This window comes from Oceaniovalibus sp. ACAM 378 (genome assembly GCF_008085915.1).
In the GTDB taxonomy this organism is placed as follows: Bacteria; Pseudomonadota; Alphaproteobacteria; order Rhodobacterales; family Rhodobacteraceae; genus Oceaniglobus.
The window spans coordinates 169,951-285,293 of the sequence record NZ_VSJK01000001.1 but is presented as its reverse complement, the minus strand read 5'-3'; the positions used below and the strand labels follow the sequence as shown (position 1 = coordinate 285,293).

Below are 115,343 nucleotides of genomic sequence, written 5' to 3'. Positions count from 1 at the left end.
CAGGAGCGGTTGCGCAATCTTGACTTTGAACAGATGTCGAATGCCGAAATGGCCGAGGCAAAACGCATGCTGGCGCGTCTGCGACTGCCGGTGAAACCGATCGTCAGCCGCCGCACTCTTGCCGATAATTCAGGGCGCCTGCCGGACGGGCGCGCGACCCTGCGCGCGGCAATGCGCCGTGGTGGTGAAATCAGCCAGATCGCCAAACGGTCGCGCCGCGAACGATTCCCCAACCTTGTCGCGCTCTGCGATATCTCGGGGTCGATGAGCCATTATTCCCGCGCTGTGCTGCATTTTCTGCATGCGGTCAGCAATCAGCAGGGCGCGGGCTGGGCAAAGGTGCATGCCTTTACCTTTGGCACCCGGCTGACCAACATCACCCGCCATATGGCGCGGCGCGATGTGGATGCGGCCCTTGCGGCGGCGGGGGCGGAGGCGCAGGATTGGGAGGGCGGCACGCGGATTGGTGCCTGTCTGCGAGAGTTCAACCGCGACTGGTCGCGCCGGGTGCTGGGGCAGGGCGCTGTTGTGCTGCTGATCACCGACGGGCTTGAGCGGGATGATCCCGAGACCCTGCGCCGTGAAACGGAGCGGTTGCATCTTTCGGCGCGACAGTTGATCTGGCTGAACCCGTTGTTGCGCTGGGATGGGTTTGCGGCCCGCGCGCAGGGGGTGCAGGCGATTCTGCCCCATGTGGACACGCTGCGCGCAGGACACTCGATTGCAACGCTGGAAGGCTTGGCGCAGGCCCTGTCGCATCCCGGTGACAATGGCGAAAAGGCGCGACTTCTTGCCGGTATCGCGAATAGGTGATTCAAAGAAGTGAACTTTCCGGCGCGCCGCGTGTTGTCGGCGCAAGCCACAGTTTTCAAAGTGACATCAAAGGAATCGATAATGCGCAATTCGCTGAAGACAACAACCGCGCTGCTTGCCTCTCTGGCGTTGGTCGTCCCGTCTGTTCTTCCCGCTCAACAGAACGGAGCGGTCTCTTCGACCGAACAGGCTGCGACAGACCTAACTGAAGCAGTTGATTGCCCCGAAGGCGTCGAACCGCCGTGCGGCGAAGCCGAAGCCGCGACAGATGATGCGGCCAAGATGACCAAGGAAGAGCGTAAAGCCGCTAAAAAGGACGAGCGCGCGAACGAAAAAGACGCCGAAAAAGAGGCTGCAAAAGCGGCAAAGCAGGCCGAAAAGGCAGCTGATAAAGCGACCAAAACGCAGGCCCCTGCCGAAGCGGACGCACCTGTCGAACCCAGATCTTCCGCCGACGCTCCTGCTGCTAATGTCGTAGAGCCGACCGCGGATAAGGCCGCGCCTGCTGCCGAAGCGATGACCGACGATGCGATCAAGAAAAAGCTTGGGGCGAATGACGCCCCCGAAGCGAAAGCGGCGGACCAGGCACAATCCAGTTCGGACGCAAAGGCCGAAAAGGCTGAGGCCAAGGCGGACAAGAAGGCCGAAGAGAAAGCTGCAGCACAGGCCGAGAAAGACAAAGACGCCGAAAAGGCCGCCCGTCAGGCCGAGAAAAAAGCCGACAAGAAGGCCGAACGCGCCGAGGCCAATGACGAAGCCGTAGATACTTCGGCAAAGCCAAAGCGCCGCCCGAAAGACGACGTAGTTGAGGTTGTGCCCGCACCTGCCGCTGCTGCATCTGCCGAAGAGGGTTCTACCGATGCCGAGGTCACAAACGAAACGCTGACCGAAGAAAACTCGCGTTCCTCGGACGAGGATTTTGAAGGCAAGATCGAAGCGACAGCCGGTGCCGCGCCCGCAAAGGACAATGGTCTGTCGAATCTTGAAAAGGCGTTGTTGCTCGGCGCAGGCGCTCTAGTCGTCGGCGCGGTGATTAAGGGCAACCGCGAAGTGGTCAGCACATCGCAGGACCGTCTGGTCGTCACCAACAAGGACGGCGGCATGGAGGTGATCAAGGACGATAACGCCTTGCTGCGCCGCCCGGGCAGCAATGTCGAGACGCAGACATTCTCTGACGGATCGACCCGGACGGTCACCACCCGTGAAGATGGAACCAGTGTGGTTACCATCCGTGACGCTGACCTGCGGGTTCTGCGCCGTGCGCTGGTGCGGGCCGATGGCACTCAGGTCTTGTTGATCGACGATACCGTCACCTTTGAACCGGTCGATGTCACGACACTTCCGGCGGCTGCGGCACCGGTTGCACAGACCAACAATGCAGAGGAGCTGCGCGCCGCTCTGGAACGCGATGGCGTATACGACCGCCGCTTCTCGCTGGGTCAGATCCGGCAGATCTCTGAGGTTCGCAAATTGGCGCCGTCGATCGAGGTGGATACCATCACGTTTGAAACCGGCTCTGCTGCGATCCGCCCGACCGAGGCGGAAAAACTGGGTGATCTCGGCCGGCAGATTGCCGCAATGATCGACCGCAACCCGAATGAGATATTTCTGGTTGAGGGTCATACCGATGCCGTGGGCGCAGCGGGCACCAACCTGATCCTGTCGGATCGCCGGGCGGAATCGCTTGCTCTGGCCTTGACCGAGTATTTCGGCGTGCCGCCGGAAAATCTGGTCGTGCAGGGCTATGGCGAATCCGACCTGAAGGTTGAAGTGGACAGCGCTGAACGTGCCAACCGTCGGGCCGGACTGCGCCGGATCACCGGATTGATGCAGGTCGCATCGCTGAACTGATCACTTGCCCCTGAGAGTGTTTATCTCGGGTAAAGATCGCAATATGAACCGCCCCCTGACCGGGGCGGTTTTTTATTGCAAAGGGCTCACCTTCTACCGCGTTCCACCTGCCGGACCCGGTGAACACTCTGCGTGCGTCACGCGTCGGCGGTGACTGGACTATGCCCCGCGCCTGACCGATGATCGTGCAGAGGAGGGCCGATCATGACACCCGCATTTGACGATATCCCCGAAATCGCGCTGGCTTGGCACCGGGACGGCAAGGGGGCTGCTCTGGCAACCGTGGTCGAAACCTGGGGCTCGGCGCCGCGCCCCACGGGCAGCCAGCTGGCGATATCCGGCGCAGGGGAAATCGCGGGCTCTGTTTCGGGCGGCTGTGTCGAAGGCGCTGTGGTGGTCGAAGCACAGGAAGCGGTTGAGACCGGTGGCGCGCGCCTGCTTGAATTCGGCGTCAGCGACGACACGGCTTTTGCTGTCGGTCTGGCCTGTGGCGGGCGGATCCGTGTGTTGGTCGAACCGGTGGGCCGTGACCTCCCCGAGGCAATGCTGGCGGAATTGGTGGCGACGCGGGCGGAACGGCGGCAGGTCGGATATGTGGTGAACACCGCCGACTGGACTCGCCGCCTGACCGGGGCCGAGGAATTTCCCGAACGGTTCCGGCTTGACCGGTCGGGGTTCGAGCCGGACGGCGAAACCTTTGTCGCCATCCACAATCCACCATTGCGTATGGTGGTGGTCGGCGGCGTGCATATTGCGCAACCGCTGATGCAGATAGCGCGGATGACGGGGTATGACGCGGTTCTGGTCGACCCGCGTGAGGCTTTCGCAAGTGCGGCGCGGTTCCCGGAGGAAACCCTGATCCACGACTGGCCGGATGCGGCGCTGACCGCCCATGGGCTGGATCCGCGCACGGCAGTTGTGACCCTGACCCATGACCCGAAGATCGACGATCCGGCCATCGTGACGGCGTTGAAATCCGATGTTTTCTATCTCGGGTGCCTTGGGTCCAGTCGGACCCATGCAAAACGGGTGGAACGGTTGCGCGAACAAGGGTTCGGCGACGCCGATATCGCGCGAATTCATGCGCCGGTCGGGCTGGATATCGGATCGCGCAGCCCGGCGGAAATCGCCCTCTCGGTGATGGCCCAGATCACCCAATCCCTGAGGCGCGGCTGATGTGGTTCGGCGAGGTTCCTGTGGCCCGGGCAGAGGGCACGATTCTGGCCCATTCGGTGCAGGTCGGCGAGCGGCGTTTGCGCAAGGGTGTCGTGCTTGACGCCGACCATATCAAGGCGCTTGCAGGGGCCGGCGTGAACAGCGTGACTGTCGCCCGCGCCGAACCCGGCGACGTGACCGAAAATGACGCGGCGACCCGGCTGGCGGCAGCTCTGGTTGCGGGGGAAACCGGGTTGCGGGCTTCGGTTGCGGCAACCGGGCGGGTGAACCTTTATGCGACAGAGCGCGGTGTGGCGCGGATCGACCGCGAGCGGATCGACGCGGTGAACCGGATCGACCCCGGAATCACGGTCGCCACGGTCCGTGAATGGGCGCCTCTGGCCGCGAACGATATGGCCGCGACGATAAAGATCATCACCTATGCCGTGCCGGGTGCGGCACTGGAAAGCGCCGAAACCGCGGCAGCGGGCGGGTTTTCGGTCGCGCCCGTGTCGATATCCACGGCCACGCTGATCGAAACCGTGATTGCCGGAACGGGTGACGGCAAGGGCCCAAGGGCGATGGCTGCCCGTCTTGAAACCCTGGGAATTGACCTGAAACCTGTGGTTTGCGTGCGCCATGACGCGGGTCTGCTGGCCCAGGCATTGCGCGCGGCAACAGCCGACGCCGCCACAGGTGCGGGTGCCGATCTGTTGCTGATCCTGACAGGCTCGGCGACATCCGACCTGCATGATGTCGCGCCGCAGGCGGTGCGCATGGCCGGGGGCACGGTGCATCACTTTGGGATGCCGGTCGATCCGGGAAACCTGTTGTTTCTGGGCGAACTGGCCGGACGGCCGGTGATCGGCCTGCCAAGCTGTGCCCGGTCGCCGGCTCTGAATGGTGCCGACTGGGTACTGGAGCGGATCGTCTGCGGCGTTCCCGTCAGTGCGCAAGACATCATGGGCATGGGCGTCGGCGGGTTGTTGAAGGAAATCCCGACCCGGCCGCGCCCGCGGGAAAGCCGCTGATGAGCGGCGCGCCAGCCGTGGGGATTTACACAACCTTATTCACAACTTGCCTGCTGCGCTGCGGCATGGCGGAATGTGGCAGCGGGAACAAATCGGTGGTTCTCAAACCCTGCCCGGCATGATTAACTTGCCCCAAAGACGATCAACGGAGGATGCGATGTCTAAGGTTTCCATGCGCGTGAATGGGCGCGCGACAAGTGGCGAGATCGAGGGGCGCACCCTGCTGGTCGAATATCTGCGCGATACGCTGTCGCTGACCGGCACCCATGTGGGATGCGACACCAGTCAGTGTGGCGCTTGTGTGGTGCATGTGGACGGACAGGCGATCAAGGCCTGCACGATGTTTGCCGCCGAAGCCGAGGGCGCCGAGGTGACGACGATTGAAGGCATGGCCAATGCCGACGGATCGCTGAACACGATTCAACAGGCGTTTCAGGATCATCACGGGCTTCAGTGCGGGTTCTGCACGCCGGGCATGGTGATGTCGGCCGCCGCGCTGCTGAAGGACAACCCGCGGCCCAGCGAACATGAGGTGCGCCAGTATCTTGAGGGCAACATCTGCCGCTGCACGGGATACCACAACATCGTCAAGGCAATCCTGGCGGCCAGCGGTCAGGACGTGAGTGCCATCGCCGCCGAATAGACACCCGGCAGGCGTTTTTTTGAGTATTTATACAAAGAAGAAGCCCGGGCCGCATTTCCGGCCCCGGCGGGTGTGAAGGGGGATAACCCCTCGCTTTCTGGGAGGAAAAGCTATGCCGAAGGATCATGGTATCGGGGCCAGCCCCAAACGGCGCGAGGATATCCGGTTTCTGACCGGTGACGGTCGATATACGGATGATATCAACCTTGCCGGGCAGGCCTATGTGCATTTCCTGCGCTCGGATGTGGCCCATGGACGGATCAGATCGATTGATATGGCGGCGGCGGCGGGAATGCCGGGGGTCGTGCGTATTTTCACCGGCGAGGATTTCGCCGACATCGGCGGGCTGCCTTGCGGATGGTGCGTGACCGACCGGCACGGCAATCCGATGCAAGAGCCGAAACACCCGGTTCTGGCCCATGGAAAGGTCCGCCATGTGGGCGATCCGATCTGCGCTGTGGTGGCTGAAACCCTGTCACAGGCGCGCGATGCCGCCGAGGCCATCGTGGTGGACATCGAAGAACTGCCCGCCGTGATCGACATGAAGAAGGCGGTCCAGGACGGCGCGATCAAGGTGCACGACGATCTGGCGTCGAACCTTTGTTATGACTGGGGCTTTATCGAAGACAACAAGGCGGCGGTGGATGAGGCGTTCAAGGCAGCGCACCACGTCACCACTCTGGAGCTGGTCAACAACCGGCTGATCGCCAACCCGATGGAGCCTCGCGTTGCCGTAGGCCAGTGGGAAAAGGGCACGGGCGATTACACACTGTATACCACGTCGCAGAACCCGCATGTGATCCGGCTTTTGATGGGCGCCTTTGTGCTCGGTATTCCCGAGCACAAGCTGCGCGTCGTCTCGCCCGATGTGGGTGGCGGGTTCGGCACCAAGATTTTCCACTATGCCGAAGAGGCATTCTGTACCTTTGCCGCCAAGGCTTGCCGGCGTCCGGTCAAATGGACGTCGTCGCGATCCGAAGCGTTCATGTCCGACGCCCATGGGCGCGACCATGTCAGCAAGATCGAACTGGCCATGGACGCCGAGGGGATGTTTACCGCCCTGCGCACCGATACCTATGCGAACATGGGCGCATACCTGTCGACCTTTGCGCCGTCGGTGCCCACTTGGCTGCATGGCATCCTGATGGCAGGAAACTATAAAACGCCGCTGATCTATGTGAACGTGAAAGCGGTGTTCACCAATACCGTTCCAGTCGACGCCTATCGCGGCGCTGGCCGACCTGAGGCGACCTATCAACTTGAGCGGGTGATCGACAAGGCGGCGCGCGAAACCGGGCGTGACCCGATCGCACTGCGCCGACAGAATTTCATCACCGAATTCCCCTATGCCACCCCGGTGGCGGTGGAATATGACACCGGCGATTATCATGCCACGATGGACAAGCTGATCGAGATTGCCGATCTGGCCGGGTTCGACGCACGGCTTGCCGAAAGCAAGACACGTGGCAAGCTGCGCGGGCTGGGCGTCAACTGCTATATCGAGGCTTGCGGGATCGCCCCGTCGAACCTTGTGGGTCAGTTGGGCGCACGCGCGGGGTTGTATGAATCGGCGACGGTGCGGGTGAATGCCACCGGCGGGCTGGTGGTGATGACCGGCAGCCACAGCCACGGGCAGGGGCACGAAACCGCGTTCCCGCAGGTGGTGGCCGACATGATCGGCATCCCCGAGGATATGATCGAGATCGTCCACGGCGACACGGCGAATGCGCCAATGGGCATGGGCACCTATGGCTCACGCTCGCTTGCCGTTGGCGGATCGGCAATGGTGCGGGCGACGGAAAAGATCATCGCCAAGGCGAAGAAGATCGCCGCGCACATCATGGAAGCCTCGGATCAGGATATCGAACTGAAAGACGGCAAATTCACGGTCGCCGGAACCGACAAATCACTGGCTTGGGGGGATGTGACGCTGGCGGCCTATGTACCGCACAACTATCCGCTGAAGGATCTGGAGCCGGGGCTGGAGGAAACCGCATTTTATGATCCCAACAACTTTACCTATCCGTCCGGCGCCTATTGCTGCGAGGTCGAGGTGGATCCGGATACCGGCAAGGTCACCATTGAGCGTTTCGCCGCCGCCGATGATTTTGGCAACATCATCAACCCGATGATTGTTGACGGACAGGTGCATGGCGGAATCGCGCAGGGGATCGGGCAAGCACTGTTGGAAGCCTGTGCCTATGACGAGAACGGGCAGCTGATTTCGGCGTCCTATATGGATTATGCCATGCCGCGCGCCGATGACATGCCGATGTTTACGGTGGATCATTCGTGCCAGACGCCCTGCACCCACAATCCCTTGGGCGTCAAAGGCTGTGGCGAGGCGGGGGCAATCGGATCGCCCCCCGCCGTGGTCAATGCGGTCTGCGATGCGTTGCAAAGGGCAGGCAAAAACGTCACACACATCGACATGCCGCTCAGCCCTGCGCGGGTCTGGGCCGCGATGAACGATGCGACGGCAAACGAAGGTGCGGCACAGCCCGCGGCCCGCTCCAGTGGTTCGGCCGAGGGCCGGTCGCTGGGCGGTCAAGCATAAGGAACGACAGAATGTATGCATTCGAAATGGAACGGCCCGAAACCCTTGCGGATGCCGTTGCCGCGCTGAAAGACGAAGAAGCACAGGCGCTGGGCGGTGGTCAGACCCTGATCCCGACGATGAAACAGCGGCTGGCACAGCCCGGGCGGCTGATCAGCCTCGCCGGAATTGCCGAGATGAAGGGCATCGACAGCGATGACGACGGGCGGCTGTGCATCGGCGGCGGCACCACCCACGGCGCCATTGCAGCACAGAGCGATTATCCGGCGCTGGCGGCACTTGCGTCACGGATCGGCGATCCGGCGGTCAGGAACCGCGGGACCATCGGCGGATCGGTGGCCAACAACGACCCTTCGGCCTGTTATCCTGCGGCCTGTCTTGCCAGCAACGCGACCATCGTGACCAACGCCCGCGAAATTGCCGCCGACGATTTCTTTCTTGGCATGTTCACCACGGCGCTTGAGGAAGGCGAGATCGTGACCGAGGTTCGGTTTCCGGTGCCCGAGGCGGCGAATTATCAGAAGTTCGCACAGCCGGCGTCGCGCTTTCCGCTGGTCGGGGTGTTCGTTGCCAAATTCTCGGACGGGGTGCGTGTCGCGGTGACCGGCGCATCCGAGGGCGGTGTGTTCCGCTGGTCCGAGGCGGAAACTGCGCTGTCGGACAATTTCAGCGCGGCGGCTTTGGACGATCTGAACGTATCGGCGGACGGGATGATTTCCGACCTGCACGGCAGCGGCGCTTACCGCGCACATCTGATCAAGGTGATGACCGGACGTGCGGTAACGGCGGCGGGCTGAACACCTTTACCGATCCAATGAAAGGGCCGCCCGATCCGGGCGGCCCTTTCCGTTTGTCAAACCTGTACCGCATTGCGCTTCGAACAGCGCGCAGCCGGTGCGGCGCGGCTTACTTCGGCAAAAGCACACCGTTGACCACATGGATCACGCCATTCGATTGCATCACGTCGGCGGTCGTCACCTCGAAGGCATTGCCGCTTTCGTCAAACACATAGACTTTGCCGCTGGCGGTTTTCTGCACCGACAGGGCATCGCCCGAAACGGTTTCCAGATTGTTGAACTGCTTGCCCGTCAATCCGTTGGTCAGATCGGCGGCAGTCATCCGGCCCGGCACGACATGGGCGGTCAGGATCTTCGTCAGCATGTCCTTGTTTTCGGGCTTCAGCAGAGTTTCGACGGTGCCTGCGGGCAGGGCTTCAAAGGCGGCATTGGTCGGTGCGAACACCGTGAACGGGCCGTCGCCTTTCAGGGTTTCGACCAGACCGGCAGCCTTGACCGCGGCGACCAGCGTGGTGTGATCGGCGCTGTTCACGGCGTTGTCGATGATGTCCTTGTCGGCGAACATTGCCGCGCCGCCGACCATCGGGTTGTCACCCATGGGCGTTTCGGCCTTCGTCTCCATCGCGTCTTTGTTCATCGTGTCTTTATTCATCGTGTCTTTATTCATCGTGTCGGGCTTTTTCATTGCATCGGCCTTTTCGGCGCCGGGCAACAGAACTGTGTCGATCACGTGGATAACGCCGTTTGACTGCTTCACATCGGCGATGGTCACGGTGGCGGTGCCGCCGGTCTCATCAGTCAGGGTGATCATCTCGCCGTCCATCTTGGCCATCAGGGTGCATCCGCCAACAGTGGGCACGGGATGGGCGCCGTTGTCGTCGGCGATCATGCCGATGATGGCGTCCGACATGGCATCGGCAGCAACCACATGGCAGGTCAGGATCTTGGTCAGCATCGCCTTGTTTTCAGGCTTCAAAAGCGTCTCGACGGTGCCTGCGGGCAGGGCTTCAAAGGCGGCATTGGTGGGGGCAAAGACGGTGAACGGGCCGGGGCCACTCAGGGTTTCGACCAGACCAGCAGCCTTGACCGCGGCAACCAGCGTGGTGTGATCGGCCGAATTCAGGGCGTTTTCGATGATGTTCATATCGGCCATCATCGCGGCGCCGCCGACCATTGGGTTGCCGGTCTCGGCATGGCTTGCGGCGAACCCCGGGCCAGCGGCCAAGGCGATGAAGAGGGTCGTGGTTTTCAGGATCGAGCGCATGGTAGTCCTCCGGTGACTGACAGTGTTTCTGCCTTCTGGTCGAACCCACGGCGGCGCGGCGTTCAGAGTTTCAGGACTGGCGAAATAAATTTTGCGGCACGGGCGCGGCGTGCCCTATGCTGAGGGGATGGACCCTGCCTTTTTTGACCCGCGGGTTGCCGCTGTTTTCGCTGCTTTTCCGAAAGCGGTGCGTGCCGATCTTATGGCGTTGCGCAGGCTGATCTTTGCAACGGCGGCGCGGACCCCGGGGGTGGGGCCGTTGGACGAGACGTTGAAATGGGGGCAGCCGGCCTATCTGACATCATCCACAAAGGCCGGATCGACAATTCGGCTGGGGGTGGCAAAGACAGGTGAATGCGCGCTGTACGTCCATTGCCAGACAACGATCCTGTCAGAGTTTCGGGCCATATTACCCGATCTCTTTCGTTATGACGGCAACCGGGCCGTCCTGTTCGACGCGCCGCCGGATCACGACGCGCTGGCGATCCTGATCACCGGCGCGCTGACCTGGCACCTGCGCAAGCGCGGCCCCTGAGCGTTAGCTGCGCCGACGGCGGCGGCGTCCGTCGGGGCCATCGCCACTGGTGTTGAACAGCATATCGGGCAGGGTCACGACCTTGCGCAGTTCGGGGAAAAGGTCGGTGGCATGGGGCAGGGCGTTGGCGTTCACGAAATGCTCCTGAAACCGGGGGGCGATGGCGGTTTCCACCTTGGTGATCCTGCCAACCGTTTCTTCGATCTCGCTGCGCGAGGCGCGGTTCAACAGGGCGATACGCGCGCCGGTGCCAGCAGCGTTGCCCGCGCTGCGCACATGATCAAGCGGCGCGTCGGGGATCATCCCCAGCACCATCGCGTGTTTCGGGCTGATATGCGCGCCAAAGGCTCCGGCCAGCACGACGCGGTCCACCCGTTCGGCTCCGAATTCATCCATCAACAGCCGCGCCCCGGCGTAGAGCGCCGATTTGGCCAGTTGGATCGCGCGGATATCACCCTGGGTCACGGCAATCATTTGCCCGCCGGTCGCAGTGGCGTCATGCAGGACGTAGGAGTGCGTGCGCCCCTCGGGGATCATGCGGGCGGTGCCGGTCTGTTCCGCCGATCCGTTCAGACCCTTGGAATCCACCAGCCCTGCCATGCGCATTTCGGCAATCGCTTCGATAATTCCCGATCCGCAAATCCCGGTGATACCGGTCGCGACGGTTGCCTCGGCGAAAGCCGGATCGTCGGACCACAGATCACAGCCGATGACGCGAAAGCGGGGTTCCCGGGTGACCGGATCGATCTCGACCCGCTCGATGGCGCCGGGTGCGGCGCGCTGGCCATTGGAAATCTGCGCGCCCTCAAAGGCCGGACCGGTGGGCGACGAACAGGCCAGAACCCGGGTGCGGTTGCCCAGCAACAGTTCGGCATTGGTGCCCACATCGACGATCAATGTCAGATCGTCCTGCTTTCCCGGTTCCTCGCTGAGAGCGACGGCGGCGCAATCGGCGCCGACATGGCCCGCGATACAGGGCAGAATATAGATGCGGCCCGAGGTGTTCATCGCCCTCAAATCCAACTCGTGCGAGTCCAGCGACAGCGCGCCCGAAATGGCCAGCGCAAAGGGCGCCTGACCCAGTTCGACAGGGTCGATCCCCAGCAGCAGGTGGTGCATCACCGGATTGCAGACAATGACCGCCTCGACGATGGCGGCCGAGTCGATCTCGGCGTCACGCGCCAGTTCCACGACAAGTCGATTCAGCGCCTCACGAACAACGCGGGTCATTTCTTCTTCGCCGCCCGGGTTCATCATCACATAACTGACCCGGCTCATCAGATCTTCACCGAACCGGATTTGCGGGTTCATCACGCCAGCCGAGCCCAGAACGCGCCCGTCCGTCAGATCGCACAAATGTGCGGCAATCGTGGTGGAGCCAAGATCAATGGCGAGCCCGAACAACCCGGCTTCGTACAACCCGGGCCAGATATCCATGACCCGCGCCACCTGATCGTGGTGGCCCTGATGCAGCGCGACGGTGACTTGCCAATTGCCCTTGCGCAGGGTGGGTTGCAGTTTCTTCAGCACCGCCAACGGTGCGGTGATCGGGCCAGTCTCCCATTGCGCCTCAAGCGCTGCGGCCAGACGCTCGAAATCGCCTGAGGGTTCGTGCATGTCGGGTTCGTCCACCTCAACGAACAGCAGGCGCGTTGCCGGGTCCATGATGATGTCGCGGGCGGTGACTTCCTTGCGCACCACCTGCTTGTGCACCTGGGATTCGGGCGGCACATCGATCACCACATCGCCCTGAACCGTCGCCTGACAGCCAAGCCGCCGCCCGTCGAGCATTCCGCGGATCGACTTGTAGCGTTCCTCGACCGTGTTCCAGTCGGACAGGGCGGTCTGGGCCGAGGTTACGCCATGTTTGGGAAACTCTCCGAACTGGGGCGCGATCTGACATTTCGAACAGATGCCCCGCCCGCCGCAGACAGAATCGAGATCGACGCCAAGTTTGCGTGCTGCCGACAGGATCGGCGTGCCGACAGCGAACCGGCCACGTTTGCCCGAGGGAGTGAAGATGACAAGCGGGTCGGTCATGGTTTTTCGGATCCGTGAAAAGGAATGCAGGGGGTCACAGGACGGCAATGGCGCGTGTGCCAAACAGCCAGACGGCGAGCGGAACAGGCGCGGTCGCGATCAGCAGCGTCACCAGCATCGCGCGCCATCCGAACAGACCGGTCATGCCCGCGATCAGCGCAATGCCGCCGCCGCCGCCGATGATCGTGCTGCCGGGAATGTTGAACAGCACCGCCAGCGAGACATAGCGGAACCGGACAGCCCAGCCCCCCAGCCGCCCGGGCAATTTTCGGCGTATCAGCGCCAGACGTCGGGTGCGCGACAGTGGCGCGACCTCGTCCAGCAGCCGACAGGCACCGCGCAACCGCAGATCGGCAAAAAATTGACGCAGCGTGGCGTGTGGCAGGAACCGCCCGGCTAGATAAGCCAGCATCAGCCCGGTCACTGTGCAGAGATAGACCGCAGGTGCAATTACGGCGCCGCTCAGCATCATCAAGCCGATGCCGATTTCCACACCCGGAACGAAAGGCAGCGCAATCAGCAGGGCGTAAAGCGCAAGCATCGCAAGGATCACACCGGTCCGGGCCGAGCCCTGGGCCTCCTGGGGCAGCATCGCCACGGCATCCATTGCAAGGCTCATCAGCCAGTGCGCGCCCCAGATCAGCACCCCCAGCAGCAGAATCCGCAACGCCATACGCCACAGCGATTGGCGCAGCGGCGGCGTGTCCATCGGTGTGGGCAAAGGTGGGGCTCCCCGGGGCCGCTGTGGCCCGTTCATGATAGCTCAACCACAAACCCGGAGCGGCGCAAAGGGCCAGACCACCGCCCTCCATCATCGACGACGGCGGCGACCGCCGCGTCCAGCGCCCGAGTCCGCAGATGCCTGCGATGCCTCGGCGAAGGACGTGCCGGATTCGACCGCGTCCATGATGCGGGAAAAGGCGATCCACTGGGCGCCGTTCGGGTCATGGTTCATCAGGAAGTTGGCGGCGCGGATCGCCTCCATTTCCGCCACACGCAGGGGATTCATGATCGCGCTGGTCATGCCTGCCGTGATCGCCATGGGCAGGAAGGCGGCGTTGATGCCGTGGCGGTGGGGCAGGCCAAAGCTGATGTTGGACGCGCCGCAGGTGGTGTTCACCCCCAGTTCGTCGCGCAACCGGCGCACCAGTGCCCAGACCTGTTGCCCGGCAGACCCCATGGCGCCAATCGGCATGACCAGCGGATCGACGACAATGTCATGGGCGGGGATGCCGAAATCGGCGGCGCGTTCGACAATCTTTTTCGCCACGGCAAAGCGCACATCGGGGTCTTCCGAGATGCCTGTGTCGTCGTTGGAAATTGCCACGACCGGCACATTGTATTTCTTGACCAGCGGTAGGACCAGTTCCAGACGCTCTTCCTCGCCGGTGACCGAGTTCAGCAGGGGGCGGCCCTCGGCGGCCTCAAGCCCGTTCTTCAACGCACCGGGGACCGAGCTGTCGATACACAGCGGCACGTCGACCAGAGCCTGAATTCGGGTGATCATCTCGCGCATCAGCGGCGGTTCGACAAAGTTGTTGTCTGCGTATCGCGGATCTTCGGCCATCTTGTTGGTGAACACCGCGCCCGAATTCACGTCGAGCACCATTGCGCCACAGGCAACCTGCATCAGCGCGTCTTTTTCGATGGTGCTGAACTCCCCGGCCTCAAGTTCGGCGGCCAGTTTCTTGCGCCCTGTCGGATTGATCCGTTCGCCGATGACACAGAACGGTTCGTCAAAGCCGATCACCACAGTCTTGGATTTACTCTCGATCACGGTGCGGGTCATTGGTCGGCTCCTGTCAGGCGGTCCAGTTGTATCTGAACAGCGGTATCGTTGAAATCACTGATCGTTTCATCCGCGCCCGCGCCGATCAGCGCATCGGACGTCAGGCTGGACATGATGCCCAGCGTGTAAATTCCTGCGGCCCGTGCCGCGACAATGCCCGAGGGGCTGTCCTCGACCGCAAAGGCCTGGTCGGGTGCCACTCCGAGGTTGGCCAGACCGGTGGTATAGGGCAGCGGATCGGGCTTGCCCCGGGCACATTCGTCGCCGATCACCAGCGTGGCGAACCTGTCGGAGAGTCCCAGCGCCGAAAGCACGGCGTCGGCATTCAGGCGGGGGGCGTTGGTGACAAGGCCCACAGGGATACCGGCGGCTGCGGCGCGATCCAGCAACCCCGGCAGGCCGGCGATGGGGCGGGCGTCAATCGCGGCAAGACGGGCGCGATACATCGCCTCTTTCATCTCGGACATGGCCTGTGGGTCTTCGCCGGGCAGGAGTTCGGTGAAGATGTCGACATTCTGGCGACCGTGAACATCGGTAAAGTAAAATGCCTCGTCCACCTGCCGCCCGTATTTGGCCAGCAGTTCGACGAAGACAGCCGCATGAAGCGGATCGGAATCGATGATCGTTCCGTCAAGATCCAGAAGTATCGCGCGTGTCATGAAAATCCTCAGCCCGCCATTGTCTGTGCGGGTATACCGTGAATGCCGCCATGGGTTCGGGCCCAATTGGCGCTGGCCATTATTCCGCCCAACGGGAAGAAATGCACCTGTTCGATGTTGAATCCGGGGGTCGCCGCCTTGTGTGCCGCCAGATCGGCGATGAAATCAGTCGGCTCATATGGCAGCAACAGTTTGGTAACGTCCATCGCGCGTTTCTGAAGCACCCGCAGCGATGGGCCGACGCCGCAGGTGATGGCGAACCGGATCAATGTCTGAAGTTTCGCCGGACCGGCAACGCCGATGTGAATCGGCAGGTCGATGCCCGCATCCTTGATCGCAGTGGCCCATGAAATCACCGGGGCGGACTCAAAGCAGAACTGCGTTGTCAGCGCCATCTTTGCATCGGTGCGTTGCGAGAATTTCTGTTTCCAGACAAGGGCCTGTTCGACGTTCTTCATGCTGCCGTCGGGGTCGATATCGCGGTTGCCTTCGGGGTGGCCCGCGACATGCAAACGGGTAAAGCCGTCGAAAGCGCCGCTTTCAATCAGTTGCATGGAGGAATGATAGTCGCCAACCGGTTGTGCCACGCCGCCGCCCAGCAACAGCGCCTGATCCACACCCGCCTCGCCTTTATACCGTGCGATCCAGTCGGTCAGGGTCGCCTTGTCAGCGATGATACGGGCCGGAAAATGCGGCATGACGACAAATCCGTCGCGCGCCAGACGGCGGGCGGTCGCCACCATTTCGCCAATTGGTGTGCCGTCGATATGGGCGATATAGACCCGGGTGCCCAAGGGGAGCAGGGCGCGGAAATCCGCGATCTTTTCAGCCGTGCGCGGCATCACCTCGATCGAGTATCCCTCAAGGAAAGCCTCGGTCCCTGCCGTCGGTTTCGGAGCGTTCTTGCGGCGGAAATTCAACAACGACATCGCGGCCTCCCATATTCCGGCCAAAGTCACGCCCGGAGCCATAATCCGGCCGGGGTCATGCCCGGCCGTGGTTTTCGATCAGTTCCCTGATCCTCACCGCGTCGTATTCTGCTTCCAGCCGCGACGCTTCGGCGTTTGCGACCTCTGTATCGTCACCTTCGACATGCACCGGCGCGCTCTTGCGCCATTCGGCCAGATAATCGTCGGTTCCCCGGGCGCCCGACTTCATCGCGGCGCGGTCGATGGCCTGTTCAAACCGTTCAGGCAGTTGCACCTTGGCGGCGCGGCGGCCTCGGCCAACGATGACCTGTGCTGGAATATCGCGCCAATAGACGATGGTAACTTCGGCCATATTGCCTCCGGGTGGTCGTTTTCAGCCTGAAAAGGCGGGATGCGCGGTGCGGTCTGGCTGTGGCAGATGGGCACCGAATTGATGCGCTTTCTATCCTGTCACCGGGCGCGTGACCACAGGGGAGAATCCCCAAAGTTCTCAGTATCATCATGAGGCCGCCGCGACGCGCATCTTGCGCGGAACTGTCCCGACAGTTAGGTATGAAGTAACCTAATGGAGGGCGACATGATGGCGCCCCTGCGTCCCAATGGTGCGGGCAGGTTCCCCATGCCGGTCGAGCCGCCGCGCACCGCAAGACCCGATCCCGCTGCGCTTTATGCAGCTCTGGATCTGGGAACAAACAGCTGTCGCATGCTGATTGCCCAACCCAGGGGCACACAGTTTCATGTGGTCGACAGCTTTTCGAAATCCGTGCAACTGGGCGCGGGGCTTGAATCGTCTGGCCGGCTGTCGCGCGCGTCGATGGCCCGTACGGTTCAGGCGCTGCGTATCTGCGGCAAAAAGCTGAACAAACATCGCGTGACCAACATGCGCCTTATCGCCACCGAGGCGTGTCGGCGCGCCACCAATGCCGCGGATTTCATTTCCTATGTGAAACGCGAAACCGGTCTGCCGCTGGAAATCATCCAGCCCGAGGAAGAGGCGCGGCTTGCGGTGATTTCCTGTGCGCCGCTGGTCAGCACGATGACCGAGCAACTGCTGGTGGTCGACATCGGTGGCGGTTCCACCGAACTGGTCTGGATCGATCTGTCCCGTGTTCCGAAGATCGAAAGGCCCAAGTCGATCATGCGGCTGCATTCCGGGTTTGCGCCTGATCGGGCCTCGCCCTTTGCCGCTGCACGGGTTGTCGACTGGATCTCGGTGCCTTTGGGTGTCGCCACCCTGCGTGATCAGTTCGACGATGTTAAATCCGACGCGGCACGCTTTGCCTTGATGAGCTGGTTCTTCGAAGAGAACCTTTTGGATTTCTCGCCCTATGCATTGAAGCAGAAAATCGACGGCTTTCAGATCATCGGCACCTCGGGGACGGTGACGACGGTTGCCGCGTCTCACCTTGGGCTGAAACGCTATGATCGCAACCGGGTGGACGGATTGCGCATGACCTCGGGGCAGATTGACAAGGTCATCCGCGAATATCTGGTCCTGGGCCCGGAGGGGCGGCGCACTGACCCGCGGATCGGACGCGACCGTCATGCGCTGATCATGTCGGGCGCTGCGATCCTTCAGGCCTTGCTGCGAATCTGGCCGACGAATCGTCTGTCCGTCGCCGACCGGGGTCTGCGCGAAGGGTTGCTGTACGCCCAGATGTCCGCCGATGGCGTTCTGGAGGACGGGCCTTATTGACGGACCGCTGATTCCACCGTGCTTTAAAAACTGGTCGGGCCCTGAAAAACCCTTTGATGACGTTGCGTTACAGTTTCCAAACGCGCGGACGGGCCAAACACCGCCGAATTTCCCCACTTTTGTGGGCGGAAAGTCGCAGGGATCTGAAACACTCGAAACCGTGATTGGTGAAGGGGGAACAATTCCGCTCTTGGGGGCTTATCTAACCGAGACGCCGGAGAACGCCCGGTGCCTATAATTATGGAGCAGACAAAATGAAGACCCTTGCATTTGCAACCGCCGCCGCCAGCCTGATTGCCCTTCCGGTTCTTGCCGGTAACCTGGCACCCGTCGTCACTGAGCCCTACATCCAGCCCGCACCCCAGATCGCCCCTGCCTTCACCGGCACCGACTGGACCGGCGGATACGTTGGTGCCAACATCGGTTATGGTAACCTGGGCGGAGACGAAGATGGAAGCGGCGCCGTAGGCGGCCTGCAAGCCGGATACCTGTATGATTTCGGCACCTTTGTTCTTGGTGGCGAACTTGGGCTGAACGCAGCCAACCTGGATTTCGACAGCGGCAATGGCCAAATCGACAGCCTGACCACGCTCAAGATGAAGGCGGGCTATGACGCCGGCCGTACGCTGGTCTATGGTACGCTGGGTGCGGCCTATGCAGACGGCGAAGTCGCTGGTGTCAGCGCGAACGACACCGGATATCTGGTTGGCGCCGGGTTTGATTACCTGCTGACAGACAGCGTCACCGTCGGTGGCGAAGTCAACTATAACAAGTTCGACAACTTCGACGGCACCGGTCTTGATCTGGATGCGACGACTGTTGGCGTTAACGTCAACTACCGTTTCTGATCGAATGAATACTGGCGCCTCGGGTCACCATCGGCCCGAGGCGCCACCCCCCGACGAACTGCCACCCCCGAACGACGAGTCATCTGAAGATTTCTGGGTGATCGTATAAGACGAATGGTCGCTGTATTCGCAGTAGGCGCAATTAACAGTGCGCAGACCTTGTCCGATTTCTTCTTCTGTAGCCTCACGTGTAACTTCGCGGCTGGCCCTTAGACCGCGCCTGCCGCAGCTCGGGCAGGCCCGAAATCCGGTGAACCAGTCACTCAGCCGACGTCGCGCAATCAGCAGCGCGATAAGCCCGATGACCGCAGCAAAAATTACCAGTGAATTGTCCTCATCGTCGGCGGTTTCAGCCTGATCACCGTCAATAAAGCGGCGGGCGATGCTTGCGATGGTCTGATCCATCCCGGTCAGGATACCACGGGCATAGTTGTCAGCGCGAAATGACGGTAGAAAATAATCCTCGATCACCAACAGGGCGGCGCGATTCCATGTGCCATCGTACCCCGTTCCCAGTTCGATCCGCATTTCCCGGTCTTCTCGTGCCACCAGCACTAGAATGCCGTCGTTGCGCGAGGCATCTCCGATCCCCCAGTTGTTGACCAGTCCGGTGGCAAAGCTCTCGATGCTGTCGGACTTGCCGTAATCGGCACGGCGCAGGATCGTCACCAGCGTCATTTCCACACCGGCGTCGTCGCGCAGGAGTTTCAGCCGTGAAGTCAGCGCCGCCTCGTCTTCGTCCGACAGAAGATCGGCGAAATCGTTGACAAACGGGCTGATCGGTGGCGGAAAGTCCTGCGCGAGGGTTGCCGTGGCAAAAATTAGGCTCAGGCAGGCCAGAGCGACGCGCAGATGTCGGATCATGCCGATAGTTCCCGGACCACTTCCGCGACCATCATCACATCGTCGCGGGTGCAGTCGAACTGCCCGACCTGCACGCGGATCACATACCGCCCAAGGTGGCGCGTCTGGGTCAGATATATCCGTCCGTCCGCGTTGATCCGTTCCAGCAGGGATTGCGTGGCTGCATCGTCGCGGGCGGCAAAGGTAAACAGGGACAGGGCAGGCGGCGTTGTGATCTCCAGCCCCGGCAATTCCGCGATCACATCGGCCAGCTCTCCGGCCCATTCCACATGATTGCGGATCCGGTTGCGCAACCCGTCCAACCCATAGGCGCGCAGGGTGAACCACAGCTTCAACGCGCGAAACCGGCGGCCAAGCGGCACGGTCCAGTCGCTGTAATCGGTGACCGGACCGCCTGTGGTCAAAAGATAGTCCGGCTTGATCGTCAGCGTTCGCAGCTGCGCCGTGGGATCGGCCAGAAACTGCACCGCACAGTCGAACTGTGCCCCAAGCCATTTGTGCGGGTTGAACACGATGCTGTCGGCGCCTTCGATCCCTTGCCACAGGGGGCGGAATTCGGGGCAGATCATCGCTGATCCGGCCCATGCGGCATCCACATGAACCGGGAGTTCGTGCGATTTGGCAACGGCGATACAGGCGGCGATCGGATCACTTGCGCCGATCGACGTGCCGCCGACGCACAGCACCACGCCACAAGGCAGATGCCCGGCGTCAAGATCGGCGCGGATCGCGGCGTCAAGTGCGGCGGGGTCCATGGCAAAGCGGCTATCAAGCGCCACCTTGACCAGATTGTCCTGCCCGATGCCGGCGATCCGCACCGCCTTGTCCACTGATGAATGGGTCTGCTCGCTGGCATAAAGCCGCAGGCGGGGCTGCACCGACAGTCCAGTGACGTTGCTTCGGAACGCCAGCGCGGTTTCCCGCATGGTCAGCACCGCCGACAGGGTCGCCGTGGTGGCGCTGTCGTGGATCGTGCCGGTCATCGCCGAAGGCAGGCCCATGGCATCGCGCAGCCAGACGACCATCACGCCCTCGATCTCGGTCGCGGCGGGGGCGGTCTGCCACAACATGCCTTGCCCGGCCATCGCATTGGCCAGTTGTTCGGCCAGCATTGAGGCCGGGCTGGCGTTGGCGGGGAAATAGGCGAAAAACCGGGGATGTTGCCAATGAGTCGTGGCACCCGGCACGATCGCTTCGAAATCGGCGAATATGGTTTCCATCGGCTCGGCGTGCTCGGGGGCGGCGGCGGGCAGTTGCGCCGCCACCGCGCCTGGGGTCACGTCCGGGCGCACGGGTCGATCACGCAGCCCGGCGTGATAGGCCGTCGCCCAATCCGCCGCGCGTTTCGACCAGTGGTTCAGATCGTCATGGTTCATTCGTCTTGTCCTTCAGATAACCGTCAACCTCGGCCGCGCTCAGCCCGTTCGCCATGGGCGAAAAATCCCCCGCGCCGAACATCGCCTTGCCCGCATCGCGGATGACACGATGGGTGGCGCGGGCAAGGGAGGAGCCCAGCGATATGCGTGCCACCCCGATGGCGGCGAAATCGGCGCGATTGTGCGACAGGAACGGCCCCGCCGCCAGCGCGTTCACCGGCTTGTCCGTGGCTGCCACCACGGCCGCAAGATCGGCCAGCGTGCCGGGGGCGGGCACATAGACGCCATCGGCTCCGGCCTTGTCATATCCGCGCACCCGCGCCAGCGCTTCGGACAGGTCATATCCGTCGGTCAGACAGCCATCGGCGCGGGCCACCAGAAAGAAATCGCGGGGCAAGGCGCGGGCGGCTGCGGCGGCGGCGCAGATCCGCTCGACGGCGAGTGCGCGGTCATAAGGGGCCTGTCCGGGCAGCACCGTATCTTCGATACAGATACCGGCCAGCCCGATTTCAGCAGCCAGCCGCACGGTTTCGGCCACGGTATCGGGGTCATCGCCCCAGCCATTTTCGAAATCGCCCTGCACCGGAACATTCACGGCGGCGACCAAAGTTTCGGCGTGGCTCAGCGCGAGGTCGCGCGTCACCGTGCCGTCGGGCAGGCCCAGCGTGAATCCATGGGCGGCAGAGGACGTGGCGATGGCCTTTGCCCCCAGCGCCACCAGCATCTTTGCCGATCCGATGTCCCAGGCATTGGCCAGAATAAACGGATCGCCCTTTTTGTGCATGTCGCGGAATGTCATGTCAGCCCTTTCGCTAGATAGAGGTGTTGCAGCGCGATGATGAGCTGGGGTCGTCCAGGGTCACGCGGCTTTTCGGGTATATTTCACCGTTGCTCACCGAACCGAGGTTGGTCCCTCGTGAAAACTGCATCTGCGCCTCGTGTCACTGCCGCTCAAGACAACCTTGGGGCACGGGGCAAGGCGGATTGTCAAACCACTTGGGGCGGATATGTCCGGCGTTTGCGGTGATCGGCCGCGTCAGGCTTTGCGATCCGGCCAGTCTTCGGGAAATGCAGCCAGCGCCGCCTGTGCCTTTTTCGTCAGCCCTGCGCGGATCAAACGATACGAATTCTCGATCCTGTGGCGCAACACCGTCTCATCCGCCCCCCAGGGCACATGGATCCATGAGCGGTGAAAATACGGCGCGCGTTCACCTTCTCCGGCATCGATCAGCATGGCGGCAGTTTCGATATCGGGGCATTTCACCGACATGCCAGTGTCCATCGTACCGATAGAGACGAACATTTTTCCGCCCACCTTCCACACGTCATGGCCACCGCCCCAAGGGTCACAGCATTCTGCACCGGGCAAGGTGGCGCACAGACGGTTGACGTAAGCGTGGCTCATGGCGGCGAGAGTGTCGCGCGGAGGTCCGCTGGGCAAGATTAAATCGCCAAGATCCGCCCGATAACCCTGCAATGACACGCGCGCGAAGACCTGCCGCGCCGCCTTCGCACCCCGATTGCGCCCGCCGCCCGACGCTGTTAGATGGGGCGGATGAACGCACCGGCACATATCACGCGCTGTATTATCCGCTGACATCGTCACGCGGGCCGGTCTTCGACGTTTCCAAACTTTGCCGAAGTTGTTAAGCCCGCCGCGGGGTCGCGCGTGTCCGGAATGTCCGGGCCACCGGGGGTTCGAGAACAGGGCAAGGTACATGACCGAGATCAGACTGCACAACACCAAGACCCGCACGCGCGAGGTTTTCACCCCGCTCGATCCTGAAAACGTGCGGATGTATGTCTGCGGGCCCACGGTTTATGACCGCGCCCATATGGGCAATGCGCGCCCGGCCATCGTGTTCGATGTGCTGTACCGCCTGCTGCGCCACACTTACGGCGCGGATCACGTCACCTATGTGCGCAACATCACTGACGTGGATGACAAGATCAACGCGCGGGCCGCCGAGACGGGCCGCTCGATCCGCGAGATCACGGATGAGACGGCGGCGTGGTACATCGAAGACATGGCCGCGCTGGGCAACCTGACACCCGACCATTCGCCGCGCGCCACTGAATATATCGCACAAATGGTGACGATGATCGAAGGTCTGATCGCATCGGGCAACGCCTATGCCGCCGATGGGCATGTGTTATTCTCGGTTGCGAGTTATCCCGAGTATGGCGCGCTGTCGGGACGGACTGTCGATGATATGATCGCCGGTGCGCGGGTCGAAGTGGCACCATACAAGCGTGATCCGATGGATTTCGTATTGTGGAAGCCGTCGGATGACGGGCAGCCCGGGTGGGACTCGCCCTGGGGCACCGGGCGTCCCGGCTGGCATATCGAATGTTCCGCCATGGCGGGCGCGCTGCTGGGAGAGTCGTTTGACATCCATGGCGGTGGCAACGATCTGATGTTCCCGCACCACGAGAACGAGATCGCCCAAAGCGCCTGTGCCCATCCCGAGCATGAGATGGCGCAGATCTGGCTGCACAATGAAATGCTGCTGGTCGAGGGACGGAAGATGTCCAAGAGTCTTGGCAACTTCTTCACCGTGCGCGATCTGCTGGATCAGGGCGTCCCGGGTGAGGTGATCCGCTTTGTCTTTCTGTCGACGCATTATCGCAAGCCGATGGATTGGACCGAGGACAAGCGGCGCGAGGCCGAGGCGACGCTGACAGGCTGGCTCTCGGTACTGCGCAAACATGGCTATTCCCCCGGGATGGTGGCCAAGCTGAAAGCCAGCGGCGACTGGACTGCCGATCACGAGGTCATCGGCAATCTGTCCAGTGATATGAACACGCCGGGGGTGATGGCGCGCCTGCATCTGCTGTCCAAGGCCAAGACGGCCTATGGGCTGGTCGGGCTGGCGTATGCGTTGGAAATGCTGGGTTTGGTCAGGGATTGGGACGTTCTCGAACTGTCGACATCGCAGGGTGATGCACTGCCTGACTGGGTGGGGCCGGTGGTCGACGACATTCTTGTCCAGCGGCAAAAAGCGCGCGAGGCCAAGGATTGGGCCGAGGCGGACCGGTTGCGCGAAGTGCTGAACGCTTCAGGCGTGCAGGTCGCGGACGTGAAGGGGGCGGTGACATGGGTGCCGGGACCAAACTTCGACATCGCGCAGCTTGAGTCGTTCAAGTGATCACAACACTGGCAGCTCTCGCCCGGCTTCTGTTTCACCCGTGGCGGCGGGCTGCCTTTTGTTGTTCTGAATCGTATCTGGAGTCGCCCCATGACTGAACGCCTCTATCTCTACGACACCACCCTGCGCGATGGTCAGCAGACGCAGGGGGTGCAGTTCTCCACCGGCGAGAAACACACCATCGCGCAGATGCTGGATGGGTTGGGTGTCGACTATGTCGAAGGCGGCTGGCCCGGCGCAAACCCCACGGATTCAGCGTTTTTCGAGGCTCCGCCACAGTTGCGCGCCACATTTTGCGCCTTTGGCATGACCAAACGGGTCGGGCGCAGCGCGGACAACGACGAAGTGCTGGCGGCGGTCCTGAACGCAAACACGCCCGCCGTCTGTCTGGTGGGCAAAACCCATGTGTTCCATGTGGAAACCGCGCTGGGCATCACCCAAGACGAGAACCTTGAGAATATCCGCGCCTCCGTCGCACATCTGGTCGCTCAGGGACGCGAGGCGCTGTTCGATGCCGAGCATTTCTTTGACGGATATGGCGCCGATCCTGACTATGCGCTGGCCTGTCTGCAGGCGGCGAAGGATGCAGGCGCGCGCTGGATCGTGCTTTGTGACACCAACGGCGGCACTTTGCCCGGCGACATCGGGCGGATCGTGGCGGCGGTGATCGCGGCAGGGATTCCCGGCGACCGGCTGGGCATTCACACCCATGACGATACCGGCAACGCCGTGGCCGGAACGCTGGCGGCGATCGATGCGGGCGCGCGGCAGGTGCAGGGGACGCTGAACGGGTTGGGCGAGCGGTGCGGCAATGCCGACCTGACGACGCTGATCCCGACGCTGATGTTGAAGGAACCCTATCGCAGCCGGTTTACCATCGGCGTGGATGAAACCGCGCTGGCCGGGCTGACGCGGGTGTCACGGCGGCTTGATGATATCCTGAACCGGGTGCCGGTGCGTGGCGCGCCCTATGTTGGGGCCAGCGCCTTTGCGCACAAGGCCGGGCTGCATGCCAGCGCGATCCTCAAAGACCCCACGACCTATGAACATATCGATCCCGCCGTGGTGGGCAATGCGCGCATTGTCCCGATGAGCAATCAGGCCGGGCAAAGCAATCTGCGCGCCCGGCTGGCCGACATGGGGCTGACTGTGCCCGCAGGCGATCCGGCGCTGGGGCGGATTCTGGACGCGGTGAAGGAGCGCGAGGATGCGGGATATTCCTTTGACACCGCGCAGGCCAGTTTCGAGCTGATCGCGCGCCACGAGCTGGGCCTGTTGCCGGCATTTTTCGAAGTAAAACGGTACCGCGTCACGATCGAGCGGCGAAAGAACAAATATAACAAGATGATCAGCCTGTCCGAGGCGGTCGTCGTGGTCAAGATCGGCGACACCAAAATGCTGTCGGTCAGTGAATCCATGGACGACAGCGGCAGCGACCGCGGCCCGGTCAACGCGCTCTCCAAGGCGCTGTCCAAGGATCTGGGGCCCTATCAGGCGATGATCGACGACATGCGGCTGGTGGATTTCAAGGTGCGCATCACTCAGGGCGGCACCGAGGCCGTGACCCGCGTGATCATCGACAGCGAGGATTCACAGGGCCGCCGCTGGTCGACGGTGGGCGTGTCGCCCAATATCGTCGACGCCAGTTTCGAGGCGCTGCTTGATGCGATCAACTGGAAACTCGTGCGCGATACGGGCGAGGGTGCAACATGAGGCCGTTCATGCAGCCAGACGCAGATTTGCTGGGCGTGAGATCGGGTTTGCGCCGCGACATTCAACTGACGGGGCAGCCCGAATGACCCTGCAAGCCTGCGCCGAGATGGTCAAAAAGGGCGATCCTGACCGGTTTCTGGCGGTCATGGCGGCGCCCCCGGCGGCGCGTGCTGTGCTGTTTCCGATCTATGCGTTCAACGTCGAGGTGGCGCGGGCGCCATGGGTGACGAAAGAATCGATGATCGCCGAAATGCGCCTGCAATGGTGGCGCGATGCGCTGGAAGAAATCGCGGCAGGAGGCGTGTTGCGGCGCCACGAGGTTGTTGTGCCTTTGGCGCATTCACTGGCAGGGCTGGCGGCGGACGAGGGCACCGGGCGGCTTGATCGTTTGATTGTCGCGCGCCGGTCGGACATCGACAGTGACCCGTTTGAAAACGCGGCGGCAATCGACTCGTACCTGTCGGATACGGGTGGGGGGCTGATGCGGGTGGCGGCCAGTGCGCTGGGCGCTGGCGCTGAGGAACACGAACAAGCGCAGGCGCTTGGATCGGTCGGCGCTTTCGCCAACTATCTTCTGGCGGTGCCTGCGCTGATCGCGGCGGGCAAGCAGCCTTTGCCGCAGGACGCAGAGCCATGGATCGCCGAACAATCCGACATCTATTTGAAACGGTTCGAGAGTAACCGCAAGGCTCAGTCAGGCGCGCTGCGCCATGCGGCGCTGTCGGTCTGGCGGGCGCGGGGTATTCTGCGCCACTCTCTGCGTGATCCGGCAGCGGTGATTGAAGGGCGGTTGCAAGGGGCGGAATTTGCCCGCCGTGCCGGTCTGTTGCGCGCGCAACTCTTCGGAGTTTAGGGCCGGGGGACCATGGAATGAACCGAAAGCCGCCCCAAGATCAGGCGCGTTTCGGCTCGGCCGTTTTCAGGTCACGATCCGGCTTCAGATCGCAACGTTGCGCCGCTTGTGCAGCGCCAGCCAGATCAACGCACCACCGGCCAGAACCAAAAACGGCACCATGGCATAGTTCACGGAGCTCCACCCGGCCTCGGGGGTGCCGCCGGAACAGTTCATCAACCCGCCCGAAGCCAGCGATGCGATGGTGACACAACCGAACACGATCATGTCGTTCATCCCCTGCACCCGACCACGCTCGGCCGGGGAATGCGCACCGGCCAGCATTGTGGTGGCGCCGATAAAGCCGAAATTCCAGCCGATCCCGAGCAGCATCAGAGCCGCAAAGAAGTTCGGCAATTCGACCCCCGAAAGCCCCACGACTCCGGCGGCGGCCAGAATGGCAAGTCCAAGGCCAACCACCCGTTCGACCCCAAAGCGGGCGATCACATGGCCGGTAAAGAAGGACGGCAGGAACATGGCGATCACATGGGCCGACACGATATCTGCGGCGTCGTTCTTGGTATATCCGCAGCCAACCACCGCCAGCGGCGTCGACGTCATCACCAGATTCATCAACGCATAGCTGACCATGGCGCAGATGATCGCGACCGCGATACGCGGCGTGGTCAGCAGTTGCCAACGGGTCCGCCCCAGCGATTCGCCCGCAACAGGCGAGGGCGGTTTGGGGATCTTCAGACCAAGGAACAGGGCCGATCCGACTACGTTCAGCGCAATCACCGCAAGATAGCTGCCAAGAAACGGCACGACCATCGCATCCGCTGTCAGTTTGACCAGTTGCGGGCCGATGAACGCGGAAAACAGCCCCCCCGCCATGACATAGGAAATCGCCTTGGGCCGGAATTCGTCATCGGCGCTGTCGGCGGCGGCAAAGCGGTAAAAACCCTGCGCCGACATATAGATACCGGTAAGCAGTGATCCAATGAGGAACACCGTAAAGCTGGAGATATACAGCCCATAAGCGCCAGTTGCCGCGCCTAGAGATCCGCCCGCCGTGCCCAACCAGAACCCGGCACGCCGCCCGTATTTCTGCATGAAGGCGGAAATCGGCGTGGCACAAATCATATTGCCCAGCACGATCATCGAAATCGGCAGGGTGGCGAAACAGATATTGCTGGCCAGTGATTGTCCGGCAAGCCCGCCAATGGTGAAAATTATCGGCATCTGCGCCCCGAGAATCGCCTGTGCGGCGACCAGGATCCAGACGTTGCGGCGGGCGTTCTGTTTCGTGCTCATAACTTGGCCATACTCGCGACGCAGAAGGAAGAAAAGAGGCCAGGCAGCCACACAGGACGTCCTGACACCGCCTGTGACGGCCTCCGACGATCGGTGTCTGTCACTGTCCCGCAATAGAGACCCGTGGGCAGCAAGAGTTCAAGACGTCACGTTCCTTTGCCCTGAGGGGCAGGGGCGGCAAACCCTGTCTGCCACATTGCAGGCGGCAGGTGCGGCGGCGTAGGATGGCTGTCATGACGCCGCCGATCAGAAAGCTGCGCCGGGGCTTGACCTTGGGCGCCAATGCCAGTGCTTCTGCCGCAAGGCGGGCGGCGCGGCTGTGGGTCTTCGCATCTGACGATTGGGTGCCCATGGTGCAGCCCCGGAACAAAGCACCGACCCCGGATAGGACGCGCGACGGTATCGACCTCAGAGGCGTCTGCGACCATTGCGCAAAGTCTCGGGCGGTGTCCGGATGATGCGCCTGCTGCTGCTTGCCGGTACGACCGAGGCGCGCGAAATCGCTGCGGCGCTGGCGGGAAATCCGCGCATTGAGGTGATCGTCTCGCTCGCCTCGGGCACGCGTATGGCGCGCCCCTTGGGGGTCACAACGCGGATCGGCGGGTTCGGCGGCAGTGACGGTTTCACGGCATATCTTGCGCGCGAGGGGATCGATGCCGTTCTGGACGCGACCCATCCCTTTGCCGTGGAAATGTCCCATCGCACCCGGGATCTGTGCAGCAAACTGGGTCTGCCCTGCGCTCAGGTCCTGCGTCCCGGCTGGACCCCCGGGCCGGGCGATCGCTGGACCACACTGAACGACGAATCCGAGGCCGCACAGCACATTCCCCCCGGCGCGCAGGTCTTCGTCGCCACTGGCCGGCAAACTCTGGAACGATACATCGGAATGGGCGACCGGATGATGATTTGTCGGCAGATCGACGCTTCGTCCGGGCCATTTCCTCTGCCGCAGGGGTATTTCCTGCCGGGGCGTCCGCCGTTTACGGTGGCGCAGGAGGTCGCCCTGTTCCGAAGACTGTCCATCGACTGGCTGATCGTGAAAAATGCCGGCGGTGATGCCAGCCGGACAAAGCTGGATGCGGCGCGGCAACTGAACCTGCCCGTCGCGATGATCCGCCGCCCGTCACAGCCCTTGGGGGTGCAACTGGAAACGGTGGCGGATGCGCTTGGCTGGGTGAAGGGATTGCAGTGTCCGGTTTCGCCATGAAAGAGATCGGGCGGCTGATCGAGACTGATGCGGATGTGGCCGAGGGTGCCGCTTGGCTGGGCCGGATCGAGCCGCGGTTCGCCGATGTCTGGGCTGTGACCGGCCCATGGCCCCTGCGCCGCCGTTCGGGCGGTTTCGAGGCGCTGTTGCAGGCAATCGCTGGGCAACAGATCAGCACCGCCTCGGCCTCGGCCTTCTGGGCGCGGTGCGTTGCAACCGGGCTGACCAATCCCGCAACGCTGTTGGCGGCCGATGACGAGACGTTGAAACATGCCGGATTCTCGCGGCAAAAGGCGCGCTATGCCCGGGCGCTGGCGGTGGCGGCGCTGGATTACGGCGCGCTGGAGACACTGCCCGACGACCGGGTGATCGCGCTGTTGACCGCGCAGCTTGGCATCGGACGCTGGACTGCCGATATCTATGCCGCCTTTGCGCTGGGGCGGGCGGATATCATGCCGGCGGGCGATCTGGCCGTGGTCGAGGCCGCGCGCCTGCTGTTCGATCTGCCCGAGCGTCCGACCGAAACCCAGATGCGCGCCTTGGCCGGGCCCTGGGCGCCGTGGCGGGCCGTTGCGGCGCGGGGGCTTTGGGCATACTACGCCCACGTCAAGAAACGAGAGGGGGCGTTGTGACACGCACATTGGAACACAGGCGCGCGGGTGCGCCAAAGGGCGAGGCAACGGCACTGGTTGTGCTTTTGCATGGCTATGGCGCGGACGGGGCCGATCTTTTGGGGCTGGCCGATCCGCTGGGCCCGCATATGCCGGGGGTTGCCTTTGTTGCACCCGACGCGCCGGAACGCTGCACCGGAAACCCCATGGGGTTTCAGTGGTTTCCGATTCCCTGGATTGACGGTTCGTCCGAGGAAGAAGCCGAAACCGGCATGGCCGCTGCCGTCGCCGATCTCGATGCCTGGCTGGACACTCTGCTGGCCGAAGAGGGGCTGAGTGCCGACCGCCTGATCCTGTTTGGATTTTCTCAAGGGACGATGATGGCGCTGCATGTTGCCCCACGCCGCGCCAAAGCGATTGCCGGGATCGTCGGGTTTTCCGGTCGTCTGCTGCAACCCGAGGCGCTGGCTGACGAAATTGTGAACCGTCCGCCTGTATTGCTGGTGCATGGCGATGCCGATGATGTCGTGCCGCCTGACAGTCTGCCGGCCGCCGCAGCTGCGTTGCAAGAGGCGGGCGTCGATGTCTATGTCCACATAATGAAGGGCACGGGGCATGGTATTGCGCCCGACGGTCTGTCGGTTGCGCTGGCGTTTATGCGTGATCGCCTTGGAATACCGCAGGACTGACGCGCACTGAAACGACCCGCCGCCACTTCAGACCCCGCCGCTACGCCGCATTGCGGCGGGGCTTGCCAGCAGCGCGTCGCCGGATATATTTAGTCTTATCCGGGACGCATGGGTGCATTCCCACGATGCAGTATCCGCGCCCCCGGCGGGGAGACGACATAGGATGAACGTCGAATTCAGAACGAGCTTTGTGCGCGAGCCGAGCAATCTCAAACATTGCCCGGCCCTTGTGCTGAACGCGGATTATCGTCCGCTCAGTTATTATCCCCTGTCACTCTGGCCCTGGCAGGATGCGATAAAGGCGGCTTTTCTTGACCGGGTGGATATTGTCGCAGAGTACGATCAGGTGGTCCGCTCGCCTTCGGTTGAAATCCGCATTCCGTCGGTTGTGGTGCTGAAGGATTTTGTCAAGCCGGTGAAGCGGGTCGCCTTCACCCGGTTCAACCTGTTCCTGCGCGATGAATTCTGCTGCCAATATTGTGGCGCGCGAGGCGATCTGACCTTTGATCACGTTATTCCCCGGGCGCGTGGCGGGATCACCAGTTGGCAAAATGTCGTTGCGGCATGTTCAACCTGCAACCTGCGCAAAGGCGCGAAAACCCTGCGCGATTCCGGCCTGTCGCTGATCAAACCGGCCCGTCAGCCGGGCACCGAAGAGCTGAAAAACATGGGCCGCCGTTTCCCCCCCAACCACCTGCACGCGACCTGGACTGATTACCTGTACTGGGACGCCGAACTTGAGGCCTAGGCCGGTTATCGCTGAAGATCAGTCCGACCTATGCAAAAAAACCGTCGGATCGAGCCGCAGCGGCGAAGGCCTGCCGTCACCACGATATGGTTTTCCCGTGCTGGTCGAAAAACCCACCGCTGTCGCTTGATTTGAGTTGCTCAATCACTGTCAGCAGTCGCGCCGCTGCCGTTGCGGGTGTATCCGCCTGTGAGGCAGCGCGAAATGGCTGGGTAAGGGGTGTCTCGACCGTGCCGGGGTGCAATGCCACCAGGATGGCACCCGGGTGGGTGCGGGCCAGTTCGATCGCGGCGGTATGGATGATCTGGTTCTGTGCCGATTTGGCGGCCCGGTAACTGATCCATCCCCCGAGCCGATTGTCACCGATAGAGGCCAGTCGAGCCGAGAGCGAGACAAACACCGACCGACCCGGTGCCAGAAGTGCCGCCCCATTCTTGATAAGCAACGCGACGGCTGTCGCGTTCAGTGCAAAATGCGCCGCCATGTTTTGCGGGTCGAGTGCGCCAAGTGACTTTTCCGGAGGAGCATCGTTCAGGATCAATCCGCCGGTCGCGTTGATGATCAGGTCAAAGCGTTTGGGCGCCAAACCCGCGAAGGCCTTGCGGATCGCGGTCTCGTCCGTCACATCCAGCCCGTCGTGCCGCCGTGACAGGCTGACAACGTCCGTCCCGCGCTGCTTCAGGGCGTCGACCATGGCGGCTCCGATACCCCCCGATGCGCCGATGACAAGGGCATGATGGATCATGACTTCACCACTGCGTTTGCCGCGTTGTGATTCGCGGTTCGTCGCAGAAAGTATCTGCCCAGGGATTTGCCTGCTGCGTTCATATCAGGGGATCATGCGCCCATTGCAGAAGCGCCTGTCGCTGGCGCGGTCTGCAAAACACATCGCCCGTATGGCAGTTCGCCCGGATTTGCCCGGCATGTCTGGCAAAGCCCCGCCACCTTGAAATCTGGGTTTTGTCGATATCGCCCAGACGCCGCCCAAGATAGTATCGGCAATACCATTGAAACCAGCCCCGGGGATCGGGGCCATAGATCCAGCCTTTCTGTTGCCAGACACTTAACGGCTGGCGGCTCTTGATGCCAAAATAGTTCAGTTCCGGGTCTGGTTGCGGGCTGATCTTTGCGTTCTCGTACCAGTCGGACGGAAATTCATCGACGCAATCGTTGATGTAGCGACCCTCAAAAACGCCCATCTCAAGCATTTCTTTCGGAGAGTGGTGCGGCGTGAACCCGGCGGCAAACTCTGCGCCGGTTGGTGCGGTCAACTCATAGCAATAGCCGGTTTGCATGCGATCGTTGACGATGATTTCAGTTTTATTTGACATGGATAGGCCTGATGACTGGGGTCTTTGATAGGTTGTAAAAGGCAGGCAAGCGTCGTGGCACAGGCCGTCAGATCCGAAACAGCGGTTGCAACAGCCGTGGTACAAGAGAATTGAAACGCAGCGGTGCATCTGTGGCCGCAAGGCAGATGCACGGGGCTCCGGGATCGGCGATTGGCTGGTGGTCAAGATCAGAGCCCGCAACCTCCAGATCACCCACAGCAAAGCGTCCGGATTTGTCGCTGAAACTGCCTTGCAGCACCAGTGTCAGCTCCAGTCCGTTGTGGCTATGGTCCGGCACCGCACGCCCCGGCGGAATATAAAGTAACCGAACCGAGCCGTTTCGATCTGCCGTCAGAATACTTTGCCGAATCCCGCCGCCCAGCATTTTCCAGCGTGGTGGCTTGCCTTTCAGCGCCTCCATCACCGGACCGGGAAAGATACCCGAGCGGGTAGGGCGCGGGACTATTGCGACGGGTCTGTCGAGTTGGTCAAAGATCGCCGAGCGCAGACCGTCGGACAGTTCAGACTGCTCTGCCGCTTCCAGAACCGCACCGCCCATGGCGCAATGGGCTTCCATCGCAGCACGGCAATCGAGACAAAGCGAGACATGCGTGGCAACCACCAGCGCGAATGGGTGCGCAAGGTTGCCGCTGACATAGGCCGCGAGCAAGCCATCCGGAACATGGTGCGTGATTGCGGACATCTTAGCGCATTCCCTTCAGTTCGTGCCGTAATCGCTCCAGCCCAAGACGGATACGCGATTTTATCGTGCCCAGCGGCAGCCCGATCTGGGCGCTCAGTTCGCTGTGTGTCAGCTCACCGAGATAGGCCTTTTCGATGGCTTCCCGCTGGGTCGGCTTGAGCCCGGCAAGTGCCTTTGCCAACTGTCTGCCCTCCTGCTCCACAGCCAAAATCTGGCCGGCATCGGACTCGGTGCTGATCTCTGCTCCAAACTCATCGGGGACCGGGCGGCGTTCTTTTCGGATCATGTCGATATGTCGGTTCCGGGTGATCTGGTAAATCCATGCAGAAACCTGTGCGCGTTGAGGATCAAACAGCGCGGCCTTGTGCCAGATCGTCAGCATGACATCCTGAACCACCTCCTCTGCCTGAGCAGCAGGCAGGCCGGATCGCATGACGAACCCTTTCAGACGGGGCGCAAAATGATCGTAGAGCCGGGCAAAGGCCTGGCGGTCGCGTTGGTCACGAACCGCAAGCATCCAAGTGGTCTGCGATGAAATTTCGGCGACTGGTGGAACTGACACCTTTTCCATGCCCTTCAGCAATACTCCGGGTCGCGGCCTTCTCGGGCCGCTCCCTTTGGTATGTTCGATGTGAAGGCTTGCTGCAAACATAACTCTTCTACGCAGCCGAATGAGATCTGGATCATTTTTTTGATCCAGTTGATCTGCCCGGCCGTAATCCTATTGAAATAACGACTGGATCCGAGATGTCTTTTGAAGCCGCCCCCATCTGTCCGCAACGTATCGCCATCATTGGCGGCGGCATATCCGGTCTTGCCGCCGCCTATCGGATGGAGTCCCATCACGCGGTCACGGTCTATGAGGCTGCACCGCGTCTGGGCGGACATGCCCGCACGGTCATGGCGGGGCTGAAGGGCGATCAGCCTGTCGATACAGGATTTATCGTCTTCAACTATGCCAACTATCCGCATCTGACCCGGATGTTTCAGGATCTGGATGTACCGGTCGTCAAAAGTGACATGAGTTTTGGCGTCTCGATCAACGACGGTGAAATCGAATACGCGCTGCGCAACCTTCGGTCCCTGACGGCGCAAAAACGGAACCTGATCCGCCCCGGCTTTGTACGGATGCTACGGGACATCCAGAAATTCAACGCCAGCGCCGAGTCGGTGAACCGGGGCGGCGACGCCACCATCGGCGAAGTAATGAAAGAGCTGCAGCTTGGCCCTTGGTTCCAGGATTACTATCTGATGCCATTGTGCGGGGCGATCTGGTCGACGCCGCCAGAGCAGATCCGCGACTTTCCCGCCCGTGCCATCATTCAGTTTTTCCGCAACCACGCATTGCTGAGCGCTTCGGCGCAACATCAGTGGTGGACGGTGGATGGCGGAAGCACACAATATCTGAACCGGCTTGAACACCACCTGCGCGGACGCGGCGTGGCGATCCGCACCGGAACGCCGGTACAGTCTGTCCGCCGTAGTGGCGGCCAGAGCATTGTGAGCAGCACCGGGGGGGAACAGGCCACGTTTGACCACGTTATTTTTGCCTGCCACGCCGATCAGGCATTGCACCTGCTGGCCCAACCAACACCGCAGGAACGCGCAGCGCTTTCAGCGGTCAGATTTCAGGACAACGTCATGGTCCTGCATCGCGACACCGCCATGATGCCAAAGCGAAAGGCGGTCTGGTCAAGCTGGGTCTACAACACAGACACCACCGGCCCGGACACCGCGATTGGTGTGACCTATTGGATGAACCGCCTGCAAAACATTCCCGAGACTGATCCGCTCTTTGTCTCGCTCAATCCGGCCCGGCCGGTGGCGGAGCATCTGATCTATGACCAGACGACTTTTCGGCATCCGGTGTTTGATACCGGTGCACTGGCGGCGCAGGAACAGATCTCGCAGATTCAGGGGCAGAATAACACATGGTTCGCCGGGGCGTGGCTGCGGCACGGATTTCACGAAGACGGTTTTGCCAGCGCCGTGCGTATTGACCGCCTGATGAAGCGGCAATTTGCATGAGCCATCGCGCGGAACATATTGCGGGCGTGACCACCCATAAACGACTGGGAAAGGTCAGTCATGGCTTCAGCTATGGTGTGGATTACGTACTGATCGACCCCGAGATCGAAGCCGCGCGCCCGGGTTTGTTTTCGCGCAACCGGTTCAATCTGATGACGGTGCACGATTGCGACCACGGCGGACAGCCTGGACAGGGGCGGGGGGCAACCTGGGTGCGCGAGGTTCTGGCGGCAAAGGGATTGGGGCAGCGCAAACTGCGCCTGCTTCTGCTCACCCAACCGCGGTTTCTGGGCTATGTCTTCAATCCGGTCAGTTTCTGGCTGGTGATGGAGGATACCGCGCTTGTCGCCGTGATTGCCGAGGTTTCGACCCCCTTCGGAGATCGCCATTCGTATTTCTGTCACAACCCGGATTTTGCCACCATTACCAAGCAGTCCCGGATCGAAACGCCAAAATCGCTGCATGTCTCACCGTTTCAAGACGTTGCAGGGACATATGAATTCAGCTTTGACATATCATTGGATCGGATTTCGATCCGCATCCTGCACCGCAACGGCCCGGAGGGTGTGATCGCCACGCTGTCCGGGCCCCGCTTGCCAATGACCAACGCGGGCTTGCTCAACGCCAGCCTGCGCCGCCCTTTGGGCGCATTGCGCACGATCCTTTTGATTTACTGGCAGGCCCTGTGTCTGAAACTGAAAGGGGCGCGATACCGCGCCCATCCCAAACCCCCGAATTCGGAGATTACCTGATGTCGTTTCTCGACAAACGTTTAAAAAGTAAACTCTTGGAGACGTGCGAACGCATCCAGACCGGCAGCCTGAGGTTGCGTGATCCTGACGGCGGGGTCCATGATTTCGGGGCGGGCGAACCGGCCGCCGAGATGCAGATCAACGATTGGGCGGCGGTTCAGGCAATCGCCGCGCGCGGCAACATCGGGCTTGGGGAAACCTATGTCGCGGGTCTTTGGGATACGCCCTCGATCGAGACCCTGATGAAGGTCGGGTTGCTTAACCTCGATCTGTTTCAGGATTACGACTATGCGAACTTCTGGAACAATCTGCAGTTTCGCCTGATAAACCGCCTGACGCGCGCCAATTCCCTGCGCGGGGCGGCGCGGAACATCCGCGCGCATTACGATGTCGGCAACGAGTTCTATCAACTTTGGCTTGATGAAAGCATGACTTATTCGTCAGGCATGTTCGCCCCCGGTGATGACGATCTCACCCGCGCACAGAACCGAAAATACGACCGCATTCTGGATCGAATGGGTGGCGACGAGCGTGTTCTGGAGATCGGCTGCGGCTGGGGCGGGTTTGCCGCACGCGCGGCCGATGGCGGGCGTCATGTCACCGGTTTGACAATCTCACCCAGCCAGAAAGGCTATGCCGACGCCTTGCTGGACGGGCGGGGCGAAATACGGCTTCAGGACTATCGCAAATGCGGCGGCCAATTCGACAACATCGTTTCGATCGAGATGGTCGAGGCCGTCGGGCAGCGATATTGGCCGACGTATTTCGCCACGCTCAAGGCGCGACTGGCCGAGCAGGGACGCGCGATGATTCAAGCGATCACCGTGGCGGACGCCGATTTTGACATCTACCGGCGCAGTTCAGACTATATCCGACAGTATACCTTTCCCGGCGGTATGCTTCTGTCGGACGCGATCATCGCCGATCAGGCGCGGCAGGTCGGGCTCAGGGTCAAAAGCAGCCATGCCTTCGGGCCTGACTACGCCCGCACCTGCGCAATCTGGGCCGATCGCCTGAACAGCCAGTCGCAGCGGATTCGCAAACTGGGCCATGATGAGGGATTTTTGCGCAACTGGCGGTTCTACCTTGAATCCAGCGCCGCCTGTTTCGCGGTTGGCCAGACCAATGTCGTTCAGGTGGAGCTGACCCATGCCTGAGGCTGGAAACAACCGGACCGTCGGGGCGAGAGAAGGCATCGCGGCGGCCTTGGCGCGCGCTGGGGCAGGGTGCGGCGCGCGAATGATCGGCTCCGGAGGTTTCGAACCCGGCATGGCCCGGCTTGATATGCCCAAGAAGCACCGGACAATCCGCAGTTGGCCTGAATACCGTGTCAAAGTGCAATTTCGGCGATGCGCAACCTGTGGATCAAGGTTGCTGAAAACATTGCCCTGTCGGGCAGCCCCGCCACTTATCCGCCGCGTTACGCGCTGAAAGGACTGTCATGAACTCCAGAGCTCCTGCCCTCGTCGTGCTGATTGCCACACTGACCTTTGCACTCTCGCCGTTGGTCACACCCGGCTTCAGCGGTTTCACCCCGGATCAGTTTCCGGTCCCGCAGATTGACCCACCCGTGCAACCTGCGGGCTATGCGTTCTCAATCTGGGGTCTGATTTACCTCTGGTTGATCGTCGGCGCGGTTTTCGGAGTCTGGCAGGCCGCGAATGATCCGGGTTGGCGTGCCATGCGGCTGCCGCTCGCGATCAGTCTGATTATCGGCACCTTCTGGGTCGCGGTTGCAAACGTTGCGCCGGTCTGGGCCACGCTCATGATCGTGGTGATGGCCGCCACCGCGATTGCGGCCATGCTGCGCGCTGGCCCTGACCGGCCATGGTTGCAGGTGAGGCCGGTCGCGCTCTATGCGGGTTGGCTGACCGCCGCGACCGGAGTCGCCATCGGCGTCGTTCTTGGTGGGTATGCGATCCTTTCGGAACAGAATGCTGCGATCCTGTGCCTGTTTGCGGTGCTGTTGGTCGCTTTGGCCGTTCAGACGGCCCGCCCGCGCGAGTGGGGCTATCCAGCCGCCGTTGTCTGGGGGCTGATTGGCGTGATTGTCACGAATTTTCCAAATGCGAACTGGCTGGTGATCGGGCTGGCGGCCATTGGCGCCCTGATCCTCACGTTTCGCGCAGTTCTATCCGTCATGAAAGGTTCGGCACGATGAAAATTCTGATCCTCTATGGGGCAACAACGATCATCTTTTTTGCTCTGGATGCATTTGGATTGCGGTTGCTGATAAAGCCTGTGTTCGACCGTCATATCGCCCACCTCTATGCAGACCCCTTTCGCATCGTTCCGGCGGCGTTGTTTTATCTGGGATATGTCGCTGGCGTGCTGTGGTTTGTCTCTGTTCCCGCGTTGCAAAGGGGCGATCCGATGGCAGCCTTGATCGGCGGCGTGCTGCTTGGGCTGATGGCCTATGGCACCTATGAATTTACCAATTACGCAACCCTGCGCGACTGGTCGATGAGCCAGGTTGCCACCGACATGCTTTGGGGCGGTGCCTTGACCGGTGTTTCGGCCTGGGCCGGAGTGCTGATTGCCCGCACTCTGGGATGACGCGCGATCAATCTCTCCATGTTGCAAGGTGGCGGTTGAAGGGAATGGTGGTGCGTCCCTTTGGCCAAGGCTGTGCGACTGGGTGAACCGGCAGCGCGCGACAGATACGACCGCCACAAATACCCAGTGACGACCAGATGCCTGATGACAGCAAAATGCGTCAGGGAGAGGAATATCCGGACACTGGCCAGTTGGTCATCCCGCGACAACAGCAGCACAAAAACCAATGTGCAGAAAATCCGCAGTTTTAGAAGATTGGATGGTGCCCCCAGTACGACTCGAACGCACGACCTACTGATTACAAATCAGTTGCTCTACCAGCTGAGCTATAGGGGCACGTCGATGTGACTAGGCTCAAAACCGCCGCATGTAAAGCCATGAAAGTACACGACGTTGCCGGTATTGTTTCGCAAGCAACATCAGAACCTAGCTGTGCAAAAATGCGGGTCCAATCAGCGCTTTATCAGACGTTGTGGAGACACGAAGCGCAGCTCAGACTGTCGGAGAACTCCGCCGAGGTGAAGCCTTCGATCTTTCGAATCGCGTTTGGACGGAGGGACCATTGCGGCGGTGCAGATCGGCATCGTTGTCCTGTGCGATCAGGGCTTTCGCGCGGCGCCTTTGGCTTGCTGAAGGCAAAAAGCGCATCCTGACAGGGTGATAAGCCGAGCCAAGTCGCCGGTCGGGCTCTCGGGATCGATCAGTTGGGTATGCCGCTCATGATACGTTAAAGACTCTCGTTTACGTCTCGACCAGAAAGCCAGTTCCGATGCCCCTTTATCCTGCATTGCCGACTTCTTTTGACCGGTGCCGTTGCGGTGGTTTCAGGGCCAAACCCAGGACAAATCCCAGCATCAGCGCGATTGCATGGCCACCGTCAGCCAACGGATCCGGGTCAATGTTGAACTTGGCCAGAATGGCCAGCAGTATCGCTGCGAAAACCAACCATTTGCCGCGCCAGCCGGCGAGGGCCAATCCGATCAGACCGAACCCGCCGATGGACATGCCGACATCGTAATGCGAGGTCAGATCGGCAATTCCGACGGCCCAGCCGACACATGCGAGCAGGATCAGCGTTCCGACAATATCGAGGCCGAAAAAGAACGCCGCAGTCCGCACGCCGCCGCGTTGCAACTCGGTGTGGCCGATAACGAGGGCTGCAAAAATGATTTGTCGCACGAACATATCTGGATCATGGGACAGGAAGGTGCCGGTGATCAGACGGAAAAGATCTCCCGACAGCACCGGGTCGAACCCGATCCCCCAAGCGGCAAGCAGCCGGTGGGGAAGTGGCTGCCAAAGCGTTCCGGCCAGCAGATTGGCGATCACCATCACCGCCAGAAACAGCGCCGTGAAACGCAGGCGTACCACCGTCGCCATGATTTTGGCACCAGCGCGTGTGAGTCCCGGTGCCTCAGCCGACATGAATCGCAAAACTCCCCAGCAACAGAAACAGCGCACCGATCAGAATCAGCAGAAACGCTTCGGCCGGTACGGAATCGTCGGGCAGGCGATCCGCGCTGTCGATACGCTTGCGAACGTGTTGCATCCTTGCCCAGGCAATCACGATCACGGCGGCCCCGACGCCAAGCATCAGCATTTCGGACCAGGGCGGCGATGGACGATTCTCCAGCCGCGCTGCCGCCAGTCCAAAGCCGACAATCGCGACCACGGTCCGCACCCAGGCCAGAAATGTGCGTTCATTCGATGCGTGAGTTTCAAAATTGACGATCATGGCGCCTCTCTATCTTACCAACCCGCGAAGCCCGCCCGAAACCAGAACGTTGACCTCATAAAGGATCTGCGGCGCGGCCAGCCCGCCGGGGCAGGCCAGATAATTCGGTCGCCATTCAGGGCCAAACTTTTCCTTGAACGCGCGCAACCCTTCGAAATTGTAGAAGTGTTCGCCATGTTCGTAAACAAATCCACCAATGCGGTTCCAGATCGGAGCGAGTTGACGGTTTTCGATCCCCGAAAACGGTGCCGCCCCAAGTGAGAACCAGCGGTATCCCTGCGCCGCACCCCAAAGCATGATTTCAGCGAGCAATGCGTCCATGGCAAAGCTGGGCCCGTGTGGCCGATAGCGCATCAGATCAAGCGAAAGCTCGTGCAGGTTCGCGCCTTTGAACAGGTTCGCGAAGGCGACGATTTCATTACCACCAGCGCGCAGGACAGCGACGTCAAAGTTGGCGATATAGCTCTCTTCGAACGCGCCCAGAGCAAAGCCTTTTTCTTCGCCTTGCTTGCTTTCAAGCCATGCGTCCGAAATCGCGCGCAGTTCGGGCATAGCGGCGGCAAGTTCCGACGCCGGGAGGACCGCGAAGTTGCAACCGTCGCGCGCGGCGCGGTTGCGCGCCTGGCGCAGATCCTTGCGAGGCGCACCGTCAAGCGTGAAGCGGTTCAGATCGACACGCGCCACTTCGCCGATCTTGAGAATCGACAGGCCAAGGTCGAGATAGGTCGGAAGATACGCCGGAGAAACCGCATAGAAGGCGCAGCGGCGGCCCTTTTGGTCGGCCAGTTCGCGCAGTTGCCAGATCAGTTTTGCACCTGATTTCGGATCTCCGACAGGATCTCCTTTGGCAATCAGCGAACGCCCGGTATCGGCATAGGCAATAAAGGCGCATGCGTCATCGGAAACGAGAAACGCCTTGTCTCCCATCAGCGCGATCCCCGCTTCCGGATCCTCGCTTTGCGCGACCAGCGCGCGCACCACATCCGGGATGGGCTGGGGTTGTGCTCTGCCGGTCTTGCCGGTCATCAGCGAGTTGAACGCGATCACACCAAGAACAATCGCCCCGGCAAGACTGGAACGCAGAAACCGCGAGGCGTCCCCGTGCCAGCTGAATTCCCACCACAGCGTGTTGCCGTAGGGGACATGGGAATGGGCGAAAAGCCCAACCCAGAACGCCGCAGCCAGCAGCGCCAGGATGCTATTCAGCCATCGCCCGTTCAGCCGGAGCACGGATGCGCCATCGGCGCGATAGAATGCCGGGCGAAACAGACCCAAAACCGCAAGAGTCCCCAGCATCGACAGGGATTCCTTCCAATCGAGCCCTTTCAGCAATGATGCCACCAGACCCACGGCGAGCAATCCCATTGCCACGACCCAAGCGCGATAGAGTTTGCGATAAAGGCCGCGCGCCACGACGATCAGCAATACTCCGGCAATACTGCCCGCAAGGTGTGAAGCTTCGATGAACGACAGCGGCAGAATTTCCCGAAGCACGCCAAGGCGCGACTCTTCGGCGGGCAGGTTGCCCGAGATCAGCAAAAGGAGCCCGGCAAGCAGCGCGATACCTGCGGCGAAAGGCGGAATCAGCGGCCGGAAGGCGCGCCAGACCAATTGCGCGCCGCCGCTCAGTTGCCGCCGCCGCGACATGCCCATGATCACGCCAAGCCCGGTGGCGGCGATGACAAATGGCAGGATCGTATAGATCACGCGGTACGTCAGAAGCGCGGCCAGAACATCCGACTGCCCCGAAGCGCCAAGCCCGGCGATGATTGTCGCCTCGAACACACCCAACCCGCCGGGAGAATGGCTGAGGATTCCCAAACCCACCGCGCCAAAGAAGATCGTGAAGAAATAGGGCAGGCTTTGCACCGCATCGCCGGGCATCAGGACATAAAGCGTCATCGCGGCCCCGGTAAGATCCAGCACACCCGCGCCCGCAAGGGCGGCGCCAATCGGAAAGTTCGGCAGCGACAAAGCAAATCCGCCCGCTTTCAGGTCGCGGCGACCGGTAGCCAACCACAAAAGGTAGGCGCCAAAACCCAAAAGAATGGCGATCCCGAACCCTGTCTCGGCGGATGGCGGAATTGGCAGCACCGCGCTGAGCCCGTCGGGGTGAAAGACAAAAAGGCCGCCGAAAATCAGCGCCAGACCGGTCAGAAAACCGCTCCATGACACTGCGATGACGCCGGCAACCGCCGCAAGATCAAGGCCAAACGCCGAATAGACGCGAAACCGTACGGCCGTACCGGTCAGATAGGAGACGCCCAATAAGCCGGTTACCGCATAGCCCGCTGCGCCAGTCAGGCCGGCAATCGGCAAGGGAACCTTGCCCGGAGTGGCCGATCGGACAGCCAGCGCATCATAGAATGAAATGCCCAGAAAACTGAGCACGGTGAAACCCAAGCCCTTGATCAGCGCGATCGGTGACGCAGCGGCAAGATCAACCTTCACATCGGTCCATTTGACGTGAGAGGCCAGCTTGTGCAGCACGAAAAACGCGATTGCCACGATGATCAGCGGGACAGCGATTTTGACAACCGTGTGTTCGACGATCCGCAACAGCCTGCCGTGGGGCGCAACGATCTCAGCGACGGCCATTCGTGCGTTCCTCCTGCAATCCGGCCAACCTCTGTCACTGAAACGCAAGCGGGCAGGTTTTGCCACCTATATCGCAGGCCGAGCCTGACGAACCTGCTGATAACGCAGATCCGCGCCTGCGCCGCGTGGAGCAAATCGTGGCCGCAGATCCGATCACCGGGTCATTAAAACCGGCGTGACGGCATTTTGACAGCACGTCAACCACCCGTGCCGCGCGGTCAGTTCATGTACCGGCCGTGGCTGACGACAAGAGATCCCGCCCCATTGTCCACCACAGTGGCGACGCCCTTGGCCACGCGGTCATCGTCGATCTGAAAAATGCACAGTAAATCGGCGCCCGGGTTTTCCATCACATATTGCAGCGGCGCACCGATCGGGGTGCCGGCGACCCAATCAACGTCGAATCCATCCTTGCCCAACGTCTGAAATACACCTGCCTGATAGGCAACCAACGCACCGCCGCCCTGCAACACCAGAACGTTCTGTTCCGCCTTGGCCATCTCCCTCATACCGATGTCGTTCGTTGAGGAAAGATAGGCAGGCGAGCGGACGTGGTTATTGCCCGAAGTTTACAAATGCGACAGGTTCGCTGAGGCAAGCGGCGCATAGAGCGGCGGCAAGACGGCGCGGCGGGGCAGGGGCGACCGCCCGTCAAAGCGCCTGTCGGTGGCACGAATGGCTTTCAAAAAACCGGCTGCGTCCCATGCGCCGCTCGCTTCACCTGCAAACACGCGGGTTTCCAGATCCTGCCAGCGGCTGCGAAGATCGGGAAAGGCGGCAAGGCGGGCGCTCAGGCCCAATTCGCCGCAGCGGGCTGCGAGCTGCGACCACGCCACTGTCGCCCCATAGGCGGCGGCAGGATCGCCGGCGGCGCAGGCGGTTTCGATCCGGACCATGGACGCGCGCCGTTTCGCCGCCTGCAACGCACTGCCCTGCAATCTGCGAGATCGGCGCCATAGAAAGATCACCCCTGCCATGGCGACAAAGGTCAGACCGATGACCCAGAGCCAGATCGTGTGCTGGCGCCTGTGACCGGTGTCGGTGATTGCAGGCGCAGGCAGGGCAGCGCCGGTTTGCGCGTTCGGGGCAGGGGTCACCGGACCATCAACCCTCAAAGTCTCGGCAGGAAGTATCGCCACGCGGGAGGTTTCGCTGGCGGTGTCGAACCATTGCACTGTCACTTCGGGCAGGGTGAGCGTGCCACCCGAGGTCGGCACGATGGAATAGCTGAAATCGCGCACCGCAGCAGGGCCGTCGGGCGTATTGATCGTGCCCAGATCGGATCGGTCCAGATAGACCCGCGCGCCCGCCGCGTCGGGCAGGGCCAGATCGGGCAGTTGCACGCCGGTGGCGCCAAGGGCTGTGATCCGGACGTGGCGCAGCACCGCCTCGCCCACGCGGAACGCTGGGGTTTCCGGATCCCAGCGGGCCGAAAGACTGACGTCCCTGGCGGGCAGGAACCAGTCCGCCGAGGCGTTGGGTTTCGCCTTGATCTCCACCGTCAGGGGCGCGCTGCGCAGGGTGACCGGGCGACCGGGCGCCAGCATCCGCGCAAAGGGCGATCCGGCCCCGTCGAACAAGCTGGCAAAGGGATCACGCCGGGGCGCAGAGATCGGCGATATGTCGTCTGCCGTGCCGCGAAGGGTGAAGGGCGCGACGGTCAGCGTGCCGCTTTTCTGCGGGCGCAACAGATAGTCGCGTTCGATCACCGTCAGCGCCCCGCCGTTTTGTTCCGAACGGCTGACCCGATCCTCGCCGCGCTGTTCCAGAACAAAGTCCGGGCTTTGCGGAGCTTCGATCGCGCCGTCGCGAAACCCCGGGGCGATGGTGATCTGTACCGTCAGCGGCATCTCTTGTTGAACATAATATGCGCCCGGTTTCAGATCGACAGTGATCCCACTCGCGCCCGGCAGATTTGAGACTGGCGGCAGGTTCGCGGCATCGGCCACATCGAGGGTCAGCGCGTCGCTACTCGCCGCTCCGGCGTTTAAGGACGGGATCGTCAGGTGGCCCGGCGTTCGCGGCGCAAGCGTGATGATCCAGGCGACAGTTTCCGAGCGTGCCCCGTTGATGACGCGGGTCTGCATCGATTTCGACGTGCCCAGAATATCGAAATCCCTATTCAGCGCCGAGATGTCTGGCGCCGCTGTCAGCTCTGCGGGATCGGCGCTGAGCGTGAGCTGAAAGCTGTCGCCCATGGCCACACTGTCGGAACTTATGCGCGCGCTCAGCCCATCGGCAAATGCCGTCGGTGCCAGTGTCGTCAGCGTCAGCAGGGCGAGGGCGGAAAGGCTGTGTCTGATCATCGTCTTATCCTCACTGACCGGCCGCGCGCAGGCGGGCATAGTGTTGACGGATCCGGGCGCGCAAAAGACCCGATGGATCGTCCGGTACCGCACGCAATTGCTGTTCTGCGGCCTGATCCAAGGCCTGACCACTGGCTTGTGCCGTCGGGCGTTCTTCCTCTGTGGCGGGCGTTCCGTCTCCGTCCAACGCCTGATCCATCCGGTTCTTCAGATCTTTTGCAGCCTGATCGCCGCGTGATCCGTCACCACTGGTCTGCGGTGTCTGGGTTTGATCCGTGCCATCCGGTGCGGGTTGGCCGGGCTTCCCATCGCTGGCGGAGGGGTCCGATGACTGCGCGCCGTCCTGCGGTTCGAGGTCAGTCCCGGCGGCAGCGGGTTCGCCGCTTTTATCCTCGGGTTTTGCAGTGGCCGCTTCGGATTCCTGCGGTTCGCCCTGTTGTCCGTCAGCCGCGTCGCCCGATTGCTGATCCTGTCCTTGCGCACCATCCTGAGGCTGCGCAGCTTTCTGACCCTCAGATTCTGATTCACCGCCCGGTTGCGATTGCTGATCTTTCTTCTGATCCTCGGATGTTTGGTTCTCTTGTTTCTGTTGCTCCAGCAACCGGGCCACCAGATCGCGGTTGAACCTTGCATCCGCATCGTCGGGCGTTTCGTTCAGCGCCCCGTCGTAGGCGGCAAGGGCCTTTTCAAACTGGCCTGCCTTGGCCAGCGCATTGCCCAGATTATAGCGGTCCGGCCCAGTCATCCGTTCCGATGCGCCATAAAGCGCTGCCGCCGCCTCGAAATCTTCGGCGCGATACAGGGCGGCGGCCTTGTGATCGGCGCTGCGAAACGCCTGTGCTGCGATTGCGTATTGGCCCGCGTCAAAGGCGCTTTGCCCCTGTTGATCGGGGGTTTGCACCAGATCGCGCCACCCCTCGGCCCGCGCGCCACCCGGAGCCATGCCAAACCCGACCAACAGCAGCGGCAGGAGAAAAAACAGCCCTCGGCGGAAGGCGAAGGGGGCAAGCAGGACCGGGACGATCAGCAACAGGTAACCGACATCGTGCCAGCTGTCCGTGACCAGATTGCTGTTCCGCCCCGGCGCGGTGAACTCGGACGGCGGGGCGGGCAGCAGACTGACAATATCGGCATCACCGGGCGTTACAGTTGAAAACTGCCCGCCGCCCGCCTGCGCCAAAGCCGTCAGCCCGGCGACATCGAGCCGCGCAATGACCGACTGCCCGTCAGAGCCCGTGATCGCGCGGCCATCAGCGGTTTGCAATTCTGCGCCCTCAACAGTGCCAACGCCCAGCACGTTCACCGCATAGCCCGCGCGTTGTGCTGCTCTGGCCGCGCTCACACTGGCGGGTGGGTTCAGCCCGGCGTCGTCAGCGATCACCACAATGCGGCCCCTTGACGCTTGGGCGCGCGATAAAAGCCCCTGTGCCTCGGTGATGGCCAGATCCAGACGGTTGCCCAGCACTGGCATCAGGTCTGTCGATAGATCGGGCAGCATCTGGCGGATCACTTCGGCATCTGCGGTCAGCGGGGCGGCCACGAAGGGGCGGTCGGCAAAGATCACCAGCCCGATATCACCCCCTTTTTCACGGGTCAGTATATCACGCAGCTTGTGCACCGCGCGGGTCAGGCGGCTGGGCACCAGATCGGTTCCGTTCATCGACTGAGCGAGGCTGAGGACGATAATCGTCGGATCAGCCCCGCCATGGACCGGCACGGGCAGGCGTTCCCAGGTTGGCCCGGCCATCGCCAGAACCGACGCGATCAGGGCAGCGCAAAGGGCCGCGATCCAGCCGCGCGATCCGCGCCGCGCCGCGCCGGGAACTGTCAGGTGCGGCATCAGATGGGCATCGACCAATCCGCTCCAGCCATCGCTTTGACCATGGCGTATCCTGCGGATCACCAGCGCAACGATCAAGGCCACCGCAACAAGCGCCAACAGCCATTCGGGGCGCAGGAAATGAAATGCCGTCGGTGTCATGTCGTCACCTCTTTGGTCCGGCTGCGGTTCGCGCCCCGCCGAAAGCCGAGCGATCCAAGCGCCAAGAGCGCGAACAGCGCCAGTGCGCCACCGAGGGGCCAATAGAACAGGGAAACGGTGGGCCGCATGAACAGCGGATCGTCCGCGACAGGCTCCAGCTTGTCGATCTCGCGGTAAATGCCCGCCAGACCGTCAATGTCGGTCGCGCGGAAATAAAGCCCGCCGGTGGTCTCAGCGATCCCGGTCAGCGTGGCCTCGTCCAGATCCTGCGAAGGATCGACAATCTGTCTGCCGAATGCGGTATCTATCTCCATCCGTTCCGCGCCGACACCAATGGTATAGATCTTGACGCCCAGCGTCCGGGCCAGTTCGGCGGCGGCCAAGGGTGTCATCACGCCCGCATTGCTTGCGCCATCGGTCAGCAGGACCAGCACCCGTTCGTTTGCAGGGCGATCCTTCAGCCGTTTGACGGCAATGGCGATGGCATCTCCGATGGCGGTTTCGGTGCCGGTCAGCCCGACCTCGGCCTGATCGAGAAGCTGGCGCACCACATCGCGATCAAAAGTCAGCGGCGTCTGAAGATAGGCACGCTCGGAAAACAGCACCAGCCCGATCCGGTCACCCCTGCGGCGGGCGATGAAATCGTCGGCGGTTTGTTTCACAACGCCCAGCCGCGTGGTGACCTGTCGGTTCAGCGCGAAATCCTCGCGCCCCATACTCCCGAAAGGTCAATCGCCATCATGATATCGCGCCCTTCAGCGGGCAGAGGCATTGCAGGGCCGACCATGGCAGGGCGGGCCAGTGCCGTGACCAGCAGGATGCAGATCACCACTGCCGCCGCCAGCCGCAGCCAGCTTTGCAACCGTCTGTGCGTGCCGGTGGTGCCCTGCCGCCGCAGCGTCGAAAAGAACGGCACACGCACCGCCCCTGAGGGCGATTGCGGCAGCGGTTTCATCGCCAATCGCACCAGCATTGGGGCGGGCAGGGTGAGAAAGGCGAGGGGCCAGAGAAAGGAGATGGGAAAGATCATCGCGCGCGCCTCCTGATCCAGACCTCGGCCTCGTCCATGGTATGGCGCAGGTCGATGCCGGGTTGCGCCGGTGCATAGGGGGCATTGGCGATGAGGGTGGCAGCAGAGCGCGAAAAGCCACCGGGCTCACGGCGCAGTTCGCTGGCCCAGTCTGCCCCGCTCAGCGGGCCAAGCCTGCGCGCTTCGGGGCCGGTCAGAACGACGCGGCGCAACAGGACGGCAAGATCGGTCGCAAGGTGCGGTCTGTCGGCGTCATCGCTCAACCGCGCTTTCAGCCCGGCAAGTTCGCGCAGCGCCGCGTATTGCACGGTTCTGCGGTGGCGGACGGCAACGACGAGCGCGGCAATAACCCCCAGCGCCGCCAGCACGATCAAAGCCCACCAACCGGGCGCCAGCGGCCACCATCCAATCGGGTCCGGCAGGCGGATGTCGTGCAGCTTTGCCAGTTCGGCCTGAATATCGGGCGACAGGGGCGGGGTCATGCGGCGTTCCTTCGCGACGTTCGGGCCGTTGGTGTGGTGCGGCGTGGGCGCAGCAGCGTCTTGGGATCGCCCGCGGTGCCGATCTCGTGCCAGACCATGCCGGTCTGACGGGACAGAAGTTGCAGCGCCGCCTGACGGTCGGAAAAAGCGCGGGCGTGGGCGGCCAGATCGGCGCGGCTCATCGCGCCGATGGCGAGCACTGATGCGCCGTCGCTCAGCCGTCCGCCGCGCGGCGGCAGATGGGCGTCAAGCGGATCATGGACCGATATCAGCGTGATATGGGCGCGGTGAGACAGGCGGCGCAACTCCTGTTCAACGCCCGGCCCATGATCGGCAAAGTCGCTGATCACAAACACCAGAGTGCCGGGGCGGCAGACATGGCGCAGCTTGCGCATGGCCTCGTGCAGCGGCGGTTCCGTGCCGGTGGGATGGTCCAACCGGGTCGCCTCGCTTGCCGCATGCAGAAAGGCGAGTATGGCGCGGCGGGTGCGGGCGGCCGGAAATTCCAGCAGTCCGGCCCGCGTCAGGATGAAACCCCCAACACGGTCACCACCGTCAAGCCCGACCCATGCCAGCATCGCCGCAATTTCGGCGGCCAGATGTGCCTTGAACCGGACCCTTGTGCCGAACTGCATCATCGCCCGCAGATCGAGCAGCAGATAGACTGGACGTTCGCGTTCTTCGTGAAACAGCTTGGTATGCACCGTGGTGCTGCGTGCCGTCAGACGCCAGTCGATGCTGCGAATCTCGTCGCCCGGCTGATAGGCGCGGGATTCGGCATATTCCATGCCCCGCCCGTGAAAGATCGACCGGTTCGCGCCCCACATATGGGTGGCAACGCGCCCGCCGGGGGCAAAGCCGGTGACGGCGCGGTCGGGGCGGGCGCGGATCAGCGCGCTTGGGGCGATCTCGATTCCGGGGATGAACGTTTGGGCGGCAGGCATGGAAAACCTCCTCAACTCACCGGGACAGAGGCGATCAGATCGTCAATCAGCCCGTCGCGGGTTATGCCATCGGCCTCGGCCTCGAAGGTCAGGATCAGACGGTGGCGCAGCACATCATGGATGACCGCCTGCACGTCCAGTGGTGTGGCAAAGTCGGCGCCGCGCATCCAGGCATGAACCCGGGTGCAGCGGTCCAGCGCGATGGTGCCCCGGGGGCTTGCACCCCAGGCGATCTTGTCCGCGACACTGCCGCCCGCACCCGTGCCCGCGGGGCTGCGCGTGGCAAAGATCAGGTGCAGCATGTAGTCTTCCAGCGCGTCAGAGACATGGACTTGCAAGGCCTCGCGCCGTGCCGCATGGATCATCTCTTCTGTCACGGCGGCGACCGGTGCGGGGGCTTCGCCCATCGCCTCGCCGCGGACGATTTTCAGGATGGTCCGTTCGGCGGCCGGATCGGGAAAGCCGATGCGCAGATGCATCAGGAACCGGTCAAGCTGTGCTTCGGGCAGGGGATAGGTGCCCTCCTGTTCGATCGGATTCTGGGTGGCCATGACCATGAACAGACGCGGCAACGGATAGGTCGTGCCGCCGACGGTGATCTGGCGTTCCGCCATCGCCTCGAGCAGGGCAGATTGCACCTTGGCGGGGGCGCGGTTGATCTCGTCGGCCAGAATCAGGTTGTGGAACAGCGGACCGCGCTGAAATGTGAAGGTGCCGTGTTCGGGGCGATAGACCTCGGTCCCGGTCAGATCGCCGGGCAACAGGTCTGGCGTGAACTGGATGCGCTTTTCGTCGCAGGCAATGGCGCGGGACAGCGTGGTGATCGCCTTGGTCTTGGCCAATCCGGGCGCGCCTTCGACCAAAATGTGACCATCGGCGAACAGCGCCAGCTGCAGCCGGTCGACAAAGGCCGTCTGCCCGACGATTGCGCCGTTCAGATGAGTGCGCAGCCTTTCGACAACGCCATGGGCCGTGGCGGCCTGCGGTGGGGTCTCGATGTTCATCACAGCCTCACTTGTTGGTATTGGGTGTGGGGAAGGTTCACGGCCCCTCTTGCGATGGGCCGTGGAACGGCGCGGCGGTTCAGCCCGCGTTGCCCTGTACCGGGATCGCATTGATGCCAAACGTCCGCACGATCACCGAATCCTCGATGGCTTTCAGTTCAAGGTTCGCACCAAAGAAATTCTTGCCGTCGATCATTTCGGCGGCCTTCTTCAGGCTCGCGGCGCTGGGCGTGTCGGGCAGCAATGCCGCCGAGATATTCAGATCAACCGAGGCAACACGCAGGACTTCAATTGCATTGTCCTTGTCGCCACTCTGCATCAGACTTCCTGCCTTTTGCAGCGCTTCCTTGTTTTCTGCGGTCGGTTGGAAATTGTCGGTCAGCATCATCGACATATCGAAAGGCAGGTATTCGGCCTTGCCGTCAGTCTTGTCGGTATCGGCGACATGCAGGGCCTTCAGGTCAGCCTCGCCTTCGGTCAGCGCCTTTGTCGCCTTGGCAAGATCGGTTTTGGCAGTTTCGATGTCGTTGTTGAACAGCGCCTTACGGGCCGAGCGGACATTCGTCAGGGTCGCCAATGCGGCATCAGCGGTCTTCAGCAGCTCTTTCTGCGTTGCATAGGATGATGTTGCGTCAGCGGCTGTCTTGGTAACCACTGCCGTATTTTCCGGCACCGTGGTTTCGGTTCCTGCCGCGAAGGCGGTCACCCCCAACGATGCCGCGGTCATCAGACCGGCTATGGCCGCCACAGCGCGTTTGTTCAGGGTTTTCATCGGAGTCTTCCTTTCCAGAGTGAAACTTGATGGCTTCAATCTGGATGGGATTCTTTTCCACAGCCTTTGGGAAAGTTTAACTATCCGACAAGTTCGCTTGCCGGGCTGACAGGTCGGGCCGGTGGGAAGGTCAGGCGCACACGCAGGCCGGGGGCATTGTCGGCAAGATCTATTGCGATGTCGTGACGCTGTGCGATTGCCTTGACCAAGGCCAGCCCCAGACCACCGCCGCCCCCTGACCGGCTGCTGTCAAGCCGGTAGAACGCTTCGAACACCCTTGCACGTTCGTCCTGCGGAATGCCGGGGCCGTGATCCGCGATATCAACGATGCACCGCCCGTCCACCTGTTGCAGCTCAATGATGATCAAGTTGCCAGTCGCGCCGTGGCGGATTGCGTTCTGGATCAGGTTGACGATCATTTGCCGGACCATGCGTTCGTCGCCAAATACCAAGGACACGGGCGTGCCGGGCAGCGAAAGCTTCAGGGATTGCCCGTCTTCTTCGGCCATGGGGGCAAAGGTTTCGGCAAGGTCGATCAACAACGGCGGCAAGGCGAAACTGCGGAACTCGGCATCTTGCGGCGCGGTTTCGATCCGCGAGATGCGCAGTATGGTGTCGAAAATCCGGTTCAACCGTTCCAGCTCGGCTTCGGTCTTTTCCAATGCATCACGGGGATCCTGCCCATCGTCGATGCGCGAAAACGCCGTTTGCAGCGACAGATGGGCGCGCGACAGCGGGGTTTTCAGGTCGTGGGCGATGGCAATCGCGGTGGACCGCGTTGTTACCATCAGGCTGGACAGACGGTCGAGATGCGTGTTGACCCGGTGTGAAATGCGGTCGATCTGATCGTTCTCACCGGTCACTGGCACGCGGATTTCCGAGTTTCCCTGTGAGACGTGATCCAGTGTGGTTTCAAGATCGTTCAGCTTTTGCAGACTTTTGCGGCTGGCGGCATAGCCGATCAACAGGATGACGCCGCCTGCCAGAAGACCCGAGCAGATAAGTGCTGCCAGCAGCCGTCGCTCTGTCGCCGCGATCAGCGAAAGATCATGACCGATGACCAGAACAATCCGGTCAAACAGGATGCTGTGGACATAAAACGGAAGCGGCACATCGCCGGTCCCCTCAAGCGTCAGGGTGGTGCGGTGAAAACTGCCGCGGCTGGGCAGACCGGAAATGTTCCCGGCAAGTTTCAATCCGTCCGGCCCGAAAACCCCGATCGCATGCAGCGACGGAACGACCGGATTGTTGATCTCGGCAATCGTGCGGATCAGCGCGGTTTCACCACCCTTTTCATAGATCTCGCGCAGCATGACCTGTTCGTCCAGGATCTGCCGTTCGATTTCACGCTCAAGGGTCTGCTGCACGAATACGAAAGCTCCGGCGCCGGTCACGATCAGAACTGCCAGAACCGCGATCACCGCATAGACGGCTGTTCGAAAGGCGGTGCCGGACAGGATGCTAGCGCGGTCCATGCATCATATATCCGGAATTTCGCAGGGTATGGATCAGCGGCGTGTCAAAGGGCCTGTCGATCTTGGCGCGCAACCGGCTGACGTGGGTTTCGACGACGGTTGAGCCGGGCTCAAAGTTGAAATCCCACACCCGCTCCAACAGCATCGTGCGTGTGACGACGCGACCAGCGTTGCGCATCAGGACTTCGAGAAGCGCGAATTCCTTCGATTGCAGCTCGATCACCTTGCCCTGACGGTGGGCGCTGCGACCCAGCAGATCAAGACGAAGATCGTGAACCTCAAGCGTGGTGACCTCGGCCGAACCTGTGCGGCGTCGTGTCAGTGCAGCGATCCGGGCCATCAGTTCGGACATATGAAACGGCTTGGTCAGGTAGTCGTCGGCCCCGGCACCCAGGCCCGCCACCCGGTCTTCGACATCGCCCAATGCGGTCAGAAATATGACCGGCAGTTCATTGCGCGCCGCACGCAGCGCCTTGACCACCGACAATCCATCCATTCCGGGCATCATCCGGTCAAAGACTGCAAGATCGCAGGTGTTATACAGGCAATAACTGAGCGCATCGCGGCCATCGCCAACCCTGTCGACGCTGTGACCCGCCTCGGAGAGACCGTTGACGATGAAACTGGCGACCTGCTCGTCGTCTTCAGCCAGAAGAATCTTCATTGAAACGCCGTTCGGGTTTGATGACCGTATCGGGACAGCTTTGCGACACCGAAAGAAGGATACGTCGTGTAATGCCGCGTGACCACCGATGAATGGAGGCTGCGCCATTGCCGCGCAGTGAATGTTCATCGGGTGAAATCTGACCGCTCATCCGTCGTCAGCGCGGGAGCGGCCCCGCTAGATTGGTCAGGGGAGCCAGTTGCGCCATCGAACAGGAAACCCCGCATGGGTGCGAATGACCGGCGGCTAAAAGCAAAACCGACCGCGCAAAACGCCATGAATTCTTTGCCGAATTCCGTTGCAAGTGTTTTGACCCGTCCATGGCCGCTTGATACTGTGTCGCAACAGGCGCGGCGAGCGGTCCGCGTCACGGGGGGAGATTGGTGATGAATAAATTGGCAGGCCTCGGCGCGGTCGGCGGCGTGATGGCAGGAGTTTTCGCCATTGCGGTGCTTTCGCTGGGCGGTCTGCTGATTTTACGCTCCCCTCAGACCGCGCCAATATCCGGCGCGCCCGATCCGCAGGTGGCGACGCCTGACTCCGCTGTCGGGGACAAGTCGGCGGGGGCAGCCGTGGTGAATTTGCAAGCCGCTGATAGTGAAAGCGAAAATCCGGATAAAGGTGTCGCGGATGCATCGCCTGATATGCCCGGAGCGCCACCCGCTGCGACGCGCTCTGACCCTCCGGTTGCGGGGGCCGTGGTCATTCCCAGCTTTGATGTGGTGAGGGCCGAGCTGGACGGTCGCACCCTGATCGCCGGACGGGCGGGCGCAAAGATGCGTGTCACGATCCTGTTGGACGGATTGGATTTTGCCGCCGATGTGGCGGATTCGGCGGGGAATTTTGTCACCTTTGTTACTGTCCCGACAGGACCGCGTCCGCGCACTCTTTCGTTGCGGGCTGAGAATGCAGGTGGCGAGGAGGCGGTTTCGCTGCAAACGGTGATACTGGCGCCAAGCGCGGATATATTGCTGGCCGATGCGGGTCGGGCGGATTGGGACGGTCAATCCCAAGCACCGGAGCGTTCGCCGCAGACTGAGGGCGCAGCACGGTCTGCCGGGGCGGATCTGCCCGGTGCGCAGCCCGAACCGGTCGATTTGAACGGACCTGTCGCCGTTGGCGTGCGTGCGGCCGGGCCGAGTGACGCCGTGCCGCTGCCGTCAGAAATAGACGCAGGACTGAAGGCGGATGCGCTCTTGGCCGATGGAGCGCCGGGTGTGCGGCAGATGGCAGAGGAGACGCCTGTTGGGTCTGTGGGACGGGGCGAAGATGGCGAACCCGCTGACGAAGCTCTGCGACAATCCCGGGCAGTTGCGACAACGGGCCAAGCGCCCGAACCGCCGGTCCGGCCTGTAGGGTCTGATACCGCTCCGGTGTCGATCATCTCGGACAATGGGGCGGCGATGACGGCGCGCGGACCATCCGGCGCTTCGGCTGGGGGCAATCCGGCCCCCGAAAATGCCCGTGTTCAGCAGGGTGCAGCCGTACCGGGCGAACCGACAAACGGGGCAGCCGTGCCTGAAGGTCCAACGCCCGCCAATGTGGTTGTGGCAGACGCGTCGCCCGATGAACGGATCGCCCTGCCGCCCCGTGTTCTGATGGCCGACAACCAGGGAATCCGCGTGATCCAATCGCCCGGCGATGCGCCCGACGTTCTGCACAGCGTCGCCATCGACTCGATCAGCTATGACGCGCTGGGCGGGGTGGTTCTGGCGGGTCGGGGATCGTCGGATCGCCGGGGCGGCGACGATCCTGCCTCTGCCGATCATATCCGGATCTATCTGGACAATGCGCCGGTGCAGACCGTCGCGGTCGGCCCGGATGGCCAATGGCGTGCCGATCTGCCGGAGATTGACGCAAGGGTCTATACCCTGCGCGTCGATGAGATCGGCGGTGACGGCAAGGTCGTGTCGCGCGCCGAAACGCCGTTCAAACCCGAACCCGCCGAAACGGTGGCGGCTTTGGCCGCTGCCGGCGTCGGTGAAGCGGCGGATCAGCGGGCCGGGAATCGCCAAATCGCGCCGGGCGGGGCGTCTCTGGCGCTTGTCACTGTGCAGCCCGGCTTTACCCTCTGGCGGATCGCGCGGGAGAATTACGGTGAAGGGTTGCTGTATGTCCGGGTGTTCGAGGCGAATGCAGACAAGATCCGCGATCCCGATCTGATCTATCCGGGTCAGATTTTCACCGTTCCGCAATAAGGCGCGCGCGACAGCCCCGCTCTTGTGATCGCCCCTATGGCCATTTCATGTGCCGCGCCATAAGTTCGCCATCTCTCAACTGCGAAATTCAGAGGTGTCATGTCCGACAATACCGATCGCGCTGACCCTCCGCCCGGTGGCGGGATGTCGGTGATCCGCCGCGTGGCGCCCTACCTCTGGCCCGATGACCACCCTTGGGTGAAACGCCGGGTGGTTCTGGCGCTGCTTGTGCTGTTCGTGTCCAAGCTGGTCGCAGTGGGCACGCCGTTCTTTTACAAGGCGGCGGTCGATACTTTGTCGGGCGAGGGCGCGTTGGATGCGGCCTGGACGCTGGGCCTTGGCGCTGTGGGGCTGACCGTGGCCTACGGAGTTGCGCGGCTGATGAACGTCGGCATGCAGCAGTTGCGCGATGTGATCTTTGCCGCTGTCGGACAGCGCGCCTTGCGGCAATTGGCGCTTGAAACCTTCACCCACATCCACCGCCTGTCCATGCGTTATCACATTACCCGCAAGACCGGCGGGCTGAGCCGGATCATCGAGCGCGGCGTCAAGGGTGTCGATTTCCTGTTGCGGTTCCTGATATTCTCCATCGGCCCGCTGGTGCTTGAGCTATTGATGATCGCGGTGATCCTGGCCGTGGTATTCGACATCTGGTATCTGGTTGTGGTTTTCGTGACCATCGCGTTTTACACGTGGTTCACCTTTGCTGTGACTGAGTGGCGGGTAAAGATCCGCCGGATCATGAACGAACAGGACACCGACGCCAACCAAAAGGCCATCGACAGCCTGCTGAATTTCGAGACGGTAAAATATTTCGGCGCAGAGCAGCGCGAGGCAGAACGCTATGACGGCGCGATGGAAAAATATGTCGCCGCCGCATTGTCCACATCCTATTCGCTGGCCTTCCTGAACTTTGGTCAGGCGCTGTTGATCACCATCGGTCTGGTGGTGGTGATGGTGATGGCCGCCGTGGGAGTGGGCAACGGCACGCTGAGCGTTGGCGATTTTGTCATGGTCAACGCCTATATGATCCAGATCACCCTGCCGCTGAACTTTCTTGGCTCGGTGTACCGGGAAATCCGTCAGGCGCTGATCGACATGGCCGATATGTTCGGCCTGTTGGAGCAACCGGCCGAGGTGCAGGACAAGCCGGATGCAAAGCCGCTTGCGGTGACGGGCGGCGCGATCTCGCTGCGCGATGTGCGCTTTGGCTATGATGCCGCGCGCCCGATCCTGAAGGGCATTTCGCTTGAGGTTCCGGCAGGGCAGACTGTGGCAATCGTCGGCTCGTCCGGCTCGGGCAAGTCGACCATCGGGCGGCTTTTGTTCCGGTTCTATGACGTCAACGGCGGCGCTTTGTCGATCGACGGACAGGATGTGCGCGACGTGACCCAGGACAGCCTGCACATGCAGATCGGTGTCGTGCCGCAGGATACGGTGCTGTTCAACGATACGATCATGTACAACATTGCCTATGGTCGCCCCGAGGCGCCATTCTCCGAGATAGAGGCGGCGGCCAAGGCGGCCAAGATCCACGATTTCATCCTCGATCTGCCGGACGGATATGAAACGACAGTGGGCGAACGCGGGCTCAAGCTTTCGGGCGGTGAAAAACAGCGGGTGGGGATCGCGCGCACGCTGCTGAAGAACCCGCCGATCCTGTTGCTGGACGAAGCAACAAGCGCGCTGGACACCGAAACCGAACAGAACATCCAAACCGAGTTGAAAGGGCTGGGCCGGGGGCGCACCGTTCTTGTCATCGCGCACCGCTTGTCCACGATTGCCGATGCCGACCAGATCGTCGTGCTTGAGGCGGGCGAGATCGTCGAGCGCGGCTCTCATGATGAATTGCTTGCCCGGCAGGGGCGTTATGCGTCGCTGTGGTATCGTCAGGAAAGCGAAGAAGCCGCATGATCATCACTTGGTGACTTTTGCGTAAAGTTCTGTCAACGTGACGTAACGTCACCCGGCGCGGAGGCGCAACAGAACGCAGGGGAAGCGGCATGTATGTCAATGGAAGCGCACTGAGCGTTGGAGATGTGGTCTTCGGCTGGAAAGATCCGAATGGAAACAAATGTCCCTATCACCACCCGTTTTTGATCATCAAGGCCACGACGACCGAGGTTCAGATGCGCAATTGCACGTCGCACACGTCGGCCAGCTTTTCCACCACCAAGATCGCGGCCGGTGACAAGACCGGCGAGCATAAATGGACCTGCAAGGACAGTCATATGGTAACGGATGGCCCGTTGGAGACCGGCCTGATGTCGATGCCATTCTATGACTATAGCCAGCAAGTACCGGTCTTGATGGAAGGTCCACCGCAGTTCATGCAGTTTGCCAACGGCGACGGAACGGTGTCGTTCAAGGAGATGAAACCGCAGTGGGTGGAGTTTTACCCGCTGATCGTAAGGCCAGCGGACCCGATCATGTATGACAAGATCGGAACGGTCAAGGAACCGGCCCTGTCGGCATTGCTGGCGTAATTTCCGACATTGGCCAGCCCTAACTTGTAAATCGGCCTCTTGCCCCAGAACCCGCCTGTCACGATCACCGGGCACCTATTTCCGGCTCGGCTCATTTGGCTCGGGCCGATGGGTTGGGTGCAGTCAATCCGCTGATCCAAGCCGTCATTCAGATCCGGTCATTCCGCCGCGCGCAGGGTCGACTTCGGGGTATCCTCGATTTCCGGTGACGGATCGGACCCCGGTTCGGATGATGTGTCCCAGATGATTTCCGGCGCGTGCACCTTGCGGGCGGCGCGGGTGATGGCCAGATCGCGTGCCGCAGTGCCTCCGGCCAGCGCGCGCAACCCCAGACCCGAGCGATAGGCCCCCCGCGAAAACCACACCCGCAGCGCCAGCGCCGAGGGGGTGAACACCAGCGTCAGAACCGTGGCAATTCCCAGCCCGAACACCACCGCCGTCGCCAGTTGTTTCCACCAAAGCGCCGTGGGGCTGTCGATGGAATAGCCACCGCCAATGAAATCCAGCGACAGGCCAAACATCATCGGCGCAAGACCGGCCATGGTGGTGATCGTGGTCAAAAGAACCGGGCGGATGCGGTCCTCGGCGGTGCGGACAATCGCCTCGATCCGGGGCATATAGCGGCTGTAGTCCTGATAGGTGTCGATCAGCACGATATTGTTATTCACCACGATCCCCGCCAGCGCAACGATGCCTGTGCCGGTCATGATGATGCTGAATGGCTGGCCCATCACCAACATTCCGATCAGGCAGCCGGTGGTCGACAGGACCACTGCGGTCAGCACAAGCGCCGCGTTGTAAAAGCTGTTGAATTGCGCCAGCAGAATAATGAACATCAGCCCCAGCGCACCGGCAAAGGCCTTCATCAGGAAGGCGCCGGATTCCTCTTGTTCCTCTTGGTCGCCGGTCCATTCCCATGTGACCGACGCGGGCAGCGCTCCGTCGGTTTCCAGCCATTTTGTCAGTTCACCGATCCGTTCATTGGCGTTGATCGGTATTTTGCCGCCATCGACCCCGGATTTCGTCAGCCCCGAGGCCACATCAGCTTTGACATCGAAATACCGCTGTTGGCCCACCCGGTCGATCTGGCCCAGCTTGGCCACCGGTTTGCGCGAAATGAAATTGCTCAGCGGGATCAGCCCATCGCGGGTGCGCACCTTGAGATCGTCCAGCGTGCTGAGCACCCTGTCCTGTTCGGGCAGGCGCACCCGGATCTCGATTTCCTCGTCCGAGGAAGGCACCCGCATGGTATCGAGCAATATGCCCCGCGTCACCAGTTGCACCATACCGCCCACGGTGACCACATCGGCGCCGTAACGCCCGGCCTTTTCCACATCGACGTCGATCTGCCAGTCGATGCCGGGCAGGGGGCGGCTGTCCTCGATATCGGTCAGGCCCTCAGTATTCTCAAACCTGGCCCGGGCTGTGGCGGTGGCGGCCTGCAACTGCTCCCAGTTGTTGCCCTTCAGACGCAAATGCACCGGTTTGCCCGAGGCTGGCCCCATGGCAAGGTTCAGAACCTCGGTCCGGATCCCCGGAATGGTGGCAAGCCGCTGTTGCAGATCGGCGATCACCGCATCACCGTCCAGTTGGTCCAGCGTCACCTCGCCCGGGTGGTCGCGGGCATAGGCGGGGCGATCCTCCCATGGGATCAGCTCGATCTGGAGCTGGCCGATGGCATCCAGCGGCGCCTGACTGCCGCCGGTGTTGGAATTCAACCCGCCGTCGCCGGCAAAGCCAAAGGCGTTGTCGATGCCCTTGGTGGCCAGTGTGATATCCTCGACCTGACGCAGCAGGGCATCCTTTTCCACCAGCGAAAGGTTGCCCCGCGCACGGACATAGATGATCGCCTGTTCCGGTTCGGATTCGACAAAGAACTCGACCCCGTTGTTGTTGGCGCCGAAATATCCGAACACCGAAAATACGAAAAACAACACGGCGCCGATTGACACAAAGGGCATCACCGGATTGCCTACGATCAGCCGGATTGCCTGACCAAACAGCGAGCGTTTGCGATGGGCATTGATCCGTTGCGCCGCACGGTGGATCTTGACCGATCCCAGAGTAATCGCGAGCAAGGTGGTTCCAAGCAGGAACAGACCCGCCCCCGGCGCGATCCGCAGGGCGGCGGGCAGGGGCGATTGGCCGGGAAAGATATAATCGGGGTTCAGCATCTGCATCGCCGCGACGAACACCAGCATTCCAGCAGGCACCACAAGCGCCGCACGCACCACCCACGGCAGCAGCGCGCGCAGCCAGTTGGATGCGCCCTGAAAGCTACGGCTCATCCGGCCCGCAACGCCGCCCATGACCGGCAGATACACCAGCGCCACCAGCAGCGACGCCAGCAGCACATTGATCAGCGTGACGGGCAGCATCCCCATGAATTCACCCGCCACCCCGGGCCAGAAGAGCATGGGCAGGAACGCGCACAGGGTCGTGGCAGTGGATGAAACGATCGGCCAGAACATCCGCTTGGCCGCTTCGGTAAAGGCGGTCATCGGCCCTGCGCCTTCGTCGATCCGGCGGTCGGCGTATTCAACGACCACAATGGCCCCGTCGACCAGCATTCCAACCGCAAGGATCAGCCCGAACATGACGATGTTGGAAATCGTGATGCCCATCACCCCGAGCAACACAAAACACAGCAGGAAAGACGTCGGGATGGCAAAGCCGACCAACAGGGCCGAGCGGATGCCAAGCGCTCCCAATATCACGATCATCACCAGTGCAATGGCGGTCAGGACCGACCCCTCAAGTTGTGACACCATGGAGCCGACCTGCCGGGATTGGTCGTTGCTGGTGCCGACCGTAATGGCGTTGCGCAATTCGGCGGGCCATGCGGCACGCGCTGCCGCGACCTCGGTGCGGACCAGTTCGGAGGTGTCAATCAGGTTGAAACCCTTGCGCTTGACCACCTGCAAAGCCACCGTGGTTTCGCCATTGAACCGCGCGGTGCCCGTGCGGTCCTCAAAGGTCAGGCGGATGTCGGCCAGTTCGCCGAGCGTAACCACCCGGTCGCCGTCCACCTTGACCGGCAGATTGTAAATATCCTGCTGATCGCTGAAGGAGGACGGGATCTTGACCGCAAACGTGCCCGTGTCGGTTTCGACTTCGCCCGCCGCGATCAGTTGATTGTTGTTCTGGACCACGCCGATCAGCTCGTCCGCGGTGACGTTGTAGGCCTCAAGCCGCAGGGGGTTGATGATCACTTCGACCATTTCGTCGCGGTGACCCGCCAGCGCCGCCTCAAGCACCGGATCAAGCCCTTCAAGCCGGTCCTGCAAATCCTTGGCCACCTTCAGCAAAGTGCGTTCGGGCAGGGCGCCGGTCAGGTTGACGATGATGATCGGGAATTCGGAAAAATTGATCTCTTTGATCGTGTATTTGTCGGCACCGGCGGGGAAATTGGCCTCGACCGTATTCATTCGGTCGCGCACATCGGCCAGTACTCTGGACTTGTCCCAGCCGAATTCGAATTCCAGCGCGACACCCGCATAGCCTTCTGAGGCGGTGCCGGAAATCTTCTTCAGCCCATCCAGATCGGACAGCTTGGTTTCCATCGGCTTGACCAGCAGTTTTTCGCTGTCTTCTGCCGAGATGCCGGGAAACGGTACCGAAACGAACAGCGCCGGGATTTCGATATCCGGCTCACCCTCTTTTGGCAGCGAAGCATAGGCCAGAGCGCCCGCCACCACGGAAAGGACGATAAACGCAATGACCATTCGCGCCCGTGACGCGGCCCAGTCGACGATTGCGGTCATCGGCCGGACTCCACGCTCGCCGAATCGTTGTCAGCATCGCGATATGTGGGGGTCACGGGCACGCCGTCGATGACATATTCCTGCCCGACGACGATCACCGACACCACATCGTCCAGCCCGGTCAGCCAGATGCCCTGTGCAGTATCGCGCTGCACCGTCACCGGCGCGAACAGCGCGGTGTCATCGGCGCTGACCAGCCGCACGCCCAGATCTCCGTTGTCGTTCAGGGTCAGCGCGGATTGCGGCAGCAGATGCGCGGTGCGCCCGTCGGACTGGATCAGGATTTCCGCTGTCTGCCCGTCACGAATGGCCAGATCGCCATTCGCCACCTCGACTTCGGTGCGAAAGGTGCGGGTGTTCGGATCGGCCGAGCGGGACAGGAACGTCACCCGTCCCGTCACCTCTTCGCCCGAGGCAAGCCGCGCGCCCGCCATGGCCCCCACAGTGACCCGCGACACTGCCGTCTCGGGGACGAAACCAATCAGCTTGATCGGATCAAGCTGGATGACCGTGGCACAGAGCGCGCCGGGCTGCATCAAAGTTCCCAGTTCGGCGGAATCGGTTTCCAGCAATCCTGAAAATGGCGCGGCAATGGTCAGTTTCTCAATCTCGCGCATCGCCCCGGCAAGTGCCGCTTCGGCTGCCTGAACGCCGGATGAGGCGGATTCGAGCCCTGATTTCGCCGCCTGCACCGCCGCGCGTGCCGCTTCCATCGCCGCCGCTGTCGAGGCGACCCGGCTTTGCGATGCGTAACCGTCCTTGGACAGTTTGCTGGCGGCGTTGTCGTTGATTTCCGCCTCGGTCAGCCGCGCCTCGGCCTCGGCGATACGGGCTTGCGCTTCGGGGCCGCGGGCGCGGGCCTCGGTCAGACGCGCCTCGGACTCGGCCAGTTGTGCCTCGCGGGTGCCGGGGTCGAGTTGGCACAGGGTCTGGCCCTCAGAGACGAAGGTGCCCTTGCGCAGCGGGGGTGAAACAATGCGCCCGCTGGTTTCGGCGCTGACCGTCACGGTGCGCGCCGCCTCAGTCTGGCCGCGCAGCAAAACCGCGGTATCGATTCGCTGTGCCGTGGATTTCACCGCAACCACGGCGACGCTTTGCAGGCCGGTGGCGTCACCGCTCACCGTTGCGGTATTTTCCTTGGTGACGGTCTTTTCGGCCGCTGCAATGGTCAAAAGGGCAGGGCGTTCGAAAACCAGCATATACAGCGATGCCGTCACGACAAGCGCCGTCAGGATGGAGAAGATACGCATGGTTGCCTCGCGGATATGCGGCGTCGTTCGGATACGGTCATCAAAAGCGCGACCGGTCGGGCATAGTTTGCATAAGATCCCGATCGAAACTTCTACACTGAACCAATCGGTTCAGAATAGACGTTTTCTCCGATCGTCGCAACTTTTCTTGGGGATAGGGACGCAGCACTCCTGACCGCGCTCTTGGCATCGGGCGCGAAGGCAGGGTAAGAGAGGCGCGACAATGGAGAACGCACCGTGAGCAATAGCGATACTTTCATCGACGAAGTGACCGAAGAAGTCCGGCGCGACCGGTTGTTCGCGCTGATGCGCCGATATGGCTGGATTGCGGTCACGGCCGTGGTCTTGCTGGTCGCCGCAGCCGCCTGGAATGAATGGCAAAAGGCCCAGTCCGCGGCACAGGCCGAGGCGTTCGGTGATACCCTGATCGCGGCGCTGGACAAACCCGATGCAACCGCGCGTGCCGCGGCTCTGGACGGTGTCGGTGACACGCCGGAAAAACGCGCCATCGTCGCGATGTTTGCCGCCGATCAGGCCGAGGGCGCGGCAGCGGCACAGGCGCTTGAGGCGCTGTCGCAGAATGCGGATCTGCCGCAGGTGTATCGCGACCTTGCACTGTTGAAGTTCCTGATGCGTGACGATGCCGGGCTGACAGCCGATGTCCGGCTTTCCCGGCTGGAGCCGTTGACCATCCCCGGTGCGCCCTATCGCCTTTTGGCGTTGGAGCAATCTGCTCTGGCGCAGGTGGCGCTGGGTGAAACCGACACGGCGCTGACGGTGCTTAACGGAATCCTCTCCGAGGATCGGGTGAGCGAAGGCTTGCGCCGCCGCGTTTCTCAGTTGATTGTGGCGCTGGGCGGATCGCTGGACGCGGCCTGAACCTGTTGAAAAGAGTGCGGGTCCGGCAAGGGCGCGTAAATAAATTGCCCGGGCGGGAAAACAGACGAGATGGCACAGGCGACATGAAAATGACCGGGACACGCAGCGAGATTCTGACCGGACTTTCGAACCGTACATCTCTGGTGGCGGTCGCGGCGCTGGCACTTCTGGCCGCCTGCACCGAGCCGCAGTTGATTTTGACCGGTGAGCGGCTTGATCTCAGGGCCGATACCGACACTGCGGCACAGGATGCCACGCCGTCGGTGTCGCGTGCCATCGACCTGCCGGGACAGACGGCCAATGCGGCCTGGACGCATAAGGCCGGATCGGCGACCCATTCCTTGACACATCCCGCGCTGGGCACCGGTCTGACCCGGGTCTGGAGCGCCAGCATCGGGCAGGGCAACGACCGCCGTCACCGCATCAGCGCCGACCCCGTCATTGCGGACGGGCGGATCTTCACCGTCGACAGCCGTGCATCGGTATCGGCGCATTCGACCTCGGGCGCGCTGCTGTGGACCGCCGATCTGACCCCGGCAGGCGAAAGCCCCGACGCCGCATCAGGTGCGGGTCTGGCCATCGCGGGCAACCGCCTGTTTGTCAGCACCGGGTTCGGCGATCTGATTGCCCTTGATGCAGCCACGGGAAATCGTATTTGGGTGCAAGAACTTAACGCCTCGGCCGCAGGTGCGCCAACGGTAGTGGGTGATCTGGTCTATCTGGTGACGCGTGACGCGCTGGCCTGGGCTGTGAATGTCGATGACGGGCGGGTCGCCTGGACGCTGCCCGGCACCCCCAGCTCGTCTGGCGTCGTCGGCGGCGCGGCCCCGGTGGTCAATGACCGGCTGGCGATCTTTCCCTTTGCCAACGGCGAATTGGTCGCCGCCCTGCGCGAAGGCGGCACCCGGATCTGGAGCAGCCATGTCGCCGGTCAGCGGCGCGGGCGCGTCTATGCACGGATTTCCGATATTTCGGGCGATCCGGTGATTCACGGCGACCGGATCTATGCCGGCAGCCCCGCCGGGCGGACCGTAGCGATCGATCTGAGCAGCGGTGACACAATCTGGAACGCGCGCGAAGGCGCGATGAGCCCGGTTGTCGTGGCGGGCGGATCGGTGTTCACCGTGTCCGATCAGGCCGAACTGGTTCGGCTGGACGCCGAAACCGGTTCCCGAATCTGGGGCACCGAACTTTCATTTTTCGTGAATGAAACCGCAAAAAAGCGCAAGGCAGTCTATAGCAACTTTGGGCCGTTGCTGGCCGGGGGCCAGTTGTTCGTGGCATCGAGCGACGGCAGCCTGCGGGCCTTCGATCCTGAATCCGGCGTGCAGAGCGGCACCGCTCCGCTGCCCGGTGGCGCGGCGAGCAATCCGGTGGTGGCGGGGCGCACGCTCTATGTTGTGTCAGGTGATGGGCAGCTTCACGCTTTCCGTTGACGCCAAACAGGTGTAAGCGACCTGATTGATCTTCAACGCACCGCATCCGAGGACGCCATGACCTTTACTCTTGCCATCGTCGGACGCCCGAACGTGGGCAAATCCACATTATTCAACCGGCTGGTGGGGAAACGCCTCGCTCTGGTCGACGATCAGCCCGGTGTCACCCGCGATCTGCGCGAAGGTGCAGCACGATTGGGCGATCTGCGCTTTACCGTGATCGATTCCGCCGGTCTGGAGGAAGCGACAGATGATTCGCTTGAAGGCCGGATGCGACGTCTGACTGAACGGGCGGTCGAGATGGCGGATGTCTGCCTGTTCATGATCGATGCGCGCGCCGGTGTCCTGCCAACGGACGAAGTGTTCGCCGACATCCTGCGCCGCAAGAACTCGAACGTCATCCTTGCCGCCAACAAGGCCGAAGGCCGCGCGGCCGATGGTGGCGTGATCGAGGCCTATTCGCTTGGCTTGGGCGATCCGATCCGCCTGTCTGCCGAACATGGCGAGGGTCTGAGCGAACTTTACGAACTTTTACGCCCGCTGGCCGATGGTTTCGCCGAACGCGCCGTCGATCATGCCCCGGAAACCGATGTAGACGTCAGCGACGATGACGATGACGCACCGCGCGTGCCGACCCGTGCAAAGCCTCTGCAAGTGGCGATCATCGGACGCCCGAACGCGGGCAAATCGACGCTGGTAAACCAATTTCTGGGCGAAGAGCGTCTGTTGACCGGCCCCGAAGCGGGAATCACCCGCGATGCGATTTCGGTCAACATGGACTGGCCGAGCGAAAATGGCCCGGTTCCCGTGCGCCTGTTCGACACTGCGGGGATGCGCAAGAAGGCCAAGATTCAGGAAAAACTGGAAAAACTGTCGGTTAGTGACGGGCTGCGTGCGGTCAAATTTGCCGAAGTCGTGGTTGTCCTGCTGGATGTGGCCGTGCCGTTCGAGCAACAGGATCTGCGCATTGCCGACCTGGCCGAACGTGAAGGCCGCGCCGTGGTTCTGGCCGTGAACAAATGGGACTTAGAGGAAGACAAGAACGCCAAGATCAAGGTGCTGCGCGAATCCTTTGAACGCCTGCTGCCACAGTTGCGCGGCGCACCTTTGGTCACGGTTTCGGCCAAGACCGGCAAGGGGCTGGACAAGTTGCAAGCGGCGGTGATCAAGGCGCATGAGGTTTGGAACCGCCGGGTGACCACAGCACAACTTAACCGTTGGCTGGTCGGCATGTTGGAACAGCACCCGCCCCCCGCACCGGGCGGGCGGCGAATCAAGCTGCGCTATATGACTCAGGCCAAGACGCGGCCCCCCGGATTCGTGGTCATGTGTTCCTATCCCGACAGAATGCCAGAAAGCTATTCCCGCTATCTGGTCAATGGGTTGCGGGTGGATTTTGATATGCCGGGCACACCGATCCGGCTGTGGTTTCGCGGGCAGGGTGAAGACAATCCCTATAAGAACCGCACGAAATCGACGCCATCGCGGCTGCGTAAACATCTGGGCAAAGGCCGCGCCGACGACTGAGCGGCCATCCTGCTCTGCGGCGCCAGATCAGCGTTCATGCCGGGCGGGAACATCGGCGCGGGTGACATTCGCACACGACCGTTAGATCCTGCGCCGCGAGCCCACCGCGCGGGGTTGACCCCGACCCGGCCATTGCCCCTTATCGGCGGGGCAAGGCAGGGGGCATGAATGGCACAAGCAGGCAGAATCCGTCTGGGCGCCGACATCGGCGGCACATTCACCGACGTTGTTCTGGATACCGGACAGGCACGGTTTTCAGCCAAGGTGCTGACAACCCACGATGCGCCCGAGGTCGGTCTGGTCGACGGGATGACACAGGTTTGCGCCCGGGCCGGTGTGGCACCTGATCGGATCGGGCAGATCATCCATGGCACCACATTGGCCACCAACGCGTTGATCGAACGGCGCGGGGCAAAAACCGCGCTGATCACCACCAGCGGTTTCCGTGACGTGATCGAAATGCGTACGGAAAGCCGGTTTGAACAATACGATCTGAATCTTGTCCTGCCCCAGCCGCTGCTGGCACGCAATCGCCGCCATGTGGTGCGCGAACGCATGGATGCGCAGGGCAATGTGCTGATTCCACTGGACCGGGCCGAGGTTGAGACGCTGGCAGATACTCTGGCGCTGGCCGGATATGAAAGCGTCGCGGTAGGGCTGCTGCATTCCTATGTCAACGATGCCCATGAACGCCTGATCGCCGAGGTTCTGGCCGAGCGTATGCCGGATGCCATGGTGTCGCTGTCGTCGCGGGTTTCACCGCAGATGCGCGAATATGAACGGTTCAACACCACCGTCGCCAATGCCTATATCCAGCCGCTGATGAAATCCTATCTCGACCGGCTTCGTGACCGTTTGCAAGAGGCGGGCGCGGGGTGTCCGGTGTTCCTGATGCACTCGGGTGGCGGGATCATGTCGCTGGAAAGTGCGGCCGAATTTCCCGTGCGTCTGGTGGAAAGCGGCCCGGCGGGCGGGGCGATCTTTGCCGCCGACATTGCCGCGCGGCACGGGCTGGACCGGGTGTTGTCCTTCGATATGGGCGGCACGACCGCCAAGATCTGCCTGATCCGCGATGCGACGCCGAAGACCGCGAGGGTGTTCGAGGTGGCGCGATCTTACCGGTTCAAAAAAGGCTCGGGCATGCCGATCTCGATTCCGGTGATCGACATGGTTGAAATCGGCGCGGGCGGTGGCAGTCTGGCCCATGTGGACGGGATGAATCAGATCCGCGTCGGCCCGGAAAGTGCCGGCTCTGAACCCGGTCCTGCCTGTTACGGGCGCGGCGGCGAACGGCCTGCCGTGACCGACGCCGACCTTATTCTCGGGCGGCTTGACCCGACCGGGTTTGCGGGGGGTACGATCCCGCTTTCGCCAGAACAGGCGGCACAGGCGATGGCGTTGCATCTGGGTGATCCGCTGTCGATGTCGGTGCAGGAGGCGGCATGGGGTGTGGCCGAAGTTGTCGACGAAAACATGGCCAATGCCGCCCGGGTTCATGCGGTGGAAAACGGCGAGGATCTGAGCGGGTACACCATGATCGCCTTTGGCGGCGCGGCCCCGTTGCATGCGGCGCGGCTGTGCGAAAAGCTCGGGATCGGGCGGTGTCTTGTGCCGGTCGGGGCCGGTGTCGGTTCGGCCATCGGGTTTTTGCGTGCGCCGTTCAGTTTCGAATCGAATCGCTCGGTGTTCATGGGGATGAACGGTTTCGATGCGCCACGGGTGCGCGCCCTGTTCACCGAGATGAAGGACGAGGCCTCGGCCTTTGTGCGCTCTTGCGACGCCGATGCCGATATCCGGGTCGAGCATAAGGTTTATATGCGATACGCCGGGCAGGGCTGGGAAATTCCTGTCGTGCTCTCGCCAAAGCTGGCGCAGGCGCCTGACGCCGCCGCAATCCTTGCGCTGTTCGAGGCCGAATATGCCCGGCTGTTCGGGCGCACTGTTGACGGAATGGAGGCCGAGGCGACCGTCTGGTCGGTCAATGCCACCACTCCGGCGCCCTCGGCCCCGCCGATCGAAGCGTCTGACGGGCCGGGCGCGATTGTGCCAAAAGGTGAAACCCGGGCGCTGTTTGATCCGGCCCTTGGCAGGGTTGTCGCGGCGCAGGCGGTTGCGCGCGCCGGTCTTGCCCCCGGTGCCCGGCTGAACGGCCCTGCTGTGGTGACCGAGGATGAAACGACTGTGATCGTGCCCTCCAGCCGCCGGATTGCGGTTCTGGATGATGGTTGTCTCGACATCCTGCCTTGTGAGCGGGCACAAGGCACTGGCGACACCACTGACGGTGGGACTCAGGAACTTTCGCGGGTGGCGCATCAGGTGATGTGGAACCGGCTGATCTCGGTGGTCGAGGAACAGGCGCAGGCGCTGGTGCGCACCGCGTTTTCCACCTCGGTCCGCGAGGCGGGCGATCTCTCGGCAGGGGTCTATGACGGGATGGGGCGAATGCTGGCGCAGGCGGTGACCGGCACGCCGGGCCATGTCAACGCCATGGCCGATGCCGTGCCGCATTTCATTCGCCGCATCGGGCGCGAAAATATGGTGCCCGGCGACGTCTATATCACCAATGACCCATGGGAGGGGACAGGCCACCTGCATGATATCACCGTGGTCACGCCATCTTTTCACGAGGGGCGGCTGATCGGGTTTTTCGCCTGTACTGCCCATGTGACGGATATTGGCGGGCGCGGGTTTGGCGCGGATGGCCAATCGGTGTTCGAGGAAGGGCTGTATATTCCGATCATGCGGTTCGCCGCGGCCGGGGTTGTCGATACTACGCTGGTGGCGATGATCCGGGGCAATGTGCGCACTCCGGATCAGTTGATCGGTGATATCCACGCCCTTGCCGCCTGTAACGAGGTCGGGGATCGCCGTCTTGCAGATATGGTGGCGGAATTCGGTCTGAGTGACCTGCAGGGCGTGTCTGATTTCATCCTGTCCCATTCGCGCGACGCGACACTGGCGCGGATCGCCGCGCTGAAACCCGGCACAGCCAGCGGTCACATGCGGATCGATGGATACGACCGGCCCATCGACCTGCATGTCACCGTCACAATTGAATCCGACCGGATGATTTGCGACTGGACCGGAACATCGGGGATCGACGCCAAGGGGATCAACGTGCCGCTGGTCTATACCAAGGCCTATGCCTGTTATGCGCTGAAATGTGCCGTGGCGCCCGAAATCCCGAACAACGCGGGATCGCTTGCGCCGTTCGAGATCACCGCGCCCGCCGACACAATCGTCAATGCCCGGCACCCGGCACCCGTGGCGCTGCGCCATGTCATCGGTCATATGGTGCCGGACACGGTTTACGGCGCGCTGGATCAACTGTTGCCCCATACGGTTCCCGCCGAAGGGGCAGGGTGCCTGTGCAGTTTTCATGCGTCACTGCGTCCGCGAACCGATGTGCCCGCCCCGGAGGGTGCGCGCCATGCCGAGGTTTTGACCTTCAACTCGGGCGGATCTGGCGCACGCCCCACCCTTGACGGGATGAGCGCGACGGCCTTTCCGTCGGGGGTGATGACCATGCCCGTCGAGGTGACGGAACAGGTCGGGCCGCTGATTATCTGGCGCAAGGAACTGCGCGTCGATTCCGGCGGGGCGGGGGCCAGCCGTGGCGGTCTGGGCCAGTTGATGGAGGTCGGCGCCTGCGACGGCTATGAATTCGACCTTCAGGCGATGTTCGACCGGGTGAACCACCCCGCGCTTGGCCGCAACGGCGGGCAGGCTGGCGCGCCGACAACCCTTACGCTGGACGATGGCACAAAGATGCGCGGCAAAGGTAAACAGTTTGTGCCACACGGGCGGCGCGTGCTGATGGCGTTTCCGGGCGGCGCTGGCTATGGCGATCCGGCCTTGCGGGACCGGGCGGCGGTGATCCGCGATCTGGCGCTGGGGTATATTTCTGCTGAAACGGCTCGTGACCTTTACGGGCTGGACGACGCCGGAATTGATGTGGCGCAGGCGCAGGCACGACAGGGCGATCCGGTTTGACTCAGCACGCCCTGACCTGAGCCCGCCGGAACAACCCGCCGATCTTCTGGCGGGCAACCCGTTCCGTCAGGACCAGCGCCAGGGCCAGCCCGGTGGTGACGGCGGTTGCAATGCCCAGCCAGACGCCGAAATATCCCATGTCAAACAGCCGAACGAAGATCCAGCCGAACAGAGCCACTCCGACGCCCTGACGATAGATCCCGATCCACAGCGTTACACCCGGTCTGCGAAAGGCCTGAAGCAGTGAATTGATCGCAAACAGCATGACATAGACGGGCAGGATGAAACCGTCGACATGCAGGTAGCTTTTGCCAATCTCGATCACGTCGGCATCATCGGTGAACACCGAAAGCGCCGGCCCGGCAGCGAACCACAGCACGCAGGACGCGCCCAGCATCAGGACAATGCCGGATTTGAAACAGAACATCGCCGCCTCGCGCACCCGATCGAAATTCCTTGCTCCCATGTTCTGCGATGCGATGGGCAATAACGCTCCGGTCAACCCAAAGGCAGGCAGCAGCAGCAGTTGTTCGATCCGCAGCGCGATCCCGTAGGCCGCAACCGCCGCGCCGCCGAAGCTTTTCAGGAAATATTGCACCACGAAACCGGCAATCATCATCACCATCATTGCGAAACTGGCCGGAAACGCCTGACCGGCGATTTGGCCCATCATCGCAAGATCGGGGGCGAAATGGCGCTTGCCCTGCATCACCTCCGAGGCGAACACGCGCCACAGGATGAAGGCTGCGACCCCGCTCTGGCTGACCAGTGTCGACAGCGCGATCCCGTTGAAGCCGATCCCGTCCCATGGTCCCAGACCGAAGATGAACAGCGGATTCAGCGCGACATTGGCAAAAAACGCGCCGATATTGGCATAAAGCATCGATTTCGTATCGCCCTGCGCGGTCAGGATACCGTTCGCGCCATAGGCGATCAGGAACGCGGGCGCGGCAAAGATCAGCACCCCCAGATAGGCGTTGGCCGCGTCGCGGTATGCCCCGGGTTCCGAGATCAGCGCAATCAAGGGTGGCGCGGCAAACCAGCCCAGAACGATGCCAAGCCCTGACACCACGGCGGCAAAGACCAACCCCTGACAGGAAGTCAGCGTTTCATCCCCCGAACCTTCGCCCAATGCGTTGCCGACCAGTGCCGACATCGCCGTGGACAGGCCAAACCCAACCGCGATCAGGACAAAGAACACCTGAAACGAAATCGCCAGCCCGGCCTGCGCATCAGTGGTCAGCATCCCGGCGTAATAGACATCGACGACGTTATACAGCGTGGTGAAAACAAGGCCGATGGCCGTGGGAATGGCGAGCGCCCGGAAATGCCCGGCAATCGATCCCGTCGTAAGGTCGCGTCTGGCCATTTTCTGCCCTTGTTGTGCGCGCCACACCCTAACCGCAGCGACTGGAATTGACAGGCCTTTCCCGCCCACCGACAATCGAGCCATCGTAACGCAGCGGCGTGCCCGTCGATGAATTGGTGTTGCTGCAGTGCAGCATTTTCGCGTCGCCTGCCAGAGAGACGCGGCGTATAGTGCGAAAACTCTGTCCAAAGCGGTTGCAAGGCTGTCCGGTTTGGAAAATAACTGCGGCTTGCGGTTACCGCCAACACGCTCCCGTTTGAGGGGGAAGAAAGGATATCCGATGTCCGCCAAGGATTCAGCGTCAGATTTTGCCGATGCCATCGCCCGCCACTTGACCTATTCGATGGGCAAGGATCCGATCCATGCCCAGTTGACGGATTGGCGGCTTGCATTGTCACTGACCGTGCGCGACCGGATTGTCGATCCTTGGTTCGCCAGCACCCGCGCCACCTATAACGGACAGCACAAGCGGGTGTATTACCTGTCGATGGAGTTTCTGATCGGGCGGTTGCTTGAGGATGCGGTCGTCAACCTTGGCCTGCTCGAAACGGCCGATGCGGCCTTGCGTGCCCATGGAACCGATCTGGCGACCGTGGTTGAGGATGAGCCGGACGCGGCATTGGGCAATGGCGGGCTGGGGCGGCTGGCGGCGTGTTTCCTTGAGTCCCTGTCGACAATCGGCTGCCCCGCCTATGGCTATGGCATTCGTTATGAACATGGGCTGTTCAAACAGAGCTTTGAGAACGGCGTACAGAAAGAAGCGCCCGAGGACTGGTTGCAGCAGAGCCATGCCTGGGAGTTTGAGCGGCCCGAGGCTTGCTATACCATTGATTTTGGCGGCGATGTGGCGACGCAGGGCAAGACGGCGGTCTGGACCCCTGGCGAATCCGTGATTGCCAAGGCCCATGACACGCCGATCATCGGCTGGAAGGGGCGGTGGGCGAACACCCTGCGGCTGTGGGAATCCCTGCCGACGAAACTGTTCGATCTCGACCGGTTCAATGCTGGCGATTATTACGGTGCAGCCGAGCCCGAGGCGCTGGCGCGCACGATTTCCCGCGTGCTGTATCCTGACGACAGCACCCCCGAAGGCAAGCGCCTGCGCCTGAAACAAGAGTTCTTTTTCACCGCCGCCTCTCTGCGCGACATCCTGCGCCGGTTCGACAGCGAATACGACAATCTGACATTGTTGCCGTCGAAAGTGGCGATTCAGCTGAATGATACGCATCCGGCCATCGCAGGCCCCGAACTGGTGCGCATCCTGCACGATGAAAAGGGCATGGAGCTGGCCGACGCGATCGAAACAGCGCGCGGCTGCCTGTCCTACACCAACCACACCCTGTTGCCCGAGGCGCTGGAACGCTGGAGCGAAGACCTGATGTCGGATCTGCTGCCGCGCCATATGCAGTTGATCGAGGCGATTGACGATGCCCACGCCAAGGCCAATCCGACCCGCAACATCACCCTGCGCGAGGGGGGCGAGGTCAAGATGGGCGAAATCGCCTTTACTATGGCGCATAAGGTCAACGGCGTGTCGGCGCTGCATACCGGGCTGATGAAGGAGACCGTGTTCAAGGATCTGCACGCGCTGCATCCCGACCGGATCGTCAATGAAACCAACGGTGTGACCCCGCGCCGCTGGGTTTTATCGGCCAACCCGCGCCTGTCTTCCCTGATCACCGAGGCAATCGGCGACGGTTGGATTGAAGATCTTGAGCAGTTGCAAGGGCTTGAGGCGCGCGTGGATGACGCCGGGTTTTTGACCGATTATGCGGCGGCAAAGCGTGACAACAAGATGGAGCTGTCGAACTGGTTCGCCGGGACGCAGGGCATCTCGCTGGACCCGCAGGCCATGTTCGACGTCCAGATTAAGCGGATTCACGAATACAAACGCCAGCACCTGAACATCCTCGAAACCATCGCCCTGTGGCAGGAGATTCGCGATAATCCGAACGGCAACTGGACACCAAGGGTCAAGATTTTTGGTGGCAAGGCGGCACCGGGCTATGTGTTTGCGAAGCAGATAATCCATCTTATCAACAATGTGGCGGATATACTTAATGCGGATCCGGTGACGTCGAAATGGCTCAAGGTGGTCTATCCGCCGAACTATAACGTCACGCTTGCCGAGCGGTTGATTCCGGCATCGGACCTTTCGGAACAGATCAGCACTGCCGGTAAAGAGGCATCGGGCACCGGCAACATGAAATTCGCACTGAACGGCGCGCTGACGGTGGGCACGCTGGACGGGGCGAACGTTGAAATCCGCGAACATGTGGGGGCCGACAATTTTTTCCTGTTCGGCATGACGGCAGACGAAGTCGTCGCGCGCCGCGAGGTGGATGGCCATGCGGCACAGGCCGTGGCCGCCGATCCGCGTCTGGCCCGCGCGGCAGACGCCATTCGCAAGGGTGTATTCTCGCGGGACGATCCGACGCTGTTCCATGCGATCACCGACAACCTGACGGGGCCGGACTATTTTCTGGTGGCTTCGGACTTCACCGATTATTGGCGCGCACAGCGCGAAGTGGACGCGGTTTTTGCCGATCAGGAGCGCTGGACCCGGATGGCGCTGTTGAATACGGCGCGCTCGGGTTGGTTTTCTTCGGACCGCACGATCCGTGGCTATATGCAGGATATATGGGGTGCGCGGGCGGTTGTAGCGGCGGAATAAGGCCACATTCAAAGCGGGCAAACACGATAATCGCTTGAGAAACACCTCAAACGGCCTAACGTGGGAGTCATGAAGACACCTAAAACACCCGCAAAGACATCCGGCGCCAAAACCAACGCCGAACCCGTGACCAAACCCGCCGTGGGCCACCCAAAGCCCGGGGCAAAAGGCGCGACCAAGCCACCCAAAGACCGGGCAGCACCGGCGAAACCCGCGGCTGCGCGCAAGCCTGCAAGTGCCGCCCCGCCCGTCACGGTCGAGACGGCGCAGGCGCTGCATGACGGGCGGCACGGCGATCCGTTCGCGGTTCTGGGCCCGCATGTCACAGGGGGCGAGACATGGATCACGGCCATGGATCCCGGTGCTGCGACACTGGCGGCAGTCGTTCACGGCAAGGATCATCCGCTGACCCGGGTGGCCGAGGGTTTGTCGGTGTTCACCGGCAAAATTCCAGACGGCGAACCCTATACCCTGAAGGGTGGCGACGGGGCCGGTAATTTCTGGGATTTTCAGGACGCCTTCCGCTTTGGCCCGGTGATCGGCGAGATTGACGAATACCTGTTGGGCGAAGGCACGCACCAGCGGATCTGGACCGTTCTGGGTGCGCATGTGATGACCCACGAGGGAACAGCGGGCACCCATTTCGCCGTCTGGGCGCCCAATGCCCAAAGGGTCAGCGTCGTCGGCGGCTTCAACCACTGGGACGGCCGGCGCCATCCCATGCGGCGGCGCGGCGGCACCGGGGTCTGGGAGATTTTCGTGCCGGCTGTGGCCGACAAAGAAGTCTACAAATACGAGATCATTGGCGCCGACGGTACTCTGCAACCGCTCAAGGCCGATCCGGTTGGCTTTGGCTCGCAACACCCACCGCTGAACGCCAGCATGGTGCGCGATATTCGCGGTTTTGGCTGGAACGATGCCGCATGGATGGATTACCGCGCCGAAAACAACGCCCGCACCGCGCCGATTTCGGTGTACGAGGTGCATCTGGGATCGTGGCGTCGTGTCGCCGAGGATGGCAATCGCCCGCTGTCCTATGTCGAGGCGGCAGAGCAGCTGATCGATTATGTCGTCGACATGGGGTTCACCCATATCGAACTGATGCCGATCAGCGAATATCCCTTTGACGGCTCATGGGGGTATCAGCCGGTCGGCCTGTTCGCGCCCACCGTGCGTCACGGCCCGCCGCACGAATTCCGCAATCTGGTCGAGGCGGCGCATATTCGGGGCATCGGCGTGATCCTCGATTGGGTTCCCGGCCATTTCCCCGCGGATGCTCATGGGTTGTGCAAGTTCGATGGCACGCATCTTTATGAACACGCCGACCCACGCGAGGGGTTTCATCAGGACTGGAACACCCTGATTTATAACTATGGCCGCTCTGAGGTGGCGAATTTTCTGGTATCCAACGCCCTGTATTGGCTTGAGGAATACCATGTCGACGGGCTGCGCGTGGATGCGGTGGCGTCAATGTTGTACCGTGATTATTCGCGCAAACATGATGAATGGGTGCCCAACAAGGACGGCGGGCGCGAAAATTATGAAGCGATCGCCATGCTGCGCGACACCAATACCATCGTCTATGGCCAGCAGCCGGGGATCATGACCGTGGCCGAGGAAAGCACGTCATTTCCCGGCGTGTCTCAGCCGGTGGATGCCGGAGGGCTTGGGTTTGGATACAAGTGGAACATGGGGTGGATGAACGACACCCTGAGTTACATGGAGCGGGATCCGATCTATCGCCGCCACCATCATCATCAGATGACCTTTGGCATACACTATGCGTTCACCGAGAATTTCATCCTGCCGATCAGCCATGACGAGGTTGTGCATGGCAAGGGCTCCATGCTGGACAAGATGCCCGGCAACACTTGGGAGAAATTCGCCAATCTGCGCGCCTATTACGGGTTCATGTGGGGGCATCCGGGCAAAAAGCTGTTGTTCATGGGGCAGGAGTTCGCCCAGCCGGGCGAATGGAACCACGACGCCGAACTGACATGGGGCGTTCTGAACGATCCGGCGCACCGGGGCATGCAAAATCTCGTGCGTGATCTGAATGGGCTGTACCGCGAACACCCGTCGCTGCACGTCAAAGACTGCGATCCGACGGGTTTCCAATGGATTGAGGTCAACGATGCCGAAAATTCGATCCTGTCCTGGGTCAGGCGTGGCGGCGAGGACGATGCCGAAATCGTCGTGGTGTGCAATCTTACGCCGGTCGAACGCACTGATTACCGGATGGGCCTGCCCCATGCGGGCCGCTGGCGCGAGCTGCTGAATACCGACGCGGGCGTCTATGGGGGCGGAAATCGTGGAAACATGGGCGCGGTCGATGCATCGGATGCGCCGCATCAGGGGCAACCGGGATCGGCGCTTGTGGTGCTCCCGCCCCTGTCCACGCTGATCTTTATCAAGGATTGATTGTTGTAAAAACCGCCGCCGCGCGGATTCAGCCCAAGCGGCGCGCCAAATAAAACAGGGCAAATGCCCGCAACGGGAGGGGAAACCATGGCGGAACCGAATGCGAGACTGTCTAGCCGCAGCATGGCCTTTGTACTGGCCGGGGGACGGGGCAGCCGGCTGAAGGAACTGACGGACACCCGCGCAAAACCCGCCGTCTATTTTGGCGGCAAGACCCGGATCATTGATTTCGCCCTGTCAAACGCGCTGAACTCGGGCATCAAGAAAATGGCCATCGCCACCCAATACAAGGCGCATTCGCTGATCCGCCATTGCCAGCGCGGTTGGTCGTTCTTTCGCGCCGAACGGAACGAATATCTTGATATCCTGCCGGCATCGCAGCGTGTTTCGGAAAATAAATGGTATCTGGGCACCGCCGACGCCGTGACTCAGAACATCGATATTGTCGACAGTTACGGTGTGGATTACGTTCTGATCCTTGCCGGTGATCATATCTACAAGATGGATTACGAGCTGATGCTGCGTCAGCATGTAGACACCGACGCCGACGTCACCATCGGCTGCCTGACCGTGCCGCGCTCCGAGGCTTCGGCCTTTGGGGTCATGGACATCGACGCCAGCGACCGGATCACCTCGTTTCTGGAAAAGCCCAAGGATCCACCGGGAACGCCGGACGACCCGGATATCACGCTGGCCTCGATGGGGATCTATGTCTTCAGATGGTCGTTCCTGCGCGATCTGCTGATCCGCGACTCGGAGAATCCGAATTCAAGCCATGATTTTGGCAGCGACCTGATTCCCGATATCGTAAAAAACGGCAAGGCGATGGCGCATCGGTTCGAGGAAAGCTGTGTGCGCCACACCCCCGAAGCGCCGGCATACTGGCGCGATGTGGGCACGATCGATGCGTTCTGGAAGGCGAACATCGATCTGTGCGGCTTTACCCCCGATCTTGACCTATGGGATCACGAATGGCCAATCTGGACCTATTCTGAATCCGTGCCCCCCGCAAAATTCGTCCATGACGCGCCGGACCGGCGCGGCGTCGCCCTGTCGTCTCTTGTTGCCGGGGGATGCATCATCTCGGGCACCGAGATCCGGGAATCACTGTTGTTTACGCAGGTTCATACGAATTCCTATGCCACGCTCGAACAGGCGGTCGTGCTGCCCTATGTCAACATCGGACGGAAGGCCAAGCTGAAAAAGGTGGTGATCGACCGGGGCGTCAGGATTCCCGAAGGGATGCGCGCCGGGTTCGATGTGGAGGAAGACAGGGCCAACGGGTTCCGCGTCTCTGAGGGTGGCGTAACGCTGATCACCCAGTCAATGATGGATGCGAGGGCGGCCAAGTGACGACACGGGTGCTGTCGGTTGCGTCGGAATGCGCGCCACTGGTCAAGACCGGCGGTCTGGCCGATGTGGTGGGCGCGCTTCCCGCCGCGCTGGCCGGGCAGGGGTGCGAGATGCGTACCCTGTTGCCCGGCTATCCGGCGGTTCTGTCACAGATCGGTGCGGGCAAAGTGGTGTTGGCCGAGGATGACCTGTTTGGTGGCAGGGTCGAGGTGGTGGCGGGAAGGGCTGCGGGGCTTGACCTGTTGATCCTGCGCGCGCCGCACCTGTTTGACCGCCCCGGATCGATCTATCTCAATGCGGGCGGGCAGGACTGGACAGACAATCCTGAACGGTTCGCGGCACTGTCATGGATGGCGGCGCGGATCGGTGCCGAAGGTGTGGCGGGTTGGCGACCCGATATCCTCCATTGTCACGATTGGCAGGCGGGCCTGACGCCGTTGTATCTGCGCGAAAACGGCGCGGCGACGCAGGTGAAAACCGTGATGACGATCCATAACATCGCCTTTCACGGGCTGGCCCCGGCCTCCAGTCTGGATGCGCTGCGCCTGCCGCGTTGGGCGTTTACACCTGATGGCGCCGAATTCTGGGGACGGATTTCGGCGCTGAAGGCCGGTCTGATGTTCGCCGACCGGCTGACCACGGTTTCACCCGGCTATGCGCGCGAATTGATGACGCCGGAGTTCGGCATGGGGCTGGATGGTGTGATGCGGGCGCGGGCGGGCGTGCTGTCGGGTATCCTGAACGGGATCGATACCGAGGCATGGAACCCGGCCACTGACAGCGCCATAGTCGCCTATGACGCGCCACCCGGCAAGGCGGCGAACAAGGCCCGGCTGGTGCAGGAGTTCGGATTGCCCGCGGGCGACGGGCCGCTGGCCATCGTGATTTCGCGCCTGTCCGAGCAAAAAGGGTTGGACCTGCTGATCGGGGCTCTGCCGCAGTTTCTGGAACAGGGCGGACGCTTGGCCTTGCTGGGCAGTGGCGATCCGGGGTTGGAACGGGCATTTCTTGATCTGGCCGAGCGGCATGACGGCGTGGGGGTGCGGATCGGATATGACGAGACGCTGAGCCATCGGATGATGGCGGGCGGAGATGCGATTCTGGTGCCGTCGCGTTTTGAACCCTGCGGTCTGACACAGCTTTACGGGCTTCGATATGGCACCATCCCGGTCGTGTCGCTGACTGGCGGTCTGACCGACACGGTGATTTCTGCCAACGACGCGGCACTGCGCGCGGGCGTTGCAACCGGAGTACAGTTCACCCCGGTGAGCGTTCCTGCGCTGTCTGATGCTCTGGACCGGTTGATTGCGCTTTACGCCATGCCAGATGTGTGGCGGAAGATGCGGCTCAATGCTATGGCGCACCCGGTCGGTTGGGAAACTTCGGCCGCAGATTATGCCGCCCTGTATCAAAGGTTGATGACCGACGGATGAGCACCCCATTTGTGATGACCGCAGGTCGCGCCGCCCCGCTTGGCGCGACATTCGACGGCGACGGCGTGAATTTCGCCGTCTTTTCCGAACACGCGCAGCGGATGGTTCTGTGCCTGTTTTCCGAAGATGGCAAACACGAGATTGAACGGCTTGACCTGCCTGAACGCGATGGCGATGTCTGGCACGGTTTTGTGTCGGGCATGCGTCCGGGGCAGCAATACGGGCTGCGCGCCCACGGGCCATTCGCGCCGCAGGAAGGCCACCGGTTCAACCCAAACAAGCTGTTGATCGATCCCTATGCCAAACGGCTGACCGGGCATCCGATCTGGGATGACGCGCTGATGGGCTATACCGTCGGCGCCGATGACGCCGACCTGAGTTTTGACAAACGCGACAGCGCGCCTTTCATGCCCCGTTCGGTGGTCGAGGACCCTTCGTTCTCGTGGGGTCGCGACAAGCCGCCGCTGACCCCCGTGACGGAATCCGTGGTCTATGAGGCGCATGTCAAAGGGTTGACCGCGCTGCACCCGGGGGTTGAATTGCCGGGCACGTTCCTTGGCATGGCGTCCGATCCGATGCTGGATTACCTGACGGATCTCGGGATCACCGCGATCGAGCTGTTGCCCGCGCAGGCGTTTCTGAACGACCGGTTTCTGGTGGAAAAGAAGCTGACGAATTACTGGGGTTATCAGACGCTTGGATTTTTCGCGCCCGAGCCGCGATACCTGCACCGGGCGCAGATTTCCGAGTTTCAGCAGATGGTTGCACGGTTCCATTCCGCAGGCATCGAGGTGCTGATGGATGTGGTTTACAATCACACCTGCGAAGGCAATGAAATGGGCCCGACGCTGGCGTTCCGCGGGCTGGACAACCTGTCATATTATCGGCTGGCCGAGGATGCGCGGTTCTATCACAACGACACCGGCACCGGAAACACGGTGAATGTGGATCATCCGATGGTCCTGCGGATGGTGATGGATTCCCTGCGTTATTGGGTCGAAGTGATGCATGTGGACGGATTTCGGTTCGATCTGTGCTCGACGCTGGGGCGCACCGATCAGGGGTTCGACCGGGGTGCTGCGTTTTTCGATGCGATCCGGCAAGACCCCGTGCTGTCGGGCGTAAAACTGATCGCCGAACCTTGGGATATCGGGCCGGGGGGGTATCAACTGGGTGCTTTCCCGCCGCCCTTTATGGAGTGGAATGACAAGTACCGCGACACCGTGCGCCGGTTCTGGCGCTTGGATCCCGGCATGGCACCCGGGCTGGCCGACCGTCTGACCGGATCGGCATTGCAGTTCGACCATTCCGGCCGCCCGGCGACAAGTTCGGTCAACCTGATCACCGCCCATGATGGTTTCACCTTGCAAGACGTTGTTTCCTATAACGAGAAACACAACGAGGCGAACGGCGAAGACGGCAATGACGGCCACGGCGAGAATTATTCCGACAACATGGGGGCTGAGGGACCGACAGAAGAGGCCTCTATCCTGTCGGCCCGCGCGCAAAGGCGGCGCAACCTGATGGCGACGCTGTTTTTGTCACAGGGCACGCCGATGCTGCTGGCGGGCGACGAAATGGGCCATTCGCAACAGGGCAATAACAACGCCTATTGCCAAGACAGCGCGATAAGCTGGATCGACTGGTCCCGGGCCGAGCCGGATTTTCACGCCTTCACCCGCCGCCTGATCGCGTTTCGCCGGGATCGGGCGATCCTGCGGCAGAAACTGTTCCTGCATTCCCATGAACGCGCGATCGACGGCAAGGTCGATCTGTTCTGGACAACCGCCGATGGCACCCCAATCTCGGAATCCGGCTGGGAGGATCCGGCGCTGGATTGCATCTGCGCCGAGATGCGCACGGCGTCGGGCAGCCCCAGCTATGGCGAAACCGAAACAGCCGTGTTTGCCGTGTATAATTCGGGCGAGGGGCGCGAGGCAGTCTTGCCCGAACCGCCCGAGGGCAGCGCGTGGGTGTTGGAGATTGACACCGCCGACCCCGATGCCGCACCACGCACCCTGACCGGCACCGCTCTGGAGGTGGGCGCGCATTCTGTCGTCGCGTTGGTGCTGGAGCCGCTGGAGTGAGCGACCCGTTGACCGTTCTGGCCGGGCGGCTGGGGATTTTGCCGCGATTTCAGGATCAGACCGGCATCTGGCACGACACCACGCCTGAAACCCGCGCTGCGCTGATCACCGCCATGGGGTTCGATCCGACCCGTGCGCAAGCCGAGTTGGAGCAGCTCAGGGCGCGGGAAGAGGCGCGGGTGCTGCCGGATTGGCTGGTTTGTGTCGCAGATCAGGCTGGCCCGGTGCTGCCCCATCGCTGGACCTTGACGACCGAGGACGGCGCAAAGACCGAAGGGCGCGGCGCGCTGCCGGTGCTGCCGTTGGGGCGTCACCAACTCGAGATCGCAGGCCACACCACCTGGTTGCTTTGCGCGCCAGAAACCTTGCCCGAACCGCCGCGATGCTGGGGACTGACGCTGCCACTTTACGGGTTGCGTCGCGCCGAAGACGGCGGCGTGGGAAGTTATGGTGATCTGGCCGAGGTGGCAGCCGGGCTGGGCGGGCTTGGCGCTGCCTTTGTCGGCATCAACCCGGTCCACGCGGGATTTCCTTGCGATGCCATGGCCTTCAGCCCCTATGCACCGTCCAGTCGGCGGCGGTTTTCGACATTGCACATCGAAGCGGGCGCGCAGGTCGGGCCATCGGATCTCGTCGATTACTCTGCGTTCACGGCGGCACAATCCGCCGCGCTGCGGGCATTATACGCCACAACCGGTGCCGATCCTGCAATCGACCGTTGGATCGCGACCGAGGGTCAGGCGCTGCGCCGGTTTGCGTTGCATCAGGCGCTGTCGGATGAATTTGGTGCCTATTGGCCCGACTGGCCCGCCGGGTTTCATTCGCCAGACACGCCCGAAGTCGAGGATTTTGCAGATCTTAACCCCGACGCGCTGCGCTTTCACGGCTGGTGCCAATGGCTTGCCGAGCAGCAGTTGGCTGGGGTGGCAAAGGCCTGCGACGGCATGGCACTGGGGCTGTATCTTGACCTTGCGGTTGGCACGCATCCCCATGGGGCCGAGACTTGGGGCGATCCCGATCTGTTCGCACCGGGCTGTTCCCTGGGTGCGCCGCCGGATGCCTTCTCAAGGGGTGGACAGACCTGGAACCTCGCGCCGATGCGTCCGCTGCATCTGGCAGCGACCGGATTTGCCGCGCTCGGCGATATTCTGCGCGCACAGTTGCGTTTCGCCCGGGTCCTGCGGATCGATCACATTCTGGGGTTTGATCGGGCGTTCTGGGTGCCGGACGGTGGGCCGGGGGCCTATGTCCAGATGCCCAAGGCAGCGCTTTTGGCGGTTGCACGGATCGAGGCAGCGCGCGTTGGCGCGGTGATTGTAGGTGAGGATCTTGGAAACATTCCCAAGGGCTTGCAGGCCGATCTTGAAGCGTCTGGCATCCTTGGCTGTCGGGTGGCAATGTTCGAGAGGGATTGGAGTGCCGCCGTGCCGGTGTTCAGCCCCGCCGGCACCTATCCCCGCCGCGCGCTGAGTTCGGTCGCCACCCATGATCTGCCCACCCATGCGGGATGGCGGGTGGGTCGCGATATTGACTGGCGGCGCGACACCGGCGCGCTGGATGGTGCGGAACATGCTTTGGCAATTGCACTCCGGATGGTCGAGGTGGCGGCGTTTGACGCGATGGTCGGCGGACCGACCGGCGACAATGCGCACGGGTTCCTTGCCGCAACCCCATCGCGGCTTGTCGCGGTTCAGGCCGAGGATGCCTTGGGTCTGATCGAACAACCAAACCTGCCCGGAACCGTGTACGATCATCCCAACTGGCGCCGCCGTCTGGGTGTGTCCGCTGGCGATCTGGCGCGACACACCGGTGTTGTCGCCGCAGCTGAAACCATGAAGAAAAGGGAATGATATGACCCCGACCACCGTGAAAACCGCTCCGATTCCGGGGCAGAAACCCGGCACCAGCGGGCTGCGCAAGAAAACCCGCGTGTTCATGGAGCCGCATTACCTTGAGAATTTCATCCAGTCGATCTGGAACGCGATTGGCGGACTGTCGGGCAAGACGCTGGTGCTGGGCGGTGACGGGCGGTATTTCAATGACCGTGCGGCGCAGGTGATCTTGCGTATGGCCGCCGCGTCGGGGGCTGCAAAGGTGATCGTCGGGCAAGGCGCGCTGCTCTCAACTCCAGCCGCCAGCAATCTGATAAGACAGCGAAAAACCGATGGCGGCATCATCATGTCGGCCAGCCATAACCCCGGCGGCCCGGACGAAGATTTCGGCGTCAAGTTCAACATGCCCAACGGCGGCCCCGCCCCCGAGGATGCCACCGACCGCATGGTCAAGGCCACGCAGGAGATCACCGAGTATCACATTCTTGAGGCGCAGGATGTCGATCTTTCCACCCTTGGCGTGTCAACTCTGGGCGAGATGCAGGTCGAGGTGGTCGATCCCGTTGCCGATTATGCCGCGCTGATGGAGAAGCTTTTCGATTTCAATGCGATACGCGCGATGTTCAAGGCTGGATTCACGGTGCGCTTTGATGCGATGCATGCAATCACCGGCCCCTATGCCACGGCGATCCTTGAAGAAACTCTTGGCGCCGCGAAAGGCAGCGTGGTCAACGGCGTGCCCAGCCCGGATTTCGGCGGCGGTCACCCCGACCCCAATCCGATCTGGGCGAAAGACCTGATGGATGTGATGATGGCCGGTTCTGCACCTGACCTTGGTGCCGCATCCGACGGCGACGGCGACCGCAACATGATCGTCGGCCGCGGCTGTTACGTCGGCCCGTCCGATAGTCTGGCAGTCTTGGCGGCCAACGCGCATTTGACACCGGCCTTCTCGGGCGGGTTGAAGGGGGTGGCGCGGTCGATGCCAACCTCGCGCGCCCTTGACCGGGTGGCGGAGAAGCGCGGGCTTGATTGTTATGAAACGCCGACGGGATGGAAGTTCTTTGGCAACCTTCTGGACGACGGGCGGATTTCCCTGTGCGGCGAAGAATCCGCAGGCACCGGCAGCGACCATGTGCGTGAAAAGGATGGGCTTTGGGCTGTGCTTTTGTGGCTGAACATCCTCGCCGTCACCGGCAAATCTGTGCAGCAGACGATGACGGACCACTGGGCCGAATTCGGGCGCAATTTCTATTCCCGTCACGACTACGAGGCGGTGGATACCGACCGCGCGAATGCGATGATCGAGGCCCTGCGCGCAAAACTTCCCAAGCTGCCGGGAACCGAGATCCTGGGACGCACGGTGGAATCCGCCGATGAATTCGCCTATGACGATCCGGTTGACGGTTCACGCAGCGAAGGACAGGGGTTGCGCGTGTCGTTCAATGGCGGAGGTCGAATAGTATATCGATTGTCGGGCACAGGCACTGTCGGAGCCACCCTGCGCGTCTATATCGAAGATGCCAGTGACGATCCGTCAACCTTTTTGAGCGAAACACAACATGCGCTTTCCGAAATGATTTCGATTGCCGATCACCTGGCGGGAATCGCCGAAAACACCGGTCGCACCGCCCCTGACGTGCGCACCTGATCTGAGAGGACACGAAATGCTGCGGACCCGCGATCTGATCCGTTTTACCACCTTCGCCCTTGCGATCCTGCTGTTCGTTCTCTCTGTGATCCTGCTGACGTGGTCGGCGTGGTGGTGGATCGGCGTCATCATTTTTGGCGGTGCGGCGCTGTCGGGGGTCCGCGATCTGGTGCAAAAGCGCCATTCGGTCCTGCGCAACTATCCGGTTCTGGGGCAGATTCGGTTCTTCTTTGAAACCATCCGTCCAGAAATCCGCCAGTACCTGATCGAAGGTGACAACGAGGAAGAACCGTTTTCGCGTGAAGAACGCTCAATCGTCTATCAGCGTGCCAAGGGCGAAGAGGCCGCGCGCCCCTTTGGCACGAAACAGAAGATTTATGACCCGGGGTATCAGTGGCTGACCCATTCGGTGAACCCGGTTCACAACGACAACCCCAACATGCGAGTGGTGATCGGCGGGCCGGATTGCAAGCAACCCTACAGCGCGTCGCTTTACAACATATCGGCGATGTCGTTCGGCTCGCTTTCGGCCAACGCGATTTCGGCGCTGAACCGCGGTGCCAAGGCGGGCGATTTCGCCCATGACACGGGTGAGGGTGGAATTTCGCGCTATCACAAGGCTGGTGGTGGCGATCTGATCTGGGAAATCGGATCGGGCTATTTCGGCTGCCGCAGTGAGGACGGATCGTTCAACGCCGAAAAGTTCGCCGAGAGTGCGGCGCTTGATCAGGTCAAGATGATCGAGATTAAACTGTCGCAAGGGGCCAAGCCGGGGCATGGCGGCATTCTGCCCGGCAAAAAGGTCTCCGAGGAGATCGCTGAGGCGCGGGGCGTGCGGGTCGGTCAGGATTGTATCTCGCCCGCAGGTCATTCCGCGTTTACCACTCCGGTCGAGCTTTGCGAATTCATCGCCCACCTGCGCGAATTGGCAAAGGGCAAACCGGTGGGGTTGAAGATGTGCCTTGGCCACCGGCGCGAATTCATGTGCATGGTCAAGGCGATGCTGCAAACCGGGATCAAACCGGATTTCATCGTCGTTGATGGCAAAGAGGGCGGAACCGGCGCCGCACCGCTGGAATTTGCCAACCACATCGGCATGCCGCTGACCGAGGGATTGACCTTTGTTCACAACACATTGCGCGGCGCGGGTGTGCGCGACGACATCAAATTGGGTGCGTCCGGCAAGTTGATCCATGCGTTCGACATCGCGCGGGCCTTTGCCCTTGGCGCCGACTGGGCCAATTCGGCGCGCGGGTTCATGTTTTCGATCGGTTGCATTCAGGCACAGGTTTGCCACACCAATCACTGCCCCGTGGGCGTGACGACTCAGGATCCCCTGCGCCAGCGCGCGCTGGTGGTCACCGACAAGGCCAAGCGGGTCGAGAATTTTCACCGCAACACGATGAAGGCTCTGGTGGAAATGGCCGGGGCGGCCGGGCTTTCGGACCCGCGCACATTCTTGCCGCACCATTTCATGCAGCGGGATGCGGCGGGTGAGATGGTAACGGGCGATACCGTCTGGCCCTACAAGCCTGAGGGGTTTCTTCTGCGCGGCGAGGAAGTCGGTCACGGTTATCTGATGCGCTGGAACCGTGCCGATGCGTCAAGTTTCTCGCCCATGGGCGAATATGTCTGAGGAGAATACAATGACCGACACCGCCCGCACCGTCATCGTTCGCGATTTTGGTGGACCCGAAGCGATGGAGATCGAACAGCGCCCCGTCGGAGCCCCCGCCAAGGGAGAGATCCGCATCCGCCATCACGCCTGCGGGTTAAACTTCATTGATGTTTACCAGCGCAATGGACTGTACAAGCAACCGCTCCCCGTCTCTTTGGGCATGGAGGCCGCCGGCGTGATCGAGGCGGTGGGAGAGGGTGTGACACACCTGAAACCCGGCGACCGCGCTGCCTATGCCGCGGTGCCATCGGGTGCCTATTGCGATGCACGGGTGATGCCCGCCGCGCAGGTTTGCCCGTTGCCCGACGCTGTATCCTTCGAACAGGGCGCGGCGATGATGTTGAAAGGGCTGACAACGCAGTATCTGTTCCGCCGCACCGTGCCGATCACCAAGGGCGATACCGTGTTGTTTCATGCGGCGGCGGGGGGTGTGGGCCTGATCGCCTGTCAATGGGCCCGCAGCGAAGGCATCACCCTGATCGGCACCGCGGGCACCGATGAGAAATGCGCGCTGGCGCTGGAGCATGGCGCGACCCATTGCATCAACTATAACTCGGCCGATTTTGTCGAAGAGGTGAAAAAGCTCACGGGTGGCAAGGGCGTGAATGTGGTGATGGACGGGGTGGGCAAAGACACTTTCGCAGGCTCGCTTGATTGCCTGAAACCACTGGGGATGATGATTTCTTTTGGCAATTCCTCGGGGCCGGTGCCGCCATTCGATCTGGCCGTCCTCGCGCCAAAGGGATCGCTGAAGATCACCCGCCCGACGCTGTTCACCCATATCGCCGATCACGCGGTCTGTCAGCAGATGGCCGCAGAACTGTTCGAAAAGGTGGTGTCGGGTGACGTGACCCTGCGCATCGATCAACGGTTTGCGCTGGAACAGGTCGCCGATGCCCATCGGGCGCTTGAAGGGCGCAAGACGACCGGGGCAACTGTTCTTACCCTGTGATCGTCAGGTCAAAGGATTTGTAACAGGCGAATGCGGCGCGTGATATTTCGCGCGCGGCATTGCGGGCTCTGGGTCAGGTGAGGCCATCAAGATGACAGGCACAACCCGTCAGGGCGGCATAGTCATCTTCGACAACCGAGACCGCGAACTGGTCCATGAACCCGGCGAACCGCCCCTTGTCGCGGAACGCATCACCAAAGCCGAACTGACCCAAGTATGGCGCGAACGCGCGCGCGACACCCCCGACCAGATAGATGCCGCCGAAGGGCAGGCATTGCAGCGCCAGATTTCCGGTCACAGTCCCGAGCATCCGCACAAAGGCCCGCGCCGCGTCCTGTGCCAGGGGGGCAGAGCTTGACGCCAGCGCCTCCATGATCGCCGACGGGGGCAGATCGCGCGGCGTACCCGCTTCGGACGACACCCAAGCATAGATCCGTGACAAGCCGCGCCCCGACAAAACATCCTCGACCGAGGAGAACCCCTGTGTGGCTTCGACAAAGCGCGACAGGCGCAAATCATCGTCACTGCGGATCGGCAGATTGCCATGGCCCGCTTCGGCCGGGGGCACATAGCGACCGGTTTCGGTGTTATAGACCGGCGCGGCGTTGAACCCCGTTCCGACCCCGATCACCAGTTTCGCCGCATGCGTGCCCCCATGATCACCCGACAGGACAGGGCGCAGATTGCCCGGATCGATATGGTCGAGCGCATGGCCCTGCGCCTGCAGATCGTTCAGGATCGCCACGGTTTTTGCTTTTGTCGCCATCGCAACCGTTTCGCGGTCGATGGTCCAGTCCAGATTGGTCAATGTCGCGCAGCCGTCATGCACCGGCCCGGCCACGGCGACGCAGGCACCGGCACAGGCGACATTGCCATGGGACGCCAGATATTCGTCCAGCACCGCGCCCAACCCGGACCGTTCGGCATTGGCAAAACGGCGGATCGTGTCGGGCAGGATCGCGGTGCCCCGGGCCAGTGCCACGCGGGTATTGGTGCCGCCGATATCGGCGACCAGCGAAACCGTGTCGTTGGCGAGTGCGGTCATGGGGGCTCCGATGTCAGCGCGCCAGTGCGGCGGCCAGCGCGTGATAGGATGCTTTCGGGGTGCGCTGCAAGCTGTCGAAGTCGACGTGAACCAACCCGAACCGGGGGTCATATCCCAGCGCCCATTCGTAATTGTCCATCAGTGACCAGACGAAATACCCTTTGACCGGGATGCCATCGTCGCAGGCGCGTTTCACCCGCGCCATGTGTTCATTCAGATATTCGATCCGCGCCGCGTCGTTTACCTGACCGTCCACCAAGCGGTCGGCGTGGGCCATGCCGTTTTCCGTGACATAGAGCGGCAGCCCACGGGTATAACCTTCGTGGGTGCGTTTCAAAAAGGCATACAGCCCGTCGGGAAATATCTCCCATCCCACTTGCGTCTTGGGCAGCGGCCCGGGCACCTCGTGGTGGTGGGGCCAGGGGCCAGAGTCGGGCGCGATGATCTTGCGGGTGTAATAGTTCAACCCGACCCAATCGACCGGTTCAGAGATCGTGTCGAAATCATCCTGCCATCCGTTTGGCATATGCGGTCCGAGCCCCTTCATCACGTTCTCAGGATAGCTGCGGTTGAATACGCCCGACAGAAAAAAGCGGTTGTAATATCCGTCATACAGCGCGGCGGCCTCGGCGGCCTCGGGGGTGGCATCCGCGGGAGTGACGTATTCAAAGTTGAACACTGCCCCGAGATTTTTCATGCCAAGGCCGCGCATCACCTGAATGCTGCGGCCATGCGCCAACAGGATGTGATGCATGGCGCGTGCGGTGGCGCGGATATCGCGCATGCCGGGAGCGTGGTGGCCCAGAAAATGCGACAGCCAGCCGACGCACCAGGGTTCGTTGATCGGCGCAGCGCTCCACAGCCTGTCGCCGATGCGGGACATGACGACTTCGGTGAAATCGGCAAACCAATTCGCGATGTCGCGATTGCGCCAGCCGCCAAGATCGGCAAGCTGTGAGGGCAGTTCCCAGTGATACAGTGTCGCGGCAGGTTTCAATCCGCGTTCGAGCAACCCATCGACCAGCCGTTCATAGAAATCCAGCCCCTCGGCGTTCACCGCGCCGCGCCCTTCGGGCATCACCCGAGCCCAGCTTGTGGAAAATCGGTAAACGTCGAAGTTTCCGTCCTTCAGCAGGTCCAGATCCTCATCCATCCTGTTCAGGTGGTCGCAGGCCCGGTCGCCGTTTTCCGCCCGAACCACATTTCCCGGCGTGGCCGCGAAATTGTCCCAGTGGGTCTTGCCTGCGCCGCCCTGAGCGTGGCCTTCGATCTGATAGGATGACGTCGCTGCACCAAACAGGAAATCGGCAGGGAAATCGCGGCGGGTCAGGTTCATGCGGTGCTGCTTCATCGGGCGCTCCTGTATGTATTCGGCGTTCTATTTACTGGCGTGGCGGGCATCGCGCAGCGGATTGGAGCGCGTGGCAGCCACGGGTCCGGTTGAAAGGCCAACGTTAAAATCCGCCTCGAGCAACTCGTGCAGCGGCGCGCAACCCGGATCGCCAATCACCCGCAGCAGCATTGCCGCCGCCCGCCGCCCGTGATCACGCACCGGTGAACGGAGCGAGGTGAAATCAGGTTCCGCCCGCCCGTTGTGAAAATATGAGAGTTCGTCGTCATGGGTGATCAGCGAGATATCGCGGCCAAGCGTCATTCCGCGTTCGTTACAGGCCCGGCGCACGCCCATGGCGGTAATCAGCGATGAGGTGAGCAGAGCGGTGGGCGGGTCGTCCCGGTCAAGAAGGGTAAGACAGTGACCGTGGCCCTGATGCTCGGTCATTTCGTCCGAAATCATTAATTCGGGCGCAGGCGCGATGCCGCGTATGGCCAGAGCCTCGCAATATCCGTCCCGGCGGCGGGCGGCGAAATCCATCGATTCCAGCCCGTTGATCAGCCCGATCCGCCGATGCCCCAGATCGAGCAGGAAAGACGTGGCCCGGGCAAAGGCGCGCCGGTTGTTCATGTCGAGCCAGTTATAGCCGGATGTGTCGCCGCCAAACCTGCCGTGCACCACAAAGGGCAGGCCGATCTCCTGCAACAATGCCTGTCGCGAATCGTCCAGTCTGGGGGCGTGGACGATGATCCCATCGACCGAACGGCGCGCCGCAAGATCGCGGTATATGTTTTCTTCCTTCCGGTGCCCCGCCATGGACAGCATCATGTCGTATCCGTGCGCCGCATAGGTTTCACCGGCACCGGCGATGAAATCGGCAAAGACCGGATTCACCATTTCATGATGCGACGACACCGGAATCACATGGGCAATCGCCATGGCGCGCCCTGTGGCCAGCCCCTTTGCCCGGGTATTGGGGCGATAATTGTGCAGGCGCGCCGCCGCCGCCACACGCTGGCGAGTCGCCTCGCTAACTTCGGGATAACCGTTCAGCGCGCGGCTGACCGTGGTCTGGGACAGCCCCAGAACCTTGGAAAGTTCGCGAAGGTTCATCGGTTCATGGTCACAGTATTGTTCTCAAAGCGCTTTGAGGTTCCGGTTGACCATAGCCAATCAAGCCAGCGCCGTCAAAGGGGCAGGGGATGCTGCGGCGCGGCATGGCGGATTTGCATTTGGCCCATATTTCCTTATCGTTACCGTCAACGTCTCAGCTGCGTGACTGATTGACTTTGAGACGTCTATGGGTGACGGTCAATGCATTCAAAGCGCTTTGGATATGATGGGCGCCGGACTGTAATTCAAGCGCGAAAGCGCGAATATTCGGGAGGATACAACATGAAAAAGATGCTGATTGCCGGGGCGGCCACCGTTGCCCTGAGTTCCGGAATCGCGCTGGCCGATGCCCATCTGCCCTTTGCCGTGGGCGAGGGCGATTTTAGCTGGGACAGTCTTGAACCGATTAAAGAGATTGACCTTTCCGGGCAGCAATTGACCGTGTTTGGTCCGTGGTTGGGGCCGGATCAGGGTTTTGCCGAAAACGTGCTGGCCTATTTTGCCGATGCGACGGGTGCGGATGTGCGCTATGTCGGGTCGGACAGTTTCGAGCAGCAGATCATGGTTGATGCCGAGGCCGGATCGGCCCCCAATGTCGCCGTGTTTCCGCAGCCGGGTCTGGCCGCTGACATGGCGAGGCGCGGTTTCCTGACCCCATTGGGCAGCGATACGGGGGACTGGATCAAGGAAAACTATGCCGCCGGGCAATCATGGGTCGATCTGGGCACCTATGCCAACGAGGACGGCAATGACGAACTGTTCGGGTTTTTCTATAAGGTCGATGTGAAATCTCTGGTCTGGTACAGCCCCGAAAACTTCGAGGATGCGGGTTACGACGTGCCCGAAACCATGGAAGATCTGAAGGCGCTGACCCAGCAGATCGTCGATGACGGCGAGACACCCTGGTGCATTGGTCTCGGGAGCGGTGGCGCAACTGGCTGGCCCGCGACAGACTGGGTCGAGGACATGATGCTGCGCACGCAGTCGCCCCGGGACTATGACAAATGGGTGACGAATGAGTTGAAATTCGATGATCCCGAAGTGGTCGGGGCAATCGAGGAATTCGGCTGGTTCGCGCGCAATGATGCTTTCGTCGCCGGGGGTGCGGGCGCCGTGGCCAGCACCGATTTCCGTGACAGCCCCAAGGGTTTGTTCAGCAGCCCGCCGCAGTGCTACATGCACCGTCAGGCGAGCTTTATCCCCGCCTTCTTCCCCGAAGGCACCGTGGTCGGGGATGACGCCGATTTCTTCTATTTCCCCGCCTATGAGGAAAAGGATCTGGGCAAGCCGGTTCTTGGTGCGGGCACGCTCTGGGCGATCACCAAGGACAGCCCGGCGGCGCATGCGCTGATCGACTTCCTCCAGACCCCCATCGCGCACGAACTGTGGATGGCGCAGTCGGGGTTCCTGACGCCGCACAAGACCGCAAACACCGACGTGTTCGCCGATGACAGCCAGCGGGCACTGAATGATATCCTGCTGAATGCGACCACGTTCCGCTTTGACGGGTCCGACCTGATGCCGGGTGGCGTGGGCGCGGGTGCCTTCTGGACCGGTATGGTCGATTATACCGGTGGCAAGGACGCGAAAGAGGTGGCAACCGCGATCCAGAACAGCTGGGACGCGCTGAAGTAAACCGCGCGGCAGATGCAAATGGTGAACCCGTCGCTTTTCGGGCGGGTTCATCCCCGGAAACGGGTTTAGGCCCGTGTCGGGAAAACGATAAACGCAGGGCGAAATTGCCCGCACATCAGTCATTTTGGGGGGAAGGATGCATCCAGCATTCCAGGGACTTCTGACGATCATTGTCGGTGTCGGCGGCTGCGTTGCCTATTATTACTTCTCAAATCAATTTCTGGACCGGGTATTGTGCCCGGCCCGTGGCAAACACGCCGGGCGCAATATCAACCGCGCCAACATGATCCGGCCATGGCTGTTCCTGATGCCTGCGCTGATCGCGCTGGGGCTCTACCTTGCCTATCCCGTCTTTGAGACCCTGCGTCTGTCGCTGACCGACCGCTCACAGGGCGGCGCCTTTGTCGGGCTGGCGAATTATCAGCAGATGGCAAGCGAGCCGAAGTTCTGGGAGGCGCTGACCAACAATTTCCTGTGGCTGCTGATCGTGCCGGCCTTTTCCACCATGTTCGGCCTGCTGGCGGCGCAACTGACCGACAGGATTGGCTGGGGCGCGATTGCCAAATCGCTGATCTTCATGCCGATGGCAATTTCCTTTGTCGGGGCGGCGGTGATCTGGAAACTGGTCTATGACACCCGGCCCCTGGGACAGGATCAGATCGGTGTGATGAACGCGGTCTATCTGAGCCTGGGTGGCGACGAGCCGCAGCAATGGCTGACCATACCATTCTGGAACTCGATCCTTTTGATGGTGGTGCTGATCTGGATTCAGACCGGTTTTGCCATGGTGATCCTGTCCGCTGCCCTGCGTGGCATTCCCGAAGAAACCATCGAGGCGGCGATTGTCGATGGCGCCAACCCGTTTCAGGTGTTTTTCCAGATCAAGATGCCACAGATTTCCAGCACCATCGTTGTGGTCTGGACGACGATTACCATCGTCGTGCTGAAAGTCTTCGACATCGTCTTCGCGATGACCAACGGCCAGTGGGAGACGCAGGTTCTGGCGAATTACATGTATGACAAACTGTTCCGGGCCAATGACTGGGGCGTCGGCTCGGCCAGTGCCATGGTCATTATGCTGCTGGTGTCGCCGATCCTCGTGTGGAACGTCTATAACGCCCGCAAGGAGATGCGCTGAGATGGCTCGCCGCCGCACAGAAGCAGATCCGCGCAACCGCACGGGAGCGTATCATGGATAACATCGCCGGGACCAAATCATCGCTGACCTGGGCAGTTCACCTGTCGGTCGCCCTGCTGGTGGCGCTTTGGCTGTTTCCCACGGTTGGCTTGCTGGTCAGTTCGTTCCGCACCGCCGATCAGATTGCCACATCGGGCTGGTGGAAATCAATGTTTCCGGCCGTTCAGAACCTGACCCTGCGCACCGCCGCGCCGTCGGATCAGGTGCAAGAGGGCACACTCTATGTCCTGCAGGGCAACCTGTTCGAGGTCGATGGCAATCCGCGCCCCGAGGCCACGATCTCGGTCTGGGGCACCTCGTCGCGAAATATCGACGCTTATGAGGCCGGACAGACCGCCGACATGGGCGAAGATGGCCGGTTGACTGTGCAGGAGAACGGCCAATACCGGCTTGAAGGCGACACCGAATTCACCGACCGGCGCGGTGAGCGGGTGTTTGTGACGGCCGAAACCCCGCCGGAGTTCACCTGGCGGAACTATCAGAACGTGCTGTTCGACCCGACCAATCGCGAAGGCATGACAAAGGCGTTTTTCAACACGCTGACGGTGACGATTCCAGCAACGATCATCCCGATCCTTGTCGCGGCCTTTGCCGCCTATGCCTTGGCGTGGATGGATTTTCCGGGCCGCGCATTGCTGATCGCCGCAGTTGTCGGGCTGTTGGTGGTGCCGCTGCAACTGGCGCTGATCCCGCTTTTGCGGCTGCACAATGAACTTGGCATCGGCAAGGGATATCTCGGGGCGTGGATGGCGCACACCGGGTTCGGGCTGCCTCTGGCGATCTATCTGTTACGAAACTATATGGTTGGATTGCCCAAGGATATCATTGAGAACGCCCGGGTTGACGGTGCGTCAGAGTTCCAGATTTTCGTCAAGATCATCCTGCCCCTGTCGTTTCCCGCCTTGGCCAGTTTCGCGATTTTTCAATTTCTGTGGACGTGGAACGACCTTTTGGTCGCGCTGGTGTTCCTGATCGATTCAACCGGCGAAACCACGGTGATGACGAAGCAGATCGTCGAGCTTTTGGGCACAAGGGGCGGCAACTGGGAAATCCTTGCCACGTCGGCCTTTGTGTCGATCGCGGTGCCGCTGATGGTGTTCTTTGTGATGCAGAAATATCTGGTGCGCGGCCTTCTGGCCGGCTCGGTCAAATAGGGTATATCAATGGTTTTTATCGATCCGCAAATCGCCCGCCCCGGTGCTGGCGCGCCGGTGGACAAGGACTGGTGGCGGGGGGCTGTGATCTATCAGATCTATCCCCGCAGCTTTCAGGACAGCAATGGCGACGGTATCGGTGACCTTGCCGGGATCATCCACAGATTGCCCCATGTGGCATCTCTGGGGGTCGATGCGATCTGGATATCGCCATTTTTTCGCTCGCCCATGCTCGACTTTGGCTATGACGTTTCCGATTACCGCGATGTCGATCCGATGTTCGGCACATTGGGGGATTTCGACGCGCTGATTCAGCGGGCGCATGATCTGGGTCTCAAGGTGCTGATCGATCTGGTGCTGTCCCATACCAGCGCGCAGCATCCGTGGTTCAAGGAAAGCCGCGCCAGTCACGACAACGCCAAGCACGATTGGTACGTCTGGGCTGATCCGAAACCTGACGGCACGCCGCCCAACAACTGGCTGTCGATTTTTGGCGGTTCGGCGTGGGAGTGGGACGGCGAGAGGATGCAGTATTATCTGCACAACTTTCTGGCCGAGCAGCCTGACCTGAATTTTCACTGTGCTTCGGTTCAGGATGAGCTTTTGGAGGTGGCGCGATTCTGGCTGCAACGCGGGGTGGACGGGTTCCGGCTGGATACGGTCAATTTCTATTTCCACGACAGGCAGTTGCGCGACAATCCACCACTGCCCGAGGCGGATCGCAACGACAACACCGCGCCCAAGGTGAACCCGTATAACTTTCAGGATCACCTTTATGACAAGACACAGCCCGAGAACCTGGAATTCCTGCGCCGTCTGCGCGCGGTGATGGAGGAGTTTCCCGCAGTCACCTCGGTTGGCGAGGTCGGGGAAAGCCAGCGGGGCATGCAGACCCAGCGCGACTATACCGCTGGCGATGACCTGCTGCACATGGCCTATGACTTTGATTTCCTGTCGAACGTCTATCCTTCCGGGTCGCGTATCCGCGAGGTGCTGGAACGGTTCGACCGGATCGTGACCGAGGGCTGGGCCTGCTGGGCGTTTTCCAACCACGATGTTGAACGTCATCCCAGCCGCTGGGGGTTCTCCGAACCCGCACGCCGCCTCTATGCGGCACTGTTGCTCAGCATGAAGGGCACGATCTGTCTGTATCAAGGCGAAGAACTGGGCCTGACCGAAGCCTATGTCGCTTATGAGGATTTACAGGATCCCTATGGCAAGCGGTTCTGGCCAAAATTCAAAGGCCGCGATGGCTGCCGCACGCCGATTCCATGGGTGCGCGACAATGCCAATGGCGGGTTTTCGGACGGTAAACCGTGGCTGCCGATGGCCGTTGAACATCTGGACCGCGCGGTTTCGGTGCAGGACGGTGCACAGGATTCAACGCTGGAATTCTATCGCGCGATGCTGAATTTCCGCAAAGGTCACGCGCCGCTGATCAAGGGCAACCTGAAGGTGGTGCAGGCCAGCGACGACATGCTGGTGATGATCCGCACGCTGGACGGGCACAGCATCCTGTGCGCCTTCAACCTTACCGGGGAAGATCAGCGGCTGATCCTGCCGCCGGGCGGTTGGCGTCACGACCGCAGCGCACCCTTTGACGTCACTGCAGACGGGGACGATTGGCTGTTGCCGCCCTGGCAGGCATTCTTTGCGGTGGCCGACCACGCCGGAACAACGGAATAAACAGGAGCGAACCGATGGCCGATCTGCTTTTGACCGATATCGCCAAGACCTATGGCGGAACGGTGGACGTTCTCAAGAATATCAACCTCGACATTCGGACGGGCGAGTTGATTGTCTTTGTCGGGCCATCGGGCTGTGGCAAATCCACCCTGCTGCGAATGATTGCGGGGCTGGAGAAAATCACCTCCGGCGAACTCAGGATCGACGGACAGGTGGTGAACGACGTGCCCCCGGCGCAACGCGGCATCGCCATGGTGTTTCAATCCTATGCCCTCTACCCGCATATGACCGTGCGCGACAACATGGCGTTTGCGCTGAAAATCGCCAAGAAAAGCAAGGCAGAGATCAACGAAGCCATCGAAAAGGCCAGCAAGATCCTGCAACTCGAACCCTATCTCGACCGGCTTCCGAAGGCGCTGTCGGGCGGTCAACGGCAGCGAGTGGCGATCGGTCGGTCGATCGTGCGCGACCCCAAGGTCTATCTGTTCGACGAACCGCTTTCCAACCTCGATGCCGCCCTGCGGGTCGCCACGCGGATTGAGATCGCCCAGCTGAAAGAGGCGATGCCCGACAGCACGATGATCTATGTGACCCATGATCAGGTCGAGGCGATGACACTGGCCACGCGGATCGTGGTGCTGGCCGGTGGCGGTATCGCTCAGGTGGGCAGCCCGTTGACCCTGTATGAAAAGCCAGAGAACGAGTTCGTCGCGCAATTCATCGGATCGCCGTCAATGAACCTGTTGCCCGGCAAGATCACGGGCACCGGCGCGCAGACGATAATCGAAATGGACGGGGGCGGTGTGGCCGTGTCGGATTATCCATCGCAGCAATCCGACATGGGGGCGCAGGTGAATGTGGGTGTCCGTCCCGAGCATCTGGTAGAAACCACCGGTGAATATATCTTTGAGGGCAAGGTCGAGATCACCGAAGCACTTGGCGAAGTCACGCTTTTGTATTTCGAAAAGGTCGGCGAAGGCGGCCCGGTCATCAGTAAATTGGCCGGTACCCAATCAGAACTCCGCGGACGCAGCGTGAGATTGGGCGCCGAACCGTCGAAAGTTCATCTGTTCATAGACGGTGAATCGTTGCTCTATCGCACCGGCGGGCTGGCAAAAACGGCAACAACTGCGCACCTGGCGGTTTCCGTTCACTGAAAGACGTACGATTCAAATCAAACCTTGCGCAGAAAGCCGTCCCGGGTTTTTTCTTTTTTTACGGGGTGATGCGAGGCTTGGTTCACTGAATCAAGCCAGAGGATCAACCAACGTGAGCCGTATTGCATTTTCCGCCCTGCTGGTCGGATCGGTCTTTTTGTCGGCCTGTGCCGAACAGCCCGATCAAGTGACCCGAACCTATATTTCACCCACCACCTATCAACATCTCAGTTGCAAACAACTGATCAGCGAACGAACGCAGCTGGTGACTCAGGTCACTACCCTGACCGGCGCCCAGAAGAAAAAGGCCGACAGCGACGCCGCATTGATGGCTGTTGGAATGGTAATTTTCTGGCCCGCGCTGTTCGGGCTTGCCGCCGGCACGGATCACGCCGCCGCATTGTCCGTGGCCAAAGGACAATACGATGCGATTCATGAAGCTGGACTGTCCAAAGGCTGTTTCCGGTCGGCCTGACCCCGGTTGCCATCGCTCAGGCGAGCGGTGGCAACCACAATGCCAGGCACCGCCATCATCGTAGTGATGTTCAGGGCGTCGGCAACCAGGAACGCGCCCATCTTGTTCACAGGGATGCCGAACCAGATCCCATAGATCGGCCCCGACATGTTAAGCGCCGAAAGCTCTGCCCAAACGCCCGGCCGCCATTCAGCGCCATCATCGCTGAATGGGAAACCGGCGTGGTCAGCAGCAGCATTCCAATCGGATCGGTGAAAATCCCCAGTACGGATCAGCACCAGCGTCAGCATCGGCGACTGCTCCAGCCCGGTGATGGAACCGAAAAATGCGCCCGGCAGGTTGGCGAACCTCAGAAACCGCAGGTAGATCAGCATGCCCAGATGACCGAAGAAATCATCATGGCCAGATTTGCGGTTTCCAGCAGCTCGGTCCAGCGCATGCCGTACCGAACCGCGATCACAAACCCGTGCCCCAGGCGTCTCCGCCGACACCCATTAAGTCGAGTGTTTCATCGCCTCGTGCACCGAACCCTTCCGTGCTGCGCGCTCTTCGTCAGACAGCGCACCAGGCGCATGGGTAATCACAATATCAGGACATTCACCGCTCCCGGGTTCAGGTTGGTCCGGATCCCGGTTTCTTCTTTGCAAAAATACTCGCGCCGCAGGCACCGCGCGACAGCACGGTTCGCCGCGTCCTGCCTAATCCGCCGTGCGACACGTTGTAGCCCCAGCCACGGCGTTCCCCTCGATCCGCTGCGGGATTCAAGCACCGGCCCGTCACCGAATTTTCCCTGACCGGGGCAGTGCCGCCACATCGCGCCTTTCCTTTCCCGCCAACCCGTGCGAAAGGGACGCGTCTATCGAAAACTCCACCGAAAGGCTCTCCCATGGAGATTCGCGAGGCACTCACCTTCGACGATGTCCTGCTTGTACCCGCCGCGTCCAGCGTTCTGCCCAGTACTGCCGACACGCGCACGATGGTGACGAAATCCATCGCCATGAACATTCCGCTTCTCAGTTCGGCCATGGATACGGTGACGGAATCGCGCATGGCCATTGCGATGGCACAGGCGGGTGGGATCGGGGTAATCCACCGAAATCTCGACATCGAAGCCCAGGCGCAAGAGGTTCGGAGGGTCAAACGGTTTGAATCCGGTATCGTCTATTCCCCGATAACCCTGACCCCAAATCAGACCCTGAAAGACGCCAAGGAGTTGCAGGAACGCTATCGCGTCACCGGCTTTCCAGTGGTCGATGAAAAGGGTCGGGTCGTCGGCATCGTCACCAACCGCGACATGCGTTTCGCCAGCGACGACGCCACGCCGGTCAGCGTGATGATGATGACTGATAATCTGGCGATCCTACATGAACCCGCCGATCTGGACGAAGCGCGCAGCCTGATGAAGGCGCGGCGCATTGAAAAGCTGTTGGTCACCGATGCGCAGGGCAAACTGACTGGTTTGCTGACCCTGAGGGACAGCGAATTGGCGGTGTTGAACCCGCAGGCCTGCAAGGACGAGTTTGGCCGCCTGCGCGTCGCAGCAGCCAGCACGGTGGGCGAGGCGGGCTTTGAACGCAGCCGGGCATTGGTCGAGGCCGGGGTGGACATCATCGTGGTTGACACGGCGCATGGCCATTCCGAGGGCGTGGCCCGCGCTGTCGAGCGCGCCAAGTCGCTGAGTGACGACGTGCAGATCATTGCCGGTAACGTTGCCACCGGCGCCGGTACACGGGCGCTGATCGATGCGGGCGCGGATGCGGTCAAGGTCGGGATCGGGCCGGGCAGCATTTGTACCACGCGGATGGTTGCCGGTGTCGGTGTGCCGCAACTGACCGCGATCATGGATTGCGTGGCAGCAGCAGGCGACATTCCGGTGATCGCTGATGGCGGCATTAAATACTCCGGCGATTTCGCCAAGGCGATCGCCGCGGGCGCGTCCTGTGCCATGGTCGGCACGATGATTGCGGGCACTGACGAATCGCCGGGTGAAGTGATCCTGTATCAGGGCCGGTCCTATAAATCCTATCGCGGCATGGGCAGTCTTGGCGCCATGGCACAGGGCAGCGCCGACCGGTATTTCCAAAAAGACGCGGCCAGCGACAAGCTGGTCCCCGAAGGGATCGAAGGGCAGGTCGCGTATAAAGGTGCGGCGAGTCAGGTGATTCATCAACTGGTCGGCGGGCTGCGCGCGGCGATGGGATACACCGGATGTGCGACCATTGCCGAGATGCGGACCGACTGCGACTTTGTGCGGATCACCGGATCGGGGCTGCGCGAAAGTCATGTGCATGATGTGCAGATCACCCGTGAATCGCCGAACTATCGTTCTAGTTGAATGGGATATGTGGCACAGTTAATGGATTGGATGATGGTGTGACGCCCGGTGCACGGGTGGCGGCGGCGATCGGAATTCTCGATACGTTGCTGGATGGCGCGCCCGCCGAGCGGGTGCTGACAACCTGGGCGCGGCGCAATCGCTATGCCGGGTCGGGCGACCGCGCGGCGATCCGCGATCATGTCTTTGATGCTCTGCGGCAGCTCGCCTCGGCCTCGGCGCTGGGGGGCGACGCGCCCGGAGAGCGGACGGGCCGGGGCGTCATGCTGGGGCTGTTGCGTGCTCAGAGTCACGACCTCGACACCCTGTTTGCGGGCGGCAAATACGATCCCGCCCCGCTGAGTGATGCCGAACGGGCCACTCCGCCTCAGATTGATCCTCTGACGGCTCTGGATTGCCCCGAGTGGCTTGCCCCGCCGCTTCGCGCGGCTCTGGGCGACAGTTTCGGCCCGGTGATGCAGGCCATGCAGGTGCGCGCGCCGCTGTTTCTGCGCGTCAACCTGCGCAAGGCAACCTTAGAGTCCGCCGTCAGCGCATTGAGCGACGAAGACATCGCGACCCGCCCTGGGCCCCTGTCGGACACCGCGCTTGAAGTCATGGAAAATCCCCGACGGGTGCAGATTTCTGCCGCCTATCGTGACGGATGGGTCGAAGTGCAGGATGCCGCCAGTCAGGCGGCAGTGGATGCTTTGCCCGCGAAGGATGGCCAAAGGGTGCTGGATCTCTGCGCCGGTGGCGGCGGCAAGACGCTGGCGTTGGCCGGGCGGTGCGACGGGCAGTTCTTTGTTCACGATACGGATCCCGCCCGCATGTCCGACCTGCCGGCCCGCGCCGAACGCGCCGCAGTTGCGGTGACCGCGCTGTCCACGGCCGAGTTGGACGAGGCTGAGCCCTTCGATCTGGTCATCGCGGATGTTCCCTGTTCAGGCAGTGGGGCCTGGCGCCGATCTCCTCAGGGTAAATGGGCTCTGACCGAACAGTCATTGGCCGATTTCTGCACAGTTCAGGGCCAAATTCTGCGCCGCGCCGCCACATTGGTGAATGATCAGGGCGCGCTGGCTTATTTTACCTGTTCCATGCTGCCCGCCGAAAACGCGGATCAGATCGCATCATTTGTTGCGGATTTTCCGCAATGGCGTGTTGAAACCTGCCGCAGCCTGACCCCTCTGGATGGCGGTGATGGATTTTTCCTTGCAATCCTCAGGCGAATCTAGAGGCTTCGCACAAGCCTGACGCGAAAAGCGCATGGCCGGATCAATTGCGGGTCGATTGCGATTAATCGGGATTTAACCTTTGCAGAGGATGTCTGTTGTCAAAAGCAGTGTTTTGCAGGTGACCACGTGACTGACGTTTCCTTTCCTCCGCTATCCCTCGGGCAGACGGCTGCAACGCTTTCGGCAAGGGCGCCGGTGATCTGGCTTTTGGCGGCCATTGCCAGTGTGGCGGGGGGCATGGTGTCCGCCAACCCCTTGCAGATCATACTGGGATTTACAGCGCTGACCTTGGGCATGCTGGCGCTTTTGCTGTCTGGCGCGGCGCTGCTGCGACGACGGGCGCTGCGGGAACGGCTTAGTGCCTTTCACGATCTGACGTTGAATGACGACCAGCCGGTTTTTCTGACGGATCTCGATGGCCGGATCGAGGTTCAGAATGCCGTTGCGGAATCATTGTTTGCTCGACAGCCGGATGACAGTGCGCTGACGATTCTCGGACTTTATGTTGCGGCGCCGCGAGATGTATTGGTGATGATGCGCCGGATCGCGATGGGTGAGGGTCGCGCAGTGCATGCGCTGAACGGTTCGTCCTGCCCGACGCTGCGCCTTGTCGTGACAAAGGTCGGGTCCGACGGGTTGATGTGGCGGTTGGCCCCCGTGGCCGGTGAAACGATGACCGAAGCCGAAACAATTGATGACAGCTGTCTGCCGGAACGCGGTTCGCTCGACTCAGTCGAAGCGTATTTTGACAGCTTGCCGGTGCCGATGCTGCAGATCGATCGCACCGGCATGATAGAAAAGGCGAACCGCCGCGCGCGCAACCTGCTTGAGGATACCGAAGTGGTCGGGCAAGGGCTGTCGTCGGTGGTAGAAGGGTTGGGCCGCCCGGTCCGCGAATGGCTGCGCGATGCCTTTGAAGGGCGCGGGCTGCACCGGCCCGAAGTTGTGCGTCTGGCGCCGGACCACCGGGAATTGTATCTGCAGATCACTCTGGATCAGCTTGGCACCGGCGATGACATGCGTCTTGTGGCGATCCTTAACGACGCCACCGAACTGAAAACACTCGAGGCGCAATTCGTCCAGAGCCAGAAGATGCAGGCGATCGGCCAGTTGGCGGGTGGCGTGGCGCATGATTTCAACAATCTGCTGACTGCGATCAGTGGACATTGCGATCTGCTGCTGTTGCGGCGGGATGAATTTGATCCAGATTTTGCAGATCTTGAGCAGATCAACCAGAACGCTAACCGTGCCGCGAGTCTGGTGGGGCAGTTGCTGGCCTTTTCGCGAAAGCAGAATCTGCGGCCTGAGCTTTTGGACCTGCGTCACTCACTGGCCGAACTCACGCATCTTTTAAACCGTCTCGTCGGCGAAAAAGTTCACCTGACATTCAGCCACGATCCGGCCCTTTTGCCGATCCGCGCGGACAAACGCCAGCTTGAGCAGGTGATCATGAATCTTGTGGTCAACGCCCGGGACGCGATGCCCGGCGGTGGCCAGATCGAAATCGGTACCCAGGTCGAAACGCTGGAACAGCCCTATATCCGCGACAGGGTCGAGGTGCCGCCGGGCGTCTATGTCGTCGTGCGGGTCAAGGATCAGGGGGTCGGAATCACGGCCGACAAACTGCCCAAGTTGTTCGAGCCGTTTTTCACAACCAAGAAAACCGGCGAAGGCACCGGTCTGGGGCTGTCCACTGCCTATGGTATCGTCAAGCAGACGGGGGGGTTCATCTTTGCCGACAGCGAAGTCGGGGTCGGTTCGACATTCTCCCTATACTTTTTGGCCCGCAAGGATGAAAAATGCCGGGCCGCCGCCGTCACGCAGCAACCGGAGTCTGTGTCGCACGCCCGTGGCAATGGTGCGGTGCTGCTGGTGGAGGATGAGGCGCCGGTTCGTGCTTTCGCCGCGCGTGCCCTCCGGTTGCGTGGCTTTACGGTGGTGGAGGCTGAGAATGGTGAACAGGCGCTTGAATTGCTTCAGGATCCAACCCTGTCGGTCGATATTTTCGTGACCGATGTGATCATGCCCGGCTTGGATGGGCCCAGCTGGGTTCGCCAGGCGCTTGTCGGGCGGCCAGACACCAAGGTGGTGTTTGTTTCAGGGTACTCCGAGGAAAGCCTGACCGAAACCCAAGCATCAATTCCAAACTCCATCTTCCTGCCAAAGCCGTTTTCACTGACCCAGCTTACAACCACGGTCCAGAATCAACTTGGTTAGCAATCCCGGCCCGTCAAACCGGGCTGCCGTAACGGTTGGTTAACCATTCTGAGGAACTGTGGGGTGCGAATTCGGTTGAATTGTTCTCTTTTTGTCCTCATATAGAGTGCAAGAACAAGAGGCGAACAACGGCAGTCATTGCTACCCGGGTCGGGGTGTGAAACAAGGAAGTCAAACATGGCAACGGCAAATCTTTTAGACATGACAGACAAGCGAAGCACTGAAAAACAAAAGGCGCTGGATTCTGCGCTGGCGCAGATCGAACGACAGTTCGGCAAAGGCTCCATCATGCGGCTCGGGGCGAACAATCCCGTGGCCGAGATTGAGGCGATTTCAACCGGGTCACTCGGACTCGACATTGCGCTTGGCATCGGTGGCTTGCCGCGTGGCCGGATCATTGAGATCTATGGCCCCGAAAGTTCGGGCAAAACGACGCTCGCCCTGCATGTGGCTGCCGAAGAACAGAAAAACGGCGGCGTTTGTGCTTTTGTCGATGCCGAACACGCGCTTGACCCGCTCTATGCCAAGAAGCTGGGCGTCAATCTGGATGAACTGCTGATCAGTCAGCCGGACACCGGCGAACAGGCGCTGGAGATCACCGACACTTTGGTGCGATCGGGCGCGGTCAGCCTTGTGATTGTCGATTCGGTTGCGGCCCTGACGCCGAAAAGCGAGCTTGAAGGCGACATGGGAGATTCCAGCGTCGGCGTTCAGGCCCGCCTGATGAGCCAAGCCATGCGCAAGTTGACCGGTTCGATCAGCCGGTCGAAATGCATGGTGATCTTCATCAACCAGTTGCGGATGAAAATCGGCGTCATGTTCGGCAGCCCGGAAACGACGACGGGTGGGAATGCGCTGAAATTCTATTCATCGGTCCGGCTCGACATCCGTCGCATTGGTTCGGTCAAGGACCGGGACGAGGTTGTGGGCAACCAGACCCGGGTCAAAGTGGTCAAGAACAAGGTTGCGCCGCCGTTCCGTCAGGTTGAATTCGACATCATGTATGGCGAGGGTATTTCCAAACGCGGCGAGCTGCTCGACCTTGGGGTGCTGGCCGGTGTGGTGAACAAGGCCGGGTCGTGGTTCTCTTACGGAGATGAGCGTATCGGTCAGGGCCGCGAGACTGCCAAACAGTTCCTGAAAGATAATCCTGATATGGCCTCGGAGATCGAGGATAAGATCCGCGCCTCCCACGGTCTGGATTTTCAGTCGAAAACGAGCGATAGCGACCCGGTCGTCGACGATTGACCTGACCGGGACAGGTCTTAATTTCGATCATCGGCGGCACGTCGAAACCGACGCGCCGCCGATGATCACGGCAAGGGCTGTGGACAGGCCTGCGCCCCGACGATAGAGCATGTGGGAAACCGAATTTGGGACCGACCTGCCATCATGCCCAGCCTGAATGATATCCGATCCACCTTCCTGAACTATTTTGGCCAAAACGACCACGAGATCGTTGCGAGCAGTCCGCTTGTGCCGCGAAACGATCCGACGCTGATGTTTACAGCCGCCGGAATGGTACAGTTCAAGAATCTGTTCACCGGCGTTGAGCACCGTGACTATAAACGGGCCACCACCGCGCAGAAATGTGTGCGCGCAGGTGGCAAGCACAACGATCTGGACAATGTTGGATACACTGCCCGCCACCACACCTTCTTTGAAATGCTGGGAAATTTCAGCTTTGGCGATTACTTCAAGGAAGACGCGATTCCCTTTGCCTGGAACCTGCTGACCCGCGAATTCGGCATCGACAAGAACCGGCTGCTGGTCACCGTGTATCATACCGACGATGAGGCGGTGGAAATCTGGAAAAAGGCGGCCGGTCTGCCAGATGACCGGATCATCCGCATCGCGACCGATGATAATTTCTGGTCTGCCGGCCCGACTGGCCCCTGCGGCCCCTGCACCGAAATCTTCTATGACCACGGCGATCACATCCCCGGCGGTCCCCCGGGCAGCCCGGATGAGGATGGCGACCGGTTTATCGAAATCTGGAACCTGGTGTTCATGCAATATGAACAGATGGAGGATGGCTCCCGCCGCGATCTGCCGAATCAGAGCATCGATACCGGCATGGGACTGGAGCGGATCGGCGCGCTATTGCAGGGCAAGCACGACAATTACGACACCGACCTGTTTCGTGCCCTGATCGAGGCGAGCGCCCATGCGACGAACACCGATCCCGACGGTCCGGGCAATATTCATCACCGGGTCATTGCCGATCATCTGCGCGCGACCTCGTTCCTGATCGCCGATGGGGTTCTGCCCAGCAACGAAGGCCGTGGTTATGTTCTGCGGCGGATCATGCGGCGGGCGATGCGTCACGCGCACCTTTTGGGGGCGGGCGATCCGGTGATGCATCGGCTTGTCCCCGCTCTGGTCAACCAGATGGGTCAGCCCTATCCCGAACTCGGGCTGGCACAATCCACCATTCAGGACACGCTACTCTCCGAAGAAACCCGGTTCCGTCAAACACTGGATCGCGGGCTGCGGTTGTTGGATGACGAATTGTCACGGCTGCCCGAGGGTGGTGAACTGCCCGGTGCCGCCGCGTTCAAACTCTATGACACCTTTGGGTTTCCTCTGGATTTGACGCAGGATGCGCTGCGTGAAAAGGGCCGGGCGGTCGACACCGCCGGATTTGACGTTGCGATGCAAGAGCAGAAGACGCGCGCACGGGCCGCTTGGGCCGGGTCGGGCGAAACCGCTGACGCCGCCATCTGGTTCGACCTTGCCGAGCGGCACGGGGCGACCGAATTCCTTGGCTATGACACCGAACAGACCGAGGGTCAGATCCTTGCCGTGATCGCGGGCAGTGATCCGATCAAGACGGCCAAGAAGGGCGAAGCGGTTCAGATCGTCACCAACCAGACGCCATTCTATGCAGAATCCGGCGGTCAGGTCGGCGACACTGGCACGCTGAGCACCGCGACAGGCAAGGCGCGCGTGATCGACACGCGCCGTGTCGCCGGTGTCGTGATCCATTTTTCCGAGGTGACCGAGGGCGAGATTTCGAGTGGCAGCGGTGCGGTTCTGACGGTCGATCATGACCGTCGCGCGCTGATCCGTGGCAATCATTCGGCAACCCATCTTCTCAATGAGGCGCTGCGCGGAGTTCTGGGCGATCACGTTGCACAGCGCGGATCGCTGAACGCGCCCGACCGGCTGCGGTTTGATTTCAGCCATGGCAAGGGGTTGACCCTTGCGGAAATCGCCGAGGTCGAGCGTCAGGTTAACGGGTTTATCCGCCAGAACGCACCGGTAACCACCCGGATCATGACGCCCGACGATGCCCGGGCACTGGGCGCGCAGGCGCTGTTCGGTGAAAAATATGGCGACGAAGTGCGTGTGGTTTCCATGGGCCGCGCCGACACGGGAAAAGGCTCGGATGGTCAGACCTGGAGCGTCGAACTCTGTGGCGGCACCCATGTGGCACAGACCGGCGAAATCGGTCTGTTCGTCGCCACGGGCGATTCCGCGTCCAGCGCGGGCGTGCGCCGGATCGAGGCGCTGACCGGTGCTGCCGCTCTGGACTATCTGATGGGGCAGGACCGGCGGTTGGCCGACACTGCGATTGCGCTGAAGTCCCAGGCTGCCGATGTGCCCGACCGGGTGCGCGCGCTGCTTGAGGAACGCAAGGCACTGGCCAATGAGGTGGCACAACTGCGCCGGGATCTGGCGATGTCGGGTGGTGCCGCGCAGGACGCGCCGAAACAGGTGAACGGGGTAAATTTCGTCGCTCAGGTGCTGAACGGCGTGTCCGGTAAGGATCTGCCGGGGCTGATCGATGCGCAAAAAGCTCGGATCGGGTCGGGCGCGGTTTTGCTGATCGCGGCGGGGGACCGAGTGGCGGTGGCGGCCGGGGTGACCGATGATCTGACGGGCCGGCTGTCGGCGGTGGATCTGGTACGGGTCGCGGTTGAACAGATGGGCGGGCGGGGCGGCGGCGGGCGTCCTGATATGGCACAGGGCGGCGCCAAGGATGCCACCAACGCCGATGCCGCAATTTCGGCCGCCGAAACCCTGTTGAAAGGCTAAAGCCATGACCGCTCTCTGGATTGCCCATGTCACCGTCACGGACGAAGCATCTTACGGCGAATACGCCAAACGCGCGACCGGCGTGATTGCCGAACACGGCGGCGTGTTTCTGGCCCGGGGCGGTGCCTATGAAACGCTTGAGGGGCCTGATCGGTCGCGCAATGTGGTCGCGCGGTTTCCCAGCATGCAGGCAGCCCACGATTGCTATCATTCGCCCGGCTATCAAGAGGCTTTGGGATTTGCCAAAGGTGCGGCGCAGCGCGAACTCTCCATCATCGAAGAGCTGCCGCTCTGAGTTGCCGGCACTGGTCTTTGCCCGGTGCCGGGTATATCACGAATTAACGAACCGGAGGCTTGAATGGGCATTCTTAACACGCTGCTGCGCGCCGTCACCTGGTGGAACGGTCAGACGCTGAATACCCAGCTTTGGACCTGGCGCAACGGAACCCGTGTGGGCGAGGATGCGGCGGGCAATATATTCTATCAGAACGCCGACGCCAGTCGCCGCTGGGTGATCTTCAACGGCGAATCCGAGGCAAGCCGCGTCACCGCAGAGTGGCATGGATGGCTGCACCACACTTGGGACGAACCGCCGACGAAGGCGCCGTTTAAGTACAAGTCGTGGGAAAAACCGCATCTGCCCAACCTGACCGGGACCGATCAGGCCTATGCACCTGCCGGGTCGCTGCGCCGCGTCGATCCCGCACCCCGTTCCGATTACGAGGCATGGACGCCCGAGTGAACCGTCGTTCGAGCCGTCTTTTCGGGATCATCGCATGTGCTTTGATCCAGATCGCCGCTGTCATGCCGACGGTCGCCCAAGAGGGTGTGCGTGTCAAAAGCGCCCCCACGGCGATGCTGCGCGGATTGGACAAGGTTTCGGGCTTCGTCACGGATATCGAGATCTCGGTGGGCCATACAGCCGCTCTGGGGCGGTTGCAGATCACGCTGGGCGATTGCCGCTATCCGGTGAACGACCCGAACGGCGATGCCTATGCCTATCTGGTGATTCGTGATGCCGGGGTCGATCAGCCACAGTTCCAGGGCTGGATGATTGCGTCTTCTCCCGCGCTGAACGCGCTGGAACATCCCCGCTATGACGTCTGGGTCATCCGCTGCAAAATCTGATCCGCGGATTGCACCGGCCCTGTGTCAAAACGCGCTTCGGCTGAAACGGCCGATTTCAGCATCTTGTGATACGCACTCCGCGACACTTCGGTGGCGCCAAGACTGGCCAGATGGTCTGTCAGGAACTGCGTGTCAAACAGGGTAAACCCCCCCGTGCGCAGTCGGTCAATCAGATAGGTCAGCGCGATTTTCGATGCGCCCGTGCGCCGCGAAAACATTGATTCGCCAAAGAATGCCGCGCCGATGACCACGCCGTAAACGCCGCCGACCAAAAGTTCACCCTCCCACACCTCAGCCGAATGGGCGAACCCGTCCCGGTGCAGTAGGTCGTAGAGCGCGAAAATTTCGTCGTTGATCCAGGTTTCCGAGCGCGCAGCACACCCGCCGACGATAGCCCCGAAATCGGTGTCGAAAGAGATTCGAAAGGGTTCACGGGCGATCTGCCGGCGCAGGCTGCGTGACACATGAAACCGGTCCAGAGGAAACACGCCGCGGCGAAGCGGATCGATCCAGTGGATTTCAGGGCTGTCGCGGCTGTCGGCCATGGGGAAAATCCCCATGGCATAGGCCTGCAGCAGCAGTTCTGGCGTCATGGCCAAAGGCGCAGCACCAGACAAAATTCAGCCCAGATTGGTTTCAAGCCAGTGTTCCAGCCAGTGAATGTTGTATCCGCCGGTCTGAACCGCCTCTTCGCGCAGCAGTGCGTTGAACAGCGGGATCGTCGTGTCCACGCCGTCGACGATCAACTCGCCAAGGGCGCGTTCCAGCCGCGCCAGCGCCTCGGGGCGGTCACGGCCATGGACAATCAGCTTGCCGATCAGCGAATCATAGTAGGGCGGGATGCGATATCCGTCATAGAGCGCGGAATCCATCCGAACGCCCAATCCGCCGGGCGCATGATATTGGCTGATCGTGCCGGGTGATGGCGCGAAATTGGGCAGTTTTTCGGCGTTGATCCGTACTTCGATGGCGTGACCGGTCAGACGCAGCGTGTCTTGGTTGAACTCCATCGGCAGGCCCGCCGCCACGCGGATCTGTTCGCGCACCAGATCGACGCCAAATACCGCCTCGGTCACAGGGTGTTCAACCTGAAGCCGGGTGTTCATCTCGATAAAATAGAACTCATCGTTTTCATACAGAAATTCGATGGTTCCGGCACCACTGTAGCCGATCGCGGCCACGGCATCGGCGCAGACCTTGCCAATACGGGCGCGTTGTTCGGGGGTGATCGACGGGCCGGGGGCCTCTTCCAGCACCTTCTGGTGGCGGCGTTGCAGCGAACAATCCCGCTCGCCCAGATGCACTGCGCGCCCCTTGCCGTCGCCGAAGATCTGAACTTCGATATGGCGCGGGGTCGTCAGGTACTTTTCCATGTACACTTCGTCATTGCCAAAGGCGGCCTTGGATTCTGACCGTGCGGTGCGGAATGCGATTTCAAGTTCGGCAGCCGTCTTGGCAACTTTCATGCCGCGCCCGCCGCCGCCTGCTGTGGCCTTGATGATGACGGGATAGCCGATTTTCTTGGCCACGTCGCGCGCCGTTTCCAGATCGGGGACGCCGCCGTCTGATCCGGGCACACAGGGCACGCCCAGCTTTCTCATCGTGTCCTTGGCGGTGATCTTGTCACCCATGACACGGATGTGTTCGGCGCTGGGGCCGATAAATGTCAGTTGGTGATCTTCGACGATCTGCACGAAATTCGCGTTTTCCGACAGGAAACCGTATCCCGGATGGATCGCCTGAGCGCCGGTGATTTCACAGGCCGAAATGATCGCCGGCACCGAGAGATAGCTTTGCGCGCCCGAGGGCGGGCCGATGCAGACGGATTCGTCGGCCATGCGCACATGCATCGCGTCGGCATCTGCGGTAGAGTGCACTGCGACGCTGCCGATTCCCATTTCACGGCAGGCGCGGATCACCCGCAGGGCGATTTCGCCCCGGTTGGCGATCAATATTTTGTCGAACATCGCTGCGGCCTATTCGATTATCATCAGGGGCGCGCCGAATTCCACCGGGCTGCCGTCTTCGACCACGATGCGTTTGACGGTACCGCTGCGGGGCGAAGGGATCTGGTTCATGGTTTTCATCGCTTCGATGATCATCAGGGTCTGACCCTCTTGCACCGTATCGCCGATCTTGACGAAGACGTCGGCACCCGGTTCGGACGACAGATATGCGGTGCCAACCATGGGCGAGGTGACGGCCCCCGGGAAAGTTGACGGATCGTCGGATTTCGCGAATTCGCGCGGTGCGGCAGCGGCGGCAACTGGAGCGGGCAACTGGGCCGGTGTTGACATTACCACTGGGGCTCCGCCGCGGCTGACTCTGACGTCAAGACTGTCAGACTCGCCGTATTCCCGTTTGACCCTGAGCTCGGTCAGATCGTTTTCCCGCAGAAGTTCGGCCAAAGCCTGAATGAAGGCCACTTCCGATTTGTGGGTTTTGTCTGTCATACGATCCTCTGAGCCTGATGTACCGGCGGTTGCGTGCCGTGCGTTCTGACGCTTTTCCTGCATATACGTCAGCCGTCATCATGTTTAAAGCCGTAAAACCGGTATGAGCGGCTCTCCGGAACGGACCGAATGCGACTTTCGTAATTTTACCAGTTGATAAAATTTTCGCCTGTGGCAGTCTGACCTTCAGGAATGGCGGAGGATGGAATGGCCGATACCCAGATGACACCGGGCGTGATCGCAGGGCGGTTGCCGCCCGACGCTTACGCCGAGAACTTCGCGGACCTGCATCCGCCGCTGGATCGGCACGAGGCAGCGGTGGCGGCCGACCGCTGTTATTTCTGCCATGATGCACCCTGTATTACGGCCTGTCCCACGGACATCGATATCCCGCTGTTCATCCGCCAGATCTCGACGGGCACGCCCGAGTCGGCGGCGATGACGATCTTTGACATGAACATCCTGGGCGGCATGTGCGCCCGGGTCTGTCCCACCGAAACCCTGTGCGAAGAGGCTTGCGTTCGCGAAGCCGCCGAGGGCAAGCCGGTGGAAATTGGTCGGCTGCAACGGTACGCCACGGATACGCTGATGGATCGCCCACATCCCTATACCCGGGCCAAACCGACGGGTCGTACGGTTGCGGTGATCGGCGCGGGGCCTGCCGGATTGGCCTGTGCGCATCGTCTGGCGATGCTGGGGCATGGTGTGACGGTGTTCGAAGCTCGCCCAAAATCCGGCGGTCTGAACGAATACGGCATCGCCAGCTACAAGACACCGGACGGTTTCGCGCAAAAAGAGGTGGAGTGGCTGTTGTCGATCAGTGGCATCACAATTCGCCACAATAAGCAGGTGGGCCGTGACATTTCCCTTGCGACGCTCCGGAAAGATCATGACGCTGTGTTCATCGGGATCGGGTTGGGGGCGACCAACGCGTTGGATATCGAGGGCAGCGATCTGCCCGGCGTCGAGGATGCGGTCGATTTCATCGCCCGACTGCGCCAAAGCGACGATCCGGCCACCTTGCCCATTGGGCGCGACGTTGTGGTGATTGGCGGCGGAATGACAGCGGTGGACGCAGCGGTGCAAAGCCGGCTTTTGGGCGCCCAGACCGTGACCATGGTTTATCGCCGCGAGGCCGAGCGGATGAATGCCTCGCTGTTTGAACGGGAACTGGCGCAGACCAACGGTGTGCGGATCATCACCGGCGCCGTTCCGGTCCGGGTGACGGGGCAGAATCGGGTCGAGGCGGTGGAATTTGCCTATGCGGTGCAGGATGGCGGCGCGCTGCGCCCCGGGCCTGACCGGTTCACGCTGCCCGCCGATCAGGTGCTGCGCGCCATTGGTCAGTCGATGGTGCCGATCACGAACGATCCGGCCGACGCCATCGAGCAGGACGGCGCAAGTCTGCACACCGGCCCGGGGGGACGGACCACCCCGCATGGCTACGTCTTTGCGGGTGGCGATTGCACCGCGACAGGCGAAAACCTGACCGTGACAGCCGTGGCCCAGGGGCGAGACGCGGCAATGGAAATTCACGCAACCCTGATGGGAGACGGATGATGGCTGATCTTACGTCCAATTTCGTGGGCATCAAATCGCCCAATCCGTTCTGGCTGGCCTCGGCACCACCTACGGACAAAGCCTATAACGTCGTGCGCGCCTTCAAGGCGGGTTGGGGCGGTGTGGTGTGGAAAACGCTGGGCGAAGAAGGCCCACCCGTGGTTAACGTCAACGGCCCGCGCTACGGCGCGATCTGGGGCGCTGACCGCCGGCTGCTGGGCATGAACAACATCGAATTGATCACCGATCGCCCGCTCGAGGTGAACCTGCGCGAGATCAAACAGGTGAAACGCGACTGGCCGGACCGAGCCGTGGTCGTGTCGATCATGGTTCCCTGCGAAGAGGCCGCGTGGAAGGCGATCTTGCCGCTTGTCGAGGAAACCGGCGCTGACGGGATCGAGCTGAACTTTGGCTGCCCACACGGCATGTCCGAGCGCGGCATGGGCAGCGCCGTGGGCCAAGTGCCTGAATACGTTGAAATGGTCGCCCGCTGGTGCAAACAATACAGCCGCATGCCAGTAATCGTGAAACTGACGCCCAACATCACTGACGTGCGCCATTCCGCTCGCGCTGCGGTCAAGGGCGGCGCGGATGCGGTCAGCCTGATCAACACGATCAACTCGATCACATCGGTCGATCTGGACACCATGTCACCCGAACCCAGCATCGACGGCAAAGGGTCGCACGGCGGATACTGCGGCCCGGCGGTCAAGCCCATCGCGCTGCATATGGTCGCCGACATTGCGCGTGACGAAGAATGCAAGGGCATCCCGATTTCCGGCATCGGCGGCATTACCACATGGCGCGATGCTGCTGAATTTCTGGTTCTGGGCGCGGGGAACCTGCAGGTCTGCACGGCGGCAATGACCTATGGCTTCAAGGTCGTCGAAGAGATGAAATCCGGCCTGTCGCAGTGGATGGATGAAAAGGGATATACTTCGGTCGATCAGGTGTCGCGTCGTGCGGTGCCCAATATAACCGACTGGCGGTTTCTGAATCTCAACTATGTCGCCAAGGCGAAGATTGATCAGGACCTCTGCATCAAATGTGGCCGCTGCTATGCCGCCTGCGAAGATACCAGCCATCAGGCCATCGCAATGAATCCGGGCCGGGTGTTCGAGGTGATCGACGCCGAATGCGTCGCC

The 115,343-nt window shown here is 61.6% G+C and carries 94 protein-coding genes, 1 tRNA gene and 2 pseudogenes (2 of these 97 only partly in view); 55 read left to right on the top strand and 42 right to left on the bottom strand.

The annotated features are described in order from the left end of the window. The 7 genes from FQ320_RS01260 to FQ320_RS01230 form a co-directional block, all read left to right on the top strand. Positions 1-813, top strand: the 3' portion of a protein-coding gene (locus tag FQ320_RS01260; RefSeq protein WP_148469219.1) for a VWA domain-containing protein. The gene continues 444 nt to the left of window position 1, outside the view; only the last 813 of its 1,257 coding nucleotides appear in the window; its start codon lies off the left edge, out of view; it ends in the stop codon at positions 811-813. 81 nt (positions 814-894) lie between these two features. Continuing rightward, positions 895-2,664 carry an OmpA family protein gene (locus FQ320_RS01255; RefSeq protein WP_148469217.1) on the top strand — a complete coding sequence of 590 codons (1,770 nt, stop codon included), beginning with the start codon at positions 895-897 and terminating at the stop codon, positions 2,662-2,664. A gap of 204 nt (positions 2,665-2,868) precedes the next feature. Next, positions 2,869-3,840, top strand: a complete 972-nt coding sequence (locus FQ320_RS01250; RefSeq protein WP_148469215.1) for an XdhC family protein — start codon at positions 2,869-2,871, stop codon at positions 3,838-3,840. Then, the gene (locus tag FQ320_RS01245) at positions 3,840-4,850 is read left to right on the top strand and encodes a molybdopterin-binding protein (protein WP_148469213.1); all 1,011 of its coding nucleotides are present in this window, start codon (positions 3,840-3,842) and stop codon (positions 4,848-4,850) included. The genes FQ320_RS01250 and FQ320_RS01245 overlap by 1 nt, the downstream gene beginning before the upstream one ends. A gap of 157 nt (positions 4,851-5,007) precedes the next feature. After that, entirely contained in the window at positions 5,008-5,493 is a 486-nt protein-coding gene (locus FQ320_RS01240) for a (2Fe-2S)-binding protein (protein ID WP_148469212.1), read from the top strand. 112 nt (positions 5,494-5,605) lie between these two features. Further along, the gene (locus FQ320_RS01235; RefSeq protein WP_148469210.1) at positions 5,606-8,050 is read left to right on the top strand and encodes a xanthine dehydrogenase family protein molybdopterin-binding subunit; all 2,445 of its coding nucleotides are present in this window, start codon (positions 5,606-5,608) and stop codon (positions 8,048-8,050) included. Between the two features lie 11 nt (positions 8,051-8,061). After that, positions 8,062-8,847 (top strand): xanthine dehydrogenase family protein subunit M, encoded by a 786-nt coding sequence (locus FQ320_RS01230; protein ID WP_148469208.1) that lies wholly within the window; start codon positions 8,062-8,064, stop codon positions 8,845-8,847. A gap of 109 nt (positions 8,848-8,956) precedes the next feature. On the opposite strand, the gene FQ320_RS26275 is transcribed toward FQ320_RS01230, so the two are convergent. Beyond that, positions 8,957-9,484, bottom strand: a complete 528-nt coding sequence (locus FQ320_RS26275) for a fasciclin domain-containing protein (RefSeq protein WP_255509338.1) — start codon at positions 9,482-9,484, stop codon at positions 8,957-8,959. A 69-nt stretch (positions 9,485-9,553) separates the two neighbouring features. After that, positions 9,554-10,111, bottom strand: a pseudogene (locus tag FQ320_RS26270) (fasciclin domain-containing protein); the annotation flags it as partial. Positions 10,112-10,220: 109 nt separating this feature from the next. Between FQ320_RS26270 and FQ320_RS01220 the strand changes: the two are divergent. Next, on the top strand, positions 10,221-10,646 hold the full coding sequence (locus FQ320_RS01220) for a DUF1801 domain-containing protein (RefSeq protein ID WP_255509329.1): 426 nt from the start codon (positions 10,221-10,223) through the stop codon (positions 10,644-10,646). 3 nt (positions 10,647-10,649) lie between these two features. Here the strand turns inward: FQ320_RS01220 and FQ320_RS01215 are convergent, their stop codons facing one another. From FQ320_RS01215 to FQ320_RS01190, 6 genes are all read right to left on the bottom strand, one after another. Then, the gene (locus FQ320_RS01215) at positions 10,650-12,686 is read right to left on the bottom strand and encodes an ASKHA domain-containing protein (RefSeq protein ID WP_148469204.1); all 2,037 of its coding nucleotides are present in this window, start codon (positions 12,684-12,686) and stop codon (positions 10,650-10,652) included. Between the two features lie 34 nt (positions 12,687-12,720). Further along, complete coding sequence (locus tag FQ320_RS01210; RefSeq protein WP_148469202.1) at positions 12,721-13,407, bottom strand: hypothetical protein; 687 nt, start codon at positions 13,405-13,407, stop codon at positions 12,721-12,723. Between the two features lie 90 nt (positions 13,408-13,497). Continuing rightward, positions 13,498-14,475 (bottom strand): methyltetrahydrofolate cobalamin methyltransferase, encoded by a 978-nt coding sequence (locus tag FQ320_RS01205; protein ID WP_148469200.1) that lies wholly within the window; start codon positions 14,473-14,475, stop codon positions 13,498-13,500. Then, a complete protein-coding gene (locus tag FQ320_RS01200; RefSeq protein ID WP_148469198.1) occupies positions 14,472-15,134 on the bottom strand; it encodes an HAD family phosphatase in 663 nt (220 codons plus the stop codon). The genes FQ320_RS01205 and FQ320_RS01200 overlap by 4 nt, the downstream gene beginning before the upstream one ends. Positions 15,135-15,142: 8 nt before the next feature. Continuing rightward, a complete protein-coding gene (locus tag FQ320_RS01195; protein WP_148469196.1) occupies positions 15,143-16,063 on the bottom strand; it encodes a methylenetetrahydrofolate reductase in 921 nt (306 codons plus the stop codon). A 55-nt stretch (positions 16,064-16,118) separates the two neighbouring features. Then, a complete protein-coding gene (locus FQ320_RS01190; RefSeq protein WP_148469194.1) occupies positions 16,119-16,415 on the bottom strand; it encodes a virulence factor in 297 nt (98 codons plus the stop codon). Positions 16,416-16,643: 228 nt separating this feature from the next. Here FQ320_RS01190 and FQ320_RS01185 point away from each other — a divergent pair, with 228 nt between their 5' ends. Next, the gene (locus FQ320_RS01185) at positions 16,644-17,759 is read left to right on the top strand and encodes a Ppx/GppA phosphatase family protein (protein ID WP_148469515.1); all 1,116 of its coding nucleotides are present in this window, start codon (positions 16,644-16,646) and stop codon (positions 17,757-17,759) included. A 254-nt stretch (positions 17,760-18,013) separates the two neighbouring features. Next, positions 18,014-18,607, top strand: coding sequence for an outer membrane protein (locus FQ320_RS01180; protein WP_148469192.1), 594 nt, complete (start codon positions 18,014-18,016; stop codon positions 18,605-18,607). A 24-nt stretch (positions 18,608-18,631) separates the two neighbouring features. Here the strand turns inward: FQ320_RS01180 and FQ320_RS01175 are convergent, their stop codons facing one another. From FQ320_RS01175 to FQ320_RS01160, 4 genes are all read right to left on the bottom strand, one after another. Beyond that, positions 18,632-19,471, bottom strand: a complete 840-nt coding sequence (locus FQ320_RS01175) for a YgcG family protein (protein ID WP_148469191.1) — start codon at positions 19,469-19,471, stop codon at positions 18,632-18,634. Then, positions 19,468-20,847, bottom strand: coding sequence for a pyridoxal-dependent decarboxylase (locus FQ320_RS01170; RefSeq protein WP_148469189.1), 1,380 nt, complete (start codon positions 20,845-20,847; stop codon positions 19,468-19,470). The genes FQ320_RS01175 and FQ320_RS01170 overlap by 4 nt, the downstream gene beginning before the upstream one ends. Further along, complete coding sequence (locus tag FQ320_RS01165; protein ID WP_148469187.1) at positions 20,837-21,646, bottom strand: isocitrate lyase/phosphoenolpyruvate mutase family protein; 810 nt, start codon at positions 21,644-21,646, stop codon at positions 20,837-20,839. Before FQ320_RS01165 ends, FQ320_RS01170 begins: the two co-directional genes overlap by 11 nt. Before the next feature lie 237 nt (positions 21,647-21,883). Then, positions 21,884-22,288, bottom strand: a complete 405-nt coding sequence (locus FQ320_RS01160) for an MmcQ/YjbR family DNA-binding protein (RefSeq protein ID WP_370513006.1) — start codon at positions 22,286-22,288, stop codon at positions 21,884-21,886. A gap of 277 nt (positions 22,289-22,565) precedes the next feature. On the opposite strand from FQ320_RS01160, the gene cysS reads away from it, so the two are divergent. The 3 genes from cysS (at position 22,566) to FQ320_RS01145 (ending at position 26,562) form a co-directional block, all read left to right on the top strand. Beyond that, entirely contained in the window at positions 22,566-23,996 is a 1,431-nt protein-coding gene (cysS, locus tag FQ320_RS01155) for a cysteine--tRNA ligase (RefSeq protein WP_148469185.1), read from the top strand. Positions 23,997-24,086: 90 nt separating this feature from the next. After that, the gene (cimA, locus tag FQ320_RS01150; RefSeq protein WP_148469183.1) at positions 24,087-25,709 is read left to right on the top strand and encodes a citramalate synthase; all 1,623 of its coding nucleotides are present in this window, start codon (positions 24,087-24,089) and stop codon (positions 25,707-25,709) included. Positions 25,710-25,791: 82 nt separating this feature from the next. Beyond that, on the top strand, positions 25,792-26,562 hold the full coding sequence (locus FQ320_RS01145) for a squalene/phytoene synthase family protein (RefSeq protein ID WP_148469181.1): 771 nt from the start codon (positions 25,792-25,794) through the stop codon (positions 26,560-26,562). Positions 26,563-26,646: 84 nt separating this feature from the next. On the opposite strand, the gene FQ320_RS01140 is transcribed toward FQ320_RS01145, so the two are convergent. Further along, positions 26,647-27,855, bottom strand: coding sequence for an MFS transporter (locus FQ320_RS01140; RefSeq protein WP_148469179.1), 1,209 nt, complete (start codon positions 27,853-27,855; stop codon positions 26,647-26,649). A 454-nt stretch (positions 27,856-28,309) separates the two neighbouring features. Between FQ320_RS01140 and FQ320_RS01135 the strand changes: the two genes are divergently transcribed. The 4 genes from FQ320_RS01135 to FQ320_RS01120 all read left to right on the top strand — a co-directional run bounded on the left by FQ320_RS01135 (position 28,310) and on the right by FQ320_RS01120 (position 31,110). Then, positions 28,310-29,062, top strand: a complete 753-nt coding sequence (locus FQ320_RS01135) for a cobalt-precorrin-6A reductase (RefSeq protein WP_370513005.1) — start codon at positions 28,310-28,312, stop codon at positions 29,060-29,062. Continuing rightward, positions 29,044-29,694 (top strand): DNA-3-methyladenine glycosylase, encoded by a 651-nt coding sequence (locus tag FQ320_RS01130; protein WP_370513004.1) that lies wholly within the window; start codon positions 29,044-29,046, stop codon positions 29,692-29,694. Before FQ320_RS01135 ends, FQ320_RS01130 begins: the two co-directional genes overlap by 19 nt. Continuing rightward, complete coding sequence (locus FQ320_RS01125; protein WP_148469177.1) at positions 29,691-30,362, top strand: alpha/beta hydrolase; 672 nt, start codon at positions 29,691-29,693, stop codon at positions 30,360-30,362. Before FQ320_RS01130 ends, FQ320_RS01125 begins: the two co-directional genes overlap by 4 nt. 163 nt (positions 30,363-30,525) lie before the next feature. After that, positions 30,526-31,110, top strand: a complete 585-nt coding sequence (locus FQ320_RS01120) for an HNH endonuclease (protein WP_148469175.1) — start codon at positions 30,526-30,528, stop codon at positions 31,108-31,110. A gap of 76 nt (positions 31,111-31,186) precedes the next feature. Here FQ320_RS01120 and FQ320_RS01115 read toward each other — a convergent pair whose 3' ends face one another. The 4 genes from FQ320_RS01115 to FQ320_RS01100 form a co-directional block, all read right to left on the bottom strand. Continuing rightward, the gene (locus FQ320_RS01115; protein ID WP_148469173.1) at positions 31,187-31,855 is read right to left on the bottom strand and encodes an SDR family NAD(P)-dependent oxidoreductase; all 669 of its coding nucleotides are present in this window, start codon (positions 31,853-31,855) and stop codon (positions 31,187-31,189) included. A gap of 79 nt (positions 31,856-31,934) precedes the next feature. After that, positions 31,935-32,441: a hypothetical protein gene (locus tag FQ320_RS01110; RefSeq protein WP_148469171.1), complete on the bottom strand. Its 507-nt coding sequence runs from the start codon at positions 32,439-32,441 to the stop codon at positions 31,935-31,937. 67 nt (positions 32,442-32,508) lie between these two features. Next, positions 32,509-33,144: a ChrR family anti-sigma-E factor gene (locus tag FQ320_RS01105; protein ID WP_148469169.1), complete on the bottom strand. Its 636-nt coding sequence runs from the start codon at positions 33,142-33,144 to the stop codon at positions 32,509-32,511. A 1-nt stretch (position 33,145) separates the two neighbouring features. Further along, positions 33,146-33,715 carry a sigma-70 family RNA polymerase sigma factor gene (locus FQ320_RS01100; protein WP_255509328.1) on the bottom strand — a complete coding sequence of 190 codons (570 nt, stop codon included), beginning with the start codon at positions 33,713-33,715 and terminating at the stop codon, positions 33,146-33,148. 176 nt (positions 33,716-33,891) lie between these two features. Between FQ320_RS01100 and FQ320_RS01095 the strand changes: the two genes are divergently transcribed. The 5 genes from FQ320_RS01095 to FQ320_RS01075 all read left to right on the top strand — a co-directional run bounded on the left by FQ320_RS01095 (position 33,892) and on the right by FQ320_RS01075 (position 38,480). Beyond that, positions 33,892-35,172 carry an NAD(P)/FAD-dependent oxidoreductase gene (locus tag FQ320_RS01095; RefSeq protein ID WP_148469167.1) on the top strand — a complete coding sequence of 427 codons (1,281 nt, stop codon included), beginning with the start codon at positions 33,892-33,894 and terminating at the stop codon, positions 35,170-35,172. Then, the gene (locus tag FQ320_RS01090) at positions 35,169-35,924 is read left to right on the top strand and encodes a DUF1365 domain-containing protein (RefSeq protein WP_148469165.1); all 756 of its coding nucleotides are present in this window, start codon (positions 35,169-35,171) and stop codon (positions 35,922-35,924) included. Before FQ320_RS01095 ends, FQ320_RS01090 begins: the two co-directional genes overlap by 4 nt. After that, positions 35,924-37,081, top strand: coding sequence for a cyclopropane-fatty-acyl-phospholipid synthase family protein (locus tag FQ320_RS01085; RefSeq protein ID WP_148469163.1), 1,158 nt, complete (start codon positions 35,924-35,926; stop codon positions 37,079-37,081). The genes FQ320_RS01090 and FQ320_RS01085 overlap by 1 nt, the downstream gene beginning before the upstream one ends. A 284-nt stretch (positions 37,082-37,365) precedes the next feature. Beyond that, complete coding sequence (locus FQ320_RS01080; RefSeq protein WP_148469161.1) at positions 37,366-38,085, top strand: hypothetical protein; 720 nt, start codon at positions 37,366-37,368, stop codon at positions 38,083-38,085. After that, positions 38,082-38,480, top strand: a complete 399-nt coding sequence (locus FQ320_RS01075) for a DUF2177 family protein (RefSeq protein ID WP_148469159.1) — start codon at positions 38,082-38,084, stop codon at positions 38,478-38,480. Before FQ320_RS01080 ends, FQ320_RS01075 begins: the two co-directional genes overlap by 4 nt. Before the next feature lie 260 nt (positions 38,481-38,740). On the opposite strand, the gene FQ320_RS01070 is transcribed toward FQ320_RS01075, so the two are convergent. From FQ320_RS01070 to FQ320_RS01005, 15 genes are all read right to left on the bottom strand, one after another. Further along, a tRNA-Thr gene (locus FQ320_RS01070) sits at positions 38,741-38,816 on the bottom strand. Positions 38,817-39,257: 441 nt separating this feature from the next. Further along, positions 39,258-39,860 (bottom strand): hypothetical protein, encoded by a 603-nt coding sequence (locus FQ320_RS01065; RefSeq protein ID WP_255509327.1) that lies wholly within the window; start codon positions 39,858-39,860, stop codon positions 39,258-39,260. A 34-nt stretch (positions 39,861-39,894) separates the two neighbouring features. After that, complete coding sequence (locus FQ320_RS01060; RefSeq protein ID WP_148469157.1) at positions 39,895-40,215, bottom strand: YidH family protein; 321 nt, start codon at positions 40,213-40,215, stop codon at positions 39,895-39,897. A 9-nt stretch (positions 40,216-40,224) separates the two neighbouring features. Next, complete coding sequence (gene mprF / locus FQ320_RS01055; RefSeq protein WP_148469155.1) at positions 40,225-42,813, bottom strand: bifunctional lysylphosphatidylglycerol flippase/synthetase MprF; 2,589 nt, start codon at positions 42,811-42,813, stop codon at positions 40,225-40,227. Between the two features lie 218 nt (positions 42,814-43,031). After that, positions 43,032-43,322, bottom strand: a complete 291-nt coding sequence (locus tag FQ320_RS25465) for a patatin-like phospholipase family protein (protein ID WP_187393731.1) — start codon at positions 43,320-43,322, stop codon at positions 43,032-43,034. Between the two features lie 60 nt (positions 43,323-43,382). Continuing rightward, positions 43,383-45,119: a BatD family protein gene (locus FQ320_RS01045; protein ID WP_187393730.1), complete on the bottom strand. Its 1,737-nt coding sequence runs from the start codon at positions 45,117-45,119 to the stop codon at positions 43,383-43,385. Between the two features lie 10 nt (positions 45,120-45,129). Further along, positions 45,130-47,100: a VWA domain-containing protein gene (locus FQ320_RS01040; protein WP_148469151.1), complete on the bottom strand. Its 1,971-nt coding sequence runs from the start codon at positions 47,098-47,100 to the stop codon at positions 45,130-45,132. Further along, positions 47,097-47,816: a VWA domain-containing protein gene (locus FQ320_RS01035; protein WP_222861554.1), complete on the bottom strand. Its 720-nt coding sequence runs from the start codon at positions 47,814-47,816 to the stop codon at positions 47,097-47,099. The genes FQ320_RS01040 and FQ320_RS01035 overlap by 4 nt, the downstream gene beginning before the upstream one ends. Then, positions 47,792-48,130 (bottom strand): hypothetical protein, encoded by a 339-nt coding sequence (locus FQ320_RS25985; RefSeq protein ID WP_222861553.1) that lies wholly within the window; start codon positions 48,128-48,130, stop codon positions 47,792-47,794. Before FQ320_RS25985 ends, FQ320_RS01035 begins: the two co-directional genes overlap by 25 nt. Continuing rightward, complete coding sequence (locus FQ320_RS01030) at positions 48,127-48,612, bottom strand: DUF4381 domain-containing protein (protein WP_148469149.1); 486 nt, start codon at positions 48,610-48,612, stop codon at positions 48,127-48,129. The genes FQ320_RS25985 and FQ320_RS01030 overlap by 4 nt, the downstream gene beginning before the upstream one ends. Continuing rightward, positions 48,609-49,556 carry a DUF58 domain-containing protein gene (locus FQ320_RS01025; protein WP_148469147.1) on the bottom strand — a complete coding sequence of 316 codons (948 nt, stop codon included), beginning with the start codon at positions 49,554-49,556 and terminating at the stop codon, positions 48,609-48,611. The genes FQ320_RS01030 and FQ320_RS01025 overlap by 4 nt, the downstream gene beginning before the upstream one ends. Positions 49,557-49,567: 11 nt before the next feature. Further along, on the bottom strand, positions 49,568-50,560 hold the full coding sequence (locus FQ320_RS01020) for a MoxR family ATPase (protein ID WP_148469145.1): 993 nt from the start codon (positions 50,558-50,560) through the stop codon (positions 49,568-49,570). Between the two features lie 79 nt (positions 50,561-50,639). Further along, positions 50,640-51,332: a YfdX family protein gene (locus tag FQ320_RS01015; RefSeq protein WP_148469143.1), complete on the bottom strand. Its 693-nt coding sequence runs from the start codon at positions 51,330-51,332 to the stop codon at positions 50,640-50,642. Positions 51,333-51,412: 80 nt separating this feature from the next. Next, the gene (locus FQ320_RS01010) at positions 51,413-52,807 is read right to left on the bottom strand and encodes a HAMP domain-containing sensor histidine kinase (protein WP_148469141.1); all 1,395 of its coding nucleotides are present in this window, start codon (positions 52,805-52,807) and stop codon (positions 51,413-51,415) included. Continuing rightward, the gene (locus FQ320_RS01005; RefSeq protein WP_148469139.1) at positions 52,794-53,471 is read right to left on the bottom strand and encodes a response regulator transcription factor; all 678 of its coding nucleotides are present in this window, start codon (positions 53,469-53,471) and stop codon (positions 52,794-52,796) included. The genes FQ320_RS01010 and FQ320_RS01005 overlap by 14 nt, the downstream gene beginning before the upstream one ends. Positions 53,472-53,857: 386 nt before the next feature. Here FQ320_RS01005 and FQ320_RS01000 point away from each other — a divergent pair, with 386 nt between their 5' ends. From FQ320_RS01000 to FQ320_RS00990, 3 genes are all read left to right on the top strand, one after another. After that, positions 53,858-55,669, top strand: a complete 1,812-nt coding sequence (locus FQ320_RS01000; protein WP_148469137.1) for a LysM peptidoglycan-binding domain-containing protein — start codon at positions 53,858-53,860, stop codon at positions 55,667-55,669. A gap of 99 nt (positions 55,670-55,768) precedes the next feature. Then, the gene (locus tag FQ320_RS00995) at positions 55,769-57,583 is read left to right on the top strand and encodes an ABC transporter ATP-binding protein/permease (RefSeq protein WP_148469135.1); all 1,815 of its coding nucleotides are present in this window, start codon (positions 55,769-55,771) and stop codon (positions 57,581-57,583) included. 89 nt (positions 57,584-57,672) lie between these two features. Further along, positions 57,673-58,155, top strand: coding sequence for a hypothetical protein (locus tag FQ320_RS00990; RefSeq protein WP_148469133.1), 483 nt, complete (start codon positions 57,673-57,675; stop codon positions 58,153-58,155). A gap of 158 nt (positions 58,156-58,313) precedes the next feature. Here FQ320_RS00990 and FQ320_RS00985 read toward each other — a convergent pair whose 3' ends face one another. Next, positions 58,314-61,919, bottom strand: a complete 3,606-nt coding sequence (locus FQ320_RS00985; protein ID WP_148469131.1) for an efflux RND transporter permease subunit — start codon at positions 61,917-61,919, stop codon at positions 58,314-58,316. Then, positions 61,916-63,169, bottom strand: a complete 1,254-nt coding sequence (locus FQ320_RS00980; protein ID WP_148469129.1) for an efflux RND transporter periplasmic adaptor subunit — start codon at positions 63,167-63,169, stop codon at positions 61,916-61,918. The genes FQ320_RS00985 and FQ320_RS00980 overlap by 4 nt, the downstream gene beginning before the upstream one ends. Positions 63,170-63,406: 237 nt before the next feature. Here FQ320_RS00980 and FQ320_RS00975 point away from each other — a divergent pair, with 237 nt between their 5' ends. The 5 genes and pseudogenes from FQ320_RS00975 to FQ320_RS00955 all read left to right on the top strand — a co-directional run bounded on the left by FQ320_RS00975 (position 63,407) and on the right by FQ320_RS00955 (position 71,004). Further along, positions 63,407-64,048, top strand: a complete 642-nt coding sequence (locus FQ320_RS00975) for a hypothetical protein (protein ID WP_148469127.1) — start codon at positions 63,407-63,409, stop codon at positions 64,046-64,048. Between the two features lie 89 nt (positions 64,049-64,137). After that, positions 64,138-65,484, top strand: a complete 1,347-nt coding sequence (locus FQ320_RS00970) for a PQQ-like beta-propeller repeat protein (protein WP_148469125.1) — start codon at positions 64,138-64,140, stop codon at positions 65,482-65,484. Between the two features lie 57 nt (positions 65,485-65,541). Beyond that, on the top strand, positions 65,542-67,011 hold the full coding sequence (gene der, locus FQ320_RS00965) for a ribosome biogenesis GTPase Der (protein WP_148469123.1): 1,470 nt from the start codon (positions 65,542-65,544) through the stop codon (positions 67,009-67,011). 168 nt (positions 67,012-67,179) lie between these two features. After that, a pseudogene (locus FQ320_RS00960) lies at positions 67,180-69,249 on the top strand (hydantoinase/oxoprolinase family protein); the annotation flags it as partial. Positions 69,250-69,315: 66 nt separating this feature from the next. Further along, entirely contained in the window at positions 69,316-71,004 is a 1,689-nt protein-coding gene (locus FQ320_RS00955) for a hydantoinase B/oxoprolinase family protein (RefSeq protein ID WP_255509337.1), read from the top strand. Between the two features lies 1 nt (position 71,005). Here the strand turns inward: FQ320_RS00955 and FQ320_RS00950 are convergent, their stop codons facing one another. Then, the gene (locus tag FQ320_RS00950) at positions 71,006-72,373 is read right to left on the bottom strand and encodes an MATE family efflux transporter (protein ID WP_148469121.1); all 1,368 of its coding nucleotides are present in this window, start codon (positions 72,371-72,373) and stop codon (positions 71,006-71,008) included. A gap of 280 nt (positions 72,374-72,653) precedes the next feature. Between FQ320_RS00950 and FQ320_RS00945 the strand changes: the two genes are divergently transcribed. The 9 genes from FQ320_RS00945 to FQ320_RS00905 all read left to right on the top strand — a co-directional run bounded on the left by FQ320_RS00945 (position 72,654) and on the right by FQ320_RS00905 (position 88,454). Then, on the top strand, positions 72,654-75,047 hold the full coding sequence (locus tag FQ320_RS00945; protein ID WP_148469119.1) for a glycogen/starch/alpha-glucan phosphorylase: 2,394 nt from the start codon (positions 72,654-72,656) through the stop codon (positions 75,045-75,047). 69 nt (positions 75,048-75,116) lie between these two features. Then, positions 75,117-77,468 (top strand): 1,4-alpha-glucan branching protein GlgB, encoded by a 2,352-nt coding sequence (gene glgB, locus FQ320_RS00940; protein ID WP_148469117.1) that lies wholly within the window; start codon positions 75,117-75,119, stop codon positions 77,466-77,468. 87 nt (positions 77,469-77,555) lie between these two features. After that, the gene (gene glgC / locus FQ320_RS00935) at positions 77,556-78,821 is read left to right on the top strand and encodes a glucose-1-phosphate adenylyltransferase (protein WP_148469115.1); all 1,266 of its coding nucleotides are present in this window, start codon (positions 77,556-77,558) and stop codon (positions 78,819-78,821) included. After that, complete coding sequence (gene glgA / locus FQ320_RS00930) at positions 78,818-80,254, top strand: glycogen synthase GlgA (protein WP_148469113.1); 1,437 nt, start codon at positions 78,818-78,820, stop codon at positions 80,252-80,254. Before glgC ends, glgA begins: the two co-directional genes overlap by 4 nt. After that, on the top strand, positions 80,251-82,341 hold the full coding sequence (glgX, locus tag FQ320_RS00925; RefSeq protein WP_148469111.1) for a glycogen debranching protein GlgX: 2,091 nt from the start codon (positions 80,251-80,253) through the stop codon (positions 82,339-82,341). The genes glgA and glgX overlap by 4 nt, the downstream gene beginning before the upstream one ends. Then, positions 82,338-84,191: a 4-alpha-glucanotransferase gene (locus FQ320_RS00920; protein WP_148469109.1), complete on the top strand. Its 1,854-nt coding sequence runs from the start codon at positions 82,338-82,340 to the stop codon at positions 84,189-84,191. Before glgX ends, FQ320_RS00920 begins: the two co-directional genes overlap by 4 nt. Position 84,192: 1 nt before the next feature. Further along, complete coding sequence (locus FQ320_RS00915; protein WP_148469107.1) at positions 84,193-85,824, top strand: alpha-D-glucose phosphate-specific phosphoglucomutase; 1,632 nt, start codon at positions 84,193-84,195, stop codon at positions 85,822-85,824. Positions 85,825-85,840: 16 nt separating this feature from the next. Beyond that, positions 85,841-87,460: an FMN-binding glutamate synthase family protein gene (locus tag FQ320_RS00910; RefSeq protein WP_148469105.1), complete on the top strand. Its 1,620-nt coding sequence runs from the start codon at positions 85,841-85,843 to the stop codon at positions 87,458-87,460. Positions 87,461-87,470: 10 nt separating this feature from the next. After that, entirely contained in the window at positions 87,471-88,454 is a 984-nt protein-coding gene (locus tag FQ320_RS00905; protein WP_148469103.1) for a quinone oxidoreductase, read from the top strand. A gap of 73 nt (positions 88,455-88,527) precedes the next feature. On the opposite strand, the gene FQ320_RS00900 is transcribed toward FQ320_RS00905, so the two are convergent. Genes FQ320_RS00900 through FQ320_RS00890 form a run of 3 tightly spaced genes read right to left on the bottom strand, consistent with a single transcriptional unit; the run spans position 88,528 to position 91,945 of the window. Beyond that, positions 88,528-89,499 carry a glucokinase gene (locus FQ320_RS00900; RefSeq protein WP_148469101.1) on the bottom strand — a complete coding sequence of 324 codons (972 nt, stop codon included), beginning with the start codon at positions 89,497-89,499 and terminating at the stop codon, positions 88,528-88,530. A gap of 13 nt (positions 89,500-89,512) precedes the next feature. Continuing rightward, a complete protein-coding gene (locus tag FQ320_RS00895; protein ID WP_148469501.1) occupies positions 89,513-90,835 on the bottom strand; it encodes a GH1 family beta-glucosidase in 1,323 nt (440 codons plus the stop codon). 42 nt (positions 90,836-90,877) lie between these two features. Then, the gene (locus FQ320_RS00890) at positions 90,878-91,945 is read right to left on the bottom strand and encodes a LacI family DNA-binding transcriptional regulator (RefSeq protein ID WP_148469099.1); all 1,068 of its coding nucleotides are present in this window, start codon (positions 91,943-91,945) and stop codon (positions 90,878-90,880) included. A 282-nt stretch (positions 91,946-92,227) separates the two neighbouring features. Between FQ320_RS00890 and FQ320_RS00885 the strand changes: the two genes are divergently transcribed. The 6 genes from FQ320_RS00885 (at position 92,228) to FQ320_RS00860 (ending at position 99,250) form a co-directional block, all read left to right on the top strand. Then, positions 92,228-93,580 carry an ABC transporter substrate-binding protein gene (locus tag FQ320_RS00885; RefSeq protein WP_148469097.1) on the top strand — a complete coding sequence of 451 codons (1,353 nt, stop codon included), beginning with the start codon at positions 92,228-92,230 and terminating at the stop codon, positions 93,578-93,580. Positions 93,581-93,716: 136 nt separating this feature from the next. Further along, complete coding sequence (locus FQ320_RS00880) at positions 93,717-94,718, top strand: carbohydrate ABC transporter permease (RefSeq protein WP_148469095.1); 1,002 nt, start codon at positions 93,717-93,719, stop codon at positions 94,716-94,718. A 53-nt stretch (positions 94,719-94,771) separates the two neighbouring features. After that, on the top strand, positions 94,772-95,932 hold the full coding sequence (locus FQ320_RS00875; protein ID WP_148469093.1) for a carbohydrate ABC transporter permease: 1,161 nt from the start codon (positions 94,772-94,774) through the stop codon (positions 95,930-95,932). Between the two features lie 9 nt (positions 95,933-95,941). Then, positions 95,942-97,618 carry an alpha-amylase family glycosyl hydrolase gene (locus tag FQ320_RS00870; protein WP_148469091.1) on the top strand — a complete coding sequence of 559 codons (1,677 nt, stop codon included), beginning with the start codon at positions 95,942-95,944 and terminating at the stop codon, positions 97,616-97,618. Positions 97,619-97,632: 14 nt separating this feature from the next. Beyond that, on the top strand, positions 97,633-98,775 hold the full coding sequence (locus FQ320_RS00865; protein ID WP_148469089.1) for an ABC transporter ATP-binding protein: 1,143 nt from the start codon (positions 97,633-97,635) through the stop codon (positions 98,773-98,775). A gap of 112 nt (positions 98,776-98,887) precedes the next feature. Beyond that, positions 98,888-99,250 (top strand): hypothetical protein, encoded by a 363-nt coding sequence (locus FQ320_RS00860; RefSeq protein WP_148469087.1) that lies wholly within the window; start codon positions 98,888-98,890, stop codon positions 99,248-99,250. On the opposite strand, the gene FQ320_RS00855 is transcribed toward FQ320_RS00860, so the two are convergent. Beyond that, on the bottom strand, positions 99,208-99,624 hold the full coding sequence (locus FQ320_RS00855; RefSeq protein WP_148469085.1) for a hypothetical protein: 417 nt from the start codon (positions 99,622-99,624) through the stop codon (positions 99,208-99,210). The genes FQ320_RS00860 and FQ320_RS00855 overlap by 43 nt on opposite strands. Positions 99,625-100,136: 512 nt before the next feature. On the opposite strand from FQ320_RS00855, the gene guaB reads away from it, so the two are divergent. The 8 genes from guaB (at position 100,137) to FQ320_RS00815 (ending at position 110,185) form a co-directional block, all read left to right on the top strand. Beyond that, the gene (gene guaB, locus FQ320_RS00850) at positions 100,137-101,585 is read left to right on the top strand and encodes an IMP dehydrogenase (RefSeq protein WP_148469083.1); all 1,449 of its coding nucleotides are present in this window, start codon (positions 100,137-100,139) and stop codon (positions 101,583-101,585) included. A gap of 38 nt (positions 101,586-101,623) precedes the next feature. Then, entirely contained in the window at positions 101,624-102,799 is a 1,176-nt protein-coding gene (locus tag FQ320_RS00845; protein WP_148469081.1) for an RsmB/NOP family class I SAM-dependent RNA methyltransferase, read from the top strand. Positions 102,800-102,925: 126 nt separating this feature from the next. Then, on the top strand, positions 102,926-105,016 hold the full coding sequence (locus FQ320_RS00840) for an ATP-binding protein (RefSeq protein WP_370513003.1): 2,091 nt from the start codon (positions 102,926-102,928) through the stop codon (positions 105,014-105,016). A gap of 177 nt (positions 105,017-105,193) precedes the next feature. Beyond that, positions 105,194-106,264 carry a recombinase RecA gene (gene recA, locus FQ320_RS00835; RefSeq protein ID WP_148469079.1) on the top strand — a complete coding sequence of 357 codons (1,071 nt, stop codon included), beginning with the start codon at positions 105,194-105,196 and terminating at the stop codon, positions 106,262-106,264. A 144-nt stretch (positions 106,265-106,408) separates the two neighbouring features. Further along, positions 106,409-109,057: an alanine--tRNA ligase gene (gene alaS, locus FQ320_RS00830; protein ID WP_148469077.1), complete on the top strand. Its 2,649-nt coding sequence runs from the start codon at positions 106,409-106,411 to the stop codon at positions 109,055-109,057. Positions 109,058-109,061: 4 nt separating this feature from the next. Next, the gene (locus tag FQ320_RS00825; protein ID WP_148469074.1) at positions 109,062-109,352 is read left to right on the top strand and encodes a DUF1330 domain-containing protein; all 291 of its coding nucleotides are present in this window, start codon (positions 109,062-109,064) and stop codon (positions 109,350-109,352) included. A 63-nt stretch (positions 109,353-109,415) separates the two neighbouring features. Then, a complete protein-coding gene (locus tag FQ320_RS00820; protein ID WP_148469072.1) occupies positions 109,416-109,799 on the top strand; it encodes an NADH:ubiquinone oxidoreductase subunit NDUFA12 in 384 nt (127 codons plus the stop codon). After that, positions 109,796-110,185 carry a DUF2155 domain-containing protein gene (locus tag FQ320_RS00815; protein WP_370513002.1) on the top strand — a complete coding sequence of 130 codons (390 nt, stop codon included), beginning with the start codon at positions 109,796-109,798 and terminating at the stop codon, positions 110,183-110,185. The genes FQ320_RS00820 and FQ320_RS00815 overlap by 4 nt, the downstream gene beginning before the upstream one ends. Here FQ320_RS00815 and aat read toward each other — a convergent pair. The 3 genes from aat to accB are packed head-to-tail and all read right to left on the bottom strand — an operon-like array spanning position 110,152 to position 112,638. Continuing rightward, entirely contained in the window at positions 110,152-110,784 is a 633-nt protein-coding gene (aat, locus tag FQ320_RS00810; RefSeq protein ID WP_187393729.1) for a leucyl/phenylalanyl-tRNA--protein transferase, read from the bottom strand. The genes FQ320_RS00815 and aat overlap by 34 nt on opposite strands. Before the next feature lie 21 nt (positions 110,785-110,805). Further along, on the bottom strand, positions 110,806-112,152 hold the full coding sequence (accC, locus tag FQ320_RS00805; RefSeq protein WP_148469071.1) for an acetyl-CoA carboxylase biotin carboxylase subunit: 1,347 nt from the start codon (positions 112,150-112,152) through the stop codon (positions 110,806-110,808). A gap of 9 nt (positions 112,153-112,161) precedes the next feature. After that, positions 112,162-112,638 carry an acetyl-CoA carboxylase biotin carboxyl carrier protein gene (gene accB / locus FQ320_RS00800; RefSeq protein ID WP_148469069.1) on the bottom strand — a complete coding sequence of 159 codons (477 nt, stop codon included), beginning with the start codon at positions 112,636-112,638 and terminating at the stop codon, positions 112,162-112,164. Positions 112,639-112,845: 207 nt separating this feature from the next. On the opposite strand from accB, the gene FQ320_RS00795 reads away from it, so the two are divergent. Then, the gene (locus FQ320_RS00795; protein WP_148469067.1) at positions 112,846-114,198 is read left to right on the top strand and encodes an NAD(P)-dependent oxidoreductase; all 1,353 of its coding nucleotides are present in this window, start codon (positions 112,846-112,848) and stop codon (positions 114,196-114,198) included. Next, on the top strand, positions 114,198-115,343 hold the 5' portion of the coding sequence (gene preA / locus FQ320_RS00790; protein WP_148469065.1) for an NAD-dependent dihydropyrimidine dehydrogenase subunit PreA. 159 nt of this gene lie beyond the right edge of the window; 1,146 of the gene's 1,305 nt are visible here — the first part of the coding sequence; the start codon lies at positions 114,198-114,200; its stop codon lies off the right edge, out of view. The genes FQ320_RS00795 and preA overlap by 1 nt, the downstream gene beginning before the upstream one ends.

Coding starts and splice junctions, on each gene's coding strand:
- FQ320_RS00880 (WP_148469095.1), top strand. CDS start 93,717: ATGCATCCAGCATTCCAGGGACTTCTGACGATCATTGTCGGTGTCGGC.
- FQ320_RS00905 (WP_148469103.1), top strand. CDS start 87,471: ATGACCGACACCGCCCGCACCGTCATCGTTCGCGATTTTGGTGGACCC.
- FQ320_RS26275 (WP_255509338.1), bottom strand. CDS start 9,484: ATGAACAAAGACGCGATGGAGACGAAGGCCGAAACGCCCATGGGTGAC.
- cimA (WP_148469183.1), top strand. CDS start 24,087: ATGACTGAACGCCTCTATCTCTACGACACCACCCTGCGCGATGGTCAG.
- FQ320_RS00895 (WP_148469501.1), bottom strand. CDS start 90,835: ATGAACCTGACCCGCCGCGATTTCCCTGCCGATTTCCTGTTTGGTGCA.
- FQ320_RS01080 (WP_148469161.1), top strand. CDS start 37,366: ATGAACTCCAGAGCTCCTGCCCTCGTCGTGCTGATTGCCACACTGACC.
- FQ320_RS01120 (WP_148469175.1), top strand. CDS start 30,526: ATGAACGTCGAATTCAGAACGAGCTTTGTGCGCGAGCCGAGCAATCTC.
- FQ320_RS00870 (WP_148469091.1), top strand. CDS start 95,942: ATGGTTTTTATCGATCCGCAAATCGCCCGCCCCGGTGCTGGCGCGCCG.
- FQ320_RS01095 (WP_148469167.1), top strand. CDS start 33,892: ATGTCTTTTGAAGCCGCCCCCATCTGTCCGCAACGTATCGCCATCATT.
- FQ320_RS01200 (WP_148469198.1), bottom strand. CDS start 15,134: ATGACACGCGCGATACTTCTGGATCTTGACGGAACGATCATCGATTCC.
- FQ320_RS00900 (WP_148469101.1), bottom strand. CDS start 89,499: ATGACCGCACTCGCCAACGACACGGTTTCGCTGGTCGCCGATATCGGC.
- FQ320_RS00945 (WP_148469119.1), top strand. CDS start 72,654: ATGTCCGCCAAGGATTCAGCGTCAGATTTTGCCGATGCCATCGCCCGC.
- FQ320_RS01205 (WP_148469200.1), bottom strand. CDS start 14,475: ATGACCCGCACCGTGATCGAGAGTAAATCCAAGACTGTGGTGATCGGC.
- mprF (WP_148469155.1), bottom strand. CDS start 42,813: ATGGCCGTCGCTGAGATCGTTGCGCCCCACGGCAGGCTGTTGCGGATC.
- accB (WP_148469069.1), bottom strand. CDS start 112,638: ATGACAGACAAAACCCACAAATCGGAAGTGGCCTTCATTCAGGCTTTG.
- FQ320_RS00990 (WP_148469133.1), top strand. CDS start 57,673: ATGTATGTCAATGGAAGCGCACTGAGCGTTGGAGATGTGGTCTTCGGC.
- FQ320_RS01135 (WP_370513005.1), top strand. CDS start 28,310: ATGATGCGCCTGCTGCTGCTTGCCGGTACGACCGAGGCGCGCGAAATC.
- FQ320_RS01230 (WP_148469208.1), top strand. CDS start 8,062: ATGTATGCATTCGAAATGGAACGGCCCGAAACCCTTGCGGATGCCGTT.
- FQ320_RS25465 (WP_187393731.1), bottom strand. CDS start 43,322: ATGAGGGAGATGGCCAAGGCGGAACAGAACGTTCTGGTGTTGCAGGGC.
- FQ320_RS00865 (WP_148469089.1), top strand. CDS start 97,633: ATGGCCGATCTGCTTTTGACCGATATCGCCAAGACCTATGGCGGAACG.
- FQ320_RS01060 (WP_148469157.1), bottom strand. CDS start 40,215: ATGATCGTCAATTTTGAAACTCACGCATCGAATGAACGCACATTTCTG.
- FQ320_RS00915 (WP_148469107.1), top strand. CDS start 84,193: ATGACCCCGACCACCGTGAAAACCGCTCCGATTCCGGGGCAGAAACCC.
- FQ320_RS01075 (WP_148469159.1), top strand. CDS start 38,082: ATGAAAATTCTGATCCTCTATGGGGCAACAACGATCATCTTTTTTGCT.
- FQ320_RS01010 (WP_148469141.1), bottom strand. CDS start 52,807: ATGGACCGCGCTAGCATCCTGTCCGGCACCGCCTTTCGAACAGCCGTC.
- glgC (WP_148469115.1), top strand. CDS start 77,556: ATGGCGGAACCGAATGCGAGACTGTCTAGCCGCAGCATGGCCTTTGTA.
- FQ320_RS01245 (WP_148469213.1), top strand. CDS start 3,840: ATGTGGTTCGGCGAGGTTCCTGTGGCCCGGGCAGAGGGCACGATTCTG.
- FQ320_RS01065 (WP_255509327.1), bottom strand. CDS start 39,860: ATGGCGACGGTGGTACGCCTGCGTTTCACGGCGCTGTTTCTGGCGGTG.
- FQ320_RS01180 (WP_148469192.1), top strand. CDS start 18,014: ATGAAGACCCTTGCATTTGCAACCGCCGCCGCCAGCCTGATTGCCCTT.
- FQ320_RS25985 (WP_222861553.1), bottom strand. CDS start 48,130: ATGATCTTTCCCATCTCCTTTCTCTGGCCCCTCGCCTTTCTCACCCTG.
- FQ320_RS00875 (WP_148469093.1), top strand. CDS start 94,772: ATGGATAACATCGCCGGGACCAAATCATCGCTGACCTGGGCAGTTCAC.
- FQ320_RS01090 (WP_148469165.1), top strand. CDS start 35,169: ATGAGCCATCGCGCGGAACATATTGCGGGCGTGACCACCCATAAACGA.
- FQ320_RS01195 (WP_148469196.1), bottom strand. CDS start 16,063: ATGTCGTTGTTGAATTTCCGCCGCAAGAACGCTCCGAAACCGACGGCA.
- FQ320_RS01105 (WP_148469169.1), bottom strand. CDS start 33,144: ATGTCCGCAATCACGCACCATGTTCCGGATGGCTTGCTCGCGGCCTAT.
- FQ320_RS01035 (WP_222861554.1), bottom strand. CDS start 47,816: ATGGGGCGCGAGGATTTCGCGCTGAACCGACAGGTCACCACGCGGCTG.
- FQ320_RS01145 (WP_148469181.1), top strand. CDS start 25,792: ATGACCCTGCAAGCCTGCGCCGAGATGGTCAAAAAGGGCGATCCTGAC.
- FQ320_RS01040 (WP_148469151.1), bottom strand. CDS start 47,100: ATGACACCGACGGCATTTCATTTCCTGCGCCCCGAATGGCTGTTGGCG.
- FQ320_RS01000 (WP_148469137.1), top strand. CDS start 53,858: ATGAATAAATTGGCAGGCCTCGGCGCGGTCGGCGGCGTGATGGCAGGA.
- FQ320_RS01115 (WP_148469173.1), bottom strand. CDS start 31,855: ATGATCCATCATGCCCTTGTCATCGGCGCATCGGGGGGTATCGGAGCC.
- FQ320_RS01175 (WP_148469191.1), bottom strand. CDS start 19,471: ATGATCCGACATCTGCGCGTCGCTCTGGCCTGCCTGAGCCTAATTTTT.
- FQ320_RS00795 (WP_148469067.1), top strand. CDS start 112,846: ATGGCCGATACCCAGATGACACCGGGCGTGATCGCAGGGCGGTTGCCG.
- FQ320_RS01030 (WP_148469149.1), bottom strand. CDS start 48,612: ATGACCCCGCCCCTGTCGCCCGATATTCAGGCCGAACTGGCAAAGCTG.
- FQ320_RS01140 (WP_148469179.1), bottom strand. CDS start 27,855: ATGAGCACGAAACAGAACGCCCGCCGCAACGTCTGGATCCTGGTCGCC.
- glgX (WP_148469111.1), top strand. CDS start 80,251: ATGAGCACCCCATTTGTGATGACCGCAGGTCGCGCCGCCCCGCTTGGC.
- FQ320_RS01240 (WP_148469212.1), top strand. CDS start 5,008: ATGTCTAAGGTTTCCATGCGCGTGAATGGGCGCGCGACAAGTGGCGAG.
- FQ320_RS00950 (WP_148469121.1), bottom strand. CDS start 72,373: ATGGCCAGACGCGACCTTACGACGGGATCGATTGCCGGGCATTTCCGG.
- FQ320_RS00820 (WP_148469072.1), top strand. CDS start 109,416: ATGGGCATTCTTAACACGCTGCTGCGCGCCGTCACCTGGTGGAACGGT.
- FQ320_RS01255 (WP_148469217.1), top strand. CDS start 895: ATGCGCAATTCGCTGAAGACAACAACCGCGCTGCTTGCCTCTCTGGCG.
- FQ320_RS01170 (WP_148469189.1), bottom strand. CDS start 20,847: ATGAACCATGACGATCTGAACCACTGGTCGAAACGCGCGGCGGATTGG.
- accC (WP_148469071.1), bottom strand. CDS start 112,152: ATGTTCGACAAAATATTGATCGCCAACCGGGGCGAAATCGCCCTGCGG.
- glgB (WP_148469117.1), top strand. CDS start 75,117: ATGAAGACACCTAAAACACCCGCAAAGACATCCGGCGCCAAAACCAAC.
- FQ320_RS01185 (WP_148469515.1), top strand. CDS start 16,644: ATGGCGCCCCTGCGTCCCAATGGTGCGGGCAGGTTCCCCATGCCGGTC.
- FQ320_RS01100 (WP_255509328.1), bottom strand. CDS start 33,715: ATGGAAAAGGTGTCAGTTCCACCAGTCGCCGAAATTTCATCGCAGACC.
- FQ320_RS00890 (WP_148469099.1), bottom strand. CDS start 91,945: ATGAACCTTCGCGAACTTTCCAAGGTTCTGGGGCTGTCCCAGACCACG.
- FQ320_RS00825 (WP_148469074.1), top strand. CDS start 109,062: ATGACCGCTCTCTGGATTGCCCATGTCACCGTCACGGACGAAGCATCT.
- guaB (WP_148469083.1), top strand. CDS start 100,137: ATGGAGATTCGCGAGGCACTCACCTTCGACGATGTCCTGCTTGTACCC.
- FQ320_RS01165 (WP_148469187.1), bottom strand. CDS start 21,646: ATGACATTCCGCGACATGCACAAAAAGGGCGATCCGTTTATTCTGGCC.
- FQ320_RS00980 (WP_148469129.1), bottom strand. CDS start 63,169: ATGCGTATCTTCTCCATCCTGACGGCGCTTGTCGTGACGGCATCGCTG.
- FQ320_RS01085 (WP_148469163.1), top strand. CDS start 35,924: ATGTCGTTTCTCGACAAACGTTTAAAAAGTAAACTCTTGGAGACGTGC.
- FQ320_RS01020 (WP_148469145.1), bottom strand. CDS start 50,560: ATGAACATCGAGACCCCACCGCAGGCCGCCACGGCCCATGGCGTTGTC.
- FQ320_RS00910 (WP_148469105.1), top strand. CDS start 85,841: ATGCTGCGGACCCGCGATCTGATCCGTTTTACCACCTTCGCCCTTGCG.
- FQ320_RS00995 (WP_148469135.1), top strand. CDS start 55,769: ATGTCCGACAATACCGATCGCGCTGACCCTCCGCCCGGTGGCGGGATG.
- FQ320_RS01235 (WP_148469210.1), top strand. CDS start 5,606: ATGCCGAAGGATCATGGTATCGGGGCCAGCCCCAAACGGCGCGAGGAT.
- FQ320_RS00970 (WP_148469125.1), top strand. CDS start 64,138: ATGACCGGGACACGCAGCGAGATTCTGACCGGACTTTCGAACCGTACA.
- FQ320_RS01250 (WP_148469215.1), top strand. CDS start 2,869: ATGACACCCGCATTTGACGATATCCCCGAAATCGCGCTGGCTTGGCAC.
- FQ320_RS01045 (WP_187393730.1), bottom strand. CDS start 45,119: ATGATCAGACACAGCCTTTCCGCCCTCGCCCTGCTGACGCTGACGACA.
- FQ320_RS00985 (WP_148469131.1), bottom strand. CDS start 61,919: ATGACCGCAATCGTCGACTGGGCCGCGTCACGGGCGCGAATGGTCATT.
- FQ320_RS01025 (WP_148469147.1), bottom strand. CDS start 49,556: ATGCCTGCCGCCCAAACGTTCATCCCCGGAATCGAGATCGCCCCAAGC.
- FQ320_RS01190 (WP_148469194.1), bottom strand. CDS start 16,415: ATGGCCGAAGTTACCATCGTCTATTGGCGCGATATTCCAGCACAGGTC.
- FQ320_RS00885 (WP_148469097.1), top strand. CDS start 92,228: ATGAAAAAGATGCTGATTGCCGGGGCGGCCACCGTTGCCCTGAGTTCC.
- FQ320_RS01215 (WP_148469204.1), bottom strand. CDS start 12,686: ATGACCGACCCGCTTGTCATCTTCACTCCCTCGGGCAAACGTGGCCGG.
- FQ320_RS01110 (WP_148469171.1), bottom strand. CDS start 32,441: ATGTCAAATAAAACTGAAATCATCGTCAACGATCGCATGCAAACCGGC.
- der (WP_148469123.1), top strand. CDS start 65,542: ATGACCTTTACTCTTGCCATCGTCGGACGCCCGAACGTGGGCAAATCC.
- FQ320_RS00855 (WP_148469085.1), bottom strand. CDS start 99,624: ATGCTGATCTACCTGCGGTTTCTGAGGTTCGCCAACCTGCCGGGCGCA.
- alaS (WP_148469077.1), top strand. CDS start 106,409: ATGCCCAGCCTGAATGATATCCGATCCACCTTCCTGAACTATTTTGGC.
- cysS (WP_148469185.1), top strand. CDS start 22,566: ATGACCGAGATCAGACTGCACAACACCAAGACCCGCACGCGCGAGGTT.
- FQ320_RS01015 (WP_148469143.1), bottom strand. CDS start 51,332: ATGAAAACCCTGAACAAACGCGCTGTGGCGGCCATAGCCGGTCTGATG.
- FQ320_RS01005 (WP_148469139.1), bottom strand. CDS start 53,471: ATGAAGATTCTTCTGGCTGAAGACGACGAGCAGGTCGCCAGTTTCATC.
- recA (WP_148469079.1), top strand. CDS start 105,194: ATGGCAACGGCAAATCTTTTAGACATGACAGACAAGCGAAGCACTGAA.